This window comes from Labrenzia sp. R5_0 (assembly GCF_017743835.1).
Classification (GTDB): domain Bacteria; phylum Pseudomonadota; class Alphaproteobacteria; order Rhizobiales; family Stappiaceae; genus Roseibium; species Roseibium algicola.
Genome location: NZ_JAGHRK010000002.1, coordinates 1,311,901 through 1,427,243 on the forward strand (window position 1 = coordinate 1,311,901; position 115,343 = coordinate 1,427,243).

101 protein-coding genes (1 of these 101 running past the window's edge) are annotated in these 115,343 nt (G+C 60.4%); 41 read left to right on the plus strand and 60 right to left on the minus strand.

The window, feature by feature from the left end; genetic code table 11:
* Positions 1–93 precede the first annotated feature (93 nt).
* The 4 genes from J7447_RS14860 to J7447_RS14875 form a co-directional block, all read right to left on the minus strand.
* A complete protein-coding gene (locus tag J7447_RS14860; RefSeq protein ID WP_023003097.1) occupies positions 94–1,143 on the minus strand; it encodes a TRAP transporter substrate-binding protein in 1,050 nt (349 codons plus the stop codon).
* Between the two features lie 118 nt (positions 1,144–1,261).
* On the minus strand, positions 1,262–2,602 hold the full coding sequence (locus J7447_RS14865; protein WP_023003096.1) for a TRAP transporter large permease subunit: 1,341 nt from the start codon (positions 2,600–2,602) through the stop codon (positions 1,262–1,264).
* A complete protein-coding gene (locus tag J7447_RS14870; RefSeq protein ID WP_023003095.1) occupies positions 2,602–3,198 on the minus strand; it encodes a TRAP transporter small permease subunit in 597 nt (198 codons plus the stop codon). The genes J7447_RS14865 and J7447_RS14870 overlap by 1 nt, the downstream gene beginning before the upstream one ends.
* A complete protein-coding gene (locus tag J7447_RS14875) occupies positions 3,191–3,988 on the minus strand; it encodes an N-formylglutamate amidohydrolase (protein WP_209009322.1) in 798 nt (265 codons plus the stop codon). The genes J7447_RS14870 and J7447_RS14875 overlap by 8 nt, the downstream gene beginning before the upstream one ends.
* A 148-nt stretch (positions 3,989–4,136) precedes the next feature.
* Between J7447_RS14875 and J7447_RS14880 the strand changes: the two genes are divergently transcribed.
* The 8 genes from J7447_RS14880 (at position 4,137) to J7447_RS14915 (ending at position 11,646) form a co-directional block, all read left to right on the plus strand.
* On the plus strand, positions 4,137–5,006 hold the full coding sequence (locus J7447_RS14880; RefSeq protein WP_209170066.1) for a MurR/RpiR family transcriptional regulator: 870 nt from the start codon (positions 4,137–4,139) through the stop codon (positions 5,004–5,006).
* Between the two features lie 288 nt (positions 5,007–5,294).
* Positions 5,295–5,690, plus strand: coding sequence for an NUDIX domain-containing protein (locus J7447_RS31535; protein ID WP_353653797.1), 396 nt, complete (start codon positions 5,295–5,297; stop codon positions 5,688–5,690).
* Positions 5,683–7,317, plus strand: a complete 1,635-nt coding sequence (locus tag J7447_RS14890) for a phosphotransferase (protein ID WP_055656266.1) — start codon at positions 5,683–5,685, stop codon at positions 7,315–7,317. Before J7447_RS31535 ends, J7447_RS14890 begins: the two co-directional genes overlap by 8 nt.
* The gene (locus tag J7447_RS14895) at positions 7,310–8,200 is read left to right on the plus strand and encodes a GAK system ATP-grasp enzyme (protein WP_209170068.1); all 891 of its coding nucleotides are present in this window, start codon (positions 7,310–7,312) and stop codon (positions 8,198–8,200) included. The genes J7447_RS14890 and J7447_RS14895 overlap by 8 nt, the downstream gene beginning before the upstream one ends.
* Positions 8,197–9,297, plus strand: coding sequence for an HprK-related kinase B (locus tag J7447_RS14900; RefSeq protein ID WP_055656270.1), 1,101 nt, complete (start codon positions 8,197–8,199; stop codon positions 9,295–9,297). The genes J7447_RS14895 and J7447_RS14900 overlap by 4 nt, the downstream gene beginning before the upstream one ends.
* Positions 9,294–9,995 (plus strand): histidine phosphatase family protein, encoded by a 702-nt coding sequence (locus J7447_RS14905; RefSeq protein WP_209170069.1) that lies wholly within the window; start codon positions 9,294–9,296, stop codon positions 9,993–9,995. Before J7447_RS14900 ends, J7447_RS14905 begins: the two co-directional genes overlap by 4 nt.
* Before the next feature lie 14 nt (positions 9,996–10,009).
* Entirely contained in the window at positions 10,010–11,374 is a 1,365-nt protein-coding gene (locus J7447_RS14910; protein ID WP_209170070.1) for a metallophosphoesterase family protein, read from the plus strand.
* Positions 11,371–11,646: an amphi-Trp domain-containing protein gene (locus tag J7447_RS14915; protein ID WP_152505618.1), complete on the plus strand. Its 276-nt coding sequence runs from the start codon at positions 11,371–11,373 to the stop codon at positions 11,644–11,646. The genes J7447_RS14910 and J7447_RS14915 overlap by 4 nt, the downstream gene beginning before the upstream one ends.
* A 249-nt stretch (positions 11,647–11,895) precedes the next feature.
* Here J7447_RS14915 and hypE read toward each other — a convergent pair whose 3' ends face one another.
* The 19 genes from hypE to J7447_RS15010 all read right to left on the minus strand — a co-directional run bounded on the left by hypE (position 11,896) and on the right by J7447_RS15010 (position 31,523).
* Positions 11,896–12,885 carry a hydrogenase expression/formation protein HypE gene (gene hypE / locus J7447_RS14920; RefSeq protein WP_209170159.1) on the minus strand — a complete coding sequence of 330 codons (990 nt, stop codon included), beginning with the start codon at positions 12,883–12,885 and terminating at the stop codon, positions 11,896–11,898.
* Positions 12,886–12,929: 44 nt separating this feature from the next.
* Positions 12,930–14,081, minus strand: coding sequence for a hydrogenase formation protein HypD (gene hypD / locus J7447_RS14925; RefSeq protein WP_168685142.1), 1,152 nt, complete (start codon positions 14,079–14,081; stop codon positions 12,930–12,932).
* Entirely contained in the window at positions 14,078–14,347 is a 270-nt protein-coding gene (locus J7447_RS14930; RefSeq protein WP_168692214.1) for a HypC/HybG/HupF family hydrogenase formation chaperone, read from the minus strand. The genes hypD and J7447_RS14930 overlap by 4 nt, the downstream gene beginning before the upstream one ends.
* Positions 14,348–14,359: 12 nt before the next feature.
* Positions 14,360–15,181, minus strand: coding sequence for a hydrogenase nickel incorporation protein HypB (hypB, locus tag J7447_RS14935; protein ID WP_286189145.1), 822 nt, complete (start codon positions 15,179–15,181; stop codon positions 14,360–14,362).
* Positions 15,181–15,522: a hydrogenase maturation nickel metallochaperone HypA gene (hypA, locus tag J7447_RS14940; RefSeq protein ID WP_055656282.1), complete on the minus strand. Its 342-nt coding sequence runs from the start codon at positions 15,520–15,522 to the stop codon at positions 15,181–15,183. The genes hypB and hypA overlap by 1 nt, the downstream gene beginning before the upstream one ends.
* A complete protein-coding gene (locus J7447_RS14945) occupies positions 15,515–15,973 on the minus strand; it encodes a hydrogenase maturation protease (protein WP_209170072.1) in 459 nt (152 codons plus the stop codon). Before J7447_RS14945 ends, hypA begins: the two co-directional genes overlap by 8 nt.
* A 219-nt stretch (positions 15,974–16,192) precedes the next feature.
* Positions 16,193–17,635 carry a Ni/Fe hydrogenase subunit alpha gene (locus J7447_RS14950; RefSeq protein ID WP_209170073.1) on the minus strand — a complete coding sequence of 481 codons (1,443 nt, stop codon included), beginning with the start codon at positions 17,633–17,635 and terminating at the stop codon, positions 16,193–16,195.
* An 11-nt stretch (positions 17,636–17,646) separates the two neighbouring features.
* Positions 17,647–18,216 (minus strand): NADP oxidoreductase, encoded by a 570-nt coding sequence (locus J7447_RS14955; RefSeq protein ID WP_055656289.1) that lies wholly within the window; start codon positions 18,214–18,216, stop codon positions 17,647–17,649.
* Entirely contained in the window at positions 18,213–18,941 is a 729-nt protein-coding gene (locus J7447_RS14960; RefSeq protein WP_209170074.1) for a 2Fe-2S iron-sulfur cluster-binding protein, read from the minus strand. The genes J7447_RS14955 and J7447_RS14960 overlap by 4 nt, the downstream gene beginning before the upstream one ends.
* Positions 18,938–20,818, minus strand: a complete 1,881-nt coding sequence (locus tag J7447_RS14965; RefSeq protein ID WP_209170075.1) for an NAD(P)H-dependent oxidoreductase subunit E — start codon at positions 20,816–20,818, stop codon at positions 18,938–18,940. Before J7447_RS14965 ends, J7447_RS14960 begins: the two co-directional genes overlap by 4 nt.
* Before the next feature lie 324 nt (positions 20,819–21,142).
* Positions 21,143–23,530, minus strand: a complete 2,388-nt coding sequence (hypF, locus tag J7447_RS14970; protein ID WP_209170076.1) for a carbamoyltransferase HypF — start codon at positions 23,528–23,530, stop codon at positions 21,143–21,145.
* A gap of 225 nt (positions 23,531–23,755) precedes the next feature.
* A complete protein-coding gene (locus J7447_RS14975; protein ID WP_023003072.1) occupies positions 23,756–24,940 on the minus strand; it encodes a M56 family metallopeptidase in 1,185 nt (394 codons plus the stop codon).
* On the minus strand, positions 24,927–25,322 hold the full coding sequence (locus tag J7447_RS14980) for a BlaI/MecI/CopY family transcriptional regulator (RefSeq protein ID WP_023003071.1): 396 nt from the start codon (positions 25,320–25,322) through the stop codon (positions 24,927–24,929). The genes J7447_RS14975 and J7447_RS14980 overlap by 14 nt, the downstream gene beginning before the upstream one ends.
* Before the next feature lie 167 nt (positions 25,323–25,489).
* Entirely contained in the window at positions 25,490–25,771 is a 282-nt protein-coding gene (locus J7447_RS14985) for a DUF2160 domain-containing protein (protein WP_023003070.1), read from the minus strand.
* Complete coding sequence (locus J7447_RS14990; protein ID WP_023003069.1) at positions 25,768–26,565, minus strand: carbohydrate ABC transporter permease; 798 nt, start codon at positions 26,563–26,565, stop codon at positions 25,768–25,770. The genes J7447_RS14985 and J7447_RS14990 overlap by 4 nt, the downstream gene beginning before the upstream one ends.
* An 11-nt stretch (positions 26,566–26,576) precedes the next feature.
* Positions 26,577–27,443, minus strand: coding sequence for a sugar ABC transporter permease (locus J7447_RS14995; RefSeq protein ID WP_023003068.1), 867 nt, complete (start codon positions 27,441–27,443; stop codon positions 26,577–26,579).
* Positions 27,440–28,531, minus strand: a complete 1,092-nt coding sequence (locus J7447_RS15000; RefSeq protein ID WP_062487254.1) for an ABC transporter ATP-binding protein — start codon at positions 28,529–28,531, stop codon at positions 27,440–27,442. The genes J7447_RS14995 and J7447_RS15000 overlap by 4 nt, the downstream gene beginning before the upstream one ends.
* Before the next feature lie 12 nt (positions 28,532–28,543).
* Positions 28,544–29,608, minus strand: coding sequence for an ABC transporter ATP-binding protein (locus J7447_RS15005; RefSeq protein WP_023003066.1), 1,065 nt, complete (start codon positions 29,606–29,608; stop codon positions 28,544–28,546).
* Between the two features lie 175 nt (positions 29,609–29,783).
* Entirely contained in the window at positions 29,784–31,523 is a 1,740-nt protein-coding gene (locus tag J7447_RS15010; RefSeq protein WP_031270305.1) for an ABC transporter substrate-binding protein, read from the minus strand.
* Between the two features lie 559 nt (positions 31,524–32,082).
* Here J7447_RS15010 and J7447_RS15015 point away from each other — a divergent pair.
* Positions 32,083–33,141 (plus strand): NAD-dependent epimerase/dehydratase family protein, encoded by a 1,059-nt coding sequence (locus tag J7447_RS15015; RefSeq protein WP_209170077.1) that lies wholly within the window; start codon positions 32,083–32,085, stop codon positions 33,139–33,141.
* Between the two features lie 390 nt (positions 33,142–33,531).
* Here the strand turns inward: J7447_RS15015 and J7447_RS15020 are convergent, their stop codons facing one another.
* The 3 genes from J7447_RS15020 to J7447_RS15030 form a co-directional block, all read right to left on the minus strand.
* Positions 33,532–34,668 carry an ABC transporter substrate-binding protein gene (locus J7447_RS15020; RefSeq protein WP_023003062.1) on the minus strand — a complete coding sequence of 379 codons (1,137 nt, stop codon included), beginning with the start codon at positions 34,666–34,668 and terminating at the stop codon, positions 33,532–33,534.
* Positions 34,669–34,788: 120 nt separating this feature from the next.
* Positions 34,789–35,643, minus strand: coding sequence for a tryptophan 2,3-dioxygenase (kynA, locus tag J7447_RS15025; RefSeq protein WP_209170078.1), 855 nt, complete (start codon positions 35,641–35,643; stop codon positions 34,789–34,791).
* A gap of 136 nt (positions 35,644–35,779) precedes the next feature.
* Positions 35,780–36,871 carry an ABC transporter substrate-binding protein gene (locus J7447_RS15030; protein WP_081713240.1) on the minus strand — a complete coding sequence of 364 codons (1,092 nt, stop codon included), beginning with the start codon at positions 36,869–36,871 and terminating at the stop codon, positions 35,780–35,782.
* A 603-nt stretch (positions 36,872–37,474) separates the two neighbouring features.
* Here J7447_RS15030 and J7447_RS15035 point away from each other — a divergent pair.
* From J7447_RS15035 to J7447_RS15050, 4 genes are all read left to right on the plus strand, one after another.
* The gene (locus J7447_RS15035; protein WP_209170079.1) at positions 37,475–40,807 is read left to right on the plus strand and encodes a transglutaminase family protein; all 3,333 of its coding nucleotides are present in this window, start codon (positions 37,475–37,477) and stop codon (positions 40,805–40,807) included.
* A 33-nt stretch (positions 40,808–40,840) separates the two neighbouring features.
* On the plus strand, positions 40,841–43,246 hold the full coding sequence (locus J7447_RS15040) for a circularly permuted type 2 ATP-grasp protein (protein ID WP_023003058.1): 2,406 nt from the start codon (positions 40,841–40,843) through the stop codon (positions 43,244–43,246).
* Positions 43,247–43,288: 42 nt separating this feature from the next.
* A complete protein-coding gene (locus tag J7447_RS15045) occupies positions 43,289–44,164 on the plus strand; it encodes a transglutaminase family protein (protein WP_023003057.1) in 876 nt (291 codons plus the stop codon).
* 138 nt (positions 44,165–44,302) lie between these two features.
* Entirely contained in the window at positions 44,303–45,739 is a 1,437-nt protein-coding gene (locus J7447_RS15050; RefSeq protein ID WP_209170080.1) for a serine protease, read from the plus strand.
* 38 nt (positions 45,740–45,777) lie between these two features.
* Here J7447_RS15050 and J7447_RS15055 read toward each other — a convergent pair whose 3' ends face one another.
* From J7447_RS15055 to J7447_RS15095, 9 genes are all read right to left on the minus strand, one after another.
* Entirely contained in the window at positions 45,778–46,836 is a 1,059-nt protein-coding gene (locus tag J7447_RS15055; RefSeq protein WP_209170081.1) for an ABC transporter ATP-binding protein, read from the minus strand.
* Between the two features lie 10 nt (positions 46,837–46,846).
* Positions 46,847–48,136, minus strand: a complete 1,290-nt coding sequence (locus J7447_RS15060) for a trehalase family glycosidase (RefSeq protein WP_055656315.1) — start codon at positions 48,134–48,136, stop codon at positions 46,847–46,849.
* 43 nt (positions 48,137–48,179) lie between these two features.
* The gene (locus J7447_RS15065; protein ID WP_077291865.1) at positions 48,180–49,412 is read right to left on the minus strand and encodes a carbohydrate ABC transporter permease; all 1,233 of its coding nucleotides are present in this window, start codon (positions 49,410–49,412) and stop codon (positions 48,180–48,182) included.
* A complete protein-coding gene (locus tag J7447_RS15070) occupies positions 49,409–50,713 on the minus strand; it encodes a sugar ABC transporter permease (RefSeq protein WP_209170082.1) in 1,305 nt (434 codons plus the stop codon). Before J7447_RS15070 ends, J7447_RS15065 begins: the two co-directional genes overlap by 4 nt.
* A gap of 200 nt (positions 50,714–50,913) precedes the next feature.
* Positions 50,914–52,263 carry an extracellular solute-binding protein gene (locus tag J7447_RS15075; protein WP_209170083.1) on the minus strand — a complete coding sequence of 450 codons (1,350 nt, stop codon included), beginning with the start codon at positions 52,261–52,263 and terminating at the stop codon, positions 50,914–50,916.
* Position 52,264: 1 nt separating this feature from the next.
* Positions 52,265–53,371: a substrate-binding domain-containing protein gene (locus tag J7447_RS15080; protein ID WP_209170084.1), complete on the minus strand. Its 1,107-nt coding sequence runs from the start codon at positions 53,369–53,371 to the stop codon at positions 52,265–52,267.
* Between the two features lie 298 nt (positions 53,372–53,669).
* On the minus strand, positions 53,670–54,080 hold the full coding sequence (rbsD, locus tag J7447_RS15085) for a D-ribose pyranase (protein WP_062487232.1): 411 nt from the start codon (positions 54,078–54,080) through the stop codon (positions 53,670–53,672).
* Between the two features lie 27 nt (positions 54,081–54,107).
* Positions 54,108–55,289: a GAK system CofD-like protein gene (locus tag J7447_RS15090; RefSeq protein WP_209170085.1), complete on the minus strand. Its 1,182-nt coding sequence runs from the start codon at positions 55,287–55,289 to the stop codon at positions 54,108–54,110.
* A gap of 72 nt (positions 55,290–55,361) precedes the next feature.
* Positions 55,362–56,618, minus strand: coding sequence for a glycerate kinase (locus J7447_RS15095; RefSeq protein ID WP_055656325.1), 1,257 nt, complete (start codon positions 56,616–56,618; stop codon positions 55,362–55,364).
* A 190-nt stretch (positions 56,619–56,808) separates the two neighbouring features.
* On the opposite strand from J7447_RS15095, the gene J7447_RS15100 reads away from it, so the two are divergent.
* The gene (locus J7447_RS15100) at positions 56,809–57,198 is read left to right on the plus strand and encodes a DUF427 domain-containing protein (RefSeq protein ID WP_208984244.1); all 390 of its coding nucleotides are present in this window, start codon (positions 56,809–56,811) and stop codon (positions 57,196–57,198) included.
* Positions 57,199–57,264: 66 nt separating this feature from the next.
* Here J7447_RS15100 and J7447_RS15105 read toward each other — a convergent pair whose 3' ends face one another.
* The 5 genes from J7447_RS15105 to J7447_RS15125 form a co-directional block, all read right to left on the minus strand.
* Positions 57,265–57,636, minus strand: a complete 372-nt coding sequence (locus J7447_RS15105) for a phosphate acetyltransferase (protein ID WP_209170086.1) — start codon at positions 57,634–57,636, stop codon at positions 57,265–57,267.
* Positions 57,633–58,022, minus strand: coding sequence for a MaoC/PaaZ C-terminal domain-containing protein (locus tag J7447_RS15110; protein ID WP_209170087.1), 390 nt, complete (start codon positions 58,020–58,022; stop codon positions 57,633–57,635). The genes J7447_RS15105 and J7447_RS15110 overlap by 4 nt, the downstream gene beginning before the upstream one ends.
* 3 nt (positions 58,023–58,025) lie before the next feature.
* Complete coding sequence (locus tag J7447_RS15115; RefSeq protein ID WP_209170088.1) at positions 58,026–59,567, minus strand: AMP-binding protein; 1,542 nt, start codon at positions 59,565–59,567, stop codon at positions 58,026–58,028.
* 98 nt (positions 59,568–59,665) lie between these two features.
* Positions 59,666–60,439: an enoyl-CoA hydratase/isomerase family protein gene (locus tag J7447_RS15120; protein ID WP_209170089.1), complete on the minus strand. Its 774-nt coding sequence runs from the start codon at positions 60,437–60,439 to the stop codon at positions 59,666–59,668.
* Between the two features lie 10 nt (positions 60,440–60,449).
* Positions 60,450–61,076 carry a TetR/AcrR family transcriptional regulator gene (locus J7447_RS15125; RefSeq protein WP_055656335.1) on the minus strand — a complete coding sequence of 209 codons (627 nt, stop codon included), beginning with the start codon at positions 61,074–61,076 and terminating at the stop codon, positions 60,450–60,452.
* Between the two features lie 460 nt (positions 61,077–61,536).
* On the opposite strand from J7447_RS15125, the gene hemA reads away from it, so the two are divergent.
* The 10 genes from hemA to J7447_RS15175 all read left to right on the plus strand — a co-directional run bounded on the left by hemA (position 61,537) and on the right by J7447_RS15175 (position 71,795).
* Positions 61,537–62,754, plus strand: a complete 1,218-nt coding sequence (gene hemA / locus J7447_RS15130; protein ID WP_031270302.1) for a 5-aminolevulinate synthase — start codon at positions 61,537–61,539, stop codon at positions 62,752–62,754.
* A gap of 495 nt (positions 62,755–63,249) precedes the next feature.
* A complete protein-coding gene (locus tag J7447_RS15135) occupies positions 63,250–63,984 on the plus strand; it encodes a DUF1194 domain-containing protein (protein WP_023003038.1) in 735 nt (244 codons plus the stop codon).
* Between the two features lie 149 nt (positions 63,985–64,133).
* Positions 64,134–65,381: a cation:proton antiporter gene (locus tag J7447_RS15140; protein WP_209170090.1), complete on the plus strand. Its 1,248-nt coding sequence runs from the start codon at positions 64,134–64,136 to the stop codon at positions 65,379–65,381.
* 53 nt (positions 65,382–65,434) lie between these two features.
* The gene (locus J7447_RS15145) at positions 65,435–67,045 is read left to right on the plus strand and encodes a glutamate synthase-related protein (protein WP_209170091.1); all 1,611 of its coding nucleotides are present in this window, start codon (positions 65,435–65,437) and stop codon (positions 67,043–67,045) included.
* A gap of 30 nt (positions 67,046–67,075) precedes the next feature.
* Entirely contained in the window at positions 67,076–69,052 is a 1,977-nt protein-coding gene (locus J7447_RS15150; protein ID WP_209170092.1) for a thiamine pyrophosphate-binding protein, read from the plus strand.
* Between the two features lie 293 nt (positions 69,053–69,345).
* On the plus strand, positions 69,346–69,567 hold the full coding sequence (locus J7447_RS15155; RefSeq protein ID WP_062487206.1) for a hypothetical protein: 222 nt from the start codon (positions 69,346–69,348) through the stop codon (positions 69,565–69,567).
* Positions 69,564–69,731 (plus strand): hypothetical protein, encoded by a 168-nt coding sequence (locus J7447_RS15160; RefSeq protein WP_209170093.1) that lies wholly within the window; start codon positions 69,564–69,566, stop codon positions 69,729–69,731. The genes J7447_RS15155 and J7447_RS15160 overlap by 4 nt, the downstream gene beginning before the upstream one ends.
* A complete protein-coding gene (locus J7447_RS15165) occupies positions 69,728–70,795 on the plus strand; it encodes a Rieske 2Fe-2S domain-containing protein (RefSeq protein WP_209170094.1) in 1,068 nt (355 codons plus the stop codon). The genes J7447_RS15160 and J7447_RS15165 overlap by 4 nt, the downstream gene beginning before the upstream one ends.
* Complete coding sequence (locus tag J7447_RS15170) at positions 70,792–71,553, plus strand: hypothetical protein (RefSeq protein WP_209170095.1); 762 nt, start codon at positions 70,792–70,794, stop codon at positions 71,551–71,553. The genes J7447_RS15165 and J7447_RS15170 overlap by 4 nt, the downstream gene beginning before the upstream one ends.
* Positions 71,550–71,795: a hypothetical protein gene (locus tag J7447_RS15175; protein WP_209170096.1), complete on the plus strand. Its 246-nt coding sequence runs from the start codon at positions 71,550–71,552 to the stop codon at positions 71,793–71,795. The genes J7447_RS15170 and J7447_RS15175 overlap by 4 nt, the downstream gene beginning before the upstream one ends.
* 45 nt (positions 71,796–71,840) lie before the next feature.
* On the opposite strand, the gene J7447_RS15180 is transcribed toward J7447_RS15175, so the two are convergent.
* From J7447_RS15180 to J7447_RS15215, 8 genes are all read right to left on the minus strand, one after another.
* Positions 71,841–72,635, minus strand: a complete 795-nt coding sequence (locus tag J7447_RS15180) for an alpha/beta hydrolase (protein WP_209170097.1) — start codon at positions 72,633–72,635, stop codon at positions 71,841–71,843.
* Entirely contained in the window at positions 72,632–73,693 is a 1,062-nt protein-coding gene (locus J7447_RS15185; protein WP_023003028.1) for a branched-chain amino acid ABC transporter permease, read from the minus strand. Before J7447_RS15185 ends, J7447_RS15180 begins: the two co-directional genes overlap by 4 nt.
* A 15-nt stretch (positions 73,694–73,708) precedes the next feature.
* A complete protein-coding gene (locus tag J7447_RS15190; protein ID WP_023003027.1) occupies positions 73,709–74,737 on the minus strand; it encodes a branched-chain amino acid ABC transporter permease in 1,029 nt (342 codons plus the stop codon).
* Positions 74,734–75,459 carry an ABC transporter ATP-binding protein gene (locus J7447_RS15195; RefSeq protein WP_055656358.1) on the minus strand — a complete coding sequence of 242 codons (726 nt, stop codon included), beginning with the start codon at positions 75,457–75,459 and terminating at the stop codon, positions 74,734–74,736. The genes J7447_RS15190 and J7447_RS15195 overlap by 4 nt, the downstream gene beginning before the upstream one ends.
* The gene (locus J7447_RS15200) at positions 75,459–76,241 is read right to left on the minus strand and encodes an ABC transporter ATP-binding protein (RefSeq protein ID WP_189640247.1); all 783 of its coding nucleotides are present in this window, start codon (positions 76,239–76,241) and stop codon (positions 75,459–75,461) included. The genes J7447_RS15195 and J7447_RS15200 overlap by 1 nt, the downstream gene beginning before the upstream one ends.
* Before the next feature lie 143 nt (positions 76,242–76,384).
* Positions 76,385–77,584 carry a substrate-binding domain-containing protein gene (locus J7447_RS15205; RefSeq protein ID WP_023003024.1) on the minus strand — a complete coding sequence of 400 codons (1,200 nt, stop codon included), beginning with the start codon at positions 77,582–77,584 and terminating at the stop codon, positions 76,385–76,387.
* Between the two features lie 678 nt (positions 77,585–78,262).
* Positions 78,263–79,324: a sn-glycerol-3-phosphate ABC transporter ATP-binding protein UgpC gene (gene ugpC, locus J7447_RS15210; protein ID WP_209170099.1), complete on the minus strand. Its 1,062-nt coding sequence runs from the start codon at positions 79,322–79,324 to the stop codon at positions 78,263–78,265.
* A gap of 27 nt (positions 79,325–79,351) precedes the next feature.
* On the minus strand, positions 79,352–80,140 hold the full coding sequence (locus tag J7447_RS15215) for an IclR family transcriptional regulator (protein ID WP_055656799.1): 789 nt from the start codon (positions 80,138–80,140) through the stop codon (positions 79,352–79,354).
* A 118-nt stretch (positions 80,141–80,258) separates the two neighbouring features.
* Between J7447_RS15215 and J7447_RS15220 the strand changes: the two genes are divergently transcribed.
* The 9 genes from J7447_RS15220 to J7447_RS15260 all read left to right on the plus strand — a co-directional run bounded on the left by J7447_RS15220 (position 80,259) and on the right by J7447_RS15260 (position 90,721).
* Positions 80,259–81,518 (plus strand): extracellular solute-binding protein, encoded by a 1,260-nt coding sequence (locus tag J7447_RS15220; RefSeq protein ID WP_023003021.1) that lies wholly within the window; start codon positions 80,259–80,261, stop codon positions 81,516–81,518.
* 87 nt (positions 81,519–81,605) lie between these two features.
* Positions 81,606–82,523 carry a sugar ABC transporter permease gene (locus J7447_RS15225; RefSeq protein WP_023003020.1) on the plus strand — a complete coding sequence of 306 codons (918 nt, stop codon included), beginning with the start codon at positions 81,606–81,608 and terminating at the stop codon, positions 82,521–82,523.
* 1 nt (position 82,524) lies between these two features.
* Complete coding sequence (locus J7447_RS15230; protein ID WP_023003019.1) at positions 82,525–83,373, plus strand: carbohydrate ABC transporter permease; 849 nt, start codon at positions 82,525–82,527, stop codon at positions 83,371–83,373.
* Complete coding sequence (locus J7447_RS15235) at positions 83,370–85,445, plus strand: alpha-galactosidase (RefSeq protein ID WP_209170100.1); 2,076 nt, start codon at positions 83,370–83,372, stop codon at positions 85,443–85,445. The genes J7447_RS15230 and J7447_RS15235 overlap by 4 nt, the downstream gene beginning before the upstream one ends.
* Positions 85,446–85,506: 61 nt before the next feature.
* Positions 85,507–86,271 (plus strand): SDR family oxidoreductase, encoded by a 765-nt coding sequence (locus tag J7447_RS15240; protein WP_209170101.1) that lies wholly within the window; start codon positions 85,507–85,509, stop codon positions 86,269–86,271.
* On the plus strand, positions 86,268–87,188 hold the full coding sequence (locus J7447_RS15245) for a 2-dehydro-3-deoxygalactonokinase (protein WP_209170102.1): 921 nt from the start codon (positions 86,268–86,270) through the stop codon (positions 87,186–87,188). Before J7447_RS15240 ends, J7447_RS15245 begins: the two co-directional genes overlap by 4 nt.
* Entirely contained in the window at positions 87,185–87,799 is a 615-nt protein-coding gene (locus J7447_RS15250) for a 2-dehydro-3-deoxy-6-phosphogalactonate aldolase (protein WP_023003015.1), read from the plus strand. The genes J7447_RS15245 and J7447_RS15250 overlap by 4 nt, the downstream gene beginning before the upstream one ends.
* Before the next feature lie 4 nt (positions 87,800–87,803).
* Positions 87,804–88,643: an SMP-30/gluconolactonase/LRE family protein gene (locus tag J7447_RS15255; RefSeq protein ID WP_209170103.1), complete on the plus strand. Its 840-nt coding sequence runs from the start codon at positions 87,804–87,806 to the stop codon at positions 88,641–88,643.
* A 176-nt stretch (positions 88,644–88,819) separates the two neighbouring features.
* Complete coding sequence (locus tag J7447_RS15260) at positions 88,820–90,721, plus strand: beta-galactosidase (protein WP_209170104.1); 1,902 nt, start codon at positions 88,820–88,822, stop codon at positions 90,719–90,721.
* Between the two features lie 208 nt (positions 90,722–90,929).
* On the opposite strand, the gene J7447_RS15265 is transcribed toward J7447_RS15260, so the two are convergent.
* The 5 genes from J7447_RS15265 to iolG all read right to left on the minus strand — a co-directional run bounded on the left by J7447_RS15265 (position 90,930) and on the right by iolG (position 96,763).
* Positions 90,930–91,607 (minus strand): DsbA family oxidoreductase, encoded by a 678-nt coding sequence (locus J7447_RS15265; protein WP_023003012.1) that lies wholly within the window; start codon positions 91,605–91,607, stop codon positions 90,930–90,932.
* Between the two features lie 154 nt (positions 91,608–91,761).
* Complete coding sequence (locus tag J7447_RS15270; RefSeq protein WP_209170105.1) at positions 91,762–93,651, minus strand: monovalent cation:proton antiporter-2 (CPA2) family protein; 1,890 nt, start codon at positions 93,649–93,651, stop codon at positions 91,762–91,764.
* The gene (locus tag J7447_RS15275; protein WP_205838377.1) at positions 93,651–94,268 is read right to left on the minus strand and encodes an NAD(P)H-dependent oxidoreductase; all 618 of its coding nucleotides are present in this window, start codon (positions 94,266–94,268) and stop codon (positions 93,651–93,653) included. Before J7447_RS15275 ends, J7447_RS15270 begins: the two co-directional genes overlap by 1 nt.
* 187 nt (positions 94,269–94,455) lie before the next feature.
* Complete coding sequence (locus J7447_RS15280) at positions 94,456–95,589, minus strand: Gfo/Idh/MocA family oxidoreductase (protein WP_209170106.1); 1,134 nt, start codon at positions 95,587–95,589, stop codon at positions 94,456–94,458.
* A 175-nt stretch (positions 95,590–95,764) separates the two neighbouring features.
* Positions 95,765–96,763 (minus strand): inositol 2-dehydrogenase, encoded by a 999-nt coding sequence (gene iolG, locus J7447_RS15285; protein WP_023003008.1) that lies wholly within the window; start codon positions 96,761–96,763, stop codon positions 95,765–95,767.
* Positions 96,764–96,880: 117 nt separating this feature from the next.
* On the opposite strand from iolG, the gene J7447_RS15290 reads away from it, so the two are divergent.
* The 8 genes from J7447_RS15290 to iolB all read left to right on the plus strand — a co-directional run bounded on the left by J7447_RS15290 (position 96,881) and on the right by iolB (position 106,635).
* The gene (locus J7447_RS15290) at positions 96,881–97,747 is read left to right on the plus strand and encodes a MurR/RpiR family transcriptional regulator (RefSeq protein ID WP_077291829.1); all 867 of its coding nucleotides are present in this window, start codon (positions 96,881–96,883) and stop codon (positions 97,745–97,747) included.
* A gap of 145 nt (positions 97,748–97,892) precedes the next feature.
* Entirely contained in the window at positions 97,893–98,834 is a 942-nt protein-coding gene (locus J7447_RS15295; protein WP_023003006.1) for a sugar ABC transporter substrate-binding protein, read from the plus strand.
* Between the two features lie 169 nt (positions 98,835–99,003).
* Positions 99,004–100,131 (plus strand): ABC transporter permease, encoded by a 1,128-nt coding sequence (locus tag J7447_RS15300; protein ID WP_055656387.1) that lies wholly within the window; start codon positions 99,004–99,006, stop codon positions 100,129–100,131.
* A gap of 1 nt (position 100,132) precedes the next feature.
* Positions 100,133–100,912, plus strand: coding sequence for an ATP-binding cassette domain-containing protein (locus J7447_RS15305; RefSeq protein WP_023003004.1), 780 nt, complete (start codon positions 100,133–100,135; stop codon positions 100,910–100,912).
* A gap of 28 nt (positions 100,913–100,940) precedes the next feature.
* Entirely contained in the window at positions 100,941–102,899 is a 1,959-nt protein-coding gene (iolC, locus tag J7447_RS15310; RefSeq protein ID WP_209170107.1) for a 5-dehydro-2-deoxygluconokinase, read from the plus strand.
* A complete protein-coding gene (iolD, locus tag J7447_RS15315) occupies positions 102,896–104,737 on the plus strand; it encodes a 3D-(3,5/4)-trihydroxycyclohexane-1,2-dione acylhydrolase (decyclizing) (protein WP_209170108.1) in 1,842 nt (613 codons plus the stop codon). Before iolC ends, iolD begins: the two co-directional genes overlap by 4 nt.
* Positions 104,738–104,938: 201 nt before the next feature.
* A complete protein-coding gene (gene iolE / locus J7447_RS15320; RefSeq protein ID WP_209170109.1) occupies positions 104,939–105,835 on the plus strand; it encodes a myo-inosose-2 dehydratase in 897 nt (298 codons plus the stop codon).
* Entirely contained in the window at positions 105,832–106,635 is an 804-nt protein-coding gene (iolB, locus tag J7447_RS15325) for a 5-deoxy-glucuronate isomerase (RefSeq protein WP_075284837.1), read from the plus strand. The genes iolE and iolB overlap by 4 nt, the downstream gene beginning before the upstream one ends.
* 211 nt (positions 106,636–106,846) lie before the next feature.
* On the opposite strand, the gene J7447_RS15330 is transcribed toward iolB, so the two are convergent.
* The 7 genes from J7447_RS15330 to J7447_RS15360 all read right to left on the minus strand — a co-directional run.
* Positions 106,847–109,279 (minus strand): methyl-accepting chemotaxis protein, encoded by a 2,433-nt coding sequence (locus J7447_RS15330; RefSeq protein WP_209170110.1) that lies wholly within the window; start codon positions 109,277–109,279, stop codon positions 106,847–106,849.
* 235 nt (positions 109,280–109,514) lie between these two features.
* Positions 109,515–110,423, minus strand: coding sequence for a sugar kinase (locus tag J7447_RS15335; RefSeq protein WP_031269370.1), 909 nt, complete (start codon positions 110,421–110,423; stop codon positions 109,515–109,517).
* A 194-nt stretch (positions 110,424–110,617) separates the two neighbouring features.
* Positions 110,618–111,439 carry a carbohydrate ABC transporter permease gene (locus tag J7447_RS15340; RefSeq protein ID WP_023001192.1) on the minus strand — a complete coding sequence of 274 codons (822 nt, stop codon included), beginning with the start codon at positions 111,437–111,439 and terminating at the stop codon, positions 110,618–110,620.
* Positions 111,436–112,326, minus strand: a complete 891-nt coding sequence (locus tag J7447_RS15345; protein WP_023001191.1) for a sugar ABC transporter permease — start codon at positions 112,324–112,326, stop codon at positions 111,436–111,438. The genes J7447_RS15340 and J7447_RS15345 overlap by 4 nt, the downstream gene beginning before the upstream one ends.
* Positions 112,327–112,446: 120 nt before the next feature.
* Positions 112,447–113,730, minus strand: a complete 1,284-nt coding sequence (locus tag J7447_RS15350) for an ABC transporter substrate-binding protein (RefSeq protein ID WP_023001190.1) — start codon at positions 113,728–113,730, stop codon at positions 112,447–112,449.
* Positions 113,731–113,797: 67 nt separating this feature from the next.
* Positions 113,798–114,886 (minus strand): ABC transporter ATP-binding protein, encoded by a 1,089-nt coding sequence (locus J7447_RS15355; protein ID WP_083660758.1) that lies wholly within the window; start codon positions 114,884–114,886, stop codon positions 113,798–113,800.
* Positions 114,883–115,343, minus strand: the 3' portion of a protein-coding gene (locus J7447_RS15360; protein ID WP_075283664.1) for a DeoR/GlpR family DNA-binding transcription regulator. 346 nt of this gene lie beyond the right edge of the window; the window shows 461 of its 807 coding nt (coding positions 347–807); the start codon falls outside the window, past its right edge; the stop codon is at positions 114,883–114,885. Before J7447_RS15360 ends, J7447_RS15355 begins: the two co-directional genes overlap by 4 nt.

Here is a 115,343-nt window from a genome sequence, read left to right on the forward strand (position 1 = left end):
AATTTAATTCCGAAAAATCCCGGTCCGGAGGGGTCGCTCCGGACCGGCAGATCTGACCGTGCCTGCCGATGGCCGGCACGGTCCGGGTTTCTATCAGGAATAGCGGTAAGGCCGGCCGGCCTTCTTCATGTCCTGATTGTACTTCTTGAAGATCTCCACGACCTTTGCCTTGGTCGGGGATTCAGCTGCGATCTCGTCCCAGAAGGCCATGGCGGCTTCTTCAACCGTTGCCCATTCGGCGTCCGGAATGGAGGTCAGCTCCATCTTGGTGCCGTTGACGCGCAGGTTGGCTTCACCGCCCCAGTACCACCACTGGCGATAGTAGTGCGACGCATCCATGGCAAGCTGCAGCATGGTCTTCAGGTGATCGGGAAGCTCGTTCCAGCGCTCCTGGTTGGCGAAGAACGAACCAGCCCACGCACCCGAGATGTTGTTGGTCAGGAAGTAGTTGGTCACATCCGCCCAGCCGACGGTGTAATCCTCGGTGATGCCAGACCAGGCAATGCCGTCGAGTTCGCCGGTCTGAACGGCAACCTCGATGTCTTCCCACGGCAGGGTGACCGGCACGACGCCGAACTGGCTCATGAAACGGCCGGCTGTCGGGAAGGTGAAGACGCGCTTGCCTTCAAGATCCTTCAGAGAACGGATCGGGTCCTTGGTGGCAAAGTGGCACGGATCCCAGGAACCTGCGGAAATGTGCTTCACGCCAACCTTGGCGTATTCCTCTTCCCAGATTTCCTTCAGGCCGTACTGGTTGAACAGCACCGGCACGTCGAGGGAATAACGGGAAGCGAACGGGAAGTAGCCGCCAAAGACGGTGACTTCGGTCGGGGACGCCATGCTGTCGTCGTCCGACTGAACGGCATCGATCGTGCCCTGCTGCATGGCGCGGAACAGTTCGCCCGTCGGCACCAGCTGGTCGGCGGTGTAGAGCTCGATCACCATCTCGCCGTTGGCGGCCTTGTTGAAGGCATCGATATGCGGCTTGATCACGTGCTCGGCGAGCGCCGGACCGGCATAGGTCTGGAGGCGCCATTTGATCTGCGACTGGCCATGCACGGCCGGAGCCGCAAGGGTGGTCGCTCCGGCGGCGGCGGCAGTGCCGATACCGGCTTTTTTCAGAAACTCACGTCTGTTGGTCATCTCAAGTTCCCCTAAGTTTCACATTCAGCTAAAGCGGTGCGGCCGTTTTCCGGCTCTCGTAAGTCCGCGGTCCAACTCCGTTTTTCCTCCGGACGTTGTCTTCTTGTCCCGTTCCTCGCTACCTGCCGTAAACCAGATCCGGCAACCACAGGGCAATTTGCGGGAAAACCATGACGAGGACGAGCGCCAGGACCATCACCGCGACAAACGGCGTAATCGAACCGTAGATGTCGCGCATGCTGATTTCCTTGGGCGCCATCGCCCGCATCAAGAATAGATTGTAGCCAAAGGGCGGTGTCATGTAGGCGATCTGCGTGGTGATCGTGTAGAGCACCCCGTACCAGATCAGAACTTCGCCCGCCGGCATGCCCAGATCAAGGCTTGCGACCAGAGGCACGTAAAGCGGTGCCACGATGACCAGCATCGCCGTATCGTCCAGGAAGGTGCCCATCACCAGGAAGGACAGCTGCATCAGGATCAGGATCATCCACGGCGACAGGCCGAGCTGTTCGGTGAAGAGGCTCTCGATGGCCTTGACCGCGCCCAGACCGTCAAACACCGCGCCAAACCCGAGGGCGGCAAGGATGATCCACATGAACATGCACGAAATGCCGAGCGTGTTCTTCAGGCAAAGCTTCAGGATATCCCAGGTCATCCGGCGACGGATGATGGCAGCCACCAGGGCGGCCAGAGCACCAATGGCCGAGCTTTCCACCAGGCTGGTGTAGCCCTTGACGAACGGTACCATCATCACCGCAAAGATGATGATCGGCAGGATGCCTGCCAGAAGCAGATGATATTTCTCGTCCTTGGAGGCGTCGCGCTCTTCTTTCGTCAGCGCAGGGCCGAGTTCAGGTTGGATCTTGCAGCGGATCGCGATGTAGACGACGAACATGGCTGCCATCATCAGACCAGGAACGACCCCCGCCAGCCAGAGCTGGCCGACAGGAGCGCGCGCGATCATCGCATAAAGCACCAGCACCACGGACGGCGGCACCAGAATGCCAAGCGACGACCCGGCCTGGATTACCCCCGTGACCATCCGTTTGTCGTATTTTCGTTTCAGGAGTTCCGGCAAGGCGATGGTCGCACCGATGGCCATGCCGGCAACCGACAGACCGTTCATGGCGGAAATCAGGACCATCAGCAGGATCGTGCCAATAGCCAGACCGCCATTGAGCGGGCCCATCCACACGTGGAACATCTTGTAGAGGTCGTCGGCGATCTTGGTTTCCGACAGCACATAGCCCATGAAGATGAACATCGGCAGCGTCAGCAGCGGATACCACTTCATCAGCTTCATGGCCGCGGAGAAAGGAATGTCGCCACCGCCAGTGCCCCAAAGGGCCAGAGCGGCGATTGCGGCAATGCCACCGATAGCGCCGAAAACGCGCTGCCCCGTCAGGAGCATCAGCATCATCGACGAGAACATCAGGAGAGCGATCATCTCGTATGACATCAGAGCGTCTCTCCCTTGATCAGGGCGATATCCTTGATGAATTCCGAGACGGCCTGCAGCAGCATCAAAACAAATCCAATGATCATTATGAGTTTGACCGGCCAGAGATAGGGCCGCCAGGCCGTCGGGCTGCGCTCGATATAGCCGAGCTTTTCAGCTGCCGCGTCAGGACCACCGGTGATGAAGGAAACGAACAGGTCCCACCAGAAGCTGAGCGAGTCCTTGCCGAAATAGCCAAGCGAGTACGCCGTGGAATTCAGCGCGCCATAGAGCAGCACACCGAGATAGAACATCAGCAGCAGCACCGTGAAGGCATCGAACCAGGCCTTCTTCTTGGCGCTCCACTCGGCATAGAACAGATCCATGCGCACATTGGAGCCGAGCTGTATGGAATAGGGCCCGCCCAGAATGTAATAGGCAACCATCGCGAACTGGGCGACTTCCAGTGTCCAGAGCGATGGATTGAAGAAGGTCTTGGAGATCGACGACCACAGAAGGATCGCCGCCATGACGAAGACCCCCCACATGATTATCTTGCCGAGACCCCGATTGAAGCCGTCGACGATGCAGATATAGACGCGGGCCGCCTTAAGCATGGGCTTCTCCCTGCGTCTGCCCGCCAACGGCTTGCGCGGCGTGCTCCAGCAGGGGCGCCAGAAGATCGCTCCACTGCGCTTCTTCTGCCGAGGTCTTCACTTCGTCGTTGCGGATTTCAATCATCAGGCAAGGCAGCTTGCGATCCTCGCCGTGCCGACGGATTGTATAATAGACACCATCGGACGGAGCGTACGGCTCATTGTCTCCAACGGTCAGGCCACCCTTGGCCTTCAGGCCCTCCAGGACCGGATCCGCAAGACGCCGGTCCTTGTCGTAGATGAGGCCGATTTCCCAGGGACGGGACTGGCCCTTGTAGACCGGCGTGAACGAATGGATGGAGACCACCGCTGTCGGCAGCCCGCGCTCGAGACGCTGGCTGATCACATTGTCGATGGCGTCGTGAAACGGCCGGTGCGCAAGGTCCAGACGGAAGGTCTTCTCATCGGCCGACAGGTCCTGGTTGCCCGCAATCTTGGTGGTTTCGCTGAGGCACGGGATCAGGTCAGGCCGGTTTTCCTCACGATTGCAGTCGATGATCAGGCGCGAGACAGTGGTATGCACCAGCGGCGCATCAAGGCTCTTGGCCAGCCCCCTGGCAACGCCGAGCGCTCCCGGGTCCCACGCGATATGCGCAATCTTGTCCGCATCGGTAATCCCGAGCGATGTATCGTAGGGGGGCGGAAAGAAGTTGGAAGCGTGATCGCAGACAAAAACGAAAGGCCCCGCTCCCTCCGCATTTTCAACGGCGACAGCCCGAGTCATTCCTCCGGTCTGGGGATTCGAACCCATTCCCTACTCCCTGAAAGATCGGCCCTGCATTTTGTAATGTTTATTACAGGATTGCCGACTTAACTAACTTCTGTAATATTTGATACGCAGATTGCAGCGGCTGTCAAATGAAATTCAGTGCCGCGGACCGTCATAAAGGCCGACGCCCATGGAACGTCCTCTTCTGGAAGATATTCGCGACCGTCTGGACGAATTCACCGCCACGGAAAAGAAGGCGGCGCATGCGTTGTTGGCCAATTACCCGATGCAGGGACTGGGCACCGTCGCCCAGTTTGCAGAGGCCGCGGGGGTCAGTTCCCCCACCATCTTGCGCTTCGTCGGCCGCCTGGGCTTTCCCGGATTCGCCGAGTTTCAGCGAAAACTCCGCGGCGAACTGGAAAGCCAGCTGAATTCGCCACTCGCCCGCAGTGCCAACATGGAAGACGACCCGGTCGGCGACCCCCATGTCAGCCAGCTTCTGGAAAACGTGCGCGAGACCTTTGCCCATCTGCCGAAAGGTGAACTCACCGTCCTCGTCAAGCTGCTGTCGGACGAACGCAAGCATGTGCACCTGATCGGGGGCCGCTTTACCGACGGCCTTGCCCGTTACATGGCGGCGCATCTGCGGATCGTCCGGGCCAACGTCAATCACGTCGCCGGCCAGCAGGGCAACTGGCTGGACCAGCTCATCGGCATCGGTCCGAAGGACGTCGTCGTCGTTTTCGATATCCGGCGCTACCAGGCTGAAATCATCCAGTTTGCCGAAGCCGCAGCCCGTCAGGGTGCCACAGTGGCCCTTGTCACCGATAGCTGGATGTCACCGGTCGGCCGCATCGCCACCTTCGTTCTGCCAGCCCGCGTCGCGGTCCCCTCCCCATGGGACTCCTCGCTGGCGCTCATGGCGATTGCCGAAGTGCTCATCACCGGTGTTACCCGCGAGAACCAGAAGCGTGCCCAGGAGCGCATGCGCGCACTGGAGAAATTGCGCAACGACATCGACCCCTCGACAGAAGGCCGCGCCATGGGGCCGGATATCTGAGCGGGCCGGATATCTGAGCGGGCTGGAACCACTTGAAACCGTGAACAGTCGAAGATCGGTTCGCTCGCGGTGAGCGACTCACCTATACTCGTCCCATCACGGCCCTGCTGAAAGCCGAAGCGGGCCCCTGACAGAAGCTGCGCCAGCCGGTCTGGCAGGTCCCGAACCGGCAGGCCTGAACAGGGAGCGAGATCCATCGCAAGTGACGCGCCCCTAAAAGGTGCCGTGTTTCGGCCCGTCATCCGCTCAACACCAAGAGCCTTTATCCGCCGGGGTGACCGGCTGCTGGTGCAAGACAAGCGACACCCCGTCAAAGGCCGGTACTTCACTCTGCCCGGCGGCAAGCAGGACCCGGGCGAAACGCTTGAAGCCTGCCTGAAGCGCGAATGCGTGGAAGAAATCGGTGCCGCAATCACCGTGTTGCACCTGATGCATGTGGCGGAAGTTCATCGGCGCAAACAGGCCGCAAGAGAATATCAGCACCAGCTCGATTTCATTTTCGCCTGCAGCGTTGCCGAAGACTACCAACCGGTATTGGGACCACGCCCGGACCCGCATCAGGTCGGGACACGCTGGATAGGTTTCGACGAAGCTCAACAGCTACGTCCGCTTTATGTCACAAAACTGTTTTCACTTGGCTGTACGCGGGAGCCCGAAGTCTATCTCGGACCCCATAATGATTAATGCCCCAAAGACCATTCGGGAAAATCTCCGTTTTCTGTGCGCGGAAATCGATGGTCAGCTCATACAGCTTGAAGCCTTCTTCAAGGAACCGACGGCAGCGACGGCACGCCGGATCATGGACCGTGCCGGATACGCCCATAACCTGAAGAGCCGGATCCTTGCGGCCTGTGTCCAGCAGATGGCCGGAGCCAGAAAGAACGATCGCAAACATCTTACCCTGCGCAGCCTTGAGTTTGTCGCCACCGATCTTCAGCGCATCGCCAACCTGGTGCGCCAATCCTTGCGCCATGCAGAGCGCATCGAGACCTTTGTCACGCTTGAGCCTGAACGTTATCCCGCGATCGTCAGTCGTGTCCGGCAAGGCGTCGCCCGCATCGAGGACGCCCTTCTCAGCAGGGACAGTGAAAAGGCCATAGAGATCGGCCAGCTCCAGAACAAGATCGAGGCTGACTACCGCAAGCTCTTCAAGGCCTACACACGCGACATGCGCAACCCGGACCGGCTGCCGGCCGACATCGCCAACAGCCTGCTGGTCGCCAGCGAATTCCAGCGCATGGGCGAATCCCTGCGGGCCATAAGCGAAGCGCTGATTTCCGCCAACATCGGACAGGCAGTCAATTTCGAACGCTATTTCGCCCTGCAAAGCCTGATGTCGGACCTGGACACGGCCAGCGACGATGTCACCATTGAAACGATTGCCGAAACCAGGTCGGGAAGTTCCATCTCCGCCATCAAGGACAAGAAGACCGAAACGGTTACGGCGGTCTTCAAGGATGGCGACAAGAGCAAGGTCAAGGAAGAGCGCCAGGGCGTGAAAAGCTGGCATTCCATCTATCCAGGCCTTGCCCCGAAAATCCTGTCCTACCGCAAACGCGACCAGTCGGCAGCGCTCCTGATCGAACATTTGCCTGGCCTGACCTTCGAGCACATCGTCCTGAACGAAGGCGACGCCCTGCGCAACCAGGCACTTGCCAGTCTTTCCCGCACGCTGAAAGACGTCTGGAAGCAGACGCGGACCGCAGAACCGGCGGATCTCGGCAGCATGCAGCAACTTGGCAAACGCCTTGGTGACGTCCGCAGGGTTCACCCGGAATTCAAGGAAACCGGCATCCATTTCGCGGGAGAGACCCTTCCCTCGCTCGACGCCCTGATCACCGAGGCAGCCGACCGCGAGGCAAGGGTAACCGCTCCCTTTTCCGTCTATATCCACGGTGACTTCAACGTCGACAACATCATCTATGACCCCGGCGAGAACCGGATCCACTTCGTCGATCTGCATCGCTCCCGCTACATGGACTACGTTCAGGACGTGTCCGTGTTCATGGTCTCGAACTACCGGCTTCAGGTGCTCGACAGGGAAACACGCCGGCGGATCAGCGATGTCTCTCTCGCATTCTACAAATCCGTAAGAGCCTTCGCCCGCAAACAGGGTGACGACACGTTCGAATATCGGCTTGCCCTTGGCCTTGCCCGGTCCTTTGCCACATCGACGCGGTTCATTCTGGACAAGTCCCATGCCCGGCGCATGTGGCTGCGTGCCCGCTACCTGATCGAACAGGCCCTTGCCTGCCCGCCTGGCGCCGAGGCCCGGTTCCGCCTGCAAATGAAGGAGATCTTCGTTGACTGACCTCAGGATCGGCGTTGTCGGCATACCCGGCAAATGGTCGACGGAAGTTCTGGCGGACGCCCTGGAAGCACAAACAGGTTTTCGCTGCGTGGTCGACATGGCCGACGTCGTTCTGGATCTGGAAGCCAGGGCGCTGATGGCTGGGCAGATCGATCTTTGCAGCCTCGACGGCATCGTGGTCAAGAAGATCAGCCAGACCTACAGCCCCGCAACGCTGGACCGGCTGGAGATGTTGCGCCTTGCCGAGGCCAGCGACACCAAGGTCTTTTCCAGCACAAGGTCCATTCTCGGCCTGGTCAACCGGCTGAGCTGCACCGTGACACTGGCCAATGCAGGCATTCCCATGCCAGCCACCTGCGTGAGCGAAAGCGAAGACGAAGCCCTGGCCGCCGTCCTGCGGTTCGGCAGTGCGGTGTTCAAGCCCCTGTTTTCGACAAAGGCCCGCGGCATGACGCTGATGGATGCCGCCGAAGGCGAAACAGCCCTCCGGCACAAGATTGCCGCGTTCAAGGCCGACAATCCGGTGATGTACCTGCAGAAGAAGGTCAATCTTTCCGGCAGGGACCTCGGCATGGTTTTCCTCGGCGGGTCCTATCTCGGCACCTATGCCCGCGTTGCCCAGACAAACAGCTGGAACACGACCATCCTTCACGGCGGCAAATACGAACCGTTCGAACCGGATGCCGACCTGATCGAACTGGCGCGCCGCGCGCAGGAACCGTTCGATCTCGACTTCACCACCGTGGATGTTGGCCTGACGGACAACGGACCGGTCGTGTTCGAGGTCTCGGCCTTCGGTGGTTTCAAGGGAGCTCTGGAAGGCGCCGGCATCGACGCTGCCAAGCTTTACGCCAACCATGTAATTGAAAAGGTGCGCGGATGACCGGCATAACCGTCCAGGACGTTGTCGACGCTCTTTCCCCGGCTCGGGAAACGCGAAACTGCGATCCGGTGTGCCTCACGGTCGGCGGCCATGTGGTCGAGGTAAGATGCACCTCTTCGGCGCTTCTGGCCGAATTGCTGCGCTATTTCCAGCATGTGATTTCCGCGCCGAGCGAACCGGACAGGATCGTCCATGTGCTCGGATCCATGGAACTGCCCTTCGACCCGGAGTACACCGACTGGGAGCGGGAAACGGGAAAGTCCGGCCGCAAGGATGCGGTCTGCGACCTTGAAAACGGGCGCCTGATCCTGAAGGTCCGCACGGGTCTGCAGTTCCTGCAATCCCCCGACTGGGCGATCGCCTTTGGCCCTACGGACGATCACCCCAACCAGGTGATCAACTTCATCAACACCCAGTTTCTCAATCACTTCCAGCGGCAGGGGTGGGTCGCCTGTCATGCAGCGGCTGTCCGCACCCCCAACAGGGGGCTTGCGATATCGGGCCTTTCCGGCGGCGGCAAGTCCACCTCGATGTTGCGCCTGATGGAACTCACCGGCACGCAGTATGTCACCAACGACCGCCTTCTCGTGCGCAATGCCGGCAACAGTACCGATGCGCTCGGCATTCCGAAACTGCCGCGCATCAACCCGGGCACCATCGTCACCAATGCACGGCTGACCGGTCTTATCGACGAGGAGCGCGAAGAGGAACTGCGCAACCTGGAACCGGACGAACTCTGGCACCTGGAAGAAAAATACGACCTCTTCATCGATGACATCTATGGCCCCGGGCGCATTTCCCACGATGCGCGCCTGACAGATTTCTGGGTGTTGAACTGGTCCCGCGACAGCGCCGACGCGACCGAAGTAAGCAAGACGGATCTGAAGGATCGGCCGGATCTTCTTTCGGCGATCATGAAGAACCCCGGCCCGTTCTACCAGACGCCGCAAGGCCCGTTCTGGCCGATGAAAACACCGCTCGACACAGAGGCCTACCTGGGGGCGCTCGAAGGTGTTCAGGTGTGGGAAGTGAAGGGACTGATCGATTTCGACGCCCTGTTTGAAGCCGGTGCAGAGCTGCTGGGACAAACGCCATGACAGACCGCTTCGCCATCCTGGTGCGTCATGGCGCTTACAATCAAAAACCGGACACGCCGAGTGCCCTGCAGCCCTATGGCCTGACCGATGCAGGCAAGGTGCAGGCACAAGAGCTAGGCGCCGAGATTGCAGACATCGCGCGGCAGGAAGGGTTCCAGCTGACACCGGAGATCTTGTGCTCACGCCAGCTCAGATCCTGGCAGACGGCAGCGCTTCTTGGCCAGTCGCTTGGTGAGGTCCTTGGATCGGACTTCACGATCACCGAGGATGAAGCTCTTGCCGAACGCAGTGTCGGTGCCCTTGCCAACCTGACCTTGCGGGAAATCGAGCAGGTGATAGCAGACGATCCACGCACCGCCCCGCTGCCGGGCGACTGGAAGTCGAACAGCCACCACAGACTGCCGGTTCAGGGCGCTGAGAGCCTGATGGAAGCCGGACAGCGGGTGGCTGCGTTCCTGGATCAGAAGATGACAGATCTGGATGACGAGGCAGGACCCGGTGCCCGGATCTTCGTCGGCCACGGCGCTTCCATACGACATGCCGCCCATTGCCTGGGTGTGCTGACGTTTGATCAGATCCGCCAGCTCAGCATGCACCACGCGCGCGCCGTCGTCCTGAAACTGGAGAGCGACGGCACCTGGGTGCACCACCGGGGTGACTGGAAACTGCGACAGCCACTTGAAACCGCAACGGATTGAACCGGATTGCTGCCATGATGACCCATCTGCCACTGACCCCGCTACTGCCGCCGATGGACCAGGCGGAAGCCATTGATCTCGGCCTGCCCGAAAGCTGTGTCCCCTGGCCACTGGCGCCCATCGGGAATCTGCCCCTCGGCCAGTTCACCACCGAAAGCACCCTTCCCGGTGTTGTCGGCAGCCTTGCCCGGGCAAATGCTCTTGGCCCCTGGGACTGGCCGGAAAAGCCGGTAATCTTCATTTCCGACCTGCATGCGGATGCGGAAAGCCTGTTGAGATCCCTGACGGCGGCACGAGCAATCCAGCGCAATGGAGACGGTCTGAGCGACTTTCACCTGACGCCCTTCGGCCGAAGCTGCCAGTTCATCATCGGCGGCGATTGCCTGGACAAGGGCCCCAGCAATCTGGACCTTCTCGACAGCCTCAGCGCGCTGCTGAAAACCGGCGCCGATGTCGTCATCCTCGCCGGCAACCACGACCTGCGGCTTTACCTCGGTCTCGAAGCCCTGACGGTCAAGCGCAGCTCGCTCAACGCCCATATGTTCGTTCGCATGGGCAAGAAGGTGATGCCGCTCTTGAAGGAAGTACACGAGCGGTATGTCGGCAGCTCGGCCAACCTCGCCATGCTGCCCGACGAGGAAACCTGCCTGTCGCTGATGGTTCCGGGAAAGAAGTGGACCAGACAATTTCCGAAGGCAGCCTCACGCTATCTGAGTGACGCGGCCATCCGCAAGGAAATGCAGCGGCTTAAGAAGAAGGCGGACAAGTTCGCGGAACACGCCGCCGAAGTCGGCCTTACCACTCGTCAGCTGTATGCTGCCGCGCTCAAATGCCGGGAACTCTTCGTTGAACCCGGCGGACGCTACGCCTGGTTCTTTCAAAGCCTCAAGGCGGTGCATCAGAGCGGATCGTTGCTGTTCGTGCATGCCGGTATCGATGATCACATGGCGTCCCAGATTTCGGCAAAAGGTGTGGCCCACGTCAATCGCCGCTTTCGGAAGGAAAGCCGGAAGGATCCCTTCGTGTTCTACTCCGGCACCATCGCCAATCTGATGCGCACGAAATACCGGGATGTGGACCATCCCCTGACCGAAACCGGCGTAGACGATCTCCATCTTGCCGGCATCAGGATGCTGGTACAGGGGCACGTCAACAGGCACAGCGGACAGGAGCTGACGTCCAAGCACGGCCTCTTGCATCTGGAAGCGGACATCACGCTCGACCGGCATTCCAGAAGCTCCGAAGGCCTTGAAGGCATTGGCACCGGCGCCACGATCATCTGCCCGGATGGCAACATCGTCGGCATCAGCCGGGATTATCCCCACGCCAAGCTGTTCAATCCGGCGCACATTCTCCAGCAACACGGATTGTCGTCATGATGGAACGCAAGGGCCGTTTCCGGCACCAGTCCCTGCAGGACAGGAAATCGATCCAGAAACTGCTCGACGCCGTCAAGCGTGGTATTGCAAAGGGCGAGCTGCAATTCGGTGACGACACCGGCGAGATTACCCTGCACCCGAAAGGTCTGCTGGCCATCAGGGTGACAGCCACCACGGAAGACGACCAGTCCCGCCTGGACCTGCGCATCACATGGGCCAATGATGGCCAGGACAAGAAGGACAATGGCAAGCTGAAGGTAAAGGGCGGATAGGGACAAGCTCCACCAATCTTCTTACCCCCTCACCCTCATTCCGGACCAGGAAGGCGCAGCCGCCCGCAGATCCGGAACCCGGTCATGAGTCGCGCTGCGAGCGCGTCCTCTCAAGTCCCTGGCTGAGAAAACAAAGCAGCCTCTTCTGGAGGAACACAAAGGCCGGTGTGTACCGGATCCCGTCCTGGCTGCGCCAAACCGGGATGCCAAGCATCGGATTGGGAAAGAGTCTTGGGGCCAATGCGGCCCTCAGCAGATGCGCGGCAGCTGCTCACCCGAGAGCCAGTCGACAACACGGGAGCCGCCGAAGCCGGTCTTCATGACCACCATGCAATCGGTGTCCTCCACGATTTCGCCGATCTTCGCAGCGTTCTGACCCAGCGGGTGAGCCTTCATGATCTCCAGCAACCGGTCTGCATCAGACGCCTCGCAAATGCAGATCAGCTTGCCTTCATTGGCGACGTAAAGCGGGTCGAGACCGAGCAGCTCGCAGGCCCCTTCCACATCCGGGCGAACGGGGATCTCACCCTCGTCGAGCATCACGCCAACCTTCGAAGCATGGGCGATTTCGTTCAGCGCAGTTGCCAGTCCCCCCCTGGTTGGATCCCGCAGAACCGAAATGCCCGGCACCGCGTCGACCATCGAACCGACGAGGCCATGCAGCGCTGCACTGTCGGACTGGATTTCGGTTTCGAAGGTCAGGTTTTCCCGTTTCGACAGGATGGCCACACCATGATCGCCAATGGTACCGGACAGAAGAACCGCCTGACCTGGCTTGGCCGCAGCGGGAGAAATCGAGACGCCTTCCGGCAGAACGCCAACACCGGTCGTTGTGATGAAGACCCCGTCGCCCTTCCCCTTTTCAACCACCTTGGTATCGCCGGAAACCACCGGCACTCCGGCTTCACGGGCTGCGCGCGCCATGGATATGACAATCCGTTCCAGATCAGCCAGCGGGAACCCTTCTTCCAGTATGAAACTCGCGGTGAGCGACACTGGCCTTGCACCAGCCATGGCCACATCGTTCAAGGTGCCATGGACCGAAAGCGATCCGATATCGCCACCTGGAAAGAACAGCGGCGAGATCACATGGGCATCGGTCGACATGACGAGCCGTCCTGGCGGCACTTCGAGCACCGCCGCATCATGGCCCTGGTCCAGGATTGTATTTTTCAGATGCCGGTGAAACAGGTCCTCGATCAGGACGGCCATGGCCCGGCCGCCGCCGCCATGGGTCATATCGACAGCGCCGGTACGGAATTTTGCCTGCGGATCGATGCTGGTCACGCCGCGGCTCCCTTGGCGGCGGCAATCGCCTCGCGCTTGCGGCCGTAGGTCCAGTATGCGGCGCAGGCACCTTCAGAGGAAACCATGCAGGCCCCCATCGGATTGTCCGGCGTGCAGACCGTGCCGAACAGCTTGCATTCCGTCGGTTTCTTCACCCCGCGCAGGATCGCGGGACATTCGCAGGATTTGACTTCGCGCGACTCCTTCGGGCTGAGTGCAAAACGCTCTTCAGCATCGAAGTCGACATAGGCTTCTCGGATTTTCAGGGCACTGTCAGGAACATAGCCGAGCCCGCGCCATTCAAAGGTCCGGCGCAACTCCAAAACGTCGTCAACCAGCCTTTGGGCCTTGCGATTGCCTTCCTTCGTGACGACCCGGGTGTACTGGTTTTCCACTTCATGCCGGCCTTCGTTGATCTGGCGGATCAGCATCAGGGTCGACTGCATCACGTCGAGCGGCTCAAAGCCGGCAATGACGACAGGTTTCCTGAAGTCCCGCGCTGCCGGTTGGTACGGCGCCCAGCCGATAACCGAGCTGACGTGAGAAGGCCCAAGGAAACCGTCAATCTTAACCGGCGGCTCCCCTGGCTCTGCCGGAGCGTTGACGATATGGGCGATGGCAGGCGGTGTCAGAACGTGATTGCAGAAGACGGAGAAATTCTTCAGGCCTTCCGCCTTTGCCTGCAGGATCGCGACCGCCGTTGGCGGCGTCGTCGTCTCGAAGCCGATGGCGAAAAAGACCACCTGCCGTTGCGGATTTTCGCGCGCAATCCGCAGGGCATCCTGGGTCGAATAGACCATCCGGATATCGGCGCCTTCGGCCTTGGCCCGGATCAGGCTCTTCTGCTTGGTGCCCGGCACCCGCATCATGTCGCCATAGGTGGTCAGGATCACATTCGACTTCAGTGCCAGCTCGATCGCATCATCAAGACGCCGTACCGGCAAGACACAGACCGGGCAGCCCGGCCCATGCACATACTCGACATTTTGCGGAACCAGATCCTGCACTCCGTAACGGAAAATGGCGTGAGTATGCCCACCGCAAAATTCCATCAGATGGTAGCGTCGGTCCGGATCAGCTTCCTGCCGGATTGCAAGGGCAAGCTTTTGCGCCAGTTTGCCGTCCCGAAATTCCTTGATGTATTTCATGCGCCCGTCCCCACCACCGGCTCGCCCGCCATCTCCTCCAGCTCCTCGGCAAGAACGCCGGCTTCCGCCATAAGCTGAAGGGTCCGTTCGGCTTCCTCCTCGCTGAGCTTGTGCAGGGCATAGCCGACATGGACGAGCACATAGTCGCCAACGGCAACCTCCTCCAGGAGAGCTGTCGAGACCGGTTTCCGGATCCCTTCCAGAGCGACGGTTGCCATGTCGTCGCTATCGACGGAAACCACCCTTGCGGGAATGGCGAGACACATGACGGAGAACTCCTATTCCGCAGCAAGACCGCGTGCGTGCGCTGCCTGCATCTTCAAGGCACCGTCCAGCCAGACTAGCCAGCCTTCCAGGCCACCGCCAGTGCGCGCCGACACTTGCAGGACCTGGATCTTGTGATTGACCCGTCGTGCATTCCGGATCGCCGCACCGACGCAAAAATCGACATGCGGCAGAAGGTCGGTCTTGTTGAGGATCATCAGGTCGGCGTTGGCGAAGATATCGGGGTATTTCAGCGGCTTGTCCTCGCCTTCAGTCACCGAAAGGATCACCACCTTGAAGGCTTCGCCGAGATCGAATGCCGCAGGGCAGACCAGGTTGCCGACATTCTCGATGAAAAGCACGCTGCCTTCGTCCAGCGGCAACTTCTCCAAGGCATGACCCACCATATGCGCATCCAGATGGCACCCCTTGCCGGTGTTGATCTGAATGGCAGGTACTCCCGTTTCCCGGATCCGCTCGGCATCGTTTGACGTCTGCTGATCGCCTTCGATGACCGCAGCCGGGGTCCTGCCCGCCATCCGCTTCAAGGTTTCAACAAGCAGCGTTGTCTTCCCGGAGCCGGGGCTTGAAACAAGATTGAGTGCCAGAACGCCTTTTGCGGCCAGCAAGGCACGATTGTTGTCCGCATAGGAATTGTTCTTGCCCAGAATATCGGTTTCGATCTGGATCAGCCGTGCCTGGCTCATGCCCGGAACGGAAACGCCGGCTTCCCCTTCGCCGAAATGGACATGACCTGCGTCATGTGAATGGGCGTGTCCATGGTGATGCTCATGGTCATGTTCGTGAGAGCCGCTGCAACCGCATACCGTACACATCACACCACCTCCAGTTCCCGGATCTTCAGCTCTTCCCCACTGACAACCTGCAGGGCTTCCGAACCACATTCCGGGCAGCAATCGAACCGTGCGTTCACCTGCACGGTCTTGAAACAGGAAAGACACAGCGCCTCGGCTGAAGGCCTGGAAATTTCCAGTATGGCGCCTTCGGCGAGTGAGCCCCGCATGACGACGTCGAATCCGAATTTCAGCGCCTCTGGTTCGACGCAAGACAGCGGTCCGATGTCGACCGCGACCCGCTTCACCCGGGTAAAGCTATCCTTCGCCGCCTGATCCTTCAAAATGTCGAGTATGCTCTCGCAAAGTGACATTTCATGCATGGGCTGCCTCCCTCTGCTGATCTGCCTTTTGCAGCCACTCCAGCAAGAAAGCCTCGGCTGCAGCCAGATTGGCAGTTGCCTTGTCGGACAGCCCTTCCTTTACCTCACCAAATTCATAGCCGGAGATACCTAGCACGAAGGCTTTCGGTCGGGCGCCATAAAGGGTATCGCAAAGCGCCAGAACAGTCTGCGGAATCAGGCTGTGGCTGCCAAGCACTTCCAGTGCACCCGGCGCGATTTCCCGGAACGAATAAGGTCCCGCGGCACCGATCTCCGCGTCAACGAAGATCACCACGTCGTGCTCTGAGACCGCCAGCGCATGTTCGGCGACGAGCTGATAATCGGTATCGACCTCCAACCCCGGCAATCCGCGCGCGGCGATAGTCTCGGACAAGGCCGGCCCAAGCCCGTCATCGCCCCGCCCGGGATTGCCATATCCGATCAGAAGCATGAAGACGTCCTCTCTTCAGACAGATGAAACGTTGCCGCACACAATTTCTCTCCCTCGTCATCCCGGCCAAGCGCAGCGCGGGCCGGGATCGGGGGGGCACAGATTTCTCGGCAATTCATTTCCCGAAAGAGAGTATCGAACTCGCTGATCCCGGATCTCCGCTTTGCTGCGTCCGGGTGGACGATCTGAGAGGCTGTCATATCGTCGAACCTCCCACGCTCACACACACTGCGTCCGGCTGTCGACCAACGCGCCATCCGCATTGAACAGCTCCACCTGCAGCGGCATCTGACCGAGAGCGTGGGTGGCACACGAAAGGCATGGATCATAGGCGCGGATCGCGACTTCGACATGGTTGAGCATGCCCTCGGTGATCTGCTCCTTGCCGGAAAGATGCTTGACCGCGACATCCTTCACCGCGCGGTTCATGCCCTCGTTGTTATGGGTCGTGGAGACGATCAGGTTGCAATAGGTAACCTGGTCATGTTCATCGACCTTGTAATGGTGGATGAGGTTGCCACGCGGAGCCTCGATCACGCCGATGCCTTCCTCGCGCCGGTCCCCCTTGGCAATCAGATCCGTTCCTTGCAGATCCGGGTCGTTCAGAAGCTCCCGGATCTTCTCCACGCAATGCAGAACCTCGATCATCCGCGCCCAGTGATTGGCCAGCGTGGAATTGTTCGGCGTACCGCACGTCACGGCCTTGAGGTCTTTGAGAGCGGCATCGGCAAGAGGCGTGTCGATGAAGGCTGCCGTGTTCATGCGTGCCAATGGCCCGACCCGATACCAGCCGACATCCGGACCAAGCGTCGTGATGAAAGGGAATTTCATGTACGACCAGGAGCGCACGTCCTCGACAATCAGCTCGTGATATTTCGTGTAAGGCACCTGATCGAAGATCATGTCTCCGGTGGAGCTGAGAGCCCGCAGGTTGCCGTGATAGAGATCGAGAGCTCCGTCGCTCTCGCGCACCAGAGACATGTAGTTGGAGGGGAACGAACCGAACTCGGCGACCAGGTCTTCATGCTCCAGCGTGTAGTTCCTGGCGAGTTTCACCGCATCCAGGGACCATTCGATCATCCTGTCCACCGAGGCAAGAAAATGATCCCGCCGTTCAATGGGCAGATTGCGGTTGATACCACCGGGAATGGCGCCGGTGCCGTGCACCTTCTTGCCTGCCGTCGCCTCGATGATTTCCTGCCCGTATTTGCGCATCAGGACGGCGCGCTTGCCGAGTTCCGGATTCTCCTTGATCACCTCGAAGATGTTGCGCTTTTCCGCAGGCGCACCGAAGCCGAACAGCAGATCGGGCGCTGCCAGGTGGAAGAAGTGCAGCACGTGGGACTGCATCACCTGGCCGTAATGCATCAGCCGGCGCATCTTTTCCGCCGTCGGCGTCAACTGGTCGACACCGGCGATCATGTCCATGGCTTTCGCTGCCGCCAGATGGTGGCTGACAGGGCAAATGCCGCAAAGCCGCTGAACGATCACCGGCACTTCCCACATCAGCCGGCCGCGGATGAACCGCTCGAAGCCGCGGAATTCGACAATGTGCAGCCGGGCTTCATCCACCTCGTTTTCCGCATTGAGGTGGATCGTCACCTTGCCGTGGCCTTCCACGCGGGTGACGGGAGAGATTTCAATCAGTCTGGGTTCAGTCATCGCCATCACCCTCAGTCGAACTTGATCATTTCACGCTCGAAGCCCCGGAACTTGCCGGTCAGCAGCTTGGAAAGCGTGTCGAAGATGATGTCCCCACTGGGTGCACAGCCGGGGATCTGGTAGTCGATCTCCACCACCTGGGAACACGGATAAACCTCGTCCAGAAGCAGCGGCAGAGCCGGGTCGTTGGGCACGTTGTGGGTCGTGTTGCGGATGTATTTGCCGGTGATATACGCCTCGTCCAGGCATTCGCGCAGCGGCGCGTCGGAATGCATGATCGCGTTGCGCATAGCCGGCAGCCCACCCATGATCGCGCATTGGCCGAGCGCAATCAGCACATCGCAGTTGCGCCGGAAGTCATGCAGCACATGCACGTTTTCCTCGTTGCAGCAGCCGCCTTCGATGATGCCGATGTCGCACCGCTGGGTGAAGCGCTTCTTGTCGGTAAGCGGCGAGCGGTCGACATCGACAAGCTGCATCAGCTCGATCAGGCGCTCGTCGATATCCAGGATCGCCATGTGACAGCCGAAACAGCCGGCAAGAGAAGCGGTCGCGATCCGGGCCTTGGGCAGCTCGCTCATTTGCGCTTCTCCTCGATGTTGTGACCGATCAGGCCATGATCGAATTCCCGCTCGCCGATGGGAACGGCGAAGCCGACGCGCTTGCGGATGATGCAGCCGACCGGGCAGACTTCCGCCGAAATCGCGTGATCGGTCACCTCGGCATCGGTATCGGCAAGGTTCTCGCCGTTGACCGCGACCCGACGATGAATGCCGCGGCCGACATAACCGAAGATGCCCTTGCCATCGACGTCCTGGGAGGCGCGAATGCAGCGCCCGCAGGAAATGCAGCGGTTGGTGTCGAGCGCGATGTCGGGATGGGAGGCATCCAGCGCCCGGCACGGTTCCAGATAGGGAAACCTGGTGGCTTCCGTCATGTCGAGCCGGTAGGCCATGGCCTGAAGCTCGCAATTGCCACTGGCCTCGCAGATCGGGCAAAGGTGATTGCCCTCGTGAAACAGCATTTCAACCAGGTCGCGGCGCATCTTGGTCAGGCGCGGTGTCTCGTTTTCCACCGCCTGCCCCGGCGCCGCCGGCTGGGTGCAGGCGGCAACGCTGCGCCCGCCCGCCTTCACCGTGCAGACCCGGCAACTGCCCTGATGGCGCAGGCCTTCGTGATCGCACAGGCGCGGGATATAGACCCCGGCCTCGTCGGCCGCTTCCATGATGGTCTGGCCCGCATAGGCGGTGATCTCCACCCCGTCGATGGTGAAGGTGAAGCCGGTCTCTCTCTTCGTGCCGCTCATTGGGTGAAATCCTTGTCGAAGATATAGGAGCGGCGCTTGGCGATCTTGCGTGCCCCGTCGATGGCCGACTGGATGTCGAACGTATCGCGGATGCCGTCCTTGCTCGGCTTGATCACCGCCGAATAGACCAGCGGAAAGTTCTTCAAGGTGGTGAGAACCGGGTTGGGAGACGTCATGCCGAGACCGCAGCGGCTGGTCTCGATGATCGTACCGGAGAGGTCCTTGAGGTAGTCGATGTCCTCCGGGTTCGCGAGCCCCTTGCGGAACTTCTGGATCGCCTTCTGCAGGAAGACGTTGCCGACCCGGCAGGGCGTGCAATAGCCGCAGCTCTCATGCACGAAGAAGGACATGTAGTATTCGACGATTTCCAGAACGTTGCGTTCGCCGTTGAAGACGATGATCGCCCCGCCGGTCGCAAGGTCGTCGAACGTCAGTTTGCGGTGAAAGCTGTCGCGGGCGATCATCGTGCCGCTCGGTCCGCCAACCTGAACCGCGGCGGCATCCTCGCCGCCGACCATCGCCAGCAGTTCCCGGACCGTGTGCCCGTAAGGCAGTTCGTAGATGCCCGGGTTCAGGCAATCGCCACAGACGGAGAGGAGCTTGGTGCCGTGCGAGCCTTCCATGCCCATGGCATTGAACCATGCCGCCCCCTTGTCGAGAATGCGCGCGGCATGACAGAAGGTCTCCACGTTGTTGACCACCGTCGGATACCCGAGATAGCCGCGGTTAACCGGGAACGGCGGCCGCGTCTTGGGTTCGCCCGGCAGGCCCTCGCAGGAGCTGATAAGCGCACCTTCCTCGCCGCAGATATAAGCGCCCGCGCCAAGCTGCAGGCGGATATCGAAATCAAAGCCCTTAACGCCCAGAATGTCCTTGCCGAGAAGACCGCGCCGGCGTCGTTCTTCCAGCACCTGAAGCAGAAGCTCGCGCAGATAGACATATTCGCCGCGCAGATAAAGGATGCCCTCGCGCGCACCGACAGCCCTTGCCGCTATAGTCATGCCTTCGATCAGGAGATGCGGCCGTTCGGTCAGGAGAACGCGGTCCTTGAAGGTGCCCGGTTCGCCTTCATCGGCATTGCAGATGACGAAATGCTTTTCGGCACGCTCGCTGGCGGCAAAACGCCATTTCCGGCCGGTGGTAAAGCCCGCGCCGCCGCAGCCGCGCAACCCGCTTTCCTCGATCGCGGAGATGATCTGCGTCGGTGTTATCGTGGCCGCCTTGGCAAGGCCGGCATCTTCTGGAACAGGCCCCAGCAGCACTGCACCCGCATGGCGGATGTTGTTGTCGACCATATGCAAGGCGCGTTCGGAAGGTGTCAGCGCCTCGAACCTTTCGCTGATCAACTGCTCCGGGCTGCGGCCTGCCTTCAGCGCCTGCACGGCGCTGCGCGCGGTCTCCGGCGTCAGTTTCGTCAGGACGATGTCGTTGACCATCGCGGCTGGCGCCTGATCGCACATGCCGATGCAGGGAGTGTATTCCAGCGAAAATGCACCGTCGTTGCTGGTTTCGCCGATTTTGAGCCCAAGCTCCTCTTCAAAAACACAGGCAACCTCTGACACCCCGGAGAACCGGTCGACGATATCGTCACACAGCCGAATGGTGACCCTGCCTTTCGGCGCCAGGGAGAGGAAGGAATAGAAGCTGGCAACGCCCTCCACCTCGATCCGGGTGAGACCGGTAGCGGCGGCAACATGGTCCATGGTGGCCGGGGCAATGCAGCGGTAGCGGTCCTGCACCTCGCGCAGGATGTCGAGCATTCGGTGCTTGTCGTTGCCGAATTGCGCGCAGATCGCTTCGATCTCTTCGGCAGGAACAGGCGCGGTTCCGCAGATGGCCGTGGAGACCCCGTTCCCGGTCTTGTGCCCGTTGTCCATGGCCCCTCCCTCCTGATACCCAAAGCAGTTTGCACCCGCGAAAGCGATGACCGTTCCGTCCGGCGCGATTGGCTGGTGTTGCGCCCTGCCGCTAAATCGATTTGAGATCAAACCGGACTGCAGCACATGATGGCAACGACCCGCAATACACTTGTGAAATTTCCGAGTGTTTCCACGCTTCCAGACTTGCAGGAAAACGTCTTTGAGGAAGATCAACCTGCTTAAAATCGGGGCAGATGGCACCCGATGGCCTATCGGTCGATCGTGCTGACCGAGGCGCGTTCAAGGACCTTCAGTCAGGGCAAAAAATCAGTCATCGAAGGTTCAGGGCGCTTGCAAATTTGCCGCGATCACCGCCTGACCGAGCGCAAGGCCGCCATCGTTGGCGGGCACATTTTTATGGTTGAGAACGGTGTAGCCATCGGCTTCCAGCTTCTCGGTCAGGCCGTCGCGCAAGAAGGCGTTCTGGAAAACGCCGCCGGAAAGAACGACCTTGCCGGATGGTCTTGCGCCTGCAGCCGACAGGCCGCGCGCAAGGCCGTCGATCAGGCCTTGGTGAAAGCGCGCGGAGATAGTCTCATGCCCCACTCCCGATTTGAGATCGCCAAGAAGCGCAGGCCAGACCTTGTCGAACGACAGCAATACGGTCTCCGACGTCGTCACCTCCACCGGATATCCTTCCTTGCCAGCCACGCAGGCGCGCGCCAGCACCTCCAGCTGCATTGCAGCCTCACCTTCGAAGCCTTGCTTGTCCGGACAAATATCAAGCGCGGCAGCCACCGCATCAAACAGTCGCCCGGCAGAGGACGTCATCGGTGCGTTGACACCTTTCTGCATCATCTGATCAAGCAGCTTTGCCTGATGGCCGGAAAACCTGGTTTCCAGACCGGTTCCCATCAGGTTGGCGCGGTAGTTCACTCCAAAGGCAGTAAACAATTGCGCAGCCAGATTGCGCCATGGCTCACGGTTTGCAGCCTCTCCTCCCGGCAACGGCACTTGCCGGAAATGGCCACGCCGCACAAAGCCGCCGTAGCTTCCCTGCAGGATTTCACCGCCCCAGACCGTCCCGTCCGCCCCCCAGCCTAGCCCGTCCAGAACAACGGCATGAACGGTCCCGGGCATCGCCTTGTCTTGCCCCTGGTCTTGCCCCTGATCAGCCAGGCAGGCCGCAAGATGCGCATGGTGATGCTGCACCCGAACCAGCGGCAGGCCACGCTCCCGGGCAAAGTCTTCGCCGATCCGCGTCGACAGATATTGCGGATGTGCATCGACGGCGACAATATCAGGCTCGAACTGGTAGAGGTCCAGATAGAGCCTCAGCATCTTCTTGTAGTCCGCAAGGGTCGGCGCGTTTTCAAGATCGCCGATATGCTGCGACAGGACCGCATTGCGGCCGTCGAGAAGGCAGAAGGTCGCCTTCAGCTCTCCCCCAAGAGCAAGAACCTTCGGCGCCCCCTCGAAAGAAATGGGCAGACGGATCGGCGACGGAGCGTATCCGCGCGCGCGGCGCAGGATGGAAACGCCGGATCGATCCTGACGAACGACGCTGTCATCCAGCCGATTGACCACGTCGCGGTTGTGCATCAGGAACCCGTCGACAATGCCTGTAAGGTTGTGCCGGGTACATGCGTTTTGTGTTTCCTGCGGGTTCTCGGAAAGATTTCCGGAGGTAAGCACAATCGGCCCCTTCAGCTCGGCCATCAGCAGATGGTGCAAGGGGGTGTTCGGCAGCATGACACCAAGGCGGTCGAACGGACCGGCGATACCCGGCGCCAGTGGTGCGCCCGCTTTCTTAAGCAGAACGATCGGTGCCGCCGGGCTTTCCAGCAGCGCCACCTCTTTTGCATCAGCCAAGGCGAAGTCCCGGATCTGGTCCAGATCCCGCGCCATAAGGGCGAGTGGCTTCACCGGACGGTGCTTGCGCAACCTCAGCTTTTCAATGGCGCTCTGATTGCCTGCATCGACCGCTATCTGAAACCCGCCAAGACCCTTGATCGCCAGAATGGCACCGCGCCCGAGCCGCTCGGCGGCAAGGACGACAGGATCGCCATCAACGGCACATCCGTCTTTGTCTTCAAACCAGAATTTCGGCCCGCACTGCGGACAGGCAATCGGTTGGGCATGGAAGCGTCGGTCAGCCGGGTTTTCATATTCGATGCGGCACGCCCGGCACATTTCGAAGGCCGCCATGGCTGTCGAGGCCCGGTCATAAGGAATGTGCCGCAGGATGGACAGACGCGGTCCGCAATGGGTGCAATTGGCAAAGGCATGGCGGTAACGCCGGTCGGCCGGGTTTCGGATGTCGGCCAGGCAGGCCGGGCATGTTGCGGCGTCCGGCACCACGCCAGTGGCGACCTTGCCTTCTTCACTCGGCAGAATTCTGAAATCTCTGGCATCGGGCGCACCTGCCAGATCGGACACAACAATCTGGTCGATACGTGCCAGCAGTGGCGCGTCCGATTGCAGACGGCTCAGAAAAAGGTCAAGCGAGCGCTCGTCACCACTTGCTTCGATCAGCACACCTTCGCCGTCGTTCAGCACATGACCGGCAAGGCCCAGACCCCTTGCAAGCTGCCAGACAAACGGCCGAAACCCGACGCCCTGGACAAGACCCCTGATCCGTATGGATTTGGCTGACCTCAATGGACCTGTTTCTTGCACACGCTCAAGATCTCTGGATTGCCCGACACCGCCGCCGACGATGACCTTCATTTCTCGCCAGCCACGAGGCACCGCCCCTGTGCAGGCACGGTTCAGTAATCCCCTGAATGGCGAATGATTTCCAGATGGATATTTTTGAATGACCCGCAATCGAGGCACGCACAGCGCGAACGGGAGCTCATGGTCGCTCGCCTGAGCAAGACCAAACGTTTTGGAGAACAGAGGGGATATGCTCCTGCTCCGGACGACCTTCCGCCCGGAGCAGTGTTGGATCACTCAGCGCAGCGGGCGCTGCGCAAAAGTATTGTAGGCCTGTTGCCCGTTCGAACCGTTTCTGGTTTCCAGGCGCTCCAGATTGATGATGGCCGACAGCATCAGCCGGTCCTGGCTCCAGTCCGCCGGTTTCTGGATCGACAGTGCCGACAGGAAAACCACCGCCACCATGGGCAACACGGCAAGGCAGGTAACACCCCAATGAGGACGAACCCGATTGGTTTCCAGCAAGGCCTCCACGCGGCGGCGCAGTTTCGCGGCCGGGGAACGGCGAAGCAGCTTGTCCTGCACCTCCAAAAGGGCAACGGCTGCGATCCCGACGGAACGTTTGCGCGCTTCCTTGTCCTGGCGCTTGCGGATCCCCGCCTGGGCGGCGCGGAGCAGACACATGCAATAGGACCTCAGGTCCACATGGGCGTTTTCGGCGACCTTCTGATCGCAGGCCAGTTCACGCAGACGTTCGACTTCCGACTTCCACATGTAGAAGAACGGGTTCCAGAAGAACAGCGGGCGCAGCAGTTCAAGCCCGATTTCCCAGGTGACATCGCCCTGGCGAAGATGCTGGAACTCGTGCTTGAGAACCAGCTTCAGGTCTTCCGGCTCGGCCAGCAGGTCGGACGGAATGACCACGTAGTGGCGCCTCAGCCCACGTGCGGAAAACGGCACCATTGCGCGATCCGACAGCAGCAACAGCACACGGCCATTGCTCCGCCATTCATGGCAGGTTGCCAGCACCCGGTACAATCGGACGAAGCTGACGACAAGCTTCAGCGCGAAATAGCTGAACCCGGCCACGAAAGCCAAAGCAATCCCGGCACCCAGACCGGTAGACAGGGTCAGGATCGTTTCGCTGATCTGCGTGCGCAGTCCAAGCAGCGACTGAAAGTCTTCCGCCGAAATGGCGATGCCGCCACGCAGGTACTGCGATACGGCGTAATCGGCCAGGTTGACGGACATGGTCCGGGGGACCACCTCCGCCGACAACATGTGCTGGTAGCCCATGACGGCGAAGGGTGTTAGCAGGATCAGGGCGAACAAGCCGTTCAGCAGCCCAAGCTGTACGGAAAAGTCGACCTTCTTGCCGGAACGGGCCAGCAGAAGTTTGGCGCTCAGCCACACCATTGCGGTAATGGCCAGTGTGATGTTCAGATCGATATAGATATCGAAAATCTGGTTAAGTAGCGTCATCTGTCCTCCTCCTGTCCAGCAACGCTCTGATTTCCTCCAGATCGTCTCCCGATAGTTCGTATTCATCGACAAGTCGGGCCACGAGGGACGCCGGCGTGCCGTCGAACAGTTTTTCTGAAAGGTTTCGGAGAGATCGGGACTGGTAGGTATCCCTGGTCAGCCGAGGGGAATAGATGAATGTCTTGCCTTCTTTGCGGCTGTCCACGAAGCCTTTTTCATCCAGGATCCGCATGATGGTGGCGCAGGACGTATAGGCGAGTTTTCTCTCCGGCGGCAGACATGCAAGGATGTCCCGCACGGAACCTTCGCCGAGTTTCCAGAGTTCGGTCATGAACTCCAGTTCGACTTCGGTCAAAAACTCGTTGCTCTTACGCTTTCTCATTACAGTCCTGCACCGATTGCGGAATGGATGTGGCTTACGCATCTATTCATGCACCAGAATATCGGAAATTACTATGTCTTTAGTCGACGAAGGTGTTCGGGTTTCTCCCCTGATCGAGACCACCTGATGGACGAAGCGCGCGGGAAACCCGCGCGCCTTTATTCACGTCAGACTTTCCAGAAGCAGAAGACACCCCAACCGATGCTCAGAGCGAGCGGCCACCAGAGCGGGTTGCCCACCAGGCCAAGCCAGGCCAGGAAGATATAGGCCGTTCCGAGCAAGGTGATGAAGAGGCGGTCGCCCCGGGTCGTTTCCAGTCCCAGGACACCGCGCCGGGCAGCGCCACCGGGAAATTTCACTTCCAGAGCAGTCAGCACCCCGATTGCGGAGAATATACCGACGAACAGCAGAGCCGTCGGCAGGGTCCAGGCCATCCAACCGAGCATCATACCCTCCCCAGGGCAAAGCCCTTGGCAATGTAGTTACGGACAAAATAGATGACGATGGCGCCGGGAATGATGGTCAGGGTCCCGGCGGCCGCCAGCAGACCCAGTTCGTAACCGGCGGAGGAAGCGGTTCGGGTCATCACGGCGGCAATGGGTTTCGCCTCGACGGCGGTAAGTGTCTTGGACAGCAGCATTTCCACCCAGGAGAACATGAAGCAGAAGAAGGCGGCCACTCCAACGCCGGACTTGATGGCCGGCAGGAAGATCGTCATGAAGAAGCGCGGGAAGGAATAGCCGTCCACATAGGCGGTTTCGTCCAGTTCCTTCGGCACCCCGCTCATGAAACCCTCCAGGATCCAGACCGCCAGCGGCACGTTGAACAGGCAGTGTGCCAGTGCAACGGCAAGATGGGTGTCGAACAGGCCGACGGCGGAATAGAGCTGGAAGAAGGGCAGCGCGAAGACGGCGGCCGGAGCCATACGGTTTGTCAGCAGCCAGAAGAACAGGTGCTTGTCGCCCACGAAGGAATAGCGGGAGAAAGCATAGGCTGCCGGCAGCGCGACGGTGATCGAAATGACCGTGTTGATGGTCACGTAGATGATCGAGTTGATGTAGCCCCAGTACCAGGTCGGATCGGTGAAGATCTCGATGTAGTTGGCGAAGGTCCAGGTCTGCGGGAACAGGGTGAACCCTGACAGGATCTCGTTGGTGGTCTTGAAGCTCATCGCGACGAGCCAGTAGATCGGCAACATCAGGAAGAGAATGTACAGGATGGGAACCAGGCTTTTCAGGCGCATGACGGTTCTCCTCAGGACTTGTTATCGTTCATCGTCATCAGCGTGTAGAACAGCCAGGAGGCGAACAACGTGATGGCGAAGTAGATGAGGGACATGGCGGCTGCCGGTCCAAGGTCGAACTGACCCAGCGCGATCTTCACAAGATCAATCGAGAGCAGCGTCGTGGAGTTGCCCGGACCACCGCCCGTCAGCACGAAAGGCTCCGTATAGATGTTGAAGCTGTCCATGAAGCGCAGCAGCACGGCAATGGTCAGCACCGTTTTCATCTTCGGCAACTGGATGAAGCGGAACACCGCCCACCGGGAGGCTCCGTCGATTTCCGCCGCCTGATAGTAGGCGTTCGGGATCGAAACCAGACCGGCATAGGCCAGGAGCACCACCAGCGATGTCCAGTGCCAGACATCCATGACGATGATCGTCACCCAGGCAGCAATCGGGTTCTGGGTCATGTCATAGGAGATGCCCAGGGTGTGGTTCAGGAAGTAACCGAGCAGACCGATGTCCGGCAGGGTGAAGATGTTCCACATCGCGCCGACCACGTTCCACGGGATCAGCATCGGCAAGGCCATGGTGACGAGGCAGAACGGCACCCAGAAGCCCTTCTTGGGCATGGACAGCGCAATGGCGACGCCAAGCGGCACCTCGATAATCAGGATCAGGAAAGTGAACAGGAACTGCCGTCCGAGCGCATTGTGAAAGCGCTCCGAGCGAAGCACCTGCTCGAACCAGTCCAGACCCTGCCAGAAGAACAGGTTGTCGCCGAAGGTTTCCTGAACGGAGTAGTTCACCACGGTCATCATCGGGATGAGCGCGTTGAAGGCGACAAGAATGAGCACCGGGGTTACGAAGAACCAGGCACGTTGATTTTGCGTTTTCATCGGGCCCCTCCCTCAGGCTGGCTCGCCAGCCAGCCGTCCTTGTAGAGACGCGTCTGGGATTGTTTGAAGTCGAGCATCACGTCGTCTCCGGCATTGGGCGCCTCGCCCTCCAGAATGGCGTTGATACGCATGTCATGAGCGATCGCCTCAACCACCTTGTGGCGGCCGATATCGGCAACCTTGCGGACCTTCGCCGCAATGCCTGCACCGTCGGCAGACACCTTGACGAATTCCGGACGGACGCCGATCTCCGCCGTGCCGTCGCCGGCGGCAGTCACCGGGCCTTCCAGCGCGACCTTTTCACCGCGGAAGAACGCGGCGCCGTTCTGGACGTCGCAGGGTAGGACGTTCATTCCCGGAGAGCCGATGAAGTGACCGACGAAAGTGTGGGCCGGACGTTCGAACAACTCCACTGGCGTCCCGATCTGCACGACTTCACCGTCCTGCATCACCACCACCTGGTCGGCAAAGGTCAGCGCTTCGGTCTGGTCGTGCGTCACGTAGATCATGGTCGCCTTGACCCGCTGATGAAGCTCTTTCAGCTTGGATCGCAGCTTCCATTTCAGATGCGGGTCGATCACCGTCAGAGGCTCGTCGAACATGACGACGTTGACGTCCTCGCGGATGAGGCCGCGGCCCATGGAGATCTTCTGCTTGTTGTCCGGCGAAAGATTTGCCGCCCGGACCTTCAGCATGTCGCTGACTTCCAGCATTTCGGCGATCGCGGCGACCCGGCGCTTGACCGTGTCCTCGTCCCGCCCGCGGTTTCTGAGCGGAAAGGCCAGATTGTCGTAGACGGTCATCGTGTCGTAGATGACCGGAAACTGGAACACCTGCGCGATATTGCGCTTTGCCGGCGGCAGCGAGGTAACGTCCTGATCGTTGAACAGGATCTTGCCTTCAGAAGGCACCAGCAGGCCGGAAATGATGTTCAGCAGCGTGGACTTGCCGCAACCCGACGGGCCAAGCAGGGCATAGGCGCCGCCGTCATCCCACGTCAGGTCGATCTTCTTCAGGGCGTAATCCGCATCGCTCGCCGGATTGGGCTGGTAGCTGTGACGCAGATTGGAGAGTTTGATTTGTGCCATGATGTCCTCTCCTCAGGCGACCAGCTGGCCGTCAGGCGCAAAGAAGAAACAATGGCTCGGATCCAGGTAGAAAGTGTGGACCTCGCCGACGGAATAGGGATGAACACCGGGTGACAGAGAGACCCAGGCGTTGCCGTCCATGTCGAAATGGGCACTGCTTTCCGAACCGCTGAGCTCCGTCACCAGTACGTGTCCGTCAAGCTTCACGGTATGATGCGCACTTGCCACCGGCATCACGTGATTGGGCCGGATCGCAAGGGTGTAGGCTCCATCTTGAAGTCCCGACGCAGCACCTGTGGCCTGCCAGCTCGTGACCTCGTTCAGGATCACCAGGTCTCCGCGCTTGGTCACCGAGGCGACATTGATCGGCGGGTTGGAGAACACCTTGGCAGCGTCCAGATCCTTCGGCTTGCGATAGATGTCGGCGGTCGGGCCGAACTGCACCACGTTGCCGTCGGTCATGAGGGCCGTATGCCCTCCCAGAAGAAGGGCCTCTTCAGGCTCGGACGTTGCGTAGACGACGACTGCGCCGCGGCCTGCAAAAAGTTCCGGAAGCTGGTCGCGCAGTTCCTCGCGCAGCTTGTAGTCGAGGTTGGCGAGCGGTTCGTCGAGGAAGACCGCATCGCTTTCCTTGACGATGGCCCGCGCCAGCGCGGTGCGCTGCTGCTGGCCACCCGACAGTTCATGCGGCTTGCGGTTGAGATACGGGTTCAGCTTCATCAGCTTGGCCGCTTCTTCCACCCGGCCTTCGATCTCCGACCTGGCAACACCTGCAACCTTCAGCGGCGAGGCGATGTTGTCGAAGACAGACATATGCGGGTAGTTGACGAAAAACTGGTGCACCAGGCTGATGTTGCGCTTTTGCGCGGACAGGCGGGACACGTCCTTGCCATTGAGCACGATCTGCCCTGTCGCCAGGCTGTCGAGACCAGCCATCAGCTTGATCAGCGAGGTCTTGCCCGAGCCGGTTTCCCCAAGCAGAACGTTGAAGTGACCGGGATGCAGCGTCAGGCTCGTTTCCTTGACATGGGTGATGCCTGCAACGCGCTTGCTGACGTTCTTAAGTTCTAGAGACATTTATTTTTCGCCCGCGTCCGGACAGGTGCAAGTGGCGAAACATCGATTTCGCGCCCTGTCGCTTCGGATCGGTGGTGGACCGGGGAGACGCCCCGGTCCGGTTTGTTGGGTGATGGGTGCCCGGGCACCATGTTCTGCTTGGCAGACACGATGCCCTTGCACGTCGCGCTCAGGTTTACTTTTCAGCCCAGCGTGCAACCAGCTCGTCGTAGTTCACGGTCTGGCCCTGCGGCTTCTCGTTTTCGAGCTTTGCCTTCGGTGCGCCCGGCTTGTTCAGCCATTCTTGCGGATCCGACTCTTCGTTCAGACGCGGACCGCAGCCACCGTAGACGTTGGCGCGCTCGTCAGCCTGCTGCATGCGGGCCATGACGATGTCCATTTCCTGTGCCAGACGATCCATGGCTTCCTGCGGCGTGAACGCACCGGAGTTCACGTCACCGATCTGCTGCCACCAGATCTGGGCCAGCTTCGGATAGTCCGGAACGTTGATGCCGGTCGGGGACCAGGCAACACGGTCCGGCGAGCGATAGAACTCGACCAGGCCGCCGAGCTTCGGAGAACGCTCGGTGAAGGACTCGTGACGCACGGTACTGTCGCGAATGAAGGTGAGACCGACATGGCTCTTCTTCACGTCAACCGTCTTGGAGACCACGAACTGGGCATAGAGCCAGGCTGCTTTCGCACGATCCACCGGAGTGGAGTTCAGGATGGTCCAGGAACCCACGTCCTGGTAGCCGACCTTCTGGCCTTCTTCCCAGTAAGGACCATGGGGGCTCGGAGCCATGCGCCACAGCGGCGTGCCTTCGTCGTCAACCGTGTTGTTGCCTTCGGACTTCGGCTTCACCATGTCCGCGGTGAACGCGGTGTACCAGAAGATCTGCTGGGCAACGTTGCCCTGGCTGAGAGCCGGCAGGGACTGATAGAAGTCGAAGCTGGCAGCACCCGGAGGCGCGTAGTTCCGCAGCCATTCGTCCCACTTGCGGATCGCGTAGACGGCCGCCGGGCCGTTTGCAGCACCACCGCGGGAAACCGAAGCGCCAACCGGGTTACATGTGCCGGCTTCCATGCGGATGCCCCACTCGTCAACCGGTACGCCGTTCGGCTCGCCTTTGTCGCCTGCACCCGCCATGGACAGCCAGGCATCGGTCATGCGCCAGCCGAGATCCGGTGCGCGCTTGCCGTAGTCCATGTGACCATAGATCTGGACGCCGTCGACTTCCTTGACGTCCTTGGTGAAGAATTCGGCGATGTCCTCATATGCGGACCAGTTGACCGGCACGCCGAGTTCATAACCGTATTTTTCCTTGAAGGCTGCCTTCAGGTCTTCACGGTCGAACCAGTCCTTGCGGAACCAGTAGAGGTTTGCGAACTGCTGGTCAGGCAACTGATAGAGGTCGCCGTCCGGGCCGGTCGTGAACTGGGTGCCCATGAAGTCTTCCAGGTCGAGACCCGGGTTGGTGACATCCTTGGCGTCGCCGTTCATCCAGTCGGTCAGGTTGTAGGCGAGCTGCAGACGGGAATGGGTGCCGATCAGGTCGGAGTCGTTGACATAGGCGTCATAGAGGTTCCGGCCGGTCTGCATCTGGGTCTGCACGGCCTGCACCACTTCCCCTTCGCCGAGGATCTGGTGATTGACCTTGATACCGGTGATTTCTTCGAAGGCCTTGGTCAGAACTTCCGACTCATAGGAGTGCGTCGGAATGCCTTCGGACAAGACGTTGATTTCCATGCCCTTGAACGGTTCGGCCGCATTGATGAACCACTGCATTTCTGCAAGCTGCTCATCTTTTGACAGAACGGATGGCTGGAATTCCTGGTCGATCCACTTTTGCGCCGCTGCTTCATCGGCAAAAGCGGACCCTGCCCCCGCAAGCACAGCACCAGCTGCGACTGCGGTGAGTAGATACTTACGCATCTGCATCTCCTCCCGTGAGATATTAAACGCCGTCATTAACCGGCTACGAATAGATGGTCACAGCATCGCCATGTTGTCAAACTAAATTTTTAGTAGATAATCAAGCCTACTCAAAAGAGTGGCAAAATATTGTTTTCAAAGGCTTTTCAAGAACAGGAACGCCCCCTGCACTCGACCCGAAAACCCGGTCACCTGTCGATCAGCACCGTCAGTGTGGCACAATTTTGACATCAGATGTAGCACGAAATCGGGTTTCGAGTCTTTCATATTTTTCTACATCATACTTCTATTGAGGTTCGTTTTGCATCGCAAAACGAAATCCGAATACTGACTTTGCACTGCAGCGTGACCTGCTCGCCCATGTCCTCAGCCTGTCTGCGCCCCGGATACGACGTCCGCCAGGCAGGTCTTCACGATCGCCTGTCGCCCATTGGCTGCTGGTCGGGCATCTATGGCAGAAACAATTCCTGTGTTGACGCACACCATCCAGCGGCTATCTCACTGCTTGGACAAGCTGCCGGCGCAAGAGCGGCCTTCAAAGGAAGGATGACCAGATCCGATGACCTATTTTTCCACCGATGCACCGGTCCTGGTAACGGGTGCCACGGGCTATGTTGCCGGCTGGCTGGTGAAGGAATTGCTCGATGCCGGAATTACGGTGCACGCTGCTGTCCGTGACCCGGACCGCAATGACAAGGTCGCACACCTTCAGGAGATTGCGGCCGGATCTCCGGGCACCTTGCGTTTTTTCAGGGCCGACCTGCTGGAGGAAGGTTCCTACGCCGAGGCGATGGCAGGCTGTGCCATCGTCTTCCACACAGCCTCCCCTTTCACCACATCGGTCAAGGACCCGCAGAGGGAACTGGTCGAGCCCGCAGTGAAAGGCACACGGAGCGTTCTGGAAACCGCCACGCGGACTGCAAGTGTCAAACGCGTGGTCGTCACCAGCTCCTGCGCGGCCATCTACACGGATGCAGTCGACTGCTTAAAAGCCCCGGGTGGCAAACTGACGGAGGAGGTCTGGAACACCACCGCCTCTCTCGAATACCAGCCCTACAGCTATTCCAAGACGCTTGCGGAACAGGAAGCCTGGAAGATCGCCAGGGCTCAGGATCGCTTCGAGCTGGTCACCGTCAATCCGTCGCTGGTGATCGGTCCGGCCCTTAACGCCAGGCCGACATCCGAAAGTTTCAACATCGTCCGCCAGATGGGCGACGGCACCATGAAACGGGGCGCTCCGAAACTTGGCCTTGGCGTCGTGGATGTGCGTGACCTTGCCAGGGCACACATGGAGGCCGGCTTCCGGGAAGAGGCCGAGGGACGGCATATCATCTCCGGCCACGACACCAACATTCTGGAACTCGGCAAGGCCTTGATCGAGAAATACGGCGATCGTTATCCGGTGCCTCGCCAGTCGCTACCCAAATGGATCGTCTGGCTGGTCGGGCCGATCGTCGGCGGTATTTCACGGAAATTCGTCACCAACAACGTCGACGTGAAATGGCGCGCCGACAATTCCAAAAGCAAACGCGCCCTCGGCGTAACCTACAGACCGATGAAAACCTCCATGGAAGAGATGTTCCAGCAGATGATCGATACAGGTGTGTTCGGGAAGTAGCTCGCTTCAGACCACACCCTCTCCGTTCGCTGAGTCACGGCATGGATTGCAGGGTCAAGCCCTGCAATGACGGACGCCGGGCAAAGCATCGCCGTATCCATGCCCTCTATTCTCCCATTCACTCCCCGTCATCCCGTGGCTTGACCATGGGATCCATGCCGTTGCCCTTGAGCCAAACCGCAGCCCCGGCAGGCATGGTCAAGGTGCGGATTACAGGGGCAAGCCCTGGAAAGACCGCAGTCAAGTGAGGTGTAATTTCGCCGGCAAAGGTAATTGAACCCAGCCCCATACTTCCTGCGAGCCGGAACCCGGAAGCCCCACGATTTCAAAAAGAAAAAGGCGCAGCCCTGAGACTGCGCCTTTCGCAAAGCTTGGAGAACCCGCCGAGTCTTACATCTTGCACTCGGCTGAATAGGCATCACCGTGATCGGTCAGGGCCGTTCCGACGATCTTGTTGGTGTAGACATCACCTTCCTTGATCACCTCGCGAACATAGATGTCCTGGATCGGATGATGGTTCGGGCCGAAGCTGAACTTGCCGCGCACGGACGGGAAGTCAGCTGCTTCAAGCGCTGCGCGGAAACCGTCAGCGTCCGTCACATCCGCTTTCGCCATGGCCGACAGCAGCAGATTGGCCGTGTCGAAACCCTGGGCCGCATAAAGCGACGGCAGGCGACCGTATTCGGCCTGGAAGCTTTCAACGAAGGCCTTGTTGGCATCGTTGTCGATATCCTTGCTCCACTGGCTCGTGTTCTTCACGCCCAGTGCAGCATCCCCGACGGCCTGCAGGATACCCTGATCAAAGGAAAAGGCCGGACCAACGACCGGAAGGCCGACGCCGCTGTCGGCATATTGCTTCAGGAAGGAAATACCCATGCCGCCAGGCAGGAAGAAGAACACGCTATCGGCGCCCGATGCGCGGATCTGGGCAATCTCGGCCGCATAGTCGGTCTGGCCCAGCTTGGTGTAGATCTCACCCGCCAGTTCACCATCGTAGTAGCGCTTGTATCCGGTCAGCGAATCCTTGCCGGCCGGATAGTTCGGCGCGAGGATGAAGCTCTTCTTGAAACCGGCTTCCTTGGCGTAGGCACCTGCCGCCTCATGCAGGTTGTCATTCTGATAGGCAACACTGAAATAGTTCGGATGGCAGCCCTTGCCGGCCAGAGCGGACGGACCGGCGTTCGGTGACAGATAGAACTTGCCCTGGGCAGTGACAGACGGCACGACGGCCATGGCCAGGTTCGACCAGATAATGCCGGTCAAGACGTCGACCTTGTCCGACTGGATCATCTTGTCGGCAAGCTGAACCGCGACGTCCGGCTTGCGCTGATCGTCTTCGATGATCACTTCCAGATCCTTGTTGCCGGCCTGTTTGACCGCCAGCATGAAGCCGTCACGTGCATCGATGCCAAGACCTGCACCACCGCCAGACAGGGTCGTGATCATGCCGACCTTGACGGGTTCGGCCTGCGCCGCTCCCGCCAGAAGGGCCACCAGGCTGGCGGCCGCAGCAAATTGTTTCAACATAGGAAATCCCCTCTTCAGTCCCTTGAGCCCGCTTGCGGGGCTCTTGAAACGACACTCTATCGGCACAAACGCCGATGGCAAACATGCAATTCGTCCAAGAATGACGAGACGCAGACTGTTTCAGAGCGCAGTGCGCACATGCCAGAGCTCGGGGAAGAGTTCGACTTCCAGCATGCGCTTCAGGTAACTGACGCCGCCGGTTCCGCCGGTTCCACGTTTGAAGCCGATCACCCGTTCCACGGTGGTGACATGATTGAAGCGCCACCGGCGGAAGTAGTCCTCCAGATCAACCAGTTTCTCACCGACCTCGTAAAGGGCCCAATGGGCGGACGGATCCCGGTAAACCTTCTGCCAGAGCGTCATGATCGCGGGAACTTCGAGATGTGGACCAGAAGCAGGTACCGCAATGGCGTCATCCGGCACATCGAGACCCTGGCGGCGGGCGAAGGCCAGCACGACCTGGTAAAGGCTGGGGCGGGCCAGCTCCGCATTCAGCAAAGCAACGCTTTGCGCATCGTGCTCGTGCGGTCGGATCATTGCCGTGTTCCGGTTGCCCAGCGCATATTCGATCAGCCGGTATTGCAGCGACTGGAAGCCCGAGGACATGCCGAGGGCATCCCGGAACTGGGTGTAGTCGCTCGGCGTCATTGTCCGCAGCACATCCCAGGCAGAATTCAGTTGCTCCATGATCCGGCTGACCCGGGCAAGAAGCTTCATCGCCTGCGGCATGTGATCATCGGCAATCGCATCGCGAGCGGCGTTCAGCTCATGCAGCATGAGCTTCATCCACAACTCCGACGTCTGGTGCTGAATGATGAAAAGCAGTTCGTCGGAAGCGTCCGACAAGGGGGCCTGTGCATTCAGAATCTGCGTCAGCCCCAAATAGTCGCCATAGGACATCTTGTCCGCAAAGCGCATCTCGGCGCCTTCCGCTTCCGGATTATAGGCTTTGCCCGGTTCGGCTTCGTCGCTCATGGCTCTCTCCCGCTGGGCTCTTCAAATGGCCCTTCCAAGGCATCTATACCGTCCGGACAGCAGACTTGGATAGGTGAGAATTCAAAGTGTTACGAGAAAAGAAACAACAGCCGTCCCCTTCCAGCCGGCACGCCGGTCAACTGCCGGCAGCTTCCAGAATGGCGTCAGCTGAAAAATCGTAGTGGCTATGATTGGAAGACGATTTGCAGAAACGGGCAAAGTCGATCTTGTCCCAATTCCCGTCACCAAGCCTGCTGAGATATAGCTCGACGTTCTGGGCGGTGATCGGCGACATCTTGAACACGACATCGACGAAAACTTCCCCCTGAACGCTTCTGAAGAAATGATCCCTCAGCATCACGATCGCCCAGGCACCTGCAAAGAAATGCCCGCCATGTGTCATGGTCAGTTCGTTGGACCGTACCGCGTTCATGCCGCGGTTCGACCAGTTCAACCCGGCGAACAATATATCCTTGCCGATGTTCAGCCCGGCATCGGTTGCTGCACGCTGTGCACCGAAAGCAATGTCATCGTTCGCACCCCAGACGACGTCAATTCGCGTACGGTTCAAAACGCTTTTCGTCCGCGCGAAAGCAAGTTCCTCGCTCCAGTCGACCGGAATGGCATGGACCAGTTTGACGTCGCTGTTGTCTGCGACAGCCCGCAACATGCCGAGTTCCCGCTGCAATCCGGCAGGAGTTGTTGAATCGCCTGTCAGGGACAGCAACCGGATTTCCCCTGCCTCAGGGTTGAGCCGCCGCGCTTCGGCAAACAACGACTGTGCCATCTCGTAACCGGCCGTTTCATTGTCCGGAACGACCGAGGCGATAATACCATGAAGATCTATGTTCCTGCGTTCCAGGTCGACCCGTTGCTTCGGCGTCAGCTTGTTGAGCAGAAACAGAACCTTGCTCTCCCGGCCCTCCATAAGCTGCATCAGACGGGCAGCCGCCTGGTTCTCGTTGACCAGAATGAAATAGTCCGGCAGCTCCCCCTGTTCCAGCCGGAGGCTGAGAAGCTCTTCCATGCCGTAGGGACGCCGATCGGCGTGCAGGATTTCCAGGTCGACGTTCAGATCGGCAGCAGCCGCCATCATGGTTCTGGACACGTCACCCCAGAAACCGGTCTCGCCACCCGGATTGATGAAGGTCACGCGGAAATCCGCCGCCTGGACCACGCCGGCTGCCACCCAGAACCACACCATGCACAGCAGTCTGACGATCATCATTATCCTTCGCTCTTCATCCTTGCCCGTCCCGTCTTGCAGCTCTTCACGCAAGAACGGCCCCGCTTCAGATCACGGACATTCACCGCAGCACCGGTTGAATGTTCGAAAGCCGAACGGAACCTTGACATGGGGCCGGACGATCGCACCGAAACAGTGCCTGGTCATACCCCGGCGTCATATTAGCCACCACAAATATGTTCTGCAGAAGTGGCAACCACTTACGCACATTTTATTGGCGCATATCCAAAGATTGCCAGAAACCGGCTCCTGAGGCATTCCTGCCTGAAACCCGGCCGCAACAGAGCTCATGCCTGCTGGCCGTTCGCTGGCAGCCGGCACCTTGATCCGATTGTGTTAATCAATCCGAAATTAGCACAGGAAAAGCGCTCGTCAGAGCCGGCTTCGCCGGAAGGATTGCATCGTGTTTAACGAACCCTGACCGGCGACACGAGATTTCACCTGGTTTCCGGCCTTCTCCTTTCACAACATGCTTGCAGCCCATTCGTGAGGCGAAACTGCCTACAGAAAGACGTGGTTATGCGTTTGATTTTGTGAAAACCTGACACTCGCGCTTTGAAACGGACAAATACCGGGGCCCTGTAAATGTCAATTCGTGCAAGCATTTATCACCTGACCCATTACCGATACGACCGTCCGGTTACCTTAAGCCCGCAGATTATCCGCTTGCGGCCGGCCCCTCACAGCCGCACCCGGGTCCTGTCTCACTCGTTGAAGGTTTCGCCCGAAGGACACTTCGTCAATCACCAGCAGGACCCCTACGGCAACTGGCTGTCCCGCTTCGTGTTTCCCGAGCCTGTACGCGAATTCAAGATCGAAGTGGATCTGGTCGCCGACATGGCCGTCTACAATCCCTTCGATTTCTTCATCGAGGAGAGCGCGGAGGAATGGCCCTTCGACTATCCGCCGGAACTTCGCGAAGATCTTCAGATTTACCGTCGCCTCGACCCGACCGGCCCGCACATGACCGCGTTCCTGGAAACGGTCCCGAAGGATCGCCAGAGAACCGTCGACTTCATCGTCTGGCTGAACGCCAAAGTCTCCCAGACCGTCAATTATGTCATTCGCATGGAGCCTGGCGTACAGACACCGGAAGAAACCTTCGAGAAAGGAACCGGGTCCTGTCGCGATTCCACCTGGCTGCTGGTGCAGGCCCTGCGCCATCTCGGTTTTGCCGCAAGGTTTGTCTCCGGATATCTCATACAATTGAAGCCGGATCTGGAAGCACTGGACGGCCCCTCCGGCACCGATCACGATTTCACCGATCTGCATGCCTGGGCCGAAGTCTTCCTGCCGGGTGCAGGCTGGATCGGGCTCGATCCGACCTCCGGCCTTCTGGCAGGCGAAAGCCACATTCCGCTGGCCGCGACGCCGCATTACGTCAACGCCGCCCCGATTGTCGGCATGGCAAGCAAGGCGGAGGTCGACTTCGCCTTCGACATGAAGGTGGCCCGCGTCGCCGAACATCCGCGCATCACCAAGCCGTTTTCCGACGATGCCTGGTCGGCACTCAATCAGCTCGGCACCAAGGTCGACCGGATCCTGTCGCAGGAGGACGTCCGCCTGACCATGGGCGGTGAACCCACCTTCGTCTCGATCGATGATTTCGAAGCCGCAGAATGGAACACCGACGCGGTCGGCCCGACCAAACGCCAGAAGGCGGATATTCTGATCCGCCGGCTGCGTGAACGCTTTGCCCCTGGAGGGTTCCTGCATTACGGCCAGGGGAAATGGTACCCGGGTGAAACCCTGCCCCGCTGGACTTTCTCGCTTTACTGGCGCCGCGACGAAAAACCGATCTGGCATGATCCGGATTTGATCGCGGAAGAAGGCGACGATACCAAGGCCAGCGCAGATCAGGCCGCAGCGCTGCTGCAGGAGATCGCAACGAAGCTGGAAATCGACCCGGACCACGTCGTGGCCGCCTATGAAGACCCGGCGGTGTGGCTGGTGAAGGAAGCCAACCTTCCGGAAAATGTCACCCCGAAAAATTCCAAGCTGGAGGACGCCGAGGCCCGGCATCGTATTGCCCGTGTCTTCGACCGGGGGCTGACCGAACCTGCCGGACATGTGCTGCCGATCCAGCGCTGGCAATCGAAGGCCGGCGGACACCGCTGGCGATCCGAACGCTGGAAGCTGCGCCGTGACGCGCTGTTCCTCGTTCCCGGAGACAGCCCTGTCGGCTACCGCCTGCCGCTGGAATCCCTGCCCCATGTCCCGCCGGCCCAATATCCCTACACCAATATCGCCGATCCGACCGTCCCGCGCGACCCGTTACCGGAGTTTCCTGCGGGCCCGCGCGCTGACCGCAGGCAGGATGTTGCCCATTTCACCGCCAGCGAAGGCCAGCAGGACCGGCGGGAACAAACCCTGACGGACGACGAATTTGGCGGAGCATCGGTCAGAACAGCGCTGTCGGTGGAAGCTCGCGACGGACGTCTTTGCGTCTTCATGCCGCCGGTGGAACGGATCGAGGACTATCTGGAACTCATCTCGGTGGCGGAATCTGCCGCGGCTGACTTGAACCTTCCGGTTCATATCGAAGGATATCCACCCCCGCCCGACCCGCGCATGAATGTCATCCGCGTTGCACCGGATCCGGGCGTCATCGAGGTCAACATCCATCCGGCATCCAGCTGGCAGGAATGTGTCGCGATCACCGAAGGCGTCTACGAGGAAGCCCGGCAGTCGCGGCTCGGTGCCGACAAGTTCATGATCGACGGCAAGCACACGGGCACCGGCGGCGGCAACCACGTGGTAGTTGGCGGTGGGACGCCGCTCGACAGTCCGTTCCTGCGCCGGCCTGATCTCCTGCGCAGCCTGATCCTGCACTGGCAGCGCCATCCAAGCCTGTCCTACCTGTTCTCCGGCCTCTTCATCGGCCCGACCTCGCAGGCTCCGCGCGTCGATGAGGCCCGTCATGACGGCCTTTACGAGTTGGAAGTCGCCCTGTCACAGATCCACCGCCCTCATGAAGGGGCAACGCCGTTCCCCTGGCTGGTTGACCGGTTGCTGCGCAACCTTCTGGTGGATGTCACCGGCAACACCCACCGGGCGGAAATCTGCATCGACAAGCTCTATTCCCCCGACGGCCCGACAGGACGGCTGGGCCTTGTCGAGTTTCGCGGCTTCGAAATGCCGCCGGACCCGCGCATGAGCCTTGCCCAGCAGCTGTTGCTCAGGGCGCTCATTGCGCGCCTGTGGCAGCAGCCACTGTCCGGCAATCTGACCCGTTGGGGCACGGCCCTGCACGACCGGTTCATGCTGCCGCATTATGTCTGGACCGATTTTCTCGACGTCCTGGGGGATCTGGAGCATCACGGTTTTCAGATGCGTCCGGACTGGTTCGAAGCCCAGGCCGAATTCCGCTTCCCCTTCTGCGGAGAACTTGAGGTCGATGGTGTTCACCTGGAACTTCGACAGGCGCTGGAACCCTGGCACGTACTGGGCGAAACCGGCGCCATCGGTGGCACCGTGCGCTATACGGACAGTTCCACTGAACGTCTGCAGGTCAAGCTCACCACCAGCGATCCGGACCGCTACGCCGTCACCTGTAACCGGCGGACCTTGCCGCTCAGGAAAACCGAGACCAACGGCGTTTCGGTTGCCGGTGTCCGTTACAAGGCCTGGCAACCGGCCATGGCGCTGCACCCCGTGCATCCGGTCGACGCCCCGCTGACCTTCGATATCTTCGATCGCTGGAGCGGCCGGGCCCTTGGTGGCTGCGTCTATCATGTTGCTCATCCGGGCGGACGGAACTATGACACGTTTCCTGTCAACGGGAACGAGGCAGAAGCCCGCCGCCTTGCAAGGTTCGAGCCGCACGGCCATACGCCGGGGCTCTATCTTCCGGGGCTTGAACGGCCGCATCCGGAGTTTCCGTTGACGTTGGACCTGCGCAGACCGCAGAATGTCTGACGAACCGGCAGCCCCGCCGACTGGAAACGATGCATGAGCTTGGACGAAAACGCAGAACCCGGAGCGCTTCGCTACGGCCTCTTGAAGGCCTATCGTCCCTTTCCGGATGTTTCGGACGAGCTGCTCTTCCCTGATGGCCGGGTAAGACCGGTCTGGCGGCCGTTTCTGGAGCATCTGAGCGCTCTGACGCCGGAGGAAATCACCGAGCGTTTCGCGCGCGGCAATCAGTATCTGAACGATGCCGGGGTCTATTTCCGTCAATACGGGCAGGACGGGGCGAATGAGCGGGAATGGCCGTTGAGCCATATTCCGGTGATCATCAGCCAGGACGACTGGCAGGTGATTGCAGACGGCCTGACCCAGCGCGCCGAACTTCTGGAACAGGTTGTCGCCGATCTTTATGGCGACAACAGGCTGGTGACCAACGGTTATCTTCCGGCAAGCCTGATTGCGCAAAGCCCGGAGTGGCAGCGTCCACTGGTGGGCATCAAGCCGAAATCCGGACATTTTCTGCACTTCCTGTCGTTCGAGATCGGCCGCGGACCGGACGGAACCTGGTGGGTTCTGTCCGACAGGGCACAGGCGCCTTCCGGTGCCGGCTTCGCACTGGAAAACCGGGTCGCAACCGGACGCGTCTTCAACGAGTTCTTCGCCCGCGCCAATGTCCATCGGCTCGCCGGGTTTTTCCGGCGGTTCCGCGACCACCTGGTCGAGCTGCGTGGAGAAAGCGAAAGCCGCGTTTCGATCCTGACACCAGGCCCGCTGAACGACACCTATTTCGAGCATGCCTACATCGCCCGGTATCTCGGTTTCATGCTGCTGGAAGGTGAGGACCTGACGGTTGAAAACGGCAAGCTGATGGTTCGCACGGTCGCCGGACTGAGGCCCGTCAGCGTTCTCTGGCGGCGCCTTGATGCCGCCTGGGCCGATCCGGTGGAATTGAACGAAACCTCTCACATCGGTACACCGGGTCTTGTTCAGGCGGTCCGCAGCGGCGCAGTCACCATGATCAATGCGCTCGGCACCGGCATTCTGGAAACACGCGCGCTCCTTGCCTTTCTGCCGCGTATCAGCGAACACCTGCTCGGCGAGCCGCTGAAACTGCCGAACGTCGCGACCTGGTGGTGCGGTGAAGAGGGAACGAAAGCCTACGTGAAGGAAAATGCGGAAGGCATGATGTTCAGCCCCGCGCTGTCGACCGCGCTGCCTTTCACGTCCTCCCATACCGATTTTATCGGCAAGGATTTCGACAAGTTCCACAAGGGCATTCTGGAAACCTGGATCGATAGCAAGAGTGACAGGCTGGTCGGGCAGGAAGCCGTGACCCTGTCGACGACACCTGCCTATGACAACGGGCTTCTGGTCCCCCGGCCGATGAGCCTGCGCGTCTTCCTGGCCCGAACGACCAACGGCTGGGAAGTCATGGCTGGCGGCTTTGCCCGGATCGGACAAACGGAAGATGCAAGTGCGATTGCCATGCAGGCAGGCGGATCGGCGGCCGATGTGTGGATCGTCGGCGGTCAGAAGCCGCACAAGGAAACCTTGCTCCACCAGACGGAATCGCCGTTCTTCAAATCACAGACCGGTTCCCTGCCATCGCGCGCAGCCGACAATCTGTTCTGGCTCGGCCGCTACGTGGAGCGTGCGGAAGGCGCGGTGCGGCTGCTGCGTGCCTATCATGCCCGGTTGATGGAAACGGCGGACCCGGAAGCCCCGCTTGTGGCATTGACGGCGGAATATCTGGACAAGATCGGCATGGCGCCTGTCGAGCCGGTTCCCGATGGCCTGTGCGACATGCTGCAATCGGCCGTCGCCAGCGCTGCAAAGGTACGCGACCGGTTTTCCGTCGATGGCTGGCTGGCGCTGAACGACCTTGCCCAGGCCGCGAACGGCGCCAAGCGCACGATGCGCGACAATGCCGACGTTACCAGAGCCATGGGCCTGCTGCTGCGCAAGATCACCGGCTTTTCGGGTCTTGTGCATGAAAACATGTACAGGTTTATCGGCTGGCGTTTCCTGTCCATCGGCCGTGCACTGGAACGCGCCCACCGGATGGCTGATCTCCTGTCGGTCTTTACCGACGAAGACGCCCCGGAAGGCTCTCTTGAACTGCTGCTTGAGGTTGGCGACAGCGCCATGTCCATGAGCCGGCGTTATGCGGTCTCTCTCAGCCATGCCACCGTGCTGGACCTTTTGGCGATGGACACCAAGAACCCGCGCGCGGTGCTCTACCAGCTGACCGACATGAAAGATCATATCGGCGTGCTGCCCAACGCGACGGAAAACGGACATCTTTCGGAGCTGGCCCGCTCCGTCCTGCAGGTTCACACACTTCTGGCAATCGCCACCCCGGAGACCCTGACACCGGCTTCTCTTGCCGATCTTCGCGATCAGATCTCCTATCTCTCCGTGGAGCTGACCGATGCCTATATCCGGTAACGGACGGTCGCTTTCACCCGACACGCCCGACGCGAGGCGCCCGTGCATTACGATGTAACGCTTGAAATCACTTACGACTATGCCAGCCCGGCCAACTACGGACATCATGCGCTCCGGCTGATGCCGGCAACCATCCCCGGCGAGCAGAAGCTGATGGCGGGGCAGATCCATATCGTGCCTGGCCCTTCTGAGCGTCACGACCGGACGGACTTCTTCGGCAATGCTGTCACCGACGTTGCCTACCGGCGCAGCCACAGCGAACTCAGTTTCAAGCTGAAGGCCCGTATCGACAGAACCGCGGTGCCGGAAGAACTCGACATTTCACCGCCGTTGCACGCCCTGGCAAGGGAGCTCTCCGGCGTTCAGTCACTTGCCCCCAGGGCGCCGGTCCATTTTCTTTCAGCCTCGCCGCGCCTGCCCCTCGACCCCGCGTTTGCAGTCTATGCGCAGGACCATGTCGTCCCGGGCATGAGCACGATTTCCGCCGTCGAAGCCATCGGCAAGGCCTTGAACACGGACATGCGTTTCGATGCCGAGGCCACAACAGTCGACACTCCGGCCATCGAGGCGTTCGAGCGACGTCATGGCGTCTGCCAGGATTTTTCGCACATCATGATCGCATGCCTCAGAAGCATCGGCATTCCGGCAGGCTACGTCAGCGGCTTTCTCCGGACCATTCCCCCGGAAGGCCAGGAACGGCTGGAAGGTGCGGATGCCATGCACGCCTGGGTCAGGGCCTGGTGCGGCATCGAGATCGGCTGGATCGAATATGACCCCACCAATGCTCTCAGGGTCGGACAGGATCACATCGTTGTCGCGCATGGCCGCGACTACGGAGACGCGGCACCGGTGAAAGGCGTGTTGCGCACGTCAGGGTCCCAAACCACCGATCACAAGGTCGATGTTGTTCCGCTTTGAAACATGGTTTTTCAGGCCGCTCCATCTGAACACCGCCTCCGGAGTTTTATCGCGAGATATCCCCGGCTGAGCAGGGCGAGCCTGTTTCCATCATCGCCGTTTTGCTAAAATGTGGAACGCGACCAAGGGGAGCTGGTTATGCGTTCGTTTCTTCATGCCATCGTGTTTTTGCTAGTATCAGCCGGCACCGTGCAGGCAGGTTACGATCAGTCCAAGGACTGGTTCCATGCCAGGGACTGGCGAGAACGGGTCCGGATCCAGTTCCTGCTGGTCTTTACGGGAGACTACGCCTCACAGGTGGACGGAACCTTCGGCAGGCTCACCTATAACGCGCTCACAACTTTCCAGAAGCACCGGGACTTCACCCCGAACGGTGTGCTCGACGACGAGCAGATGCAGATCCTCCAGCGCGATGGCCTCGACCTTGTCGAACGGGTTGGTTTTGAAACCTACAAGGACGCCGTTTCCGGATTGCAGCTCGGCGTTCCGGGCAAGCTCTTCGAACCGTCCACCCAGACGCCGCGCGGACACCTCTGGCGGGCCTATGACAACAGCATCGAACTGGAAACCCTGCAGGTTTCGGCGGAAGAAACCGACTACGCGGCCCTCTACAAGCGTCTGACCGATACCAGCGACGGGCGGACCGTGGAGCACAAGCAATTCCGGAATGACTACTTCGTCGTCTCCGGTCGGCAGGATGGACGTGATTTCTACCTGCGCATGATGAAGACCTCTTCGGACAGCCGTGGCTTTTCGCTTGCCTGGCAGGCACGCCATGCCGTCTTCATGGACCGCGTGGCAGTTGCCATGTCGAACAGCATGACGTTTTACGACGGAACAGATGAGGAGAAACTGGACGCGGTCACATCAGCTCCCGGCCTGCAGGTTCTGGAAGAGGACAACAGCAGCGATCCGCTTCCCAAGGGAGCACGCAAGGATATTATCGGCCGCAAGACCTCCTCCTCCGGCAGCGGCTATTTCCTGACGAGCGAAGGCCACATCGGCACCAATGCGCATGTGGTCGGCAACTGCCGCTCGCTGGATATTCCAGGCCACGGTACCGCGAGGCTGGTGAAGGCGGACACGGAAAACGACCTCGCGATCCTGCAGCTCGACAGCGGCAAGTCGGATCATGTTGCGCAGTTCCGCTCAAAACAGCCGATCGTTCGCGGAGAGGAGATTTTCGTGATCGGCTATCCCTTTGCCCAGATCCTGGACAACAACCTGAACTTCACTCCCGGCATGATCTCGTCGCTGGCAGGCGTCAAGGGCGACAGCCGCCATTTCATGCTGACAGCACCGGTACAGCCAGGCAATTCAGGTGGCCCGGTTCTGGACAGGACGGGAGCCGTCGTCGGCACCGTTGTGTCTCGCCTGGACAAGTTCAAGACGCTCAAACTGGCCGGTGACCTGCCGGAAAACGTGAATTTCGCGGTCAGGGGCAAGCTGATGGCGGAGTTCATGGAAGATCTCGGCCTGACGCCCTCCTACAACACCATCACCAACATCAAGAGCCCGACCCGGATCGACGAGGAGGCTTCTCAATACACCGTGCTGGTGCTCTGCCGGAACTGAACCCGCCGAAAAGGCCGGGGTCATTCCGACAGACAGTCTTAGCGGATAGCCTTGTCTTCGCCGTCGAAGAAATGCAGGCGGCTCTCGTCGAAGGTCAGACCAACACGAGTTCCCTCCTCCACGTCTTCGGCACCGCTGATGCGCACCAGGATCGTTTCAAGCCCGTCGAGCGCCACGTAAAGGAAGGTGTCTGCACCCAGATATTCGGCCACTTCCACCGTTCCGGTGCAATGCCCCTCGCCCGGTGTTGCAAGGCTGATGTGCTCCGGACGGATGCCGAGTTTAACCGGGGTTTGTCCGCTGCCGGCATACGGATAAGGACCGCCGCCATGCCCGCGCAGCGAAAACCGTCCTTCTTCGAGTGAACAGGGCGCCACGTTCATCTTCGGCGAACCGATGAACTGGGCCACGAACAGATTGTCCGGCCGTTCATAAAGTTCGCGCGGTGATCCGACCTGTTCGATCCTGCCGGCCTGCAACACCACGATCTTGTCGGCCAGCGTCATGGCTTCCACCTGATCGTGTGTCACGTAGATCATGGTGGTGCCGAGGCTCTTGTGGAGCCGGGCGACCTCAAAACGCATTTCAACGCGAAGCGCTGCGTCCAGGTTCGACAACGGTTCATCGAACAGGAAGGCACTTGGCTCGCGAACAATGGCGCGGCCGATGGCCACCCGCTGGCGCTGTCCACCCGAAAGCGCCTTGGGGCGCCGGTCGAGATATTCGTCCAGCTTCAGCACTTCAGCAGCCGCATTCACCTTGCGGTCGATCTCCGCCTTGGGAAAGCCTGCCGTCTTCAGACCGAAACCGACATTCTCGCGCACCGACATATGCGGGTAAAGCGCGTAGGACTGGAAGACCATCGACAGTCCCCGCCCCGATGGCGGCAGTGCAGTGACGTCCTTGCCATCGATTTCGATAGCACCACGGCTGGTTTCCTCAAGCCCTGAGATCAGACGCAACAGCGTCGACTTCCCGCAGCCGGACGGTCCGACAAAGATGACGAATTCGCCATCCTTGATGTCGAGGTCGATGCCCTTGATGACCTGCAGGTTGCCGAACCACTTTTCAACCTTGTTGAGCTGGATCGCTCCCATCGCGTCCCCCTTAAGCTGCCTGCTCGGCGTGTGAAGGCGAAGCCCAGGTCAGCCAGATGGCCGACGTCCAGGAGAACGATCCGCCACCTGCTCCTGCGCCCGTTTCGGGGCTGAAATATTCCGCAAAGCCCCCGGTTTCGATCAGCCGCGCGGTGTCGGCGCGCAGTCGTTCCGCCCGGACGGCATCGCCTGCTTCGGCAAAACCTTTCGCGATCATGTAATTGATCATCGCCCACACCGGTCCGCGCCAATACCGCAAAGGCTCGTAACTGCGGTGATCGGGATCATAGGACGGCATCAGGTATTCGACCCGCTCCGCGATCCTGTCGAAATGTCCCTGAAGCGCACCAAGGGTCTGCGGATCATGGAGCCCGGCATAGAGTGCCAGGAAGGAAGCACTGGAGATGCCATCTGTCTGCTTGCCGCGACGCTCGTCAAAAGCGACATGTGCCTTGACCTCATCATTCCAAAGCGTCCGGCTGCCTTTTTCCATCGCCGCGATCCACCCTCGGATCTCGTCGGCTTCCGCGCTCATGCCGAGTTTTTCGGCCAGCGCGAGAAGATCCCGGTTGGCGCGCAGGAAGATGAAGGTAACGCCCGGGTCGGCAACGAAGAACGGGCAGGTTTCGGCGACTTTTTCCGGATCCCAGCCTACCTTTCGGCAAGCAGCGACAATGCTGAGATAACGGTCGTAGTCCTCCTTGTGCGGCCGCATGGCCGGATCGACATGAGAGGTGTCCTTCCGCTCATAGGGACCAATGTCCTTGACCTCGACCGCCCGCAGCGCCTCGTCCCAGTCCGGCAGGTTGTCCCGCCCGGATTCCCAGGGGTGAATGACGGCAATGACACCAAGGTTTTTCGGGTCGCGATAGGCAAGATACCAGCGATGCCAGGCCATCAGTTTCGGCAACAAGGCCTTCGCCCGCTCCAGTGCCTTGCCGGTCCGGTCAGCCTCCACCAGGCTATGGACGACGGACGCGGCCACCGGCGGCTGGGAATGACCGGAACTCGGGATCGGACCGCCGTCGGTTCCCCACACGCCCGGTCCGGGAAAATAGCTCGGGTCGTCCTTGCGAAACAGGATGTGCGGCACCATTCCGTCGCGCCACTGGCCCTGGAACAGCATCTCGATTTCCTGCCAGGCCCGGTCCTGGTCGAATTCCGCAAACCCCAGGGCGACAAAGACGGAATCCCAGTTCCACTGGTACGGATAAAGACCCTTCGTCGGGATCGTGTACCCGCCCTGGTCGTTTTCGGTCAGGATGGCCTTTGCCGCCTGGTCTAGATCTGCGTGTGCCACAGCGTACTCCCTCGGGCTCTTCAGAGCCCCTTCTCTTGATCGTTCAACCCTTGACGCTGCCGGCCGTCAGGCCCTGGACAAGGAAACGTTCGAACCACAGGAAAATGAAAAGGACGGGCACGGTCGCAATTACCGCGCCCGCCATGAGATGCTGACGTGGCACCTCGGAGGAATTGAGGGACACCACTCCGCGCGACAGCGTGAAGATGTCCGGATCGTCCAGGAACATGAACGCGAACAGGAACTCGTTCCAGGCGATCATGAAGACGTAAAGCGAAACGGAAGCCAGCGCCGGAAGGGACAGCGGCAGGGTGATCTTGAGGATCACGCCGATGCGCGACAGCCCGTCCATCAGCCCGGCTTCTTCCAGTTCGGACGGCAGACCGCGAAAGTACCCCTGCAACATGTAGAGCGCGACCGGGATGGTCGTTGCCGGATAGACGATCAGCAGGCCGGTGAGTGTGTTGCGCAGACCAAGCTGCGAGAACACCGCATAGAGCGGGATCACCAGCACGATCGCCGGCACCATGTAGATGAGCAGCACGGAGCGGGCCAGGAATGCCTGCCCCGGAAACCGCAGCCGCGACACGGCATAGGCGCCCGGCACCGAGAACAGCAATGTCAGCACGACGGTTGCCACCGACACGAAGGCGGACACCATCAGGTAACGGCCGAAGTTGAACTGGGTGAAAAGCTCGACATAGGACCGGAACAGCCCGCTGATGCCCTGACTGACGTCGATCGACAGGTCCAGCGGATTGGCAAGCAGCGCCTGTTGGCTTTTGAGCGAGGTCATGATCATGACGTAGAACGGCAAGGCGACAATGATCGAGAAGACGACGAAGCCGACGCCCTTCGCGATGCGAATATAGACAACCTCACGCTCGTAGCGCGACATGGCACCAAGCCGGGCCCCACCGAGGCAGATCGCATTGGCACCGGTAACGCCGGCGACAAACATCACCAGACCAAGTCCCTGCCACAAGGAGTGCTGACCAAGCGACAGACCGAAGGGCGCCGCGAAGGAAGCCACCATCAGGACGACGAACAGGACGGCAGCACAAAGCCCCCTGTCCGCCATGGCTCCAGCGCCCCCGGTCGACTGCCTCCAGACCAGAACCAGAGCACTGACAAGCCCCGCAAGACCCGCCGCCGTTGCTTGCGGCTGCGCCACATCGCCGGTCACCAGTGTCAGTGTGACACCGATGACCACCATGGCAGTGACGCCCCAGATCAGGCCGGTCAACGCCGCGAGAACGATACTGCCGGGTCTCATAGCCCTTCCTCCTTCGGCGAAAAGCGGATGAACAAAGTGGCGAAGGTGACAAGGACGACAAAGACGACCACGGCAACGGCTGCACCGGCGCCGAGATTGGACAGGGCAAATCCCTGCTCATAGACATCGACGGTCAGCGTACGCGTGCCCGCGTTGCCGCCGGTCAGAAGGAAGATGTCGTCGAACTTGTTGAAGGTCCAGATGAAGCGCAGCAGGAACAGGACCGAGAGGATCCCCATCAGTTGCGGCAGCGACAGGTACCAGAACTGCTGCAGCGGCGTTGCCCCGTCCATTTCGGCAGCTTCATACATGTCCGTGTTGATCGACTGCATGCGCGCCAGAATGAACAGGAAGGACAGCGGGAAGTAACGCCAGGCCTCGAAGGCAATCACCGTCGTCAGCGCCAGCGGAAACTCCATCGGAATGCCGAGAACGGAAAACTCGATCGCCCTCTGGCCGAAGAAATTGATCGGATCGGCGACAACGCCCATTTTGGTCAGCAGCGCGTTGAGCGTGCCGGAAAACGGGTCGAACAGAACGACCCAGGTGAAGGCAACCGCGATCACAGGCGAGACGTAGGGAAACAGAAACAGGCCCCGCAGGACACCGCGACCGGGGAAGGTCGTGTTCAGGAGCTGCGCCGCAAAGAGACCCAGCACCAACGCGCCACCCGTCCCGAAGATGGTGTAGTAGAACGTAATGCGCAGCACTGACCAGAACTCGTCCGCGCTGAAGATCCGGCTGAAGTTCTCGAACGTGAATTCGAAGTTGGTCAGCACATTGTTGGCTTCGCCCGAAATAACTGGCTCGCTCGCACGTTCGGGACGGTTTGCATCCAGAAACCCCTGCGACACGGTTCCGACCAGTTCGACATCTCCGCGCCAGCCAGGCGCTACGGTTCCAAGATCGCACGTCAGCGCGGCGCCATTGAGCGAACAGTTTTCGGAATGCGAAGTCACCGTGAAGCCATCGGGCACCACATCGCTCAGTGTCACGTCGCGGACTTCCTCGTCCTGGGACGAATTGCGCAGCCGGTATTCCAGCCGGGCCTCGTCGCCCGGTGCATTTGGCCGACCACGAACCCGTTCGTTGACGAGCACGGTCGGCGGCCGCAGGTCGGCAAGCTGAACCGGCTTCACACTGATCCAGAAATTGGCAAGCAGCGGTCCGGCAACAATCATCAGGATGATGGCAAATGTCGGCGCCAGCATCAGATACGCCAGCCACATTTCACGCCGCTGCATCGGACCGATGCCTTTCGGCGGCCCTGAGGAAGCGTCAGCTTCGGTTTTGGTGTTCATGTTTCCGCCCGGGGTCTAGATCCCGTTCTGCCGTTGGCGACCGACAAGTCCCAACCGGCAACTGTCTGGAGCCCATCTCGTCTGCCGGCAATGCAGCGGCAGGAGATTGGGAAGGACCGGGCATCCGATAGACGCCCGGTCCGGGCCGTTATGTGCGGGCTTTTCCACCCCCTCGTGGGGTCTTGAGGGGTGGAAAGGCGTTACTGGATCTTGGCCAGTTCCTCGTTGAGCTTGGCAACTGTTACAGCAGCATCGCGTTCGTCGTCGATGTATTCACGCACCAGACGGTTCATCACCTGGCTGTTGATCATCTTGGAGGCAAGCGAGAGCTGGCCTTCCTTGACGCCCCAGCGGCTGGCGGTGTCGAGACCGGAGACGATGGTCTTGATGGTGTCGGCATCGTAGAGATCGGTCAGCGGCGCCTTGCGGTCGACACCCACCGGAAGCTTTGCCCAGCCATCGACGAATTCGGTCGCGTTGTCGGCAGAACCACGACGGATCGGGAACTTGCCTTCCGGCGCGATCGACAGGGTCGACAGGTAGCCGTCATCCATGGAGAACTCGACGAACTGCATCGCCGCTTCCGTGTCCGCGTCATTGGTGATGCCGAAGTAACGGATGTCGGCCCAGGCTGCCCCGTCTGGATTGGACGGGCCGCTCAAGGTGGTGACAACACCAGTCTTGGAAGCAAGTTCCGTGGAGGTCGGATCGTCGGTGATGGTCGGCGGAGCGCTGTCACGCAGGCCGGCAAGCTCATCCAGGATGAACGGCGACCAGATGATCATGGCTGCTTTGCCGGCAAAATAAAGCTCGCGCGACTGCTTCCAGAAGAGGTCTCCGGGAGGCGATGCCTTGGCGATGGCCTTGTAGAACTCCAGCGCTTCGACAGTCTTCTTCTCGTCCAGCGGCTTGAAACCGTCGTCGCCGACAGGGCTGACACCATTGGCCAGAAGCACGTGCTCCAGCACCTGGCTCATGAAGTTCTCGTCAACTTTGGTTGCGGCGACGAAACCGAACATCTCGGGCGGGTTATGCAGTTTTTCGACAGCCGCCAGAATGTCTTCATAGCTGTCCGGAGCAGCAAGGCCGTTTTCCTCAAAGAGGTCCTTGCGGTAGATCACCATCTGGGTCCAGCCGTCCACAGGCACGGAGGCGACACCGTCTTCAACCGCAGCCATGGCAACCGCGCCCGGCGCGAATGTGCCGGCACCCAGTTTTTCAAACACTTCGGTCGCAGCTTCCGTATCCAGGATGCCTGCTTCGGCCCAAGGCAGCGCGTATTGCAGTGTGTGATAGATGACATCCGGCAGATCGCCGGCGGCAAAGGCTGCCGTGGCACGCGTGCCGAGATCGGATTCCGTCACCGGAATGACGTCCACCTCGATGCCTGTCTTTTCCTTGAACGCGGCGGCCATTTCTTCCTGCTTGGCCAGGCGTTCCGGTTGTTCTTCAGTCGTCCAGAACCGCAACGTCTCGGCCTGTGCGGCCGTCAGACCGAGCGTCAGAACGCCCGCGATGGTCGAGGCCAGGAATGTTGTCCTCCCAAACATATTACTCTCCCTTCCTGCCGGAATGTGGCTGTTGGTTCAGCCGGTCGCGGAGCGCGCTTGCAAGCGCCTCCGATGAATTTGCCGGAGCGCCATCCGAGGCGCGCCGGATCAGGTTTGCCTTGGCAAGGGCCTGCAGATCCGTGGGGTTCTTGCCATCCAGAACATCGATCAGCATGCGGGCAACCCTGCCGCCTGCTTCTTGGGCGCTTTGCGAAAAAGTCGTCAGCGGCGGGTCCAGGTATTCACCCACCGGCAGGCCGTCATAGCCGACGACGGTAACGTCGGAGCCGACCTTAAGACCGAACTTGCGGCAGTACTGCACCGCTCCGATGGCAAGGGCGTCGGTCACGCACAAAAGTGCGGTCGGCGGCGCTTCCAGCGACAACAGCGCCTCGGCCCCTGCAAAGCCGCCTTTTTCGCTGAGCGACTGAAGATTTTCCAATGCCGGATCATGTACAAGGCCCAGCGCCTCCAGACCCTGCCTGTACCCGTTGCGGCGCTGAAGCGCGAAGTTGAGTTCCATCGGACCGCCGATGAACCCGATCCGCTCATGTCCGAGGCTGTAGAGATGGCGAACGCCATCGGCAAAGGCCGCCTCGTTATCGATATCGAACCAGGCATAGCCTGCCGGATCGCGCGTGCGGCCATGGGCGACAAATGGAAAATTCTGTTCCCGCAAATAGGCGATGCGCGGATCGTCCACTTCCGTTCGGGTGACGATGAAACCGTCCACCTTGCGCCTAGCGATCAGCCGCTTCACGGTCTCGATCATGTGTTCGCGTGAATGGGCAGTGGTCACCAGAAGGTCCAGCCCCAGTTCGTCGAGAGCTCTTGCGATGCCGTCGATGAATTCGGACAGGAACGGATCCGCTCCACTGCCGTGACCCACGGGGATGACGATGCCGAGCGTGTCCTGACGTCCGCGCTTCAGATTGCGTGCAGTGGCCGACGGCTGATAGCCCAGATCCTGAACAGCCTTGAGGATACGTTTGCGGGTGGCTTCGGAAATATCGGTGTAGTTGTTGAGGACCCGCGACACGGTTCCTTTCGCAACGCCCACATGGCGCGCCACGTCATCAATGGTGACGGAATCGCGAAGTCGCGACATCGATCCTCCCTGCGAGCCCGAAGGGCTCAATTCCCGGCCTGCAGCCTCAAAAGGCAACAGATTGTTTTATTGAGGAAAATTTTTACAAAACCGATTTTGTAAGTCAACAAAATCGGTTTTGGAGATCAAATTTTTATTTTTTGCAGAGCGGGAAGCGACTGACGTTGCAACGAAACATGCCGCTGCAACGTTTCGGAAAACAAAAACGGGAGGAGCATTTCCGCTCCCCCCTTCGCATCGGTCAGTTCTCATCGATGGCTGTCGAGACAGGCCTTCCAGACACCGTCTGCGGCGATTGTCAGAACGGTACGCCGGAGACGAGAATCAGATTTGCGTAAGGCGTGCATTCACCGGTGCGAATGACCGCACGTGCCTTCGAACAACGCTCCTTGAAGTCCTCGTGGGACATGCGGACATGTTCGATCGGCTTGCCGGTGTCAGCCGCCCAATGGGCCAGTCGGACCTCGATCTGCGTGACGAGATCTTCCGATGCCTCGTCTGCAAAGACCGCCTGCTCGACGATCATTTCATCGGCAAGCGCTTCCAGAACATCGAAGAAGGCCGGAATACCGGGGCTGACTGCCAGGTCGATCACACCAACATTGGCAGGAACCGGAAGGCCTGCATCGGCAAGGACGATCTCGTCCATATGGCCGAGCGAGGCTACCAGTTTACTGAGATGCCGGTTTAGAAGCTTCGTACGTTTCATGGCCTTGTCCTGAATGTTCGGTGGTGCTTACGTCAGCGAGACCAGAGTTTCGCAAAGCGGCACAGGGGCATAATAGGGTGCGGACGCCTTGCTGACGAGATCGAGCCGAAGCACGGAAAGCCCAAGCGCCTGCAGCCCTTCCGTTTCCTTCTCCGGAACCGCTTGATCGACGATCACGAAGTTGAGCAGACGGTCGATCGGGCAATCGCTGCCCGCGTCACGCCGCAAGTAGGCAAGCAGGGTCTGCACCTTGTCGGCAACACTCATCGTGCCGGTTTCCGGATCCTGCCCCGTTCCGGGCACATAGACCTTCGGAATGGTGCGTGCGGCAACGGCTTTTCCGACGCCTTTCGGCAGGAGATTCGCGATCAGGCTGGTATAGAAACTGCCCGGCGCATAACAGATGAGGTCAGCAGACTGGATGAGGCTCCGGTTGCGGTCCGGAAACGCTGCTTCCGCAGGGTCCTTGCCGGTCAGCCCTCGATTGAGGAACAGGTTCCTGATCGGCGAGTCCAGTGGTGGATGCTCCTTGCCGGTCAGAAGATGCTGGCCGATAACAACCTCGCCATCGTCAAGGTCTGCCCCCAGGTGCAGGTTGTCGTCGGCAACGGCCCGGACGGTCCCCTGAACACCCACCAGCTTGGCCACCAGAAAGATGATCGGTTCAAGTTGCTGGTTCTGGTTGAGGTAACCACCGGCCAGGATCAGGTTGCCGATGCTGGCGCCGCGCAGGTCGAAATCTATCGGGCGTGCGGCGTGAAACATGCCCAGCTGATTCTGGATGAGCGTGCGCATCGGCTGCTCTATCGCCTCCACCAGCGGATGCGTTCCGGCGATCATGCTTTCCAGCTCGGCGGCCAGATCCACTTGCGAGGCTGTTTTCGAAAACCGATGTGTGAACAGGCGAAAAACGTCCGGATGGCCGAGCACCGTTTCGTCGGCGAGTGCCATCAACCGGCTTCTGAGATCACCGATGGCCGGCATGTTGAAGGCAATCCTGAGCCCTTGCGAGCTGCCGCCGGAATCGAACGGTGTCACCAGGTGGATGGAATTATGCGTGTAGCGCTTCAGGCACTGGGCGACACCGTTGAGTGCCGATCCACCGCTGAAGAACAACGTCCTCGGGCCAAGCTTCGGATTGGACAGAAACCGTTCGATCCGAAACGGATCCGGCAGGCGCGCCACACGGGTGATGGTGATTTCAGTCAAGTCCGGTCCCTTGGGAATTCCGGCGCCATTTGCCGGGTAAAGGAATTGCGGGCGTTCGTCCCGGCCAATGCGCTATCCGATCCATATGGCACGGAAATCATTGACATTCGTCAGTGTCGGCCCGGTGACAACCTGATCTCCGATCGTGTCGAAAAAGCGGTGAGCGTCATTGGTAAGAAGTGCCTCTTCCACATCGGCACCCGCCTTGTCCGCCCTCGCCAGCGTATCCGGGCCAATGACAGCACCCGCGACCTCTGCTGCCCCGTCGACACCGTCCGTGTCGCAAGCGATCGCGTGGATACCTGGAGCCCCGCGCAAGGCAAAAGCAAGAGCCAGGGCGTATTCGGCGTTCGGTCCGCCAACGCCCTCGCCGCGTCGGGTCACCGTCAGCTCACCGCCGGACAGGAGCAGCAAGGGCCGGCTGCCTTCGGGGCGCTCGCTCTGGCGGCTGAGGGCAAGCTCTGCATGGGCACGCGCCACTTCCCGCGCTTCGCCTTCCAGGGCGTCACCCAGGATCTCGACATCACAGTCTTCTGCTTCGGCTAGGGTCCGGGCAGCTTCCAGCGACTGGGAGGGAGCTGCGAAGATGACATTCGATACGCGGCTAAGCTTTTCGTCATCGGGCTTCAACACACCGCTTCCGGCAGCGAGAACCTGTTGCACCGAAGCCGGCACTTCGATCTTCCACTGCTCCAGAATCGCCTTGGCATCGGCCGTCGTGCTGGTATCACCAACCGTCGGACCGGACCCGATTTCAGCAGGATTGTCACCGGGAACATCGGAGATGAGCAGAGCCAGCATCTTTGCAGGATAGGCAGCGGCTGCCAATTGCCCGCCCTTCACCCGGCTCAGATGTTTCCGCACGACATTCATCTGGCCGATTGGCGCACCGGAGGCCAGAAGCGCCTGGTTGACCGCCTGCTTTTCGGCCAGCGAGATTTCTCCGGCAGGCGCAATCAGCAAGGCCGAGGCACCACCGGACATGAGCGCCAGCACGTAGTCGTTCTCACCCAGGCCGGAAACAAGCTCGATCATGCGTTTGGTCGCGACAAAACCCATTTCGTCCGGAACCGGATGCGCGGCCTCCACGATCTCGATCCCTTCGCACGGCCTCGCGTAGCCATAGCGTGTGATCACCAGGCCTTCGCACGGCCCCCAGACCTTTTCGACCGCTTCCGCCATTCGGGCGGAGGCCTTGCCTGCGCCGATCACCACGACGCGGCCCGCTGGTTTCTCCGGCAGAAACGCACCAAGGCTCTGCATCGGGTCCGCCACTTCGACGGCCCGCAGGAACAGCCGTTTCAAAAAATCCTGAACGCTTTCGGCCATGGCACCACTTCTTCCTAATTTCATGTTCTCCTGTTTGAGCGCAGAACTGCAGGAATTATCAAGGCCGAAACGATGACCTTCAACCTGCGAACGCCCAAAACCCAGCGAAACCGTGTGCCCTGCAGCATAGAATTGTTTTGCGTTTCACCGTCACCATCCACACATGAGGGCCAATTCCACGGAGGACCTCATGACTGCGCAGACAATGCCCGCCTTCGATACGGCGATCCGCAACCCGGAAAACCCCGACCACCTGATGGTGATTAAGGACGTGCCCCGGCGAATTCGCATCTATCAGGGCGCGGCCCTGCTGGCGGACAGCATCAATGCGGTTCGCGTTCTTGAAATCGGCAAGTCTTTTTATGACCCCGTGATCTACGTGCCGGAAGCCGATCTAAAGACCCGGTTCGGGTATGTCGACAAGTCTACTCATTGCCCCATCAAGGGCGACGCCAGCTACATTTCCCATGATGGCGAGGAGATCGGCTGGGTCTACAGATCGCCGGTGCCGATGGCGGAGAAACTTGCCGGGCACTACGCCTTCTGGCCATCCAAGGTCCGGATCATCGAGGGCGAGTAGAAGGCTCTCGAATGCGCAACCGGTCAGCCTAACGCCGCGCGGCAGCCGAAAATCTGTAACAACGGCTCAGTCCTTGCCGACATCCTCGACATAGACCAGCGCCCGGCCCTGACAGATGCGGGTGCCGTCCTCGGCTTCACAGACCGTTTCCAGATCAACCAGGTGTTTTTCCGGCCGCAAGCGCGTGATGGTCACCGAGGCCGTCAGCGTCTCCCCGACCGGGGCGGGCGCCAGAAACTCCAGGCTCTGCTTCAGGTAGTTGGTTCCTCTCCCCGGCAGCTCGACGCCCAGCAGATAGGAAAAGAGCCCGCCGATCAGTGGTCCCGGAACAGACACCGGGACTTCCGTACCGGTTCCGGCAAGCTGCGCGAAACCACGCATGTCGTCTTCTGTGTAGCTGCGTTTGACTTCCGCGCGCGCTCCGACTTCCAGGCTCATGTCCGCCCCCCCAGTTTGCAGGAACCGGACAAGGTCACGGCCCCGTCCGCCACACGGGCGACCTCGATCAGGATCAGGTCCCCATCGTCCTCGCTCGGCGTGAACGAAAACGTCAGTTCCTCGTCCGCATAGGCCGGATTGGGAAACATCAAAGTCTGCACGGCATGGCTTCGCCCCGGATGGAGCGCCTCCAGATGCGCAAAGACCCGCGTATAAAGCAGCATTCCGTGGGAGACGGTGCGGCCGAACCGTGTGCGAGCCGAAAATTCGGGATCGACGTGGATCGGGTTGTCATCACCGGACAGATCGGCAAAGACATCGAAATCCTCCTGACGGGGGATCCAGCTAAACGTTGCGCTGTGCTGCGCGTCAGCGGTCAGGCTCATCGGTTATGCTTTCTCCAGGGAATTGTCGGCAAGGAAGTCGTCTTTCAGAATGTTCTTGCGCACCTTGCCCGCCGCGGTGCGCGGCAGGTCATCAACGACGGTAAAGCTTTTCGGCACCTTGTAGGGCGCCAGCTGCTTGCGGCACCAGTCGGCCAACGTCGTCGTGTCGAGGTCTTCGCCGGGACGCACAATCAGGAAGGCCGCACCGACCTCGCCCCACTTAGCATCAGGCACACCAATCACCACAGCCTCCAGAACGGCCGGATGACCGACAAGAACCTTCTCGACTTCGGCCGGATAGACGTTCTCGCCTCCCGAGATGTACATGTCCTTGATCCGGTCGACGATGTAGTAGTAGCCGTCCTCGTCGCGGCGCCCGATGTCACCGGATTTCAGCCAGCCGTCGACCGTGAAGGTGGCAACCGTCGCTTCCTTGTTGTCCATGTAGCCCGGCGTGATGTTCGACCCGCGAAACTGGACTTCCCCTTCCCCCGGCCCTTCGACGATACCGCCATCGCCGTCGACCAGGCGAACATCCGTCAGGATCTGCGGTTTTCCGACTGAGCCGATCTTGGCGGGCGCATGGCCCTTGTCCATCAGGAACACGGTTGGCCCGGTCTCGGTCATGCCCATGCCGTTGCAGATGGTGACGCCCCGCTCCTGAAACTCCGACAACAGGTGTTTCGGCACAGGCGCACCGCCACAGCCGAGCGACCGGACCTTCGAAAAATTCGTCTTGCCGATCCTGGGTGACAGGGCCAGCGCCTGATAGATCGCCGGAACACCGAAGAAGCAGGTGACGTTTCCGGCGGAAACGAGATCAAGCACGGTCTCCGGATCGAACTTGCGCAAGACAGTCGACATGCCGCCGTTCAGGAAGATCGGCAGCGTCGGCAGGTTGATCCCCGCCGTATGGAAGAGCGGCAGGAAATTGACGCCCTTTTCGCCGATCGAAAGACCCGTTGCCTGGCAGTAGTTGATCATGTTGGCATAGGCCATGCCTGCCGTCTGGATGACCGCCTTGGGCAGGCCCGTCGTTCCGGAAGTGTAAAGCAGATACCAAGGGGCCGAGGCCTTGACCTTGCCGCATCCGATCGCTGCAGGACTTGCCCCCGTCAGAAGACGATCAAGAGCGCTGCCGCCCCGACCCTCGGCGCCCAGAGGCAGAAGCGACAGGCCGGTTGTGGCGGCAAGTTCTTCGGCAATCTCGACAAACGCAAGATCATGAAACAGCAGCTTCGCACCGGAGGCCGCCAAGATGGGCTGCAGCTCGGCAACCGGCTGTCGCCAGTTGAGCGGCACAAGCAGGATGCCGGTTTTCTGAGCCGCAAACAGCAGCACGAAGAAATCCGGGTGGTTATGGCAGAGCACCGCCATGCGGTCGCCCTTGGCAAGGCCGCGACCCAGCAGAAGATTGCCCAACCGGGTGGCGCGCTCGTTGATCTCGCAGAAACTGAAAGATCTGCCGCTTTCATGATCGACAAAGGCTGTCGCCCCGGGCGTGAGCTCCGCCCGTTTTGCGGCCATGTCGGTTAAATATTCCATGCGTCCTCCCAACACCTGGCGGGGCCTCGAGCCAGCGCCCAGCAAGTCGAGGTGTCCGTCTTGCTGTCGCCGTCCTGGTCCTTCGGACGGGCTTCTCCTCAGGCCCGTTTCCTGGTGAATTCCTTCATGCCGTCGAGCGTGCTTTGACGACTCACCAGGTCCAGGAACCTGGCTTTTTCCTGGTCGAGACGCTCTCGCACCATCGCGCATCTGCGTGCATCCCAAACACTCTGCCGTGTCGTGCGATGGGTCTGGGCGAAGCCTTTGCCGAGATCCACGACCCAGCCGTCAACAGTTGCAACAAGCTCAGCCCCCGGCACCTGACAGACGGCAAGCCCCAGTTCCACGGCCTCCGAAGCACCGATGCGCGTGTTGCGATACTGGATCGCAAGTGCCTTAGAAGTGCCGATGCGGTCCGGCAGCAAGGCTGTCCAGCCGCCGTCCGGACCGAACCCCACCTGATTGTAGTAGGGCTGGACAAAGGCCGTCCCGGACATGGCGACCATGTCTGCCGCAAGCATCAAGCCAGCAGACCCACCCGTCACCGGCCCATTGACCGCCACCAGCACCGGCGCCGGAAAGGACAGCAGGTCGAGGATCGTCTCGTGCAAGCTGCCGACAAGCTCGTCCGAGTAGGTCATGAGTGTACCCTGCGATCCGGCATGGTCCAAAAACCCGCCAATATCGCCACCGGTCGAAAAGCTGGATCCGCGGCCCGACAGAACCAGCGCCACCGGTTCGGCCATCGCCGCTTCGGCAATGGCGCTCCGCAGTTGCGAAACCAGGGCCGGAACCAGGGCATTGTGCCGGTCCGGCCGGTTCAACCATATCCAGATCGCGCCGCTGCGTGTTTCTGCCTCAACGAGACCCATGACATGCGCCTCAGGGTTTGATGCCGTTGGCAATCAGGTCGTAGGCACTGGCAACCAGTTCGGAAATGGGTTTTTCCGACTTGAACACGACCAGCTGCTCGCCAAGGGCCCGGGCGATGCCCATAAGGGCCCAGGCACGGGTTTCCGTGTCTCCCTTGGAGATCTGGCCGGCGGCCTCGGCGGCAACCAGCCCCGACCGGTAACCGGCGGCGAATGTCTTGTAATATTCCTCATAGGCGGCGGGATCGACGAACAGTGCTTCCTGAACGATCCGGTAGAGGTCCGGATGGGCCTGGACGAATTCCAGGAAGGCCCGCAGGCCGGCCTCTTCCGCTTCCAGCCGGTTGCCGATGCCCTGCGTTGCCTCGGCGATCGTGTGTCGGACCAGCCGCCCCATTTCCAGGACAAGCTCCGAGAACACCTGCTCCTTGGTGGTGAAGTAGATATAGAAAGTGCCTTGGGCGACGCCTGCCTCACTGGTAATGTGGCCGATGGAGGCGTCGTTGTAGCCTTTCTCGCCGATCACCCTTTCGGCAGCGGTCAGGATCGCCTTTCGGGTGGCTTCACCGCGCGCCGTTTTCGGCTGGTTGCCTGCAGCCTTTTGCGGCGCGTCTGCTTCTGCGGCTGGTTTGCGCACCTGCTGTTTCCTCCCAATTCATGAAACATGAATCAGTATTCATGTTTGTGGGTTGAAAGCAAGAAACTTCTTCAAACCGGGCCGAAGAATGCGGCAATTTGGCCCCGTGCACATTTCGATGCCGTACCCATGTTTGCCGTAACCGCGAAAACTTTCCGGCAATCACCTTGGGATATTCTTCGGTTTCTCCGGGAATTGCGCACTTTTTCCGACAAGGGAACAAGGCCGGTTTTCCTTGGCAAACCACGGCAACGGACACTATGGCGATTGGACGCAGCCGGGGTTTTTGACCTTGATCAAGGCCAAAACTTTGATAAGCAGTTTTGAATGGCTATAAGTTAGCTGCTAGTCTGGAATCGGACGGAAAGGTTCCAGGCAGCAAATTGGCCGCGCGGGACGCGAGTTGCGCGGGCAGGAGAGAGGCGCTGGCAAAGGTGCCCGCGATGAGAGGATCCTGAGAATGGACGTGAACGCGTATCTGGAAGAACGCCTGGGCAAACTGCATGACAACGGCAATTACCGTGTGTTTGCAGATCTGGAACGTCAGGCAGGTGCTTTTCCGCGCGCAACCCGTTACCGCGAAGATGGTTCCGTTCAGGACGTGACCGTCTGGTGCTCCAACGATTATCTCGGCATGGGCCAGAACGAAAAGGTCGTGTCCGCGATGCAGGACGTGATCTCCAAATGCGGCGCAGGCGCAGGCGGAACGCGCAACATTTCCGGCACCAACCACTACCATGTTCTTCTGGAGAACGAGCTGGCCGACCTTCACGGCAAGGAAGCTGCTCTGATCTTCACGTCCGGTTATGTTTCCAACTGGGCAGCGCTGGGTACGCTCGCCTCCCAGGTTCCGGGCATGATCGTCTATTCGGACTCGCTCAATCACGCCTCCATGATTGAAGGCATCCGCCACGCCCGCTGCGAAAAGCGCATCTTCAAGCACAACGACTATGAAGACCTGGAACGCCAGATGGCGGCGGACGATCCGGACGCGCCGAAACTGGTCGCATTCGAAAGCGTCTATTCCATGGATGGCGACATCGCGCCGATCAAGGAGATCTGCGACGTTGCCGACAAGTTCGGTGCACTGACCTACCTCGACGAAGTGCATGCCGTCGGCATGTACGGCCCGCGCGGTGGCGGCGTTGCCGAACGCGAAGGCCTGATGGATCGTCTGACCATCATCGAAGGCACGCTCGGCAAGGCCTTCGGCGTGATGGGCGGCTACATCACCGGTTCGAAGACGGTTGTCGACTTTATCCGCTCCTTCGCCTCCGGCTTCATCTTCACCACCGCCCTGCCGCCGGCGCTGGCAGCGGGCGCAGCCGTCTCCATCCGTCACCTGAAGGACAGCCCGTTCGAGCGCAAGGCGCACAAGGACCGGGTCGCCCAGGTCCGCGCCGCTCTCGACAAGCGCGGCATCCCGCACATGGAAAACCCGAGCCACATCGTTCCGGTGATGGTGGGTGATGCCAAGAAGTGCAAATGGATCTCCGACATCCTTCTGGACACCTACGGCATCTACGTTCAGCCGATCAACTATCCGACAGTTCCGGTCGGCACGGAGCGCCTGCGCTTCACCCCGACACCGCTGCACACGGCCGAGGACATCGAACACCTCGCCAACGCGATCAATGACCTGTGGTCGCAATGTGCACTGGCCCGCGCTGTCGCGTAAGCTCTGGTTAAAAAGCAGACCCTGCAAAACCCGCTTTCCGATGGAAGGCGGGTTTTTTGTTTGTTCAATTCCAAGTGTCGTCATCCCATGGCATGACCATGGGATCCAAGCCGTTGCACCTCCATACAAAGAGCGTGAACGAGGAAACGCATTGGCATGGATTGCGGGATTAAGCACATCCGAACCTCCATGATTTGTCGTCCCGGTTTGTTGCGTCAGCAGCAAGACCGGGACCCAGTACGCCGTGTCGTATGAGACGAAAAAAAGCAAACTCTGTGAATTACTGGATCCCTGCCTGCGCAGGGATGACAAGTTGCCAGTGCTTGAGTGCAAATATTCTGTGGCGAGAGCTTCCTCGAATACGAGTGGGGCAAGCCGTATTATGACACGTGAAAACAACGACAAACTTCGCGACACGACCATCATCCACCCTGCCCTTTTCCCGACCCCGCCCTAGCTACTCTCAAATGCCTTTGCCATGGGGAGACGGTTGCGATGCGGATAATCCTTGCTGTTGTTGTCTGGTGCCTTTTTCTGATCCCCCCAGCCTTTTCCGAAGAACTCGACCTGGAACTGGTGCTCCTGGCCGATGCGACCGGGTCAATCGATGACGAGGAAATCCGCTTCCAGCGCAAGGGCTATGCCGACGCGATCACGGATCCGTCAGTGCTGAATGCCATCGCAAGCAATATCTACGGCAAGATCGTCGTCACCTATGTCGAATGGGCGGACATGCACTCCCAGGATGTTGTCGTGGACTGGACAGTCATCGACGGACCTGAGAGCGCCCAGCATTTTGCAACGGAACTGATGGCTGCCCCGCGCCGCGCCTACGGCCGCAACGCCATTGGCGCAGCGCTTCTGAAAGGCAAGGAGCTGATCGACGACAATGCGTTTGCGGGCTTGCGCAGGGTGATCGACCTTTCTGCCGACAGCGCCAACAACTGGAACGGTCCGACCATACCCGAAGCCCGGAATATCGTGGTTTCCTCGGGTATTGTCATCAACGGCCTGGCGGTTCTGTGCCGACACTGTTCCGGCCGGCCGATTGCCTACGATCTGGAAAAGCGGTTCTACGAGAGCATCATCGGCGGTCCGGCCGCCTTTGTGGTGACTGCCGACAGTCCAGCGACATTTGCCGAAGCAGTGCGCAAGAAACTGATCCTTGAAATCGCCGCCAAACCCGCCGATGCGCAGCGCATCCTGAAGCAATTGGCGGCCTTGCAGTAATCCTCACACGTGCCTTGGCCCCACCCTTTCCAAACGCATTTTCACCTTTGGCAAATCACGGCTGTCGCACAACCGCGTCATCGCATTATGATTTGAGACGGCAGCTCGCGCCATCCTAACGTCACAGCGTTCGAGGGGGATACCGTTTCATGACAACCGGCCTGTTGCTTCTGGCGCTGTTTACGGTCTGCTACACGCTGCTGGCCAGGACATTGTCGAAGGGCGTCCTGACAGCGCCGATCCTCTTCATCGGCTTCGGCTACCTGATGGCCCAGACCGGGTTGATGCCCGGAACCGATGCTGAACGCCTTCTGCATATCGTTGCCGAAATGGCTCTCATCGTCCTTCTGTTCCTGGACGCTGCCCAGATCAATCTTCAGGCCCTGCGCCAGCGCCACCAATGGCCCCTGCGCATGCTCGCCCTTGGCCTGCCACTTGCCATCATTATCGGAACCATGGCGGCCATACCGTTTTTGAGCGGCGAACCGCTCATCGTCGCCGCTCTTGCTGCCGCGCTGCTCGCCCCGACCGATGCTGCTCTCGGCCAGGCTGTCATCACCAACAAGGCGGTGCCGGAGCGGGTGCGCCGGGCGCTGACGCTGGAAAGCGGCCTCAATGACGGACTGGCCCTGCCGGCCATCTTGCTGTTCGCGAGCCTTGCCGGGGAAATGATGCAGCCGGGCGCGACAGACTGGCTGATGTTCGGCGCCAAGCAACTGATCCTTGGTCCCCTGGCGGGCGCGGCTATCGGTGCTGCGGGCGGGGTGCTGTTTCTGGCTGCCAAACGCCGGGGCATGACCACCGATACCATCGAAGGCATCGGCGCCATTGCCATGGCTTGCGGCGCTTATCTGGCCGCCGGCGAAATCGGCGGCAACGGCTTCATATCAGCGTTCGTCGCAGGGCTCTTCTTCGGCAACGTCATCAAGGGGCAATGCGCCTTCATTTACGAGTTTACCGAAAGCGAAGGCCAGATGCTTTCCTGGGGTGCCTTTTTCCTGATCGGTCTTGCCCTGTTGCCCGAAGCCATCGCTCACCTTGATGCCGCCAGCCTTGCACTCATTCTGGTGAGCCTGTTCGTGGTGCGGCCACTGGCGGTCTGGCTGTCGCTTGCCGGCACGGATGCCGCCCCGCTGACCAAGCTCTTTTTCGGCTGGTTCGGCCCGCGCGGACTGGCAACAGCCCTCTTCGCGCTGCTCGTCGTTGACCAGATCGATCACGCAATCGGCGAACAGCTCCTGAACCTGGCCGTTAACGCTGTCTGGATCAGCGCGGTCCTGCATGGTGTCACAGCCGTGCCTTTTGCCAAATGGTACGCTGCTCACATGTCCGGCAAGGACGGGGCAGCGGAACTCAAGGCCATGCCGCCCATGCGGCCGGAAGTGCCTGCCGACTGAATTTCGACCAACCCAATAGCAAGGGCGCATATCGCCAGTAGCCGGGGGAAGACATGACAAAACAGGTTGTTGCCAAACTCAGCGAATTGCCGGACAGAAAACCGACCTATGCCCTCGTCGCAGATGTCGACCTTGTGGTTGTTCGCTTCGACGACGACATCTCCGTCTTCTACGGTCGCTGCCTGCATCGCGGCGCGCTCATGTCCGATGGCTATATTAGCGGCAACAACCTCATCTGCGGTGTTCATTACTGGGATTACCGGCTCGACAGCGGCGTCTCCGAATACAACAACTCCGAGGCCCTGCCGAAATTCAAGAGCTGGGTGGAAGGCGACGATATCCTGGTCGACGAGGACGAGGTCGCCGCCTGGGCCCGGGAGCATCCGCAGCCGTTCAACCGCAACAGCTACCTCGGCCTTTATGCCGACACCAGCCACGGCACAGAGGAAGAACCTTACAACGGCCTGATCCAGCAATACGCCCGCGACGGTCTTAAAAAGACAGGTCATCATGGCCGCGTCGACGCCATGGGCGTGCCGCGCAACCAGTTGCCCGACTGGGACGATATCCAGATCCTGACGGCCCAACTGCAGAAATTCCCGCTTCTGGAGGACGAACCAGTCGGCACCGACGTTGTTGTCGGGCCGAACGCGCAGAAACCGCTGAAACTGAAGATCCCGTTGCTGGTCTCCGACATGAGCTTTGGCGCCCTGTCGGAGCCGGCCAAGATTGCCCTTGCCAGAGGCGCAGACCTTGCCGGAACCGGCATCTGCTCTGGCGAAGGCGGCATGCTGCCGGAAGAACAACAGGCCAATTCAAGGTATTTCTATGAACTTGCCTCGGCCCGTTTCGGTTTTGCATGGGACAAGCTCGACAAGGTTCAGGCATTTCACTTCAAGGGTGGCCAGGGGGCCAAGACCGGCACGGGTGGGCATCTGCCCGGTGCCAAGGTCAAGGGCAAGATTGCCGAGGTCCGCGGCTTGAAGGAAGGCGAAGACGCGATCTCGCCGCCCCGCTTTCCGGACTGGACCGATCGATCCCAGATAAAGGATTTCGCCGACGAGGTCCGCACCCGCACCGGCGGCATCCCGATCGGTTACAAGCTGTCGGCCCAGCACGTCGAAAAGGATATCGACGCGGCGCTGGAGCTGGGTGTCGACTACATCATCCTTGATGGCCGTGGCGGCGGCACCGGGGCAGCACCGATCATCTTCCGCGACAACATCTCCGTTCCGACCATTCCCGCGCTTGCCCGCGCCCGGCGGCACCTCGACACGTCGGAACGGCCGGACATCACGTTGATCATCACAGGCGGCCTGCGCAAACCGGCCGATTTCATCAAGGCCCTGGCGCTCGGTGCCGACGCGGTGGCGCTTTCCAATTCGGCCATGCAGGCCATCGGCTGTATCGCCATGCGAGCCTGCCACACCAACAATTGCCCGGTCGGGATCGCCACCCAGAAACCGCATCTGGTCAATCGGCTGGAAATCGAGAAATCCGCCCGCCAGCTGACCAACTTCTTCGAAGCATCGGTTGAACTGATGCAGGTGATGGCAAGGGCCTGCGGTCATTCGCACCTGAGCCAGTTCACCCTGGAAGACCTGACGACCTGGAAACGGGAAATGGCCGAACTATCCGGCGTTGCCTATGGCGGCATCGCGTGACCGATCGCGACGTTTAAGGGAGGAAGACCAATGGACGCTCAGGATCTCGACTGGATCAAGGTTGGACACGTCAAAGACCTGCCCGAAGGCCGGGTGAAAACGGTTACGGCGCGCACAACCTCGATCTGCCTGTCGCACTTCGAAGGCCAGTGGGCGGCGATGGACAATCATTGCCCGCATCAGCGCGGCCCGCTCGGGGAAGGTTCCATCGAGAAGGGATCGGACGGCAAATGCTGGATCCGTTGCCCCTGGCACGGTTGGGACTTCGATCCGCTGACGGGCACGCCTCCCGGCGGTCACGAGGACAGTGGCCAGAAGCTCTATCCCCTCAGGATCGATGGCGACGAGATCTACATCGGCCTGGACCCGGAGCCGCCCCATGAACGCACGGTGACCGACGTCATGGCCGAAACCATGGTCAACTGGGGCGTCAAGCGTGTCTTCGGAATGGTCGGCCACTCCAACCTCGGTCTTGCAGATGCGATACGCCGTCAGGTCGACAAGGGCGCTTTGGGCTATATCGGAATTCGCCACGAGGGCGCGGCCGCCTTCGCCGCCTCCGCCTATGGCAAGCTGACAGGCAAACCGGCAGCTTGCCTAACTATTGCCGGCCCCGGTGCGACCAACCTTCTGACCGGCCTCTGGGACGCCAAGGTCGACCGGTCACCGGTGCTGGCCCTCACCGGCCAGGTGCAGACCCAGGTGTTCGGCCCGGGGGCCTTTCAGGACATTGATCTCAAATCCGCATTCGAAGCCGTCTCGAAGTTTTCCCAGCCGGTGCTCAGCACCTCCAACCATGCCGAGCTGATGTCGCTGGCCTTGAAAACCGCGCTGGTGGAACGGGATGTCGCCAATCTCATTTTCCCCGACGACGTCCAGACCAATCCGAGCAGCCGGGAGGCAGGCAAACCCGAAGGCCGCCTCGGCGGAACCGGCATCACGCCCTCCGGCGAGGATCTCGCAAAGGCCGTTGAGATGATCAACGCAGCGAAACGCCCGGTCATTGTGCTTGGCTACGGCGCCAAGGATGTTCGCGACAAGGTCGTTGCGCTTGCCGAAAAGCTCGGCGCTCCGGTCCTGACCACTTTCAAGGGCAAGGGCCTGATCCCGGACACCCACCCGCTGGCGGCCGGTGTTCTTGGCCGCTCCGGGACGCCCATTGCAAGCTGGTTCATGAACGAGGCGGATCTGATCGTCTCGCTCGGGTCTTCCTTTGCCAACCACACAGGCATCGCCCCCTACAAGACCATCATCCAGGTGGATTTCGAGCGCATGCAACTCGGCAAGTTCCATCCGGTGACCCTGCCCGTGTGGGGCGAGATCGGCACTTTCTGCGAGGCGATTGTCGATCAGGTGCTGAAACCGGCAGATGCCCCCGACCAGGCGAGCGAGCTGGTGGAACGCTGGACAATCTGGCGCGCGGAAAAGGACCTTCGTCTTTCCGAGGACGGCGGCAGGGGCATTCACTCGGCAGCCGTTTTCAAGGCTTTGAGCGATCTGTGCCCACCGGACGCGATCATCCCGGTCGACGTCGGCAACAACACCTATTCCTTCGGTCGGTATTTTGAGCCTTGCGGACAACGCATCCTGATGTCCGGCTATCTCGGCTCCATCGGCTTCAGCCTGCCGGCAGCCCTCGGCGCCTGGAGCGCGACCCAGGACTTCGAGGAATTCCGGGGCCGCAAGGTGATCTCGATTTCGGGTGACGGAGGTTTTGGTCAATACGCCATGGAGTTCACCACGGCCGTCAAATACGGAATGGATATAACCCATATCCTTTTGAACAATTCCGAGCTCGGCAAGATCTCCAAGGAGCAGCGCTCGGGCGAATGGCCGGTCTGGGAAACGAACCTCACCAACCCGTCCTTCGCCGCTTTCGCGCGCCTGTGCGGTGGTCACGGCCACCGGGTGACCGACCCCGCCGAGCTGAAAGACGCCATCGCCGATGCGATCGCCCACGACGGTCCGTCGCTGGTGGAGATCATCACGGATGCGGATCTGGTGTGATGGAAACCGTGACAAGGTCTCAATCGCTCCTTTTACGCGGCAAGGCCACTCGAGCAACACCTCCTCCTCCGTCATCCCATGGCTCGACCATGGGATCCATGCCATTGCGGTTCGACATGACGGACCTCGCTCAAGGCACGGAAACGGCATGGATTGCAGGGTCGAGCCCTGCAATGACGGGGTGAGAAGAGAAGAGCGGCCAACTCGGACCGGAAGAATTGAAGAGACCGTTGGCAATGCTTCGTAATGAGCTAAGCTGACACCAATCACATCCAGACCTGGCGGGGGTCCACTTGCAAACAGCAGCCATTCTGATCGACATCGGAAAATACTATCTCATGGCCGGCGGGCTGGTCGCGGCACTCTTTCTTGTCATCGGCATCGACCGGGTGGAGCCATCCGCACGCGGGTCTCATGTCTTCCGGCCCTTGCTCATTCCAGGTATCTGCCTGATCTGGCCGCTGGTGCTCTATCGTTGGTACGTGCTTGAAAAGCATGGGGAGGCTGGCCGGTGAAACGTGCACATCGCAAAGCCCATGCCCGTATCTGGACCGTCCTCGGCCTGCTCCTGCCGCTGGTCTTCTTCACCATTCTGGCGATGCGTCAGTCGCCCCCCACGGACAGACCGGCTGTGCTGATTGAAGCTCCGGTGGAAAGCTCCGGGGAGGCAAGCCAATGAGCGTGCAATACACACCGGTGATCTGGAATCGCAACAAGATGGTCTATGATGCCATCCTGCTGATTGCCGTTGCGCTTTATCTTTACATCTTCATTCGTGTCGGGCCGTTCTACGAGGATGTCACCCGGCCAATCGACGGTGCCATCCTGAGGATGCGTGCCTTCGGCAGTTGTGCCTTCCTGATGCTGACGGTGATCCTGTGCATCGGGCCGCTGGCACGGCTCGACCGGCGCTTTTTGCCGCTGCTTTATAACCGCCGCCATTTCGGCGTGATGACCGCCGGTATTGCCGCCGTTCACGCCAACTATGTGCTTGGCTGGTATTTCAACTTCTCACCGACAGACAGCTACGTCGCGTTACTGTCGTCCAACACAAGCTACGGGCAGGTGATCGGCTTTCCCTTCGAGGCTTTCGGTATCGCTGCTCTTCTGATCCTGTTCGTACTGGCTGCCACCAGCCATGATTTCTGGCTCAGCTTTCTGGGAGCGCCGATCTGGAAGGCGCTGCACATGTTCATCTATGCCGCCTACGCCTTCGTGGTGTTGCATGTCGCGCTCGGCGCGCTGCAGGGACCGTCAGATCCCATCTTCACCGGCATGGTTGCGGCAAGCGTTGTCATGGTCTGCGGTCTTCACTTTGCAAGCGGACGCCTGGAGGCCAATCGGGAAAAGGGCGATGCCACGGCAAAGGCTTCCCTGGAGGAAGCCGGCTGGGTCGTCGCCGGAGAGGTGGACGAAATCGACGACAAATGCGCCAAGGTCGTGACCCTGAGCGAAGAGGAGCGTGTCGCCATCTTCAAGTATGACGGCAAGCTGTCGGCGGTCACCAATGTCTGCGCCCACCAGAACGGTCCGCTTGGCGAGGGCAAGGTGCTGTGGGGCTGCATCACCTGCCCCTGGCACGGGTATCAGTACAATCTGGCCGACGGCTGCGCGCCCGCGCCCTTCACCGAGAAGATCGCCACCTACAAGCTGAAGCTGGTCGGCTCCACCGTTCTTCTCGATCCCAACGCTCTGCCACCCGGCACCTATGTCGAGCCGGTGGTGATCGGAGGTGCGTCATGAGCTGGAAACAAACCAAGGCGGCTCCGTTTTTCGTCGGCTATCTCAACAAGGTGCCGAAGCCACTGGTGGCCTTTCTCGGGGTCTTCTCCCTGTGTTTTGTCGCGGGACTGGGCCTTGCAGCCTTCGCCCTGTCCACCACCCAGAACGATCCGGGCAGCGGCACGTTTCAGTGGGGCAACAGGTTCGAGCAAACAGGCCTGCTCGAACTCCGGCCCTATCCGGTGTTCCGCATTCCGGCTGATGGCGACACCCCTGCCCGCACCTACATGCTGGCAGGCCAGGGCAAACGCGGTGTTTTTGAACAGGCAGAAGCCAATCGCGAGATGCCGGTGACCTTGCGCGGAGTGCCGGTGAACCGGGGCGATCTGACAATGATCCAGGTGGGACAGGTAGCACCTGCTACGGACGATGCGCCCGGCTTCACCCCATCCGAACCCGTCTCGCTGGGACGCTGGAAACTGACCGGTGAAATCTGCGACGGCAAGTGCTATGCGGGCGCCATGCGCCCGGGCCGGGGCCTTGCGCACAAGGCCTGCGCGGACCTTTGCCTGACCGGCGGCATTCCGCCGGTCTTCGTCTCGTCCGGACCGGTCGAGGGACGCAATTTCTTTCTCCTGGCAGGCAAGGACGGCCAGCTTCTTGGCGAAGCCATCGATCCCTTGCTGGCGCTTTACATCGAGGTCGAAGGTGAGGTCGAACAACTGGACGACCTGATGGTGTTCAAGGCGGACCTTCTGACCGCCAGGGTGCTGAAATGAGCGACCAGCCGCAAAAGCCCCTCTGGCAGACCATCCTGATCTCGCTGGTGATGACAGCGCTCCTCGCCGGGATCGCCTGGGCTGTGTGGACCTACGCCAACAGCAGCGTCCAGAATTTTGCCCCCGGCACGTTGCTGCGCGACCTCCGCTTCTTCGTCGGCCTGCTCGCCGTGTTCCTGGTTTTGAGCATCCTGGACCGGATCATTGAATTCGTGAAGACGAAGTTGGGCGGCGGACACTGAGGAAACGGTCAGGATGGCCGTCCCAAAAAGCCAAGTTTGTGCGCCTCAGCCCTTCACCAGGTTCCACAGCAGGCTGTTGAACTTGTCCGGCTCTTCCATGTGCGGCGCGTGACCCGACGCTTCAAAACCATGGAAATGGAAATCCGGAACATTGTCCGCGTGCCAGCGATGGACACCCGGGCCGTAAAGCTGGCTGCGCAGACCTGCAACCAGATGAAACGGCACGGGAAAGGCTTTCAAAAGAGGGCGGAAATCCTGCGCGGTGAGTGACGACCACATCGGCTTCAAGAGCACAGGATCGGCTGCGGCAATCTCTTTGCGGGCTAGGTCCGCAACGCACTCCGGCACGGGCAGGCCTTCGGCGAACAGTCGTCTCGCGATCCGGGCCGGCAGTTTGGCCCAATCCGCCACAATGGCATTCAGGAAATGGTCGTTGAGTTCGGCATTGAGGCCGTTCAGCGTTCCGTTCTGCCAGTCGGGGTCGTTCAGAACCTTCGGCGTCATGTCAATGGCAACGAACTGCGAGATCCGGTCCGCGCCGTGCCGCTCGATCATTGCATAGGAAACCAGCGCACCCATCGACCAACCGCAGAGGATTACTTCAGTTAGTTCGCGCTCGGCCAAAGCCGCATGAACCGCATCGGCTGCTGCCTCGATGGTCAATGGCAACCGGCCCGCTGTTTTGCCGTGGCCCGGCAGATCCGGAACAATGCAACGGGCGTCAGTTTTCAGAGCCTCGATCTGGCCTTCGAAGAACCGGCCCGGACAGGACCAGCCGTGGATCAGCACCAGCGGTCTGCCCGTTCCCTCGTCGCGGATATGCAGAATATTCCCGCTCACGCACGCCCCGCCCGTAGCCGTCCGACAATGCCCGTCGGGAAAAAATAGACCGACAGAATGAAGAGAACACCCAGCCACAACAGCCAGCGTTCCGGCGCCACCAGCGTCGAGAACACCGGCACCGCGCTGGTTGCTTCTGCAGCAACACCCATCAGGTTCTGCAGATAGGTCTGCGCCAGAATGAACAGGGTTGCCCCGAGCACGGCCCCATAGAGCGTGCCCATGCCCCCTATCACGACCATCAGCAGAATGTCGATCATGATCTCCATGGAGAGCGTTGTTGCCGGGCCGGTGTAGCGCAGCCAGATGGCCAGAAGAGAGCCTGCAAGCGCTGCCATGACTGCCGACAGAACGGTGGCCGTGGTGCGATACCAGACCACGCGGTAACCGATCGCCTCCGCCCGGAACGCATTGTCGCGAACCGCCTTCAGCGTGCGGCCGAACGGCGAGTTGACGATGCGCAGCATGACCAGGAACAGGATCGCGGCGGCGAAGAACACCAGGTAATAGGCCAGGATCTTGCCATTGATGCTGACGTCGAACACCTTCGCCTTGATAAGCTTGAAGGCGGGCGTCAGTTCGCGCGGGATCTTGTAGTTGAGCCCGTCCTCACCGCCTGTCAGCCAGGACATCTGCGACACCAGCACGGCAAAGGCGCTTGCGACCGCCAGCGTCACCATGGCAAAGAAGATCGCCTTCACCCGAAGCGAGAACAGCCCGATGGCCAGCGCGAACAGGGCCGCAACCCCGGCACCCGCCGCCGTGCCCCAGATCAGCGAACCGTAGTTCGGCCCGGTGGTCGACAAGGCAAGCGCGGTCCCATAAGCGCCGATGCCGAAGAACATGGTGTGGGCGAAGGAAACGATACCGGCATAGCCCAGCAGCAGGTCGTAACTTGCCACCAGCACGATGAAGATGCAGATCCGCGCGGCCGTCTCCAGCGACTTGGTACCGGGAAAGAGAAACGGTGCAAAGGCGAGCGAGATCAACACGATCAGCAGCAGCGCAGTCAGTAGGCCGCTGCGCGGCGTGTCGCCGGAAAGAAGTCTGGTCAGCATTATCTTGTTCCGTCCCTACTTCGCCTTGACCACCGGATAAAGGCCCTGCGGCCGCCACATCAGCACCACGACCATCAGCGCGATGGTCGAGATCAGCGCTACTTTCGGCGCCAGGAAAGCCGTGTAGTTTGCAAGCAGTCCCACTAGCATGGCGCCGATGAAGCAGCCCTCGACCGAGCCAAGGCCGCCGATGATCACCACGATGAACACCAGCACCATGATCTCCGAGCCCATGTGTGCGGTAATCGTTTCCTGATAAAGGCCCCACATGACGCCCCCGAGCCCGGCCAGCGCCGACCCGGTCATGAACACGATCAGGAACAGCCGGCGAATGCGGTAGCCGAGCGCCTCCACCATCTCGCCGTTCTCCACTCCGGCGCGCACCAGCAGACCGATCTTGGTGTTCTTCAGGATATGGCGCATGCCGATGAACAGCGCGAGGCCGATGCCGACCGCCACCAGGCGGTATTTCTCGATGGCTGCTTCGCCGATCACCAGCGATCCCTGCAAGGCTTCCGGGCGGGACATATGCAGTTCGTCCGGCCCCCAGACCACGTAGATCATCTGCTGGGCCACGATCAGCCCGCCCATGGTGACAAGGATCTGCTTCAGATGTTCGCCGTAGACCGGCATCACGATCACCCGCTCGAAGGCAAGACCGAGAAGGCCGGTGACGAGCATGGCTGCAAGGATGGCAATCAGCACGGCGGAGAGATTCATGAAGACGCTTGGCGAAGCCGTCCAGCCGGCCAGCCAGGCCAGAACCGTGAAGCCGACGAAGGCGCCGACGGCAACAAAGGCGCCATGGCCGAAGTTGATCACGTCCATCAGCCCGAAGACCACGGTCAATCCCGACGCCATGATGAAGATCATCATGCCCATGGCCAGCCCGGCCACCGTCAGTGTCAGCCAGCTCGCCGGATTGCCGATGGCAATGAGCCCGACGGCAGCCAGCACCGGCACCAGCAGCACCGGCAGTTTCTGGGCAAGCTGTTCCTTCAGCGGGATTTTCTCGATCCGCGGTTTGATCGCCGTCTCGCTCATTGATGCGCCTCCAGGCTCAGCCCCATGAGTTTTTCCTGCAAGGCGACATCCGCCACCAGTTCGTCCATGCGGCCGGAATGAATGATGTGACCATCATCCATCACCGCGACCGTGTCGCCGATGCCGGATGCCATGGCGAAATTCTGCTCCACCAGCAGGATGGTGGTGTCGGTTTCCTTCAGTTCCTTCAGCGCATCGGTCATCGCCTTGATGATCGCCGGTGCGAGGCCTTTCGTCGGCTCGTCGATCAGGATCAGCCGGCGCGGCTCGATGATCGCCCGCGCCACGGACAGCATCTGCTTCTGACCACCGGACAGCGTTCCTGCGGAGGAATTCCAGAAGCTGCCGATCGGCGGAAACAGCTCCTTGATCCAGGCAAGGCGCTTTTGGTCCATCGGCCCGTTGGCAGCGGCCAGGATCATGTTTTCGGCAACTGTCAGATCGGTGAAGATGCCCATGTCTTCCGGCACGAAGGCAATTCCCCTGCGGGATATTTCGGGCGTCGACAGTTTGGTGATGACATGATCGCCAAACCGGATATCGCCCTGGCTGGCTGTCCAAAGCCCCATGATGGTGCGTAACGTTGTGGTCTTGCCTGCGCCGTTACGGCCGAGCAGAACGGTCACCCCGCCTTCAGGCACTGCGAGGTCCACACCCTGCAGGATGTGATAGGGGCCGATGTGGGTGTGCACTCCGGAAAGGGTGAGCAGATTTTCCGCCATCACGCAGCCTCCCCGGAGGAAGCCGGTGCCTTGCCGAGATAAGCCTCCTGCACGATCGGCAGGGCAATCACTTCCGACGGTTCTCCATCGGCCACCAGCGCCCCGTTGTGCAGAACGATGATGCGGTCGGCCAGGGTGCGAATGACATCCATCTTGTGCTCCACCAGCAGGATCGTCCGGTCCATGTCGCTCTTCAGTTTCTGGATCAGCTCCAGGATCACCGGCACTTCGTCGACGCTCATTCCGGCGGTCGGCTCGTCGAACATGAGCACCTGGGGCCCAAGCGCGATCAGCAGCGCCACCTCAAGCTTGCGCTGGTCACCATGGGGCAGAGCGGAAACGGTCTGGTCGGCCTGATCGATCAGCCGAACCTCCGCCAGCACGTGGTCTGCCCGCTCCAGAAGTTCCACATGGCTTTCTGCAACGGTGAAGAGATCGAACCCCTTGCGTGCCTTCGCCTGCGCTACAAGGCGCACGTTTTCGCGCACGCTCAGGGTCGGAAAGAGATTGGTCAGCTGGAACGCCCGGCCGATCCCCCTGTCGGTGCGTTCAGGCACCGACAGTCGGGTGATGGTCTCGCCGTTGAGCAGCACAGCCCCGGAGGTCGCTGCCAGCTGACCGGAGATCAGGTTGAAATAGGTGGTCTTGCCCGCGCCGTTCGGCCCAACGATCGCCGTCAGGGTGCCTCGCTCGAAGGCGCAGGAAACGTGATCGACCGCCACATGACCGCCGAAGCGAATGGTCAGGTCCCTCGTTTCCAGAATCGGGTGTTCCTTGGCCACGATGCGCGTTCCCAGGCTTGAATTGTCGCGAAAACTGTATCGGATGAGTGCCCGGCCGGACGGGTTTCCCACCAGCCGGGCAAACTTAAGGGTCTTGGGGCCACGCGGGCGAAGCTGAAGGCTCCGCCGCGTCTTCATTCGGCTTACTGGTTGCGCACCGGGATGTTCATGTCCTCGATTGTCAACTCGCGCACCAGCTCCGGGATGCCCCATTCGACATCCGGATCGACCTTGATCTTGAAGTGATACATCGACTGCAGAGCCTGGTGATCTTCCGCCCGGAACATCATCTTGCCCTTTGGCGTTTCAAACTCCATGCCTTCCATGGCAGTGATCAGGTCTTCGGTCTCCGTGGACCCGGCCTTGCGGATCGCCTCGACAATGGCAATGCCGGAAGACATGCCACCCGCGGTGAAGAAGTCCGGCGGCGCATTGAAGCGCTTCTGGTGTTCGGCCACCAGCCAGTCGTTCACCGGATTCTTCGGGATTTCGTAATAGTAGTAGGTCGCGCCTTCCATGCCCGGCAGTTCCTTGTAGGCCGCCATGGCCGCCAGGATGTTGCCGCCCGTGGCGATCTCGACACCAAAGCGCTCCGGCTCCATTGCCTTGATCTTGCTGATCGGATTGCCGCCACCGGCCCAGATCACGAACAGGAACTTGCGGCCCGGCTCATCCTTCAGGGCATCAAAGACGCGCTGCGCATTGGCTGTGAAATCCTTGGTATCGGTCGGCGCATATTCCTCGAACACCAATTTGGCACCCGTGCCTTCCAGTGCTTCCTTGAAGGCGGCGACGCCGTCACGGCCGAAGGCATAGTCCTGTGCAAGCGTCGCGATGGAGACGCCTTCCTGCCCCAGTGCGACAGCGTTGGCGATCGCGTCCTGGGACGAGTTCCGCGCGGTGCGGAAGATGTAGCGGTTCCAGTTCTCGCCGGTGATGCTGTCGGCAACCGCCGGCTCCACCAGAAGCACCTTCTCGTATTCTTCGGCGACCGGCAGCATGGCCAGCGCAACGCCGGAGGAGACGGGGCCGACGGCGATATCGACTTCATCGTCACCATAGGCTTCCGCCAGCGCGGCCTTGCCGATATCCGGCTTCAGCTGGGTGTCCTTCTCGATGACCACGATCTTGCGGCCGTCGATTTCCATGGTGCCGTCGGTGGCATATTCGAGACCCATCATCAGGCCGGTATGCGACTGTTTCGCATAGGCCTCCAGGGCACCGGTCTTGCCGTAAACATGGGCGATCTTGATATCGTCGGCCTGGGCACCGGCAATCCCGGCAGCCGCCACGCTGATGCCAGCCAGAAGCGGTACGGCCCAGCGGAAAACGCGTTTCGTCATTAATTCTCCTCCCGTTGCGCGAAAGGCCGGCAAACCTGCCCGGCCGCTCCCACGGCCTCCACAGGGTAACATCATCGCCTGACGCTGGAATATATGACACATGAATCAGTATTCATGTCAAGGCAAGATACGTGTTCGAAGTTGCCGCCTTTCCGGGCGGGTCGTCACTTAGCATAACACGAGCTCATGACAGATGAATGCAGCCCGGTCCTGCAAAGACACAGCACCAAGAGCGGCAGCGCAATGCCAGACAGTCATGTGATAAAGACTGTCTGAAGGATGATGACAGAGGGAAAAGATCGGCCCTGACAGGAGAGCCGCCAAAATCGTCAAAAAACAGACTCGCCACCAGACGAATGCAATGCAAGCGACCCGCGGACCAGATGCCCTGCGTCCCGGCATAAGTGGAAAGGCGTCCTCAGCTCCCTGCGCAATCCGGTTGCCAGCCCCTCGGGAACGTCACCATCTACGGCTGTCCACCGTCATTCCGAACAAGCGCAGCATAAGCTGCGTGCAGATCCGGAATCCAGCGCATCTGCGTGAGTGTAGCGAACTCCTTTTCGTACGAGGAGACGCGCCAATGGCACGGCTGATAGCCTGATTCCGGTTCGGCATTGTCTCACTTGTCCAAAACCACGTGCGGAAGGTGGGCCGCCTGGACAAGTCGCCTCGGCGAGACTACCTCAGCCGCTGTTCCGTCTTCGCATCGAAGAACAACGCCGAAGCCGGATCGAAGTCGATGGCGACAGTTCCATCAGAAACAGGCGCATCCTCACCCTTGGTTTCCACGATCACACGCTCGCCCGTCGGGCAGATGAGATAGGAATAGGCGACGCCGCCGAGTTGCTCGCACAGATCAACCTTCGCCCCTTCCTGCGCAGGCGAGACTTTCAGATGCTGCGGGCGCAGACCGACCAGCACCTTTTCACCCTTGGCGGGCAGCGCGACCGATGTCGGCACGGCAACACCGCCGAACGCGGCAACACTGACCTCACCCTCCCCGGCAGTACCTTCCACGAAGTTCATGCTGGGGGAACCGATGAAACCGGCGACGAACCTGTTGTCCGGATCGGAATAGAGCTGCATCGGCGAGCCCACCTGCTCGATATTGCCACCACGCAGAACCACGATCTTGTCCGCCAGCGTCATCGCCTCGACCTGGTCGTGCGTCACGTAGATCATCGTCGCGCCGATATCCTTGTGCAGTCGGGCGATCTCCACGCGCATGTCGACACGCAGCTCGGCATCCAGGTTGGAGAGCGGTTCGTCGAACAGAAACACCTCCGGGCCACGCACGATGGCCCGGCCAATCGCAACACGCTGGCGCTGCCCGCCGGAAAGCGCCTTCGGCTTGCGCTTCAGATATGGGTCCAGCTTCAGGATGCGACTGGCCTCGGCGACCTTGGACTGGATCTCCGCTTTGGGATGACCGTTCATCTTCAGCCCGAAGCCCATGTTCTCCTCGACCGTCATATGCGGGTAAAGCGCATAGGTCTGGAACACCATGGCCACTCCCCGCTCGGCCGGATCTGACTTGGTCACATCACGGTCACCGATCTCGATGCTGCCGTCGGTCGTTTCTTCCAGCCCGGCGATCATGCGCAGCAGCGTGGACTTGCCACAGCCGGACGGACCGACAAAAACGCAGAACTCGCCATGCTCGATCTGAAGGTCCACTCCGTGGATGACTTCCAGGTCGCCATATTTCTTGACGGCTTTTGTCAGTGTGACGCCAGACATGTAATTCTCTCTCCCTTGGGATTCTTGTTAGGCAGGGAACTGCCAGTCCTCGACCGCCGCCGCGATCTTCGAGGCCGTATCCAGCAATGCGGGCCGTGCCTCCAGAAGCTGTTCGAGGCTCTTGCGCTGCGTGGACGTGGTAACGGAAAGCGCCCCGACCGGCCGCCCCTTGGACGACAGGATCGGCGCTGCAATGCAGATGATGCCGGGCTCGTGTTCCTCGCGGTCGTAGGACAGCCCCTCTTCGCGGATCTTTTCCAGGTCCGCACGCAGTTCAGCTTCGCTGGCCAGCGTTGCCGGGGTGTAGCGATAGAACGACTGCTTCTTCAAAACGTGATCGAGGTCCGCAGGCTCCAGAAAGGCCATCAGGGCCTTGCCGACCCCGGTGCAATAGGCCGGACCAACCTTGCCGGCCTGCGAAAACATGTCGATGGCATTGGTCGGATTGCGCTTGTCGACATAGAGCACCTGCCCGCTGTCGAGCTGTGCCAGGTGCACCGTTTCGCCGACAGCTTCCGACAAGGCGTTGATGAAGGGCCGCGCAATCGGCGCGATGGAGCTTTGCCGCCAGGCCGCATGTGCCAGCCGCACCAGGCGGATACCCAGCGAATAGGTCTGCTGGCGCTCGTCGTAGGCCAGCATGCCCTGGCTCACCAGCGTCTGCAGCAGCCGGTACAGCGTCGCCTTGGGATGAGTGCTTTCAGAAAGCAGTTCGGAAAAGCGCACGGGCCGGCCCACAGCCGCAACCTTGTCCAGCACTTCCAGCGCCTTGCCGACCGTGCCGTCACCTGTCGATGACCCCGCCTGTTTGTTCATCAGCTCCTCCTTCGGCCCGTTTCTTGTCGTCGAGCCTGTTGACAACTTATCGCCATCGCATCAAAGTATCAATATACAAAACTAAGTTTCACATAATGGAACCAAAAGGGAGGACACCATGCGTTCCATGCTGAAAACGTCCGTAGCGGCATTTGCCATGTTGGCAGCCGCGATGGGCGCAGCTTCTGCTGACGGCCTGACAGGCAATCTGAAAATCTTTCTCGACACATCGAACCCGGCGCCGCGTGCGACCATGGAAGAGATGATCGCTCAGTTCCAGGAGAAGAACCCGGAGCTGAACATCGAGACGACGGTGATTGACCGGGAAGCCTACAAGACCCAGATCCGCAACTTCCTGACGGCAAATGCGCCGGACGTTGCCACCTGGTACGCGGCCAACCGCATGCGGCCTTACGTGGAGGCCGGCCTCTTCGAGGACGTGTCCGACCTTTGGGCGGATCCGGCAATTGCCGACAACCTCGCCTCTACCAAGGGTGCGATGACCATCGACGGCAAGCAGTGGGGCGTGCCCTACACCTACTATCAGTGGGGTGTTTACTACCGCAAAGACATCTTCGACGAGCTTGGCCTGTCCGAACCCACCACTTGGGAAGAGGAAAAGGCGAACTGCCAGAAGATCATCGATGCCGGCAAGAAGTGCTACACGATCGGCACCAAGTTCCTCTGGACCGCAGGTGGCTGGTTCGACTACCTGAACATGCGCACCAACGGCTTCGACTTCCACATGGACCTGCTCACGGGCAAGGCGTCCTGGAAGTCCGACGAAGTCCGCAAGACCTTCGCCAACTGGCGCGAGCTCATCGACATGGGCGCCTTCATCGACAACCATCAGACCTACTCCTGGCAGGAAGCTCTGCCGTTCATGGTCAAGGGCGATGCAGCCGCTTACCTGATGGGCAACTTCGCCGTGGCACCGCTGCGCGAAGCCGGTCTTTCCGATGACCAGATCGATTTCTACCAGTTCGTGGAAATCACGCCGGGCATCGCCAAGGCGGAAGACGCGCCGACCGATACCTTCCACATTCCGGCCAATGCCGAGAACAAGGAAAACGCGCGCGAATTCCTGAAGTTCGCGGTCTCGCCGGACGTCCAGACCTGGATCAACGACGGCAAGCACCTCGGCCAGCTCCCGGTGAACGCCAAGTCGTCCGTGGACCAGGACAAGTTCCTGGAACAGGGCTTTGAGATGCTGTCCACGAACTCCCCGGGTGGCGTTGCCCAGTTCTTCGACCGCGACGCCCCGGCTGAAATGGCAAAGGTTGCCATGGAAGGCCTGCAGGAATTCATGGTCAAGCCGGACAACCTGGACAAGATCCTGGATCGTTTGGACCGCGCCCAACAGCGTATCTACAAATAAGGTCTGCCTTCGCATGACCGGACAGGGGGCAACAGCTCCCTGTCCTCTTTTCCGGTATACGCCGACGACTCACGAAGAGTTCCGAAAATGGCCCAAGCATCCGTCGCCGAGACCCGCCAGAGTTCCTGGTGGCATCGCAACCAGCAGCAGTTGACACCCTGGCTGTTCCTGGCTCCCGGGATCCTGTTCTTCCTGTTCTATGTGATCTTTCCGATTTTCCAGTCGTTCAACCTGTCGCTCTACGAGTGGGACGGTTTGGGCCAGGCGGAATATGTCGGGCTCTACAATTACGAGGAACTCTACTGGGATGACGCGTTCTACACCTCGCTGAAGAACAACGTCATCTGGCTGCTGCTCTATCTGCTTGCCATTCCGGCCGGTCTGTTCATCGCGCTGTTCCTGAACCAGACCGTCACCGGCATCCGGCTCTACAAATCCCTGTTCTTCTTTCCCTTCGTGATCTCCCAGGTCGTCGTCGGCCTGGTGTTCACCTGGTTCTACGACCCGACATTCGGCATCCTCAACGTTCTGCTCGGCGCGGTCGGCCTGCCGCCGCTCAACGTGCTGGGGGACGAGAACTGGGTCACCGTGGGCATCATCGTCGCGGGCCTCTGGCCCCAGACGGCCTATTGCATGATCCTCTATCTCACCGGCCTCAACGCGGTTGATCCGGAGCAGATCGAGGCCGGACGCCTCGACGGCGCCAAGGGCTGGCGCATGCTCTGGTACATCATCGTGCCGCAGCTTCGCCCGGCCACCTTCATCGCCTTCGTCGTCACCATCATCGGCGCTTTGCGCTCTTTCGACCTGATTTCGGTCATGACCAACGGCGGGCCCTTCGGCGCCAGCCGGGTGCTCAGCTTCTACATGTTCGAGGTCGCACTCTCCGAATACGGCTTCCGCATGGGCTACGGCGCGGCCATTGCCGTGGTGCTGTTCCTGATCATGCTGGCCTTCATCGCCTACTTCCTCTGGTCGATGTACAAAGAAGAAAAGGCGCGCTGACATGTTCCCGACACCGATCGAACGCACGTCCCGCCCCTGGCAGATCACCTATCAGACGCTGCTTCCGCTGGCGCTGATCCTGTGGCTGCTGCCGCTGATCGCGGTCGCCATCTTTTCGGTCAAGCCGGATTCGGATTTCGCCAACGCCAACTACTGGGGCTGGCCGTCATCCTTCGAAGGCTTCACCAACTACGCGCTGGTCTTCACCGGCTCGGACATGCCGCAGTATTTGCTGAACTCGTTCAAGATCACCATTCCAACGGTGATCGGCGCGGTTGGCCTCTCGTGCATGACCGGCTTCGCCCTCGGCATCTACAAGTTCAAGGCAAATATCTGGCTCTTCTTCATGTTCGTGGCGGGCAACTTCGTGCCATTCCAGATCCTGATGGTACCGGTGCGCGACCTGACCCTGCAGATGGGCCTCTATAACACCATCACCGGTCTGGTTCTGTTCCACATCGCCTTCCAGACCGGCTTCTGCACACTCTTCATGCGCAACTTCATCCGTGCCCTGCCGTTTGAGCTGATAGAGGCCGCGCGCGTTGAGGGCGTCTCCGAATGGCGGATCTTCTGGTACGTGGTGCTACCGCTAATGAAGCCGGCCATTGCCGCGCTGTCGGTGCTGATCTTCACCTTCATCTGGAACGACTACTTCTGGGCCGTGGTGCTGACCCAGGGCGTTGAAAGCCAGCCTGTCACCGCCGGCATCACGTCCTTCAACGCGCAATATCGTGCTGCCTACCACCTGATGAGCGCCGGTTCCATCGTGGCCGCCCTGCCGCCTGTCGCCATGTTCTTCCTGATGCAGCGCCACTTTATTGCAGGCCTCACACTCGGAGCCGTGAAATGATCCGCAGCTGGCATCTTGGAGATGACAGACAGAGCCTGGTCCTGGCCAGCTTCGACGACCGATTGCCGGAAGCCGTCTACTGGGGGCCCGCCCTTCCCACTGGCGAAAACCTGGAGACGCTTTCGGCAGCCGCACTTGCCGACGTCACCGGTGGCATGGTCGACCGCAACGCCGGTCTGAGCCTGTGTCCGGAAGCCTCCGAAAGCTTCCCCGGGCAAACCGGCCTGACTGCAAGGAACGCATCCGGCGCGCCGCTCATGCCCAGTTTCCGGTTCGAAAGCGAAGCCGCTTCGGAGCATGGCCTGACGCTTGTCTTTGCCGACAACAGCCTTGATCTCAGCCTCGTCTTCGATCTCGTCCTGACACCGGAAACCTCCCTGTTAAAGCTTCAGACACGGCTGGAAAGCGTCGATGAGATCACGGTCGACTGGCTGGCGGCTCCGGTTCTGCCGGTCCCGGCTTACACTGGCGAGATGATCGAGTTTTCCGGCCGCTGGTGCGCGGAATTCCTGACCCGCCGCCTGCCGTTTGCGCCCGGTTCCCGTGTCCGCGACAACCGCACGGGCCGCACGGACCACGCCCATTTCCCGGGGCTTGTCGTCTGCAATGCCGGAACGTCCAACACGGCCGGTGAAGCTTTCGCGTTTCACTATGGCTGGTCCGGGGGCCACAAGATGGTTGCCGAGGAACTTGCCGATGGCCGTCGACAGGTCCAGTTCGGCCACGCCACTGCCAGCCTTGCCAGCGGACGCCACTTCGTCAGCGCACCGCTCTACGCAACCTATTCCGCCACCGGCTTCAACGGTGCCGCCGTTCGGTTCCAGCGCCATGTTCGCGACCATGTGGTTCAGGGAGCCCGCACTCCCCGCCCGGTCCACTACAATTGCTGGGAAGCGGTCTATTTCAAACACGACCTCGACGAACTCAAAGCCATCGCCTCCCAAGCGGCGGACCTGGGCGCCGAGCGCTTTGTGCTGGACGACGGCTGGTTTGGCCGCCGGGATGACGACACCTCGTCTCTGGGAGACTGGGTGATCGACAAACGCAAGTACCCGGACGGCCTCACCCCGCTGATCGACCATATCAAGGCGCTCGGCATGGAGTTCGGCATCTGGTTCGAACCGGAAATGGTCAACGAGGACAGTGACCTCTGCCGCGCTCATCCCGACTGGGTGCTCGGCCACGCCGACCAGATCCGCGGACGCCAGCAACTGGTGCTGGACATGTCCAACCAGGAGGTTCGCGACTATCTTTATGCCCACATCGCCGACGTCCTGAAAAACAACGACATCGGCTACATCAAGTGGGACCACAACCGCATCCTGCCCGTGGTCGATGCCGAACAGGCCGAAGGCTTTTACGAGCTGGTCGACCGTCTGCGGTCCGATTTTCCGGCAGTGGAGATCGAGAGCTGCTCGTCCGGCGGCGGGCGGATCGACTTCGGCGTCCTGGAACGCACGCACCGGGTCTGGCTTTCGGACAGTAACGATGCGCTGGAACGCCAGCGTATTCAGCACGATGCCGCCCTGTTCCTGCCAGCCTCGGTAACAGGCTCTCACGTCGGGCCCCGTCACTGCCATACTTCCGGCCGCACGCTGGACATTCGTTTGCGCGCCTGGACCGCGGCTCAACGCCACATGGGCTTCGAGATGGACCCGCGTGAGCTGTCGGAAGCCGAAGCCGAGACGCTGCGCAATGTCACGAGCTGGTGGAAAGCCAACCGGGACTGGATGATGCAGGCCGATATCCTGCGGCTCGACAGCGCCGATCCGGCCGTGATCGCAGAACAGCAGCTTGCCGGCGACGGCAGCCGGTTCGTTGCGTTTGCCGCGCTGACGCGACCAAGTGACCAGATCCTGCCGCGTCCGTTGCGCTTGACCGGTCTGGACCCGCAAGGCAGATACAGGCTATCTCTCGTCAATCGGGACGATGCGCCCCGGCTGTCCCGCGGTGCGCCTCTCCTGAAACATCAAGACCTTGAAGCCAGTGGACAATATCTGATGTCCCACGGGCTCACGCTCCCCTGGCGGTTCCCTGAAACCGTCTGGGTTGTGGAAGGCGAACGTCTTTGAGTAACGTTACTCAAAACGAACCGATTTCGGCTTAGGCCGCCAAAACAATTGAGGAAGTGCCATGTACGCAACATACTCGGATCTCGACAACGTATCGGTATTCATCACCGGTGGCGGCTCCGGCATTGGCGCGGCGCTGACGGAGGGCTTTCTGCGGCAGGGGGCGAAGGTCGCCTTTGTGCAGCGTTCCGACGCAGCGCCCTTCTGCGACGAGATGGAACAGAAATACGGCCGCCGTCCGCTGTTCCTGCCCTGTGACATCACAGACATGGGTGCCCTCAAGGCGGCCATGGATCAGGCAGCCGAAGCCCATGGCCCGATCACAGTTCTGGTCAACAATGCCGCGAACGACAAACGCCACAAGACCGAAGAGGTTGACGAGGCGTTCTGGGACTGGTCCGTGGCGATCAACCTGAAAGCCTATTTCTTTGCCTGCCAGCATGTGGTTGCCGGCATGCGAGCGGCCGGCGGTGGCTCCATCGTCAACTTCTCGTCCATCTCCTACATGATGGGCAATGCGGGCTACCCGGTCTACACGACCGCGAATTCCGGCATCAACGGCATGACCCGCAGCCTCGCACGGGAATTCGGCCCGGAGAACATCCGCGTCAACGCAATTGCGCCCGGCTGGGTCCTGACCCAGAAGCAGAAGGACATGTGGGTAACGCCGGAAGGTCTGGCAGCGCACATCGACCGGCAGTGTCTCAAGGTTGAACTGCAGCCGGACGACATGGTTGACCCGGTGCTTTTCCTTGCCTCCAGAACCAGCAAGGCGATGACCGGACAGGCGCTGGTCGTGGATGGCGGCGTGGTGGTGACGGGATGAACACACATCCAAAAGCGTCCTGGATCGCGGCGGATTGGGGCACCACCAATCTGCGCATCTGGGCGCTTGACGAAGCCGGCGGCATCCTTGCCCATCGCAGCTCCGAAAAGGGCATGGGGCGACTGGAGAAACAGGATTTCGAACCCGCTCTGATCGAACTGATCGCTGACCTCCTGAAGGACGGTGAGGTCACACCTGTGATCGTCTGCGGCATGGCCGGGTCCCGGCAGGGTTGGGCCGAAGCTCCCTACATGACCGTACCCTGCGCGCCGCCGTCGATCCGGAACGCTACCCGGGTGGACGCAGCCGACCCGCGCCTCGACGTGCGCATCCTGCCGGGCATCAAGCAGCTCACACCTCCCGATGTCATGCGCGGCGAGGAAACGCAGATCGCCGGATTCCTTGCGGAAAATCAGACCTATTCCGGCACCTTGTGCCTGCCTGGAACGCACACCAAATGGGTCGCCTTACAGGACGGACGAATTGAGCGGTTCCGCACCTTCATGACAGGAGAGACCTTCGCGCTTCTGTCCAAACACTCCGTCCTGCGGCACGGCCTTTCCGCCGATGACCTCGACAGCACAGCCTTTGCCGAAGCGGCCGAACACAGTTTCAATGCGCCCGAAGCGCTGACTGCCGATCTCTTCGGTGTGCGCGCCGCAGGCCTTGTTGCTGACCTTGGCTCGGCACAGGCAAGCGGCAGATTATCGGGGCTTCTGATCGGAGCCGAACTGGCCGCTGTCAGCCGTGATTTCGACCTTGGTAACACGGCCCTGCTGGGCAGCGACAAGATCGCCGGTGCCTATCGCAGCGCCTTGACACATCTCGGCCATACCTCAAGGCAGCTCGATGCGGAAACCATCACCTTGAAGGGGCTGACCCTTGCCTATTCCTTCTACGAACCGGAGCATTCATGAGCCGTAACCTGATAGCCATCCTGCGCGGCCTGACCCCGGACGAGGCTCTGCCCGTTACCGAATGCCTGATTGCCGCCGGCATCACTCGTATCGAGGTTCCGCTCAACTCGCCGGACCCGCTTGTCAGCATTGCCGCCATGGCAAAGGCCTTTTCGTCGAACGCCGAGATCGGCGCAGGCACCGTACTGGCGCCCGAACAGGTGCGCGACGTCAAGAACGCCGGCGGCACGCTGATCGTGTCACCCGACTGCAATCCGGATGTCATCAAGACGACGAAAGCCGAAGGCATGTCTTCTTTTCCCGGTGTGATGACACCAAGCGAGTGCTTCACGGCGCTGCGCAGCGGGGCAGACGGCCTGAAGTTCTTTCCCGCCTCGCTCATCGGTCCGGACGGACTGAAGGCGATGCTGGCGGTATTGCCGAAGGGCACTGCGACCTATGCCGTGGGCGGTGCCGGCCCGGACAATTTCGGGGACTGGATCAAGGCCGGGGCTGCCGGCTTCGGCATCGGAACGGCTCTGTTCAAACCCGGTTTCAGTGTTGCCGAAGTCAGCGAACGGGCCGAAAAAATCGTCGCCGCCTACGACGCGGCCGTTGCAGCATGCAGGTGATGTCATGAGCACAGTTTTCGACGAGCGCCAGTGCACCCTTGGCGAAGGCCCGTTGTGGCATCCCGAACGCCAGCAGCTGTTCTGGTTCGACATTCTCAACAAGCGCCTGCTCAGCCGCGACAACGGCACGGAAAAGACCTGGCAGTTCGATGAATATGTTTCTGCCGCAGGCTGGGTCAGCCGGACCGAACTCCTGATCGCCAGCTCTTCGAAGCTGTTCCTGTTCAATCTGGAAACGGAAGCCTCCGCAAAGATCTGCGATCTGGAGGCCGACAACGCGGTGACTCGATCCAATGACGGCAGGGCAGATCCCAAGGGAGGCTTCTGGATCGGCACCATGGGCTTTGGCGCCGAAAAGAACGCCGGATCGATCTACCGCTATTACAAGGGAGAGCTGCGCAAGCTGTTCTCCGACATCACCATTTCCAACGCGATCTGTTTTTCGCCGGACGGCAAGACGGCCTATTTCGCCGACACCGACACCCTGACCATTCAGAAGGTCGCCCTGGACGCCGAGGGCTGGCCAGCAGGTGCGCCGTCCCTGTTCGTCGATCTGTCCGCCGACGGGTTCAATCCGGATGGCGCCGTGGTCGATAGCGAGGGGTTCCTGTGGAACGCCCATTGGGGGGCGAACCACGTTGCACGCTATAATGCGGACGGGAAATTTGCCGAGGCCGTTTCCATGCCTGCAAAACAGATTTCCTGCCCGGCATTCGGCGGGGCGGATCTGCAGACGCTCTTTGCCACATCCGCCACCGAAGGTCTTACTGGCGAGCACGAAGGCAAGACCTATTTCGCGCAAGTGAAGGTTCGTGGACAGAGCGAGCACAGGGTCTTGCTCTAACAGGTCCGCCGTCCATCTCCCGGGCCAAGTTTTGGGAGCACCGGGACAAAATGCAAGTTCAGTGGACCTTTGAAGGGTCCTCAGGCCCCGCCTTTGCGGGGGATAACACGGAATATGCGGCAACGCTTCACCATCCGGATGAGCGTTGCCGAACCATCAAGCAGTGAGCATCCATCATGAAACGCACTCTCGGCACCTGCTATTATCCGGAACACTGGCCGGAAGAAATCTGGGAAGCTGATGCCCGCCGGATGGCCGAGACCGGGCTGACATGGATCCGCATCGGTGAATTCGCCTGGTCGCGCCTCGAGCCCCGCCCTGGTGACTTGCACTTCGAGTGGCTGGACAGGGCCATCGAGACCTTGGGCCGTGCCGGGTTGAAGGTCGTTCTCGGCACACCGACCGCAACGCCGCCGCGCTGGGTTGTCGACAAGCATCCGGACATGGTCGCCGTCGATGCCAACGGCAATCCCCGCAAGTTTGGTTCCCGCCGCCACTACTGCTTTTCGCACGAGGGCTTTCGGCAGGAGAGCGACCGGATCGTGAAGCTTGTCGCCGAGCGCTACGGCAACAATCCGCATGTCGCCGCCTGGCAGACCGACAACGAATATGGCTGCCACGACACGATTCTCTCCTATTCGGATGCTGCGCGAAAAGCGTTCCGGGTCTGGCTGAAGGGCCGCTACGGCTCCATCGAGGCGCTCAACCGCGCCTGGGGCAACGTGTTCTGGTCTATGGAGTATCTCTCCTTTGACGAGATCGACCTGCCGAACCTGACCGTAACCGAACCAAATCCCTCGCACACGCTTGCCTTCCGGCGGTTCTCCTCCGATCAGGTGGTTACCTTCAACAAGCGCCAGGTCGATATCATCCGGGCGCATTCCAGCGCACCGATCAGCCACAACTACATGGGCCGGGTAACTGATTTCGACCACTTCAAGGTCGGCGACGATCTCGAGATCGCGACATGGGACAGCTACCCGCTCGGTTTTCTGGAAGACCGTGTCGGCGCGGATGACGCCCATCAGCGGGCCTTCATGCGCCAGGGCGATCCGGACTTCCAGGCCTTCCACCACGATCTCTACCGTGCCGTTGGCAAGGGCCGCTGGTGGGTGATGGAACAACAGCCGGGACCGGTGAACTGGGCCCCCCACAATCCTGCTCCTCTGCCGGGCATGATGCGGCTTTGGGCCTGGGAGGCTTATGCCCATGGGGCCGAGGCCGTGTGCTATTTCCGTTGGCGACAAGCGCCTTTCGCGCAGGAACAGATGCATGCCGGCATGCTGCGCCCGGACAATGCCGATGCACCGGCACTGCTCGAAGCCCGCAAGGTCGCCGACGAATTGCGCGACGCGCCTGATGTCTCGGCCCCACAGGCACCTGTTGCACTGATCTTCGACTATGACGCGGATTTTGCCTGGACCACCCAGCCGCACGGCAAGGAGCTTTCCTATTTCCAGCTTGTTTTCGACACCTACAAGGCGCTGCGCAAGCTCGGGCTTTCGGTCGATATCCTGCGCGGCGAAACCCGCGACTTTTCCGGCTACAAGATCGTTGCCCTGCCTGGCCTGATCTACGTGCCGCAGGACCTGAAACAGGTGCTTGCGGAAACCGAAGCGCTGGTGGTGATGGGCCCGCGCACAGCCGCCCGCAACGCCGACATGGTCATTCCCGTGCCATTGCCACCAGACATGCCCGGGCTTGATCTTGCAGTCTCGCGGGTCGAAAGCCTGCGCCCGGACATGCCGATGCCGCTCAAGGGCGGTGGCACCTTCACCGGCTACCGCGAGGAACTGGAAGGTGCTGGCGAAGTCATCCTGGAACTGGAAGACGGCCAGCCCGCCGCCTACCGCCAGGAACATCTCGTCTATGTCGGTGGCTGGGGTGACGAAACCGTGCTGAAGCGCCTCTACACCATGCTGTGCGAAGAAGCCGGGATCGACACGCTCGACCTTGCCGGCGGTGTCCGCTGCCGTGTGACCGATGGCCTGAGGATCTGGACAAATTACGGCGCCGAACCTGCCGACACACCAGCCGGCCGGATCGAAGCTGCAGGAGTGTTGTTCGAAAAGCTGTAAGGCAAAGTTGGTTCTTCCCTGGGAGAAGTTAGATAACCGAACTCTTCCTCCTCCCCGTCATTGCAGGGCTTGTACCTGCAATCCATGCCGAAACAGTGCCGCAAACTGAGGCCTGTGGAGCGGGAACGGAACGGCGTGGATGCCATGGTCGAGCCATGGCATGGCGAAGATATTGGACGATCTACAGGTTATCTTTACGGCTGTTCCGTCAGGCCGCCTTGCCCTTCGTCAGTTCGGTGATGATGGCTGCGAAATTGTCGACGCCCTGTGCGCCTGATACCAGGTGCTGACGCTCGAAGATGACAGCCGGAACGCCGTGAATGCCGTTGCCGGTCCAGAAGGCTTCTTCCGCACGAACGGTTTCGGCAAAGCGGCCGTCTTCCAGAACGGCAAGGGCTTCGGCCCGGTTGAGACCAATGCTTTCGGCCACATCCGCCAGAACCTGATTGTCATTGAGGTCCTTCCGGTCGCCGAAATAGGCCTGGAACAGCGCCATCTTCAACTGGTGTTCCTTGCGGCTCTCACCGGCCCAATGGATCAGCTGGTGCGCCTTGAAGGTGTTCACCATGCGCATGTCGTCGGTGAAGTTGAACTCGAAACCAAGGCTCGCGCCAAGGTCCGTCAGCCGGTCCCGCGCCGCCTGGGACTGCTCCGCGCTGGAGCCGTATTTGCGCATGATGTGTTCGCGCAGGTTCTCTCCCTCGGCAGCCATATCCTGATTGAGTTCAAAAGGATGCCATTTGATGGCGGCCGTAACGCCGGTCCGTGCGATCGCCTGTTCGAGCTGCTTGAAGCCGACGATGCACCACGGACAGACGACATCGGAAACAATGTCGATCTGCAACACATCATCGAGGTCGGTTGTGTCGGTGTCTTGCGAAGTCATGATTGGTTCCTGTTCCGGCGCAGTCAGCCGCGTGTCTGGCTGGCGCCATTGTCTGTCTTGCCCCGCATATAGGAGCCGCTGCCAGCCGGGAAAAGGCAGTGGTTACCACCGGGAAACCTCATTCTTTTGTCGGAACGCTGCTTTCCACCTCCCGTCAGAGCGTCGCATCGCCCTTTGGGGGAGGTGTCCAGCCACGCTCCGATCCTTCAGGGCGATCACCGCCCCTGTCGACTTGCATGATTTCGAACAGGGTTTCGGAATGCGCCCGCATGGCATCGATATAGGAAGTGTCGACGCCACCGTCGTTGAAATTCTCGCGAAGGTCATCGAGCATCGCAATGTCGTGATGACGGAATTCCCGCGCCTTGGTGCGCGCCCGGAACGGATGATAGCCCAGCTCGGTCAAGGCCTGGCGCCCAAGCGCCAAGGCCCCTTCGAAGACCTCTCGCTCGGCACAATGAGCACCGGCATTTTCCAGTTCGTAGACGTGATGCCGGTCGCGGGCACGGGCGAGGATCCGGACATTCGGATAGGTCTTGGCAACGTGTTCCACCAGTTCGGTCTGCTTGTCGCGATCATCTAGCGCGGCAACGAAGAGGTCGGCATCGTCCAGCCCGGCACCGTGCAGAAGGTCCGGCCGGGTCGCATCCCCATAGAAGGTTCGAATGCCTATCCTGCGCAGATTTTCAATCGTCTGCGGGTCATGATCGAGAATGATCACGTCATAGCCACTGGTCAGCAGCAGTCGCGAGACGATCTGGCCGAACCGGCCCATGCCCGCGACAACGACCCGGCCGCGCCTGTCGATGACATCCGGTTCCCGATCCGCTTTCGCCAGAGCCCGTGGAGCGACGATTTTTTCGTAGAAGATGAACAACGCGGGTGTCAGCAGCATGGAAATCGCCACCACCAGGGTCATGGTCTTGATCAGCGATGGTTCCAGCACCCCGCTGCCCGAGGCAAATCCGAACAGCACGAAGGCGAACTCCCCTGCCTGTGCCAGCCCGAGCGCGAACAGCCATCGATCTGGCCCGGTGAGGCGAAAGAGGGCTGCAAGCAGGAACAGCACCAGAAACTTGACTGCCATCAAGCCGAGCGCGAGTCCAAGGATCGATAAAGGGGCACCGAACAGAAGATCGAAATCGATCCCCGCCCCGACCGTCAGGAAGAACAGGCCAAGCAACAGGCCCTTGAAGGGTTCGATATCGCTTTCCAGCTCATGACGATAGTCGCTGTCGGACAGAACAACCCCGGCAAGGAAGGTTCCGAGTGCCGGCGACAGACCGACAAAATCCATGACCAGGGCAATGCCGATAACCAGCAGCAGCGCAGTTGCTGTGAAGATTTCCCGCAGGCGCGCTTCGGCTATGAACCGGAAGACAGGCCGTAGCAGATGACGCCCTGCCAGAATGATGGCGGCAATAACAGCCAGAATGACAAGAGCCTGTGCCCAGCCCGGCAAGGCCGCCAGAGCTTCACCACCATGACCGGCACTCTCGCCATGCCCATCCCCGGCTCCTTCCCCGCCATGGCCACTGATGGCAAGCAACGGAAGAAGCGCCAGCATCGGGATGACCGCGATATCCTGGGTCAGCAATACCGAGAAGGAACTCTGCCCACCTTGCGTTTTCAGCCAGCCTTTCTCGTTGAGGGTCTGCAAGACGATGGCCGTGGAGGAGAGCGACAGGATCATGCCGAGCGCCAAAGCGCTCTGCCAGTGAAGACCGAACGCCAGACCGGCCGCGGCAAAGACGAGCGCTGTCCCGACAACTTGCAGTCCGCCGAGCCCGACAAGCTGCTGGCGCATTTTCCAGAGCATGGCGGGCTGCAATTCCAGCCCGACCAGGAACAGCATCATCACTACGCCGAATTCTGCAAAATGCTGCACGTCGGCCGCTTCCGACCCGACGATGCCGATGACAGGCCCGATCACCACACCGGCGATCAGATAACCGAGCACGGAGCCAAGGCCGAGCCGGTTGGCAATCGGCACCGCGATGACGGCCGCGCACAGATAGACGAAGGCTTCGCTGAGCAGCGCCATCAAACCGTCTCCCCTGCCAGCAGGAACGCATCCAGGTCATCCGGCAGGACCGGCGCTGCGGCCGCCTTTGCAAGATCCAGCTGATCGCGGACCAAAGCATTCAGAAGCTTTCCATAGGCATGGCGGTGGACCTCAAAGCGGTTTTCCTCCAGTGCCCGCCCGGCCCCGAACAGCGCAAAGGGCGCAAGGTAGCGCATGCCGCACAGATCCGCCGTTTTTTCGAATGGGCCCAGCAAGCTGCGCAACTCGGCATGGTTCATGCCCGTTTGCGAATAGGCATCCGGTTTGGCACCGGTCGTGACCGCGTTCAGAAACACCTTGCCATGCAATGCCTTGCCGGCATGACCATAGGCAAAGCCATGTTCCAGCACGAGATCCTGCCACTCCTTCATGATGGCGGGTGCCGAATACCAGTAAAGCGGATGCTGGAAGACAACCACGTCATGAGCCCGCAGGCGGTCCTGTTCCCGGTCGATATCGATGCTGAAATCCGGATAGTCCGCATAAAGATCGACGGTGGTGATCTCCTTGATCGACCGCGCGGTTTCAAACAGCGGCAGGTTCACCTCCGACCTGTGCGGTCGTGGGTGGGCAAAGAAAACGATTACCTTGGCCAAGAGGATCTCCCGGATCTGAGTAAGCCCGCAGAGCCGGCAAGGCCTGCCGGGCACGGCGGACCAACGGTCTGTATTCTCAAGAGTTTATAGGGATCATCCGCAACAGATAAAGGGCGCGAACAGGAACCGGCCTGTTCGCGCCCATTGAACAATAAAGTGAGCGATAGACAGTTGGATGCTGTCGGCGTCAGTCCGCCCTGGCAACCCGCACCCGGGTGCCCGTCTCTCCGGCCTCGGCAATCGCATGAATGACCGCTTCAAAATGAAGCGCCTCCCGGAACGACGGCACGGCATTGCGCCCTTCGGAAATCGCCTTCAGGAACTCATGAACCTCTATCACCTTCAGATCGTTGAACCCGAGCTGATGGCCGGCGGCCGGAACGAATTGCCCGTACGGCGGATGAGCTGGCCCGCTGAGCAACGTCTTGAAACCCTGTTCGGCAAGCTCACCCCGGTTCTGGTAGAGACGGAGTTCGTTCATGCGCTCCTGATCGAAGGTGATCATGCCTTCCGTTCCATGCACCTCGAAGCCGATGTAGCTCTTGCGGCCCCAGGCACTGCGCGAGGTCGAGACAACACCATGGACACCGTTTTCGAAGGTCAGCAGCGCAGAAGCGATGTCTTCGTTTTCAACCGGACGCCGCTCGCTTGAGCCATTGCCCATGGGCCGTGTTTCATGAACCGTTCTTGTCTCCGCGACCAGGCTTTCGACCGGTCCGACGAGTGCGGTTGCGAGCGAAATCAGATGGCAGCCAAGATCGCCGAGCGTGCCGAGGCCGGCATCGGCCTTGGTTGCCCGCCAGGTCCAGGCGAGGTCCGGATCAGCCTGGTAGTCTTCATCGACCATTCCGCGAAAATGCACGATCCGGCCGATGGCGCCATCCGCGATGAGTTTGCGGGCATGCGAAATCGCCGGATTATGCAGGTAGTTGTAGCCGACGATTGTCTTCGCACCTGTTCTTTCGGCAACAGCCAGCATCTTTCTGGCGTCCTCCAGGCTAAGCGCCATCGGTTTTTCCAGATGCACATGTTTGCCGGCCTCGAGCGCGGCAAGCGCCATTTCCTTGTGCACCTTGTTGGGTGTGGTGATGCAGACGATATCGACCTTCGGATCCGCAATCAGATCTTTCCAGTCACTCGTTGCCCTTGCGAAGCCGAACTGGTCGGCAAAGGCTTCTGCCTTTTCTGCAGGAACATCGCACAGCACTTCCAGGCGGGTCGCCGGCACATCGCCGAACACCGCTTTCACCGAACCATAGGCAAGCGCGTGGCACTTGCCCATGAAACCGGTGCCGATCAATCCGATACCGAGACTTGTCATGTAATCCGATCCTCCCGGAGGTGACGAAGCGGACCGTTCCGCCCTTTAACCTCATCCTGAGGAAGCGCCTTGGCGCTGTCTCGAAGGATGGGCTGCTTGCTCATGAGTGTGCCGCCCATCCTTCGAGACGGACCAGACGGTCCTCCTCAGGATGAGGTCATAGTGGTTCTGACGCTTAAACCTCGTCCATGCCGACGGCGCGGCGTTCGGCGATGGACTTGAGGGCAGCTTCAGCCAGGGCGAGTGCCTTCAATCCGTCCTCGCCACTCGGTGACGGCGCAGTACCGGTTTCGATAGCCTCGACGAAAGCGGTGATTTCAGCCGCATAGGCTTCCGTGTAGCGGGTCATGAAGAAATCATGCAGCGGCGGACGGGTGTACCCGGCTTCGGTTGCCACTTCGATGGATACCGGACGCTGGTTTTCCGCACTCACCACACCCTTGGAGCCATGCACTTCGATGCGCTGGTCGTAGCCATAGGTTGCCCGGCGGGAATTGGAGATGGAGCATTGCTTGCCGGACGCCGTCGTCAGCACCACCATCGCGCTGTCGTAATCGCCGAGCTTGCCGATTTCCGGATCGACCAGAACCGACGCGGTCGCGTAGACGGTCGTGACTTCATCGCCGAGCAGGAACCGGGCCATGTCGAAATCATGGATGGTCATGTCACGGAAGATGCCGCCGGACGACGTGATGTAGGATGGCGGCGGTGCACCCGGATCGCGCGAGGTGATCTGCACCATTTCCACGTCGCCGATCCGCCCTTCGTCAATGGCTGCGCGCACGGCGCGGAAATGCGGATCGAAACGGCGGTTGAACCCCAACATCAAGGTTGCGCCAAGGTCTTCTACCGTCTTCAGGCAGGCTTTCACCCGGTCCAGCGACAGATCGACCGGCTTTTCGCAGAAGATCGCCTTGCCTGCGCGTGCGAACTTCTCGATCAGATCGGCATGGGTGTCGGTCGGCGTGCAGATGATCACTGCGTCGACATCCCCGGCGGCAGCGATCTCGTCGATCGTGCTGACACGTGCGCCATAGGCGGCTGCAAGCGTTTCGGCGGCTTCCGGGAAGGCGTCCGCAACAGCGACGAGCGTCGCACCGGCGGCCGCACCAACGGCCTTTGCGTGCACTTTACCGATACGTCCAGCCCCAAGCAGGGCGACATTGACGGCCATGATACTTCCTCCCGGATGACATGTGGCAGAGCGGTTTGAACCAGCGCTTGCCAATTTAGAATAAAAATTCCAAAATCATTTTCGACGGAATGTGTCAAGCCGGAAAAGAAGAAGACAATGAATGACGCCTCGCCCGATCCAGAAAATGAACCCAATCTCGCCACCGCCGAAATCCTTGCGCCGCCGCAGTCGATCGATGCGTTTTTTGCCCGGCTCGGCAGCACCGCCGAAAGACTGCCCAAGCGCCTGAAACAATTCGCGAACTACATCGCCGCCAATCCGGACAAGGTGGCGGTTTCCACGGTTGCCGAACTTGCCGAAGGCGCCGACGTTCAGCCGTCCGCCGTGATGCGTTTCTGCCAGGAAATGGGCTTTTCCGGCTTTTCGCAAATGCAGAAACTGTTCCGATCGGACTATTCTCAGAAATGGCCGGACTACGCCACCCGCCTCGCCAAACTGCGCGAGCACGGCACCGAGTCCCCTTCTGCGCTCCTGGCCGAATTCGTCGAGGTTGGCCGTTCTTCGCTGGAAAACCTGCTGACAACCGTCGACCCGACCGCGCTTCAACAGGCAGTCGATGTGCTGGCCCGTGCCGAAACGATTCACATGATCGGCTTCCGCAGGGCCTTCCCGGTCACGTCGTATCTTGCCTATGCCTTCGAAAAGATGGACGTGCCGGCGGTTCTCCATTCAGGCATCGCCAACATCAACATGGAACACCTGATCCGGCCGAACGACGCGGTCATCGCGGTGACCTTCGCCCCGTACACGGAAATGACCATCGACATGGCCACCAAGGCCCGTGCCAGCGGCGCTGACATTGTCGCGATTACGGATGTCGTGACCAGCCCGCTCGCACGCCTGAAAGCAATCCAGCTACTGGTCTCGGAACTGGACGTAGGCGCGTTCCGGGCGCTGTCCGCAAGTCTCTCCCTGGCCATTGCCCTGGCCGTTTCCGTGGGGGCCCAACGGAACAGGCTGTGATCTTTCTGGAAAAAATCTGTTGCGCTTCGATAAAAATGGAATTTATATTCCAAATGCGGCAACGGCGATCCCGAGCCGCCACAGACTTCTGATGACGCGGGTGGGATTGTTCGAGGCCCGCGGTCCACGTTCTGGGAGGAACACCATGAAGAAGACACTTATCGCAATGGCGGCTGCCGCCGTTGCCTTTACCGGCCTTGCCGCTCCGGCCTCCGCTGATGGCGAACGTTTCGTTCTGGTCAGCCATGCACCGGACAGCGACAGCTGGTGGAACACGATCAAGAACGCCATCACCGTTGCCGGTGGCCAGATGGGCGTTGAAGTGGAATACCGCAACCCGCCGACAGGCGATCTTGCCGACATGGCTCGCATCATCGAACAGGCTGCTGCGTCCAACCCGAACGGCATCATCGCGACGATCGCCGACTACGACGTTCTGAGCGGCCCGCTGTCCAACGCGGTTGCCAAGGGCATTCCGGTCATCACCATCAACTCCGGCACTGAAGAGCAGTCCAAGAAAATCGGCGCTCTGATGCATGTCGGCCAGCCGGAATACGATGCCGGCAAGGGTGCAGGTGAAAAGGCCAAGGCGGCCGGCGTCACCAGCTTCCTTTGTGTGAACCACTACATCACCAACCCGGCTTCGGTTGAACGTTGCCAGGGCTATGCTGATGCACTGGGCGTCGAACTGGGCGGCCAGATGATCGACAGTGGCCAGGACCCGGCTGAAATCAAGTCCAAGGTCATGGCCTACCTGCAGGGCAACCCGGACACCAATGGCGTCCTGACCCTCGGCCCGACCTCTGCGCATCCGACGCTGGCTGCGCTGGAAGACATGGGCAAGTCCGGCACCATCCACTTCGGTACCTTCGACCTTTCCGGCGAAATCGCTGAAGCCATCAAGGGTGACGTGATTGCCTTTGCCATCGACCAGCAGCCTTACCTGCAGGGCTACCTGCCGGTCGTCATCCTGACGAACCTGGCTCGTTACGGCGTGGTTCCGGGCAACTCCATCAACTCCGGCCCGGGTTTCGTGACCAAGGGCAACATTGCCCTGGTGGAAAAATACGCCGGCGAATACCGCTAAGCTGAAGGGCCGCCAGGCGCGGCCCTGTGGAGAGGCGGCCTTCCGCCTCTCCCTTGCAACTGACACGCTCGCGCACCCCGAAGGGTAAGCGCTGAATTCCAGAACACTGTTCTGCGGCCGGGCCGCATACTGGACGCGGCCGGCCACCCCGGCACGCAGGAGGAGACCTATGGCTGAGACACAATCGGCAGCCGCCCCTCGGAAAGACGAGCGCATCCGCGAAATGTCGCCCATGCGCAAGGCCCTGATCCGCCCGGAGCTGGGCGCGATCTGCGGCACTATTCTCGTATTCATGTTCTTCCTCGGCATCGCCAGCGACAGCGGCATGTTTGCCCCGGAAGGCATCATCAACTGGGGCACAGTCTCTGCCCAGTTCGCCATCATCGCCGTCGGCGCCTGCCTTTTGATGATCGCGGGAGAGTTCGACCTCTCCGTCGGCTCGATGATCGGCTTTTCCGGCGTCATCATCGCGCTCTTCACTGTTCAGTGGGGGTTCCCCGCATGGTTCGGTATCCTGGTCGCATTTGCCATGGCGCTGGCCATTGGCGGGCTCAACGGATACCTGGTCATCAAGACCGGCCTGCCCTCCTTCATCGTCACCCTCGCCTTCCTCTACATTCTGCGCGGTCTGACGATCTTCATTTCCATCGCCACCACCCGCAAGACCATCATCGGCGGCGTGCGTGAAGCGGCGGAAGGTGATCCCATCGCATGGCTTTTCGGCGGCAAGGTCTTTTCCGGCCTCTTTGTCTGGCTGGCCGATCTCGGCATTGTCGGCAAGTTCGTCGCCGGTCCGAAAGCAGGACTGCCGGTGGTCGAAGGCATTCCGATGCTGATGATCTGGGCAATCATCCTGATCGTGTTCGGCCATGTCCTGCTCACCCGCACCCGCTTCGGCAACTGGATCTTCGCCGCCGGTGGCGACGCCCAGGCAGCGCGCTATGTCGGCGTACCCGTGAACCGGGTCAAGATCCTGATGTTCATGTTTTCCGCCTTCTGCGCCACTATTTTCGCCACCTGTCAGGTGATGGAATTCGGCTCGGCCGCAGCCGACCGCGGCCTCTTGAAGGAATTCGAAGCCATCATTTCCGTGGTGATCGGCGGCGCACTTCTCACCGGCGGCTACGGTTCGGTGGTAGGCGCGGCGCTTGGCGCACTGATCTTCGGCGTCGTTCAGCAAGGCCTCTTCTTCGCCGGGGTCGAAAGCTCGCTTTTTCGGGTTTTCCTCGGCGTTATCCTGCTGCTCGCCGTGATCCTCAACACCTATATCCGCCGCATGATCACGGGGGAACGCTAAGATGTCCGACAACCTCATCGAACTCGTCGATATCGAAAAACACTTCGGCCCGGTGATCGCCCTCAACGGTGTCTCCGTTTCCGTCAAGGCCGGCGAATGCCACTGCCTTCTGGGCGACAACGGCGCGGGCAAGTCCACCTTCATCAAAACCATGTCCGGCGTCCACAAGCCGACCAAAGGCAAGATCCTGATGGAAGGCAAGGAAGTCAGCTTCAACAGCCCGCGGGACGCCATGGAAGCCGGCATCGCGACCGTCTACCAGGACCTGGCGATGATCCCGCTGATGTCGGTGACCCGGAACTTCTGGATGGGCCGCGAACCGCAAAGGCGCTTCGGCCCGTTCAAGTTCTTCGATTTTTCCGAAGCCAACGAAGTCACCATGACCGAGATGGCCAAGATGGGCATTCACCTGCGCTCGCCTGACCAGGCGGTCGGCACATTGTCGGGCGGTGAACGCCAGACGGTCGCCATCTCGCGCGCCGTCTTCTTCGGGGCCAAGGTGTTGATCCTCGACGAACCGACATCTGCCCTGGGTGTGCGCCAGACCTCCAACGTGCTGGCGACGATCGACAAGGTCCGCCAAAAAGGCATCGGTGTTGTCTTCATCACCCACAACGTGCGCCATGCCATGGCCGTGGGCGACAGGTTCACGGTGCTCAACCGCGGCAAGACGCTTGGCACCGCAGAGCGCGGAGACATAAAAGCGGAAGAACTTCAGGACCTGATGGCCGGTGGCCAAGAACTGGCGGAACTGGAAGGTTCCCTCGGCGGCACCATCTGACGGGCTGAATCAAAAACGGAATGTGCACGTGAAGAAACTCGATGTCATCACGATAGGCCGCTCGTCGGTCGACCTCTACGGAGCCCAGGCTGGCGGCCGTCTGGAGGACATGGCGTCCTTCAACAAGTATATCGGCGGCTCGCCCACCAACATGGCCTGCGGCACGGCTCGGCTCGGCCTGAAATCCGCGCTGATCACCCGTGTCGGTGACGAACACATGGGCCGTTTCATCCGCGAGGAACTGGAACGGCACGGTGTCGACACACAAGGCGTGATCACCGACAAGGAGCGGCTCACTGCGCTCGTGCTGCTCGGCATCCGCGACCAGGAACAGTTCCCGCTGATCTTCTACCGCGAGAACTGCGCCGACATGGCTCTTGGCGAAGATGATATCGATCCCGCGTTCATTGCCTCGGCCAAGGCCGTGGTCGCCACGGGCACTCACCTCAGCCATCCGCAGACGGAAGCTGCCGTTCTGAAGGCACTGAGGCTTGCCCGCGAAAACGGCAGCCGTACCGCGCTCGACATCGACTACCGCCCCAACCTCTGGGGTCTGTCGGGGCACGGCGACGGCGAGAACCGCTTCATTGCCTCCGACAAGGTGACGGCCAAGCTGCAATCGAGCCTGCATCTGTTCGACCTGATCGTGGGTACGGAAGAAGAATTCCACATTGCCGGTGGAACCACGGACACGGTCGAGGCGCTGCGCAACGTGCGCAAGGTGTCGGGTGCGACGCTGGTCTGCAAGCGCGGGCCAATGGGGGCAACCGCCTTCGAAGGCGCGATCCCCGACAGCCTCGACGACGGCATTTCCGGCCCTGGCTTCCCGATTGAGGTGTTCAACGTTCTGGGGGCCGGCGACGGCTTCATGTCCGGGCTGCTGAAAGGCTGGATCACCGGCGAGGACTGGGTCACGGCCCTGACCTATGCCAACGCATGCGGCGCGTTTGCCGTCTCTCGGCACGGCTGCACACCGGCCTATCCGAGCTGGGAGGAACTGCAGTTCTTCCTGAAACGGGGCGTGAAGGACAAGGCCCTGCGCAAGGACCCGGAACTGGAACAGATCCACTGGTCCACAAACCGGCATCGGCTGCACGGCGGCAACTGGTCGACCATGCGTGTCTTTGCCTTCGACCACCGTATTCAGCTCGAACAGATGGCCGATACGGCCAACGCCGGTCACGAGCGGATCGGATCGTTCAAGAAACTCTGCCTCGACGCGGCCCTTTCGGTCGCGGACGGCCAGCCGGGCTATGGCATTCTGTGCGACAGCCGACACGGCCGCGAGGCGCTTTATCGGGCCGCCGGAACCGGGCTTTGGATCGGTCATCCGGTGGAGTGGCCTACCTCCCGGCCACTGACACTGGAACCGGAAATCGGTCCGGATTTCGGCGGCCTGGCCGAATGGCCGACGGAGCATGTGGTCAAGGTGCTGTGCTTCTATCATCCGCATGACACCGACGCGATGAAGGCCGAGCAGGAAGATGTCCTGAAGCGGCTGTTTGCCGCCTGCCGCCGCAACCGGCTTGAAATGCTTCTGGAGATCATCCCCTCCAAGGTTGGTCCGGTTGATGCCGACACCACGGCAGATATCATCCGCCGTTTCTACGAGATCGGCATCTATCCGGACTGGTGGAAGCTGGAACCCATGACCTCGGCAGAAGCATGGGCGAAGGCTTGCGACGCGATTTCCGAAAACGACCCTCACACCCGCGGCATCGTGGTGCTCGGCCTCGATGCCCCGGAAGAGGAACTGGCCGCGAGTTTTGCCGAAGCGGCCCGCTTCCCGCTGGTCAAGGGCTTTGCGGTCGGCCGCACCATTTTTGCCGAAGCAGCCCGCAAATGGCTGGCAGGTGAATTGACAGACGAAGCTGCCGTCGCCGACATGGTGAGCCGCTTCGCCCGCCTGTGCAGCATCTGGGACACGGCGCGCGCAGAAGCCGGAACCGAGGCACACGTCAACGAACTCCAGGGAATTTCCGCATGAGCACGATCCGTCTCACCGCCGCCCAGGCCATGGTGCGGTATATCTCCGCGCAGATGACCGAGGACGGCGAGCGTTTCATCGACGGCATCTGGGCGATCTTCGGCCATGGCAATGTTGCCGGTCTGGGCGAGGCGCTTGAGCAGGCCGGCAATGCCCTGCCGACCTGGCGCGGCCAGAACGAACAGACCATGGCCCATACGGCCATCGCCTATGCCAAGGCCAAGAAGCGCACACGGGCAATGGCCGTCACCTCGTCCATCGGCCCCGGCGCCACCAACATGGTGACCGCCGCAGCCCTTGCCCATGTGAACCGCCTTCCCGTTCTGCTGATCCCCGGCGATGTCTTTGCCAACCGCGCTCCGGACCCTGTCCTGCAGCAGGTGGAGGATTTCGACGACGGCACGGTCTCGGCCAATGACTGCTTCCGTCCCGTCTCGCGCTACTTCGACCGCATCAGCCGCCCGGAACACCTGCTGACGGCCCTGCCGCGCGCCTTCCGCGTGATGACCGACCCGGTCAATTGCGGCCCGGTGACCCTGGCGTTCTGCCAGGACACGCAGGCAGAAGCCTTCGATTATCCGGCAAGCTTCTTCGAGCCGAAGGTCTGGCGCATCCGTCGCCCGGAACCCGACAGCCGGGACATCACGGACGTTGTCGCCCTCATCAAATCCGCAAAGAACCCGGTTCTGGTTTGCGGCGGCGGCGTTATCTATTCGCAGGCCGAAGAAACTCTTGGCGCGTTTGCGACCAGGCACGGCATTCCAGTGATCGAGACCCAGGCGGGCAAGTCGGCGCTGGCGCAGTCTCATCCGATGAACTTCGGCACTGCCGGGGTCGACGGCTCGGCCTGCGCCAACGAGATCGCCGAAAGCGCAGACCTCGTCATCGGCATCGGCACCCGTTTCCAGGACTTCACCACCGGCTCCTGGGCGCTCTTCAAGGAACCGGGCCGCAAGCTCGTCTCCATCAACGTCCAGGGCTACGACGCCCTGAAGCATGGCGCGGTCGGTGTCATCGGCGATGCCAAGGTGTCGCTGGAGAAGATCTCAGCGGCCCTTGGCTCAGAGACAAAATCGGCTTTCAATCCGCAGTCCCGTCTTGACTGGCTGGCGAAGGTCGATGCCCACTGCAGTGCGCGGACCGATGTGCCTGAAGGCTACCTGCCGCTCGACGCCGAAGTTATCGGCACGGTGCAGCGGACATCTTCGGAAAAAACCATCGCCATGTGCGCGGCCGGCACCATGCCGGGCGCCCTGAAGCTTCTGTGGCAGGCGCCGCAGGGTGGCTATCACATGGAATACGGCTATTCCTGCATGGGCTACGAGATTGCGGGGGCTCTTGGAATCAAGCTGGCGCAGCCGGAGCGGGATGTCGTCTGCTTCGTCGGTGACGGGTCCTACATGATGGCCAACTCGGAACTTGCGACGGCCGTCATGCGGCGGGTGCCCTTCACGGTGGTGCTCACGGACAACCGGGGCTACGGCTGTATCAACCGGCTGCAAATGGGCACCGGTGGCAACCAGTTCAACAACCTCTATCAAAACTGCAACGTCGAGGCGCAGCCGGACATCGACTTCGTCGCCCACGCAGCCGCCATGGGCGCCCACGCGGTGAAGGCGAAAGACATCGCCGATCTGGAAGCGCAGATCCTCGCCTCGAAAGACCGGGCCATCCCGACCGTAATCGTCATCGATACGGACCCGATGCATGGGCCAGGCGAGAACGGTGGCGGTCACTGGTGGGACGTTGCCGTACCGGAGGTCTCCGAACGCGCCGAAGTCAACAAGGCCCGTGAGGGCTATGTCGACGCTTTGAAGCACCAGAATCTGGTCGATTGAGGGGAATGCAGAACACCAGCCCAGCTTTTCCACCCAGTCACACCTCATCCTGAGGAGGACCGTCAGGTCCGTCTCGAAGGATGGGCGGCATATACCGAACAAGTGGCCCATCCTTCGAGACAGCGCTGAAGCGCTTCCTCAGGATGAGGTTCGAAAGTTACGATCAACTCCAACGCTCCAATGCGTTACAGGACAACAGCCATGATCCTTTACGGCACCAACCCGATCGCCTGGGCCAATGATGACGACCAGACCCTTGGCGCACATATTCCGACTGAGCAGATCCTGTCGGAAGCTTCCGAAATCGGCTTCGACGGTATCGAGAACGGCCACCGCTGGCCCAACGACCCGGAAAAGCTGAAACAACTCCTCGGCGGCCATGGGCTCAAGTTCATTTCCGGCTGGTACTCGCTCAACCTGCTTGCCCAGTCGGTCGAGGCCGAAAAGAAGGCGATCCAGCCGCATCTGGACAAGTTGAAGCACAATGGCTGCAAGGTCTGCATTGCCTGCGAGACCTCCAACACCATTCAGGGCTCTCAGGTTGACATCAACACCAGCCCGGTTCTGACCGCAGAAGAGATGAAAGCCTTCGGCGCCAAGATCGAGGAACTCGCGGCCTTCTGCGCAAGCCAGGGCATCGACCTTGTCTACCACCACCACATGGGCACTGTGGTCGAGACACCGGCGGAAATCGACGCCTTCATGGATGCCACCGGCCCGGCGACCAAGTTGCTGTTTGATGCCGGTCATTGCTATTTTGGCAGCAATGGTCAGGATCCGGCGCCGGTTCTGGAAAAACACGCTGCCCGCGTGAAGCATTTCCATGCCAAGAACGTTCGGCCTGCCGTGATGAAGGATATCCGCGAAGACAAGAAGTCCTTCATGGACGGCGTCCGTGCCGGCGTCTTCACCGTACCGGGTGACGAGGAAGGCGGCGTTGATTTCAAACCTCTTCTCCAGATCCTGAAGGACACCGGCTACGAAGGCTGGATCGTTATCGAGGCAGAGCAGGACCCGGAAGTCCGCAATCCGTTCCAGTATCAGAGCCTCGGCCTCAAGACCCTCAAGCAACTCGCAAAGGAAGTGGATTTGACATGAGCCATCTTCTCGTCAAACCGTCCGGCACCTCCGGCAAGGTGCACGACATCACGCCTGAAAGCGCCAGGTGGGGCTATGTCGGCTTCGGCCTGTATCACCTGGAAGCGGGACAGTCGGCATCGGAAGAAACCGGTGACAAGGAAGTCATCCTTGTCCTCGTGGAAGGCAAGGCGTCGATTTCCGCTGGAGATGAAAGCTTTGGTGAGCTGGGCGACCGGATGAGCGTTTTCGAGCGCAAGAAACCGCATTGCGTCTATGTGCCCAACGGCAGCAGCTGGTCCGCAACGGCGACAACCGACTGCGTTCTGGCGGTCTGCACTGCCCCCGGCAAGGGCAACTACAAGGCCCGTGTGATCACGGACATCGGCCAGGTGGAACGCGGCAAGGGTGCGAACACCCGCTATATCCACCCGATTGCGATGGAAGAAAGCGATATCGCCGACAGCCTGCTGGTGACGGAAGTGTTCACGCCCCAGGGCAACTGGTCGTCCTACCCGCCGCATCGGCACGACGAAGACAATTTTCCGGACATGACCTATCTGGAAGAGACCTACTACCACCGCCTGAACCCGAAACAGGGTTTCGGGTTCCAGCGCGTTTTCACCGAGGACGGCGAGCTTGACGAGACGATGGCTGTTGCCGATGGCGACGTGGTGCTGGTTCCCAAGGGCCATCACCCCTGCGGCGCACCCTACGGCTACGAGATGTATTATCTGAACGTCATGGCCGGCCCGATGCGCAAGTGGCGCTTCCAGAACCATCCGGATCACGACTGGATTGCCCAACGGGACGCTGGGTAGGCTCAAGCAGCTGAGACTGAGCAAGTGGCCCATCCTTCAAGACGGGCCTTTGGCCCTCCTCAGGATGAGGATCGTGCATGGTGAGGACAGGGAAAAGGCGCCAACGGCACCGTTCCTTTCCCCCTCATCCGTCATCCCGGACGCGCCGGGGCCTTTCGTCAACAAAAAAGGGCGCCGACAGGCGCCCTTGTCGTTTGCTGAGATTGCCGTCTTAGGCGGCGATAAGAATGTGGCTTTCTGCTAGCTGTTCGGCGAATTCCACGCCGCAGCCTGCTCCTGTCTGGCGCACGACCTTGCCTTGCAGCACGGTGCCATCCAGGAATTCCAGCGTCATCCGTTCGCCGATCGGCAGGTCGGTCATATCCAGGATCTGCGCACCGGTGACGCTGACGTCGATCAGCTGCCCGGCACGCTTGCGGCCATCCGCGAAGGTAATTGCGACATCCTCGGAAATCGCCTTGCGCACCGAACGTCTCCGGTCCTCGACGTCCTTCGTGACGTCCGCCAGAAACTTCTCGACCTCGCGGGCAAGGCTGTCGCTTGCCTCCGAAACCAGGTCGGACGCAGTGTTGACCGATCCGGCTTCCGTCGACGTTTGTTCAACTGCACCGGAAACAGACGACATGCTGCTGGCTGCATTGCCTGTACTGTCGCTGGCCGAACGGGCCGAGCGCGCGATTTCCTGGTTTGCCGCCCGCTGTTCCTCGATAGCCCCTGCCACGGAACTGGTCAGGTTCTTGATGTCGGACACCTTCTCGGCAATGTGCTCGATGGCACCCGCTGCATCGCGAACCGAGGACTGGATGCCTGAAATCCGGCCGGAAATCTCGTCCGTCGCCTTGGAAGTCTGCTCTGCAAGCTGTTTGACTTCCGATGCCACGACCGCAAAACCGCGACCGGCTTCCCCCGCACGGGCTGCCTCGATCGTGGCATTGAGTGCCAGAAGGTTTGTCTGCTCGGCGATATCGCGAATGAGATTGACCACGCTGCCGATATGCTCGGCGGCTTCCGACAGCGTCTGAACGTTACGGTTGGTCTGTTCCGCCGCTTCCACGGTCTCCAGAACGATGCGGGTGGTGGCTTCGGTCTGGTTGGCGATTTCCTGAACCGTGGCCGTCATTTCTTCTGTTGCGGCGGCAACGGCGGCGACGTTTTCAGAAGCACTGATGGAGGCGTGGCCTGCCTGATCGGATTCAGACTTCGCATTTGATGCCAGGTCTTCCAGCGTTGTGGCAGCACCGCGCATCCGTTCCATCTGGTCGGACACGGTTGCCAGGCGATCAGTCATGATCGACTTGAAGTCCGTGATCACCCCTTCCAGGAAAGCCTGGCGCTGGCGTTCCCTGTCACGTTCGTTGCGGGCCTGGTCTTCAAGATGACGGCGCTGAATGGCGTTTTCCTTGAAAATCGCCACGGCCTTGAACATGTCGCCAATCTCGTCGCCACGCTCGGACCCGTCCGTCTCTACGCGTGTGTCCCCATCGGCAAGCCGGTTCATGGCGGAAACAACCTTGCCGATCGGCTTTGTGATAGAACGAGCGGCGAAAAAGCCAAGGGCAGCGGCAATCGCAAGCAAGGCGAGCCCGGCGAGGATCATCCGGTTGCGCATCGTTGTCACCGGCGCCATCGCTTCAGCGTAGGTCTGCATGGCGACGATGGCGAAGTTCTTGCCCTGGTAGGTGAATTTTTCGGCTTCAACGTCCATCAGCTTATCGCCGAAATAGGTATTCATGCCGAAGGCACTGCCTTCCGCGAAGGCCTTGTCGATGACAGGACCACTCAGTTCCGTAGCCAGAATATCGTTCTTGTCGGCAGTGAGCGGCGTATCGTTGCGCATCAGACGATCTTCACCGATCAAGGCCAAATCACCGCTTTTTCCGAGCCCGAGACTACTGGCCATAAGGGAATTGATCTTGTCGATCGGCATCTGGAAGGCCAGAACACCAACCGTTTCACCATTCGCGTGAATCGGGTGCGCCATGAAGCTGGCGGGGGCGTCGAAGCTCGGCTTATAGGCGGCAAAATCCTCAAAGGCGACTTCGTCCTCTGCGGTGATCGCCATCGCCTTGCGATAGACTTCGCCCAGATCAGTATCGGCCCACTGGCCACCACCCTTTTCGAAATTCGTGGCGTAATCCAGTTCCTTGAAGACCGTGTAGACGAGGTTGCCCTTGGCGTCGAACAGGAACACGTCGTAATAACCCTGGTCCTGCTGCAGTTTCCGGAACCAGGGGTGATATTTGGCGTGCACCTCGTCGTAAGCCGACCCGGTCTCGGCCCGGTCGAGCTTGTATTTCTCGCCGGTCGGATGCGGGTTGCCGGTGATATAGGCAGCTTGCAGTTCTTCCTGCGGATTACCGCCGGACATTTTCCAGAAATCCCAGACGGAGGCGAACTCCTGAACGGCAGCAGCTGTGCCCGGATGTTCTGCTGTCAGAACAAGTTCGCGCTCAATCGAATGCAGGTAAGCGAGCGTTTCCTGCTTGCCGGTGCCGGCAGCTGCCTTGAGACGTTCCACTGTCAGTTTGTTCACGCTGATGGAGGACGTCATGTAACTTGAAACACCGATCCCGATGCCAACCACCGCAGCGGCGCCCAAAACCAGCGCCGGAATCTTTTTCGACAAACGCATGCCTGAGAACATTCGTGCCCCCCTCAGATGGCCCATTCAGCCAACGATCAAAACCGAACGTAGGGTAAGGACAAGGAGCGAACGAAAGCTTAATTTCATCGCATAAAGTTATTTTCAGGCAAATAATGGCGAAAGAATTCGGAACAACCTTCAAATCATACTGTCAATATTCGCAATATATTCTCTTTTGGGTTGAGCGCCTTTTCTTGAAGCAATCAATCACCAGCCGAATCATACGGACTTACCCTCAGGCAGTTTCGAGGCAGGCAACGAGGGCACCACGATGCTGGATCACCTTGCCGGCGAGACGTGCACCCGCATTAACGCTTGCCGGGACGTCGCCCCCCGAAAGATACTTCGCCAGAAACGCCGCGTTGAAGCTGTCGCCGGCTGCAGTCGTATCGACAATGCTGGAAACCGGCGCTGGCTGGAAAGCCTGCCGGGAAACGGCATCCGCGCAGATCACCTCTTCCGGCCCGTTCTTGACCACGACCATGCCTGCCCCTGCTGCCAGATAGCGGTCAGCACTGACGTCAGGCGTTGCATCACCGAAATGGGCCAGCTCGTCCTCGAAGGACGGCATCAGGAAATCACAGCAGCCGGCAGCTTCCGTAACACTTGCCCGCATGGTGTCTGCATCTTCCCAAAGACGCGGACGCAGGTTCGGGTCGAACGCCGTTTTGGCACCGGCTTTTCGCGCGGTTCTGAGTGCGTCCAGAAATTTTACCCGGTCTTCCGGTGGAAGGATCGCAAGGGTAATCCCGCTGAAGTAGATCAACCCCGCACCACTAAGCGCAGATGCAAGATGTGTCCCGTCCGCGGCAAGACACCGGGCTGCCGATTGCGAACGCCAGTATGCGAAGCTGCGTTCGCCGTCCTTCAGCTGGATCATGTAGAGGCCGACGGTCCGGTCGTCCCGCTTCTGGATGGCAGCCGTCTCCAGGTCGGATTCTTTCAGGAAAGAAAGCATCTGCTCCGACACCTGATCGCGGCCAACCGCAGTGTAATAGCCGACGGTCCAGTCGGCAGGCAGGCATTTGCGCGCATACCAGGCGGTGTTGAGCGTATCGCCGGCAAACCCCATGGCATAGGTGCCCTCACCCGTTGGTGCCATCTCGACCATACATTCGCCAATGGCAAGGAATTTGAGTGACACGGCGGGGCTCCTCGATGCTCGGGGATCAGAAAAACTAAAGGCGAAAACCCCGCAGAAAACCGGGATTTAAATCCATTAGCATGAAAGCCCATGCCTTAAAAAGTGGCACAAAGGTCTATGCCCCTTGCCAAAGCGGTTTGGCCGTCCGGATGATGGTCATTCATCCCCGGTTTCTGCTGTTTCTCGGATTAATTTTATTTGATGCCGGCGCGCATGAAGCTTTGGACAAACTGCCTCTGGAACAGCAGAAAGGCGATCAGCAGCGGCCCGGAGGTCATCAACGTCGCTGCATTGATGACCGACCATTCCACCCCGCTGTCGATGGCCGAGAAGATGCTGAGACCGACGGTAACCGGGCGTGTGTCCACCGAGTTGGTCACGATCAGCGGCCACAGGAAATTGTTCCAGTGGTGACTGACGGAAACGAGGCCATAGGCAAGATAGGTCGGCTTTGCGAGCGGAATATAGACCCGCCACAACACGCCCAGAACCGAAGCACCCTCGATGCGCGCTGCCTCGTCCAATTCCTTCGGGATGGTCATGAAGGTTTGCCGCAGCAGGAAGATGCCGAAGCCGGACGCGATGTAGGGCAGCGCGATGGCGGGGATGGTGTCCACCAGATTGAGCATGCGCATGGTCTGATAGTTTTCCACCATCAGGATGTCCGGCATCACCAGAAGCTGCAGCAAGACAAGCGTAAAGAAGACATTGCGCCCGGGAAACTGGAACCGGGCGAAGGCAAAGGCGGCCAGTGTGCCGAGGAAAAACTGCCCGGCAAGGATCATCGACACCAGCAGGAAGGTGTTCAGGAAGTAACGGGCGAAGGGCGCCGCATCCCAGGCCTTTGAGAAATTGTCGAGTGTCAGCGGTGCAAGAAGCTCGAACCGTGCCTCGTAGGCCGCCGGATGAAAAGCGGTCCAGATGGCATAGGCCAGCGGCAGCACCCACAACAGTGCCAATGCCCAGGCAGCGAAGGTGTTGAGCACCCTGTCGAAGGAAAAGCCGGCGCCGGTCATTTGTAATGCACCTTGCGGTCGAAGAAGAAGAACTGGCCGATGGCAAGCAGCGACAGAAGCACCAGAAGAGCGACGGTGAGCGTTGCGCCATAGGCGGTTTCCCAGAAGCGGAATGCGACCTCGTAGATGTAGAACAGCAGCAGTGCCGAGGCGTTGTCCGGCCCACCGTCCGTCAGAATGAAGATATGGTCCACCAGGCGGAAGGAATTGATGACCGCGTTGACACAGACGAACAGGGTCGTCGGCATCAGGAGTGGAAAGGTGATCCGCCAGAAGATCGTCCAGCGCCCGGCGCCTTCGATCTGCGCGGCCTCCTTCAGCGTGACCGGAATTGCCTGCAGCGCCGCAAGATAAAAAATCATGAAGAAGCCGGCTTCCTTCCAGACGGTGACCACGATGATGGCGTTGAGCGCGGTATCCGGGTTGCCGAGATAGTTGCTGGCAGGCCAGCCAAACAGGGCACCGGTGATCTGGTCGACCAGGCCAAAGCCGGGCGTGTAGAAAAACATCCAGATGTTGGCGACGGCGATCAGAGGCAGAACGGTTGGCGTGAAATAGGCCATGCGCACGAAGCTTCTGCCAACCAGCCTGTCGTTGACCCAGAGCGCCATGACGATCGCCAGACCAACGGAGATCGGAATGGTGCCAAAGGCGAACCAGACGTTGTTCCAGAGTACTTTCCAGAACACCGGGTCATCCAGCATGCGCTCATAATTGGATAGGCCGATGAACTTGGCCGGGCGGCGTCCGCGCGGGGTGGAAAAAAAGCTGTTCAGGAACGTCGTGACCGCGGGGATGTGGGTAAAGGCAAACAGGAACACCATTGCCGGCAGCAACAGCAGCCAGCCGTGGATCCAGTCGCGTTTCAAGGCAATGCCCCGCTTCATGGTCTAGGCCCCGATAAGGAGAAAAACCCGACCTAAAGCAAATTGCGGTTAGGACGGCGAAAGGTCTGGAGAACGGGACGGAACACCGGAGTGGGACCCGGCGCTCCGCCCCGAATGGCGTTAGCGGTATTCGCTCAGGATCTCGTCGGCCTGCGCCTGAGCTTCCTTCAGAGCCGTTTCGGCATCCTTCTGGCCGGTGATAGCAGCAGCAAGCGCATCGTTGAAGATGCCGGTCACGCGCTGGTTCTGGTAGGTCGCCAGTTCAGCCTTGGCGAAGTCCAGCTGGTCGCGGGCAACCAGGACAGCCGGGAAATCAGCCGCATAGGCTTTCATCGTGTCGGTTTCCCAGGTTTCGGCGCGCGGAGCGACGTAACCTGTTGCGATGGTCCACTTCGCGGACTGTTCCGGAGCCGTGATCCACTGAACGAACTTGACGGCAGCCTTGTTCTGTTCGTCGGAAGCTCCCTTGAACAGGTAGAAGTTGCCACCGCCGGTCGGTGCGCCGCGCTGTGCCTTTTCCGGCAGCATGGCAACGCCGAACTTGAACGGAGCATTGTCACGAACGTTGGTGAGGTTGCCGGTGGAGGTCCACATCATGGCCGTCTGGCCTTCGAAAAAGGCTTTCGGCGTTGCGCCCCACTCGATGATGCCCGGAGCCATCACTTCGTGCTTGGTGCTGAGATCGACAAGATACTGCAGCGCCTCGACCACCTTGGGATCGTCGAAGTTGGTCTTGTTGCCGTCGGCATTGGCCAGGATCGCGCCGTTTTCGATGGCAAGGCCCTGGAACAGCCAGTACGGGAAACCGGAAGACGGAATACGCACGCCCCACTGGGTGACATTGCCGCTGTCGTCTTTCTTCGTCAGCTTCTTGCCGAATTCGACCATTTCGTCCCAGGTTGCCGGAGCGACCTCCGGATCAAGCCCGGCCGCTTCGAAGGCTTCCTTGTTCCAGTAGAGAACCGGCGTGGAGCGCTGGAACGGAATGCCGTAGGTCTTGCCGCCGGTCTGGCTGTTTTCCATGAATGCCGGATAAAAACCTTCGACCCATTTCTTGTCTTCGTCGCTGGTCAGATAGTCGTCGAAGGGCTGGATCAGATCCTCATCGATCAGGGTGAACATGTCGGCAGACAGGATCACCGAAAGCTGGGGCGGGTTGCCGCCGCGCGAAGCGGTGATCGCCTTGGCGACGGTGTCCTGGTAGGAGCCGGCATAAACGGCGTCGATTGTAACGTCCGGGTTCTGCGCAACATAGGCGTCGGTCAGTTCCTGGATGGTGTCAGCAGCCTTGCCGCCAACGGCGACCGGAAAATAGAATTGCAAATCAACAGCCTGAGCGGAGGCCCAGGTGCTGAAGGAAAGCGCCGTTGCCGCAACGGCTTTCAGGAAAGTGGACTTCAACATCAGTTTACTTCCTAAGGTTCGAAAATCCGCAGGTCTGCGGTCGGTCTACGCGGGCGTGCGCAGCAGGTCAGGAGCGCAACAAGGCTCCGAACTCGGAAATGAGATCGTCCCGGCGGCGGCCGGTATCGGCGTCGAAAACATGAAGATCGTCCGGCGAAAAGCCGAGCTGCACGGATTGGCCGGGCGTGAAGGCCCGGCTGGCCGGAAGGCGCACCTGAAAACCGGTGCCGGCAACTTCGCAATCGGCCAGCACATCCGCCCCCAGATACTCGACGGCACGAACAGACGCGTTGACCGGGCCGCCGTCTTCCAGATGCATTGCCTCCGGGCGCAGGCCGAGCTTGAAATCCGGCGCGGTGCACAGCTTCCTGAAGGCATTGGCCGGAAAGAGGTTCATTGGCGGGGTGCCGATGAAACGGGCGGCAAACGGCGTTGCCGGTTTTTCGTAAAGATCCCGCGGGCTCGCCACCTGCTCCAGCCGGCCACCATTCAAAAGCACCACCTGATCGGCCATGGTGATGGCCTCGACCTGATCATGCGTGACATAGACCATCGTGAAGCCGAGCTGCTGCTGCAGCGCGCGGATCTCCACCCGCATTTCATGGCGCAGCTTGGCGTCGAGATTGGACAGCGGCTCGTCCATCAGGCAGATCGGCTTTTCGCCGATGATTGCCCGCCCAAGGGCGACACGCTGCTGCTGACCGCCCGAAAGCTGACCCGGCTTGCGCTCCAGCAACTGGCCAAGGCCCAGCAGATCGGCAACCCGTGCAAGACGCCGGTCCCGCTCGGCCCGGCCGACCCGGCGGACCTTCAGGCCGAAGATGATGTTCTCACCGACATTCAGATGCGGAAACAGCGCATAGGACTGGAACACCATGGCAAGGTCACGCTTGGCCGACGGACGGCCAGTGACATCCTCTCCGCCGATCAGGATGCGTCCGCTACTGACATTCTCGAGGCCCGCAATCATGCGCAATGTCGTTGACTTGCCACAGCCGGACGGCCCCAGAAGTGCCGTGAAGGAGCCTGCCGGAATATCGATCGACAGGCCATCGACGGCCACCGTCTCACCCCAGGTACGCGACACCGTTTCAAGGACGATCGGCTTGCCGGCGCCAGAGGGTTTCGCACCCGGGATATGCGGATCTGATGTCACGCCTCATCCCCGTCTTCAGCCACGAACACTTCCGTTTTCGTGCCTTCCAGCGATGCCAGGAAAACATCCGGCACCGGGCAATCGGTGAAGATCGCATCGACATCGCTGAGTTGACCGCCGCGCACATGGGCGTTCCGGCCGAACTTGCTGTGATCGAGGACCAGATAGGACCGGCGGCAATTGGCGAGTATCGACTGGCGGGCCGCCACTTCGTCCTCATGGAAATCCAGCAGCGTGCCGTCTTCATCGACACCTGCGACACCAAAAATGCCGATATCGACCTTGTAGTTGGAGAAGAACGCCTGCGCTGCGGACCCCAGCACGTCGCGGTCGCCATGACGCAACCGCCCGCCGGTGATGGTCACCTGAAACGACGGATTGACTGAAGCCGTGAAGGCCACGTTCAGATTGTTCGTGAAAACCGCCAGTTTCTCGTGCCCAACCAGGGCCTGCATCA

Bases quoted from the DNA above. Each gene is read 5' to 3' on its own strand.
- J7447_RS15340 (WP_023001192.1), bottom strand. From the start codon at position 111,439: ATGACCGGCGCCGGCTTTTCCTTCGACAGGGTGCTCAACACCTTCGCT.
- J7447_RS15170 (WP_209170095.1), top strand. From the start codon at position 70,792: ATGAGCTGGAAACAAACCAAGGCGGCTCCGTTTTTCGTCGGCTATCTC.
- J7447_RS15270 (WP_209170105.1), bottom strand. From the start codon at position 93,651: ATGGCGCTGCTCAGCGAAGCCTTCGTCTATCTGTGCGCGGCCGTCATC.
- J7447_RS15075 (WP_209170083.1), bottom strand. From the start codon at position 52,263: ATGTTTGGGAGGACAACATTCCTGGCCTCGACCATCGCGGGCGTTCTG.
- J7447_RS15065 (WP_077291865.1), bottom strand. From the start codon at position 49,412: ATGAGACCCGGCAGTATCGTTCTCGCGGCGTTGACCGGCCTGATCTGG.
- J7447_RS15095 (WP_055656325.1), bottom strand. From the start codon at position 56,618: ATGGCCGAAAGCGTTCAGGATTTTTTGAAACGGCTGTTCCTGCGGGCC.
- J7447_RS14955 (WP_055656289.1), bottom strand. From the start codon at position 18,216: ATGAGCGAGCTGCCCAAGGCCCGGATCGCGACCGCTTCTCTTGCCGGC.
- J7447_RS15195 (WP_055656358.1), bottom strand. From the start codon at position 75,459: ATGGCGGAAAATCTGCTCACCCTTTCCGGAGTGCACACCCACATCGGC.
- hypB (WP_286189145.1), bottom strand. From the start codon at position 15,181: ATGTGTACGGTATGCGGTTGCAGCGGCTCTCACGAACATGACCATGAG.
- kynA (WP_209170078.1), bottom strand. From the start codon at position 35,643: ATGAGCGACGAAGCCGAACCGGGCAAAGCCTATAATCCGGAAGCGGAA.
- iolD (WP_209170108.1), top strand. From the start codon at position 102,896: ATGAGCACGATCCGTCTCACCGCCGCCCAGGCCATGGTGCGGTATATC.
- J7447_RS15165 (WP_209170094.1), top strand. From the start codon at position 69,728: ATGAGCGTGCAATACACACCGGTGATCTGGAATCGCAACAAGATGGTC.
- hemA (WP_031270302.1), top strand. From the start codon at position 61,537: ATGGACGTGAACGCGTATCTGGAAGAACGCCTGGGCAAACTGCATGAC.
- J7447_RS15055 (WP_209170081.1), bottom strand. From the start codon at position 46,836: ATGGGAGCGATCCAGCTCAACAAGGTTGAAAAGTGGTTCGGCAACCTG.
- J7447_RS14870 (WP_023003095.1), bottom strand. From the start codon at position 3,198: ATGCTTAAGGCGGCCCGCGTCTATATCTGCATCGTCGACGGCTTCAAT.
- J7447_RS15190 (WP_023003027.1), bottom strand. From the start codon at position 74,737: ATGAGCGAGACGGCGATCAAACCGCGGATCGAGAAAATCCCGCTGAAG.
- J7447_RS15140 (WP_209170090.1), top strand. From the start codon at position 64,134: ATGACAACCGGCCTGTTGCTTCTGGCGCTGTTTACGGTCTGCTACACG.
- J7447_RS15250 (WP_023003015.1), top strand. From the start codon at position 87,185: ATGAGCCGTAACCTGATAGCCATCCTGCGCGGCCTGACCCCGGACGAG.
- J7447_RS15000 (WP_062487254.1), bottom strand. From the start codon at position 28,531: ATGGCACAAATCAAACTCTCCAATCTGCGTCACAGCTACCAGCCCAAT.
- J7447_RS14960 (WP_209170074.1), bottom strand. From the start codon at position 18,941: ATGAGCGGCACGAAGAGAGAGACCGGCTTCACCTTCACCATCGACGGG.
- J7447_RS15205 (WP_023003024.1), bottom strand. From the start codon at position 77,584: ATGACGAAACGCGTTTTCCGCTGGGCCGTACCGCTTCTGGCTGGCATC.
- J7447_RS15070 (WP_209170082.1), bottom strand. From the start codon at position 50,713: ATGAACACCAAAACCGAAGCTGACGCTTCCTCAGGGCCGCCGAAAGGC.
- J7447_RS14995 (WP_023003068.1), bottom strand. From the start codon at position 27,443: ATGAAAACGCAAAATCAACGTGCCTGGTTCTTCGTAACCCCGGTGCTC.
- J7447_RS15005 (WP_023003066.1), bottom strand. From the start codon at position 29,608: ATGTCTCTAGAACTTAAGAACGTCAGCAAGCGCGTTGCAGGCATCACC.
- J7447_RS14975 (WP_023003072.1), bottom strand. From the start codon at position 24,940: ATGACGCTACTTAACCAGATTTTCGATATCTATATCGATCTGAACATC.
- iolE (WP_209170109.1), top strand. From the start codon at position 104,939: ATGATCCTTTACGGCACCAACCCGATCGCCTGGGCCAATGATGACGAC.
- hypA (WP_055656282.1), bottom strand. From the start codon at position 15,522: ATGCATGAAATGTCACTTTGCGAGAGCATACTCGACATTTTGAAGGAT.
- J7447_RS15295 (WP_023003006.1), top strand. From the start codon at position 97,893: ATGAAGAAGACACTTATCGCAATGGCGGCTGCCGCCGTTGCCTTTACC.
- J7447_RS15135 (WP_023003038.1), top strand. From the start codon at position 63,250: ATGCGGATAATCCTTGCTGTTGTTGTCTGGTGCCTTTTTCTGATCCCC.
- J7447_RS15235 (WP_209170100.1), top strand. From the start codon at position 83,370: ATGATCCGCAGCTGGCATCTTGGAGATGACAGACAGAGCCTGGTCCTG.
- ugpC (WP_209170099.1), bottom strand. From the start codon at position 79,324: ATGTCTGGCGTCACACTGACAAAAGCCGTCAAGAAATATGGCGACCTG.
- J7447_RS15300 (WP_055656387.1), top strand. From the start codon at position 99,004: ATGGCTGAGACACAATCGGCAGCCGCCCCTCGGAAAGACGAGCGCATC.
- J7447_RS15100 (WP_208984244.1), top strand. From the start codon at position 56,809: ATGACTGCGCAGACAATGCCCGCCTTCGATACGGCGATCCGCAACCCG.
- J7447_RS15145 (WP_209170091.1), top strand. From the start codon at position 65,435: ATGACAAAACAGGTTGTTGCCAAACTCAGCGAATTGCCGGACAGAAAA.
- J7447_RS14930 (WP_168692214.1), bottom strand. From the start codon at position 14,347: ATGTGTCTCGCCATTCCCGCAAGGGTGGTTTCCGTCGATAGCGACGAC.
- J7447_RS15350 (WP_023001190.1), bottom strand. From the start codon at position 113,730: ATGTTGAAGTCCACTTTCCTGAAAGCCGTTGCGGCAACGGCGCTTTCC.
- J7447_RS14965 (WP_209170075.1), bottom strand. From the start codon at position 20,818: ATGGACAACGGGCACAAGACCGGGAACGGGGTCTCCACGGCCATCTGC.
- J7447_RS15265 (WP_023003012.1), bottom strand. From the start codon at position 91,607: ATGACTTCGCAAGACACCGACACAACCGACCTCGATGATGTGTTGCAG.
- J7447_RS15215 (WP_055656799.1), bottom strand. From the start codon at position 80,140: ATGAACAAACAGGCGGGGTCATCGACAGGTGACGGCACGGTCGGCAAG.
- J7447_RS15185 (WP_023003028.1), bottom strand. From the start codon at position 73,693: ATGCTGACCAGACTTCTTTCCGGCGACACGCCGCGCAGCGGCCTACTG.
- hypD (WP_168685142.1), bottom strand. From the start codon at position 14,081: ATGAAATACATCAAGGAATTTCGGGACGGCAAACTGGCGCAAAAGCTT.
- J7447_RS15120 (WP_209170089.1), bottom strand. From the start codon at position 60,439: ATGGGTCTCGTTGAGGCAGAAACACGCAGCGGCGCGATCTGGATATGG.
- hypF (WP_209170076.1), bottom strand. From the start codon at position 23,530: ATGAAGGTCATCGTCGGCGGCGGTGTCGGGCAATCCAGAGATCTTGAG.
- J7447_RS14860 (WP_023003097.1), bottom strand. From the start codon at position 1,143: ATGACCAACAGACGTGAGTTTCTGAAAAAAGCCGGTATCGGCACTGCC.
- J7447_RS14915 (WP_152505618.1), top strand. From the start codon at position 11,371: ATGATGGAACGCAAGGGCCGTTTCCGGCACCAGTCCCTGCAGGACAGG.
- J7447_RS15035 (WP_209170079.1), top strand. From the start codon at position 37,475: ATGTCAATTCGTGCAAGCATTTATCACCTGACCCATTACCGATACGAC.
- J7447_RS15150 (WP_209170092.1), top strand. From the start codon at position 67,076: ATGGACGCTCAGGATCTCGACTGGATCAAGGTTGGACACGTCAAAGAC.
- J7447_RS14985 (WP_023003070.1), bottom strand. From the start codon at position 25,771: ATGATGCTCGGTTGGATGGCCTGGACCCTGCCGACGGCTCTGCTGTTC.
- J7447_RS15110 (WP_209170087.1), bottom strand. From the start codon at position 58,022: ATGAGCCTGACCGCTGACGCGCAGCACAGCGCAACGTTTAGCTGGATC.
- J7447_RS14980 (WP_023003071.1), bottom strand. From the start codon at position 25,322: ATGAGAAAGCGTAAGAGCAACGAGTTTTTGACCGAAGTCGAACTGGAG.
- J7447_RS15050 (WP_209170080.1), top strand. From the start codon at position 44,303: ATGCGTTCGTTTCTTCATGCCATCGTGTTTTTGCTAGTATCAGCCGGC.
- J7447_RS15030 (WP_081713240.1), bottom strand. From the start codon at position 36,871: ATGATGATCGTCAGACTGCTGTGCATGGTGTGGTTCTGGGTGGCAGCC.
- J7447_RS15255 (WP_209170103.1), top strand. From the start codon at position 87,804: ATGAGCACAGTTTTCGACGAGCGCCAGTGCACCCTTGGCGAAGGCCCG.
- J7447_RS15010 (WP_031270305.1), bottom strand. From the start codon at position 31,523: ATGCGTAAGTATCTACTCACCGCAGTCGCAGCTGGTGCTGTGCTTGCG.
- J7447_RS15040 (WP_023003058.1), top strand. From the start codon at position 40,841: ATGAGCTTGGACGAAAACGCAGAACCCGGAGCGCTTCGCTACGGCCTC.
- J7447_RS15245 (WP_209170102.1), top strand. From the start codon at position 86,268: ATGAACACACATCCAAAAGCGTCCTGGATCGCGGCGGATTGGGGCACC.
- J7447_RS14990 (WP_023003069.1), bottom strand. From the start codon at position 26,565: ATGCGCCTGAAAAGCCTGGTTCCCATCCTGTACATTCTCTTCCTGATG.
- J7447_RS15105 (WP_209170086.1), bottom strand. From the start codon at position 57,636: ATGAGCCTGGAAGTCGGAGCGCGCGCGGAAGTCAAACGCAGCTACACA.
- iolB (WP_075284837.1), top strand. From the start codon at position 105,832: ATGAGCCATCTTCTCGTCAAACCGTCCGGCACCTCCGGCAAGGTGCAC.
- J7447_RS15280 (WP_209170106.1), bottom strand. From the start codon at position 95,589: ATGACAAGTCTCGGTATCGGATTGATCGGCACCGGTTTCATGGGCAAG.
- J7447_RS15225 (WP_023003020.1), top strand. From the start codon at position 81,606: ATGGCCCAAGCATCCGTCGCCGAGACCCGCCAGAGTTCCTGGTGGCAT.
- J7447_RS14890 (WP_055656266.1), top strand. From the start codon at position 5,683: ATGATTAATGCCCCAAAGACCATTCGGGAAAATCTCCGTTTTCTGTGC.
- J7447_RS15115 (WP_209170088.1), bottom strand. From the start codon at position 59,567: ATGGAATATTTAACCGACATGGCCGCAAAACGGGCGGAGCTCACGCCC.
- J7447_RS15175 (WP_209170096.1), top strand. From the start codon at position 71,550: ATGAGCGACCAGCCGCAAAAGCCCCTCTGGCAGACCATCCTGATCTCG.
- J7447_RS14950 (WP_209170073.1), bottom strand. From the start codon at position 17,635: ATGACTGAACCCAGACTGATTGAAATCTCTCCCGTCACCCGCGTGGAA.
- J7447_RS15330 (WP_209170110.1), bottom strand. From the start codon at position 109,279: ATGTTCTCAGGCATGCGTTTGTCGAAAAAGATTCCGGCGCTGGTTTTG.
- J7447_RS15345 (WP_023001191.1), bottom strand. From the start codon at position 112,326: ATGAAGCGGGGCATTGCCTTGAAACGCGACTGGATCCACGGCTGGCTG.
- J7447_RS15290 (WP_077291829.1), top strand. From the start codon at position 96,881: ATGAATGACGCCTCGCCCGATCCAGAAAATGAACCCAATCTCGCCACC.
- J7447_RS15230 (WP_023003019.1), top strand. From the start codon at position 82,525: ATGTTCCCGACACCGATCGAACGCACGTCCCGCCCCTGGCAGATCACC.
- J7447_RS14945 (WP_209170072.1), bottom strand. From the start codon at position 15,973: ATGCTTCTGATCGGATATGGCAATCCCGGGCGGGGCGATGACGGGCTT.
- J7447_RS14910 (WP_209170070.1), top strand. From the start codon at position 10,010: ATGATGACCCATCTGCCACTGACCCCGCTACTGCCGCCGATGGACCAG.
- J7447_RS15305 (WP_023003004.1), top strand. From the start codon at position 100,133: ATGTCCGACAACCTCATCGAACTCGTCGATATCGAAAAACACTTCGGC.
- J7447_RS14900 (WP_055656270.1), top strand. From the start codon at position 8,197: ATGACCGGCATAACCGTCCAGGACGTTGTCGACGCTCTTTCCCCGGCT.
- J7447_RS14880 (WP_209170066.1), top strand. From the start codon at position 4,137: ATGGAACGTCCTCTTCTGGAAGATATTCGCGACCGTCTGGACGAATTC.
- J7447_RS14875 (WP_209009322.1), bottom strand. From the start codon at position 3,988: ATGGGTTCGAATCCCCAGACCGGAGGAATGACTCGGGCTGTCGCCGTT.
- rbsD (WP_062487232.1), bottom strand. From the start codon at position 54,080: ATGAAACGTACGAAGCTTCTAAACCGGCATCTCAGTAAACTGGTAGCC.
- J7447_RS15020 (WP_023003062.1), bottom strand. From the start codon at position 34,668: ATGTTGAAACAATTTGCTGCGGCCGCCAGCCTGGTGGCCCTTCTGGCG.
- J7447_RS15240 (WP_209170101.1), top strand. From the start codon at position 85,507: ATGTACGCAACATACTCGGATCTCGACAACGTATCGGTATTCATCACC.
- J7447_RS15080 (WP_209170084.1), bottom strand. From the start codon at position 53,371: ATGTCGCGACTTCGCGATTCCGTCACCATTGATGACGTGGCGCGCCAT.
- iolG (WP_023003008.1), bottom strand. From the start codon at position 96,763: ATGGCCGTCAATGTCGCCCTGCTTGGGGCTGGACGTATCGGTAAAGTG.
- hypE (WP_209170159.1), bottom strand. From the start codon at position 12,885: ATGACCCATGGCGGCGGCGGCCGGGCCATGGCCGTCCTGATCGAGGAC.
- J7447_RS15220 (WP_023003021.1), top strand. From the start codon at position 80,259: ATGCGTTCCATGCTGAAAACGTCCGTAGCGGCATTTGCCATGTTGGCA.
- J7447_RS15015 (WP_209170077.1), top strand. From the start codon at position 32,083: ATGACCTATTTTTCCACCGATGCACCGGTCCTGGTAACGGGTGCCACG.
- J7447_RS14905 (WP_209170069.1), top strand. From the start codon at position 9,294: ATGACAGACCGCTTCGCCATCCTGGTGCGTCATGGCGCTTACAATCAA.
- J7447_RS14865 (WP_023003096.1), bottom strand. From the start codon at position 2,602: ATGTCATACGAGATGATCGCTCTCCTGATGTTCTCGTCGATGATGCTG.
- J7447_RS15260 (WP_209170104.1), top strand. From the start codon at position 88,820: ATGAAACGCACTCTCGGCACCTGCTATTATCCGGAACACTGGCCGGAA.